The organism is Pseudomonas putida, from assembly GCF_002906855.1.
Taxonomy (GTDB): Bacteria; Pseudomonadota; Gammaproteobacteria; order Pseudomonadales; family Pseudomonadaceae; genus Aquipseudomonas; species Aquipseudomonas putida_N.
In genome coordinates, this window is sequence record NZ_MINI01000028.1 from 790165 (window position 1) to 903267 (window position 113103).

Annotated in this window: 98 protein-coding genes and 6 pseudogenes (2 of these 104 cut by a window edge); 58 read left to right on the plus strand and 46 right to left on the minus strand. The window is 63.3% G+C overall.

The window, feature by feature from the left end:
• Positions 1 to 1257: the 3' portion of a monovalent cation:proton antiporter-2 (CPA2) family protein gene (locus BGP85_RS03935; protein WP_103447578.1), read on the plus strand. The gene continues 525 nt to the left of window position 1, outside the view; 1257 of the gene's 1782 nt are visible here — the last part of the coding sequence; the start codon falls outside the window, past its left edge; it ends in the stop codon at positions 1255 to 1257.
• A gap of 378 nt (positions 1258 to 1635) precedes the next feature.
• On the opposite strand, the pseudogene BGP85_RS29120 reads toward BGP85_RS03935, so the two are convergent.
• Positions 1636 to 1806, minus strand: a pseudogene (locus BGP85_RS29120) (FAD-dependent oxidoreductase); the annotation flags it as partial.
• A gap of 510 nt (positions 1807 to 2316) precedes the next feature.
• Between BGP85_RS29120 and BGP85_RS03950 the strand changes: the two are divergent.
• From BGP85_RS03950 to BGP85_RS29125, 5 genes and pseudogenes are all read left to right on the plus strand, one after another.
• A complete protein-coding gene (locus tag BGP85_RS03950) occupies positions 2317 to 2859 on the plus strand; it encodes a redoxin domain-containing protein (protein WP_019751018.1) in 543 nt (180 codons plus the stop codon).
• An 11-nt stretch (positions 2860 to 2870) separates the two neighbouring features.
• Entirely contained in the window at positions 2871 to 3410 is a 540-nt protein-coding gene (locus BGP85_RS03955; RefSeq protein ID WP_070086726.1) for a DsbA family protein, read from the plus strand.
• A 98-nt stretch (positions 3411 to 3508) separates the two neighbouring features.
• Positions 3509 to 4609 (plus strand): low temperature requirement protein A, encoded by a 1101-nt coding sequence (locus tag BGP85_RS03960; protein ID WP_102689592.1) that lies wholly within the window; start codon positions 3509 to 3511, stop codon positions 4607 to 4609.
• A gap of 228 nt (positions 4610 to 4837) precedes the next feature.
• Positions 4838 to 5140, plus strand: coding sequence for a putative quinol monooxygenase (locus BGP85_RS03965; protein ID WP_023047152.1), 303 nt, complete (start codon positions 4838 to 4840; stop codon positions 5138 to 5140).
• Between the two features lie 194 nt (positions 5141 to 5334).
• Positions 5335 to 5517, plus strand: a pseudogene (locus BGP85_RS29125) (monovalent cation:proton antiporter-2 (CPA2) family protein); the annotation flags it as partial.
• 38 nt (positions 5518 to 5555) lie between these two features.
• Here BGP85_RS29125 and BGP85_RS03975 read toward each other — a convergent pair.
• The gene (locus BGP85_RS03975; RefSeq protein ID WP_103447577.1) at positions 5556 to 6539 is read right to left on the minus strand and encodes an LLM class oxidoreductase; all 984 of its coding nucleotides are present in this window, start codon (positions 6537 to 6539) and stop codon (positions 5556 to 5558) included.
• 480 nt (positions 6540 to 7019) lie between these two features.
• On the opposite strand from BGP85_RS03975, the gene BGP85_RS03980 reads away from it, so the two are divergent.
• Positions 7020 to 7334 carry a chorismate mutase gene (locus BGP85_RS03980; protein WP_103447576.1) on the plus strand — a complete coding sequence of 105 codons (315 nt, stop codon included), beginning with the start codon at positions 7020 to 7022 and terminating at the stop codon, positions 7332 to 7334.
• A 135-nt stretch (positions 7335 to 7469) separates the two neighbouring features.
• Here the strand turns inward: BGP85_RS03980 and BGP85_RS03985 are convergent, their stop codons facing one another.
• The 4 genes from BGP85_RS03985 to BGP85_RS04005 all read right to left on the minus strand — a co-directional run bounded on the left by BGP85_RS03985 (position 7470) and on the right by BGP85_RS04005 (position 11769).
• Complete coding sequence (locus tag BGP85_RS03985; protein WP_103447575.1) at positions 7470 to 7799, minus strand: hypothetical protein; 330 nt, start codon at positions 7797 to 7799, stop codon at positions 7470 to 7472.
• 423 nt (positions 7800 to 8222) lie between these two features.
• Positions 8223 to 9524 carry an ABC transporter ATP-binding protein gene (locus tag BGP85_RS03995; protein WP_103447574.1) on the minus strand — a complete coding sequence of 434 codons (1302 nt, stop codon included), beginning with the start codon at positions 9522 to 9524 and terminating at the stop codon, positions 8223 to 8225.
• A gap of 9 nt (positions 9525 to 9533) precedes the next feature.
• Positions 9534 to 11255 (minus strand): ABC transporter permease, encoded by a 1722-nt coding sequence (locus tag BGP85_RS04000; protein ID WP_103447573.1) that lies wholly within the window; start codon positions 11253 to 11255, stop codon positions 9534 to 9536.
• Positions 11256 to 11586: 331 nt separating this feature from the next.
• Positions 11587 to 11769, minus strand: a complete 183-nt coding sequence (locus tag BGP85_RS04005; RefSeq protein ID WP_103447572.1) for a DUF2986 domain-containing protein — start codon at positions 11767 to 11769, stop codon at positions 11587 to 11589.
• Between the two features lie 219 nt (positions 11770 to 11988).
• Between BGP85_RS04005 and BGP85_RS04010 the strand changes: the two genes are divergently transcribed.
• Entirely contained in the window at positions 11989 to 13179 is a 1191-nt protein-coding gene (locus BGP85_RS04010) for an MFS transporter (protein ID WP_103447571.1), read from the plus strand.
• 10 nt (positions 13180 to 13189) lie between these two features.
• Here the strand turns inward: BGP85_RS04010 and BGP85_RS04015 are convergent, their stop codons facing one another.
• On the minus strand, positions 13190 to 14122 hold the full coding sequence (locus BGP85_RS04015; protein WP_103447570.1) for a LysR family transcriptional regulator: 933 nt from the start codon (positions 14120 to 14122) through the stop codon (positions 13190 to 13192).
• Between the two features lie 302 nt (positions 14123 to 14424).
• Between BGP85_RS04015 and BGP85_RS04020 the strand changes: the two genes are divergently transcribed.
• The 6 genes from BGP85_RS04020 (at position 14425) to BGP85_RS04045 (ending at position 22349) form a co-directional block, all read left to right on the plus strand.
• Complete coding sequence (locus BGP85_RS04020) at positions 14425 to 15318, plus strand: LysR substrate-binding domain-containing protein (protein ID WP_103447569.1); 894 nt, start codon at positions 14425 to 14427, stop codon at positions 15316 to 15318.
• Positions 15319 to 15419: 101 nt separating this feature from the next.
• On the plus strand, positions 15420 to 16124 hold the full coding sequence (locus tag BGP85_RS04025; RefSeq protein WP_103447568.1) for an SDR family oxidoreductase: 705 nt from the start codon (positions 15420 to 15422) through the stop codon (positions 16122 to 16124).
• 203 nt (positions 16125 to 16327) lie between these two features.
• Positions 16328 to 18307, plus strand: coding sequence for a protease modulator HflK (hflK, locus tag BGP85_RS04030; RefSeq protein WP_103447567.1), 1980 nt, complete (start codon positions 16328 to 16330; stop codon positions 18305 to 18307).
• Positions 18304 to 19320: a protease modulator HflC gene (gene hflC / locus BGP85_RS04035; RefSeq protein WP_103447566.1), complete on the plus strand. Its 1017-nt coding sequence runs from the start codon at positions 18304 to 18306 to the stop codon at positions 19318 to 19320. Before hflK (BGP85_RS04030) ends, hflC begins: the two co-directional genes overlap by 4 nt.
• A complete protein-coding gene (gene hflK / locus BGP85_RS04040) occupies positions 19307 to 20347 on the plus strand; it encodes a protease modulator HflK (RefSeq protein WP_103447565.1) in 1041 nt (346 codons plus the stop codon). Before hflC ends, hflK (BGP85_RS04040) begins: the two co-directional genes overlap by 14 nt.
• A gap of 37 nt (positions 20348 to 20384) precedes the next feature.
• Positions 20385 to 22349 (plus strand): heavy metal translocating P-type ATPase, encoded by a 1965-nt coding sequence (locus tag BGP85_RS04045; protein ID WP_103447564.1) that lies wholly within the window; start codon positions 20385 to 20387, stop codon positions 22347 to 22349.
• Here BGP85_RS04045 and mtlD read toward each other — a convergent pair.
• Positions 22346 to 24520 (minus strand): bifunctional mannitol-1-phosphate dehydrogenase/phosphatase, encoded by a 2175-nt coding sequence (gene mtlD / locus BGP85_RS04050; protein ID WP_103447563.1) that lies wholly within the window; start codon positions 24518 to 24520, stop codon positions 22346 to 22348. The two genes, BGP85_RS04045 and mtlD, sit on opposite strands and share 4 nt — an antisense overlap.
• A 493-nt stretch (positions 24521 to 25013) precedes the next feature.
• Here mtlD and BGP85_RS04055 point away from each other — a divergent pair, with 493 nt between their 5' ends.
• A complete protein-coding gene (locus BGP85_RS04055) occupies positions 25014 to 26639 on the plus strand; it encodes a methyl-accepting chemotaxis protein (RefSeq protein ID WP_103447562.1) in 1626 nt (541 codons plus the stop codon).
• Positions 26640 to 26642: 3 nt separating this feature from the next.
• On the opposite strand, the gene BGP85_RS04060 is transcribed toward BGP85_RS04055, so the two are convergent.
• Together BGP85_RS04060 and BGP85_RS04065 are read right to left on the minus strand one after the other, a co-directional pair.
• On the minus strand, positions 26643 to 26939 hold the full coding sequence (locus BGP85_RS04060) for a DUF3144 domain-containing protein (protein WP_103447561.1): 297 nt from the start codon (positions 26937 to 26939) through the stop codon (positions 26643 to 26645).
• 83 nt (positions 26940 to 27022) lie between these two features.
• Positions 27023 to 27874, minus strand: a complete 852-nt coding sequence (locus BGP85_RS04065; protein ID WP_103448264.1) for a GGDEF domain-containing protein — start codon at positions 27872 to 27874, stop codon at positions 27023 to 27025.
• Positions 27875 to 27993: 119 nt separating this feature from the next.
• Here BGP85_RS04065 and BGP85_RS04070 point away from each other — a divergent pair, with 119 nt between their 5' ends.
• From BGP85_RS04070 to BGP85_RS04090, 5 genes are all read left to right on the plus strand, one after another.
• Entirely contained in the window at positions 27994 to 28482 is a 489-nt protein-coding gene (locus BGP85_RS04070; RefSeq protein WP_103447560.1) for an isochorismatase family protein, read from the plus strand.
• Between the two features lie 88 nt (positions 28483 to 28570).
• Positions 28571 to 29335: a hypothetical protein gene (locus BGP85_RS04075; RefSeq protein ID WP_103447559.1), complete on the plus strand. Its 765-nt coding sequence runs from the start codon at positions 28571 to 28573 to the stop codon at positions 29333 to 29335.
• Positions 29336 to 29541: 206 nt separating this feature from the next.
• Positions 29542 to 30069: an HvfA family oxazolone/thioamide-modified RiPP metallophore gene (locus BGP85_RS04080; protein ID WP_103447558.1), complete on the plus strand. Its 528-nt coding sequence runs from the start codon at positions 29542 to 29544 to the stop codon at positions 30067 to 30069.
• A 64-nt stretch (positions 30070 to 30133) separates the two neighbouring features.
• On the plus strand, positions 30134 to 30979 hold the full coding sequence (locus tag BGP85_RS04085; RefSeq protein WP_103447557.1) for an HvfB family MNIO-type RiPP peptide maturase: 846 nt from the start codon (positions 30134 to 30136) through the stop codon (positions 30977 to 30979).
• Positions 30972 to 31709 (plus strand): HvfC family RiPP maturation protein, encoded by a 738-nt coding sequence (locus BGP85_RS04090; protein ID WP_103447556.1) that lies wholly within the window; start codon positions 30972 to 30974, stop codon positions 31707 to 31709. The genes BGP85_RS04085 and BGP85_RS04090 overlap by 8 nt, the downstream gene beginning before the upstream one ends.
• A gap of 86 nt (positions 31710 to 31795) precedes the next feature.
• On the opposite strand, the gene BGP85_RS04095 is transcribed toward BGP85_RS04090, so the two are convergent.
• From BGP85_RS04095 to BGP85_RS04125, 7 genes and pseudogenes are all read right to left on the minus strand, one after another.
• Positions 31796 to 32185 carry a hypothetical protein gene (locus BGP85_RS04095; RefSeq protein ID WP_103447555.1) on the minus strand — a complete coding sequence of 130 codons (390 nt, stop codon included), beginning with the start codon at positions 32183 to 32185 and terminating at the stop codon, positions 31796 to 31798.
• 142 nt (positions 32186 to 32327) lie between these two features.
• Positions 32328 to 32690, minus strand: a complete 363-nt coding sequence (locus tag BGP85_RS04100) for a hypothetical protein (RefSeq protein WP_103466435.1) — start codon at positions 32688 to 32690, stop codon at positions 32328 to 32330.
• Positions 32691 to 32711: 21 nt separating this feature from the next.
• Entirely contained in the window at positions 32712 to 33056 is a 345-nt protein-coding gene (locus BGP85_RS04105; RefSeq protein ID WP_103447553.1) for a hypothetical protein, read from the minus strand.
• Positions 33053 to 33694 carry a hypothetical protein gene (locus BGP85_RS04110; RefSeq protein WP_146048960.1) on the minus strand — a complete coding sequence of 214 codons (642 nt, stop codon included), beginning with the start codon at positions 33692 to 33694 and terminating at the stop codon, positions 33053 to 33055. Before BGP85_RS04110 ends, BGP85_RS04105 begins: the two co-directional genes overlap by 4 nt.
• A gap of 279 nt (positions 33695 to 33973) precedes the next feature.
• A complete protein-coding gene (locus BGP85_RS04115; RefSeq protein WP_103447551.1) occupies positions 33974 to 34330 on the minus strand; it encodes a hypothetical protein in 357 nt (118 codons plus the stop codon).
• A 102-nt stretch (positions 34331 to 34432) separates the two neighbouring features.
• Positions 34433 to 34920: pseudogene (locus BGP85_RS04120) on the minus strand (BamA/TamA family outer membrane protein); the annotation flags it as partial.
• An 86-nt stretch (positions 34921 to 35006) separates the two neighbouring features.
• On the minus strand, positions 35007 to 35960 hold the full coding sequence (locus tag BGP85_RS04125) for a LysR family transcriptional regulator (protein ID WP_103447550.1): 954 nt from the start codon (positions 35958 to 35960) through the stop codon (positions 35007 to 35009).
• A gap of 146 nt (positions 35961 to 36106) precedes the next feature.
• Here BGP85_RS04125 and BGP85_RS04130 point away from each other — a divergent pair, with 146 nt between their 5' ends.
• From BGP85_RS04130 to BGP85_RS04145, 4 genes and pseudogenes are all read left to right on the plus strand, one after another.
• Positions 36107 to 36934, plus strand: a complete 828-nt coding sequence (locus tag BGP85_RS04130; protein WP_103447549.1) for an amidohydrolase family protein — start codon at positions 36107 to 36109, stop codon at positions 36932 to 36934.
• A gap of 41 nt (positions 36935 to 36975) precedes the next feature.
• Positions 36976 to 38323: pseudogene (locus BGP85_RS04135) on the plus strand (MFS transporter).
• Positions 38320 to 39060, plus strand: a complete 741-nt coding sequence (locus tag BGP85_RS04140) for an SDR family NAD(P)-dependent oxidoreductase (RefSeq protein ID WP_103447547.1) — start codon at positions 38320 to 38322, stop codon at positions 39058 to 39060. The pseudogene BGP85_RS04135 and the gene BGP85_RS04140 overlap by 4 nt, the downstream one beginning before the upstream one ends.
• Positions 39057 to 39848: a sugar phosphate isomerase/epimerase family protein gene (locus tag BGP85_RS04145; protein WP_103447546.1), complete on the plus strand. Its 792-nt coding sequence runs from the start codon at positions 39057 to 39059 to the stop codon at positions 39846 to 39848. The genes BGP85_RS04140 and BGP85_RS04145 overlap by 4 nt, the downstream gene beginning before the upstream one ends.
• A 28-nt stretch (positions 39849 to 39876) precedes the next feature.
• On the opposite strand, the gene BGP85_RS04150 is transcribed toward BGP85_RS04145, so the two are convergent.
• From BGP85_RS04150 to BGP85_RS04160, 3 genes are read right to left on the minus strand one after another with little or no spacing between them, the layout of a single operon-like run.
• A complete protein-coding gene (locus BGP85_RS04150; protein ID WP_103447545.1) occupies positions 39877 to 40353 on the minus strand; it encodes a YMGG-like glycine zipper-containing protein in 477 nt (158 codons plus the stop codon).
• Positions 40354 to 40407: 54 nt separating this feature from the next.
• Positions 40408 to 41925 (minus strand): MDR family MFS transporter, encoded by a 1518-nt coding sequence (locus BGP85_RS04155; protein ID WP_103447544.1) that lies wholly within the window; start codon positions 41923 to 41925, stop codon positions 40408 to 40410.
• Between the two features lie 45 nt (positions 41926 to 41970).
• Positions 41971 to 42633: a TetR/AcrR family transcriptional regulator gene (locus BGP85_RS04160; protein WP_103447543.1), complete on the minus strand. Its 663-nt coding sequence runs from the start codon at positions 42631 to 42633 to the stop codon at positions 41971 to 41973.
• A 266-nt stretch (positions 42634 to 42899) separates the two neighbouring features.
• Here BGP85_RS04160 and BGP85_RS04165 point away from each other — a divergent pair, with 266 nt between their 5' ends.
• The 7 genes from BGP85_RS04165 (at position 42900) to BGP85_RS04195 (ending at position 49746) form a co-directional block, all read left to right on the plus strand.
• Positions 42900 to 43220: a hypothetical protein gene (locus tag BGP85_RS04165; RefSeq protein WP_103447542.1), complete on the plus strand. Its 321-nt coding sequence runs from the start codon at positions 42900 to 42902 to the stop codon at positions 43218 to 43220.
• 221 nt (positions 43221 to 43441) lie between these two features.
• Positions 43442 to 44038 carry a paraquat-inducible protein A gene (locus BGP85_RS04170; RefSeq protein ID WP_103447541.1) on the plus strand — a complete coding sequence of 199 codons (597 nt, stop codon included), beginning with the start codon at positions 43442 to 43444 and terminating at the stop codon, positions 44036 to 44038.
• Positions 44035 to 44676 (plus strand): paraquat-inducible protein A, encoded by a 642-nt coding sequence (locus BGP85_RS04175; protein ID WP_103447540.1) that lies wholly within the window; start codon positions 44035 to 44037, stop codon positions 44674 to 44676. Before BGP85_RS04170 ends, BGP85_RS04175 begins: the two co-directional genes overlap by 4 nt.
• The gene (locus BGP85_RS04180) at positions 44660 to 46300 is read left to right on the plus strand and encodes a PqiB family protein (protein WP_103447539.1); all 1641 of its coding nucleotides are present in this window, start codon (positions 44660 to 44662) and stop codon (positions 46298 to 46300) included. The genes BGP85_RS04175 and BGP85_RS04180 overlap by 17 nt, the downstream gene beginning before the upstream one ends.
• Positions 46301 to 46328: 28 nt before the next feature.
• Positions 46329 to 46865, plus strand: a complete 537-nt coding sequence (locus tag BGP85_RS04185) for a PqiC family protein (protein WP_103447538.1) — start codon at positions 46329 to 46331, stop codon at positions 46863 to 46865.
• A gap of 30 nt (positions 46866 to 46895) precedes the next feature.
• The gene (locus BGP85_RS04190; RefSeq protein WP_146048961.1) at positions 46896 to 48770 is read left to right on the plus strand and encodes a diguanylate cyclase domain-containing protein; all 1875 of its coding nucleotides are present in this window, start codon (positions 46896 to 46898) and stop codon (positions 48768 to 48770) included.
• A 163-nt stretch (positions 48771 to 48933) separates the two neighbouring features.
• Entirely contained in the window at positions 48934 to 49746 is an 813-nt protein-coding gene (locus BGP85_RS04195; protein ID WP_103447536.1) for a substrate-binding periplasmic protein, read from the plus strand.
• An 8-nt stretch (positions 49747 to 49754) separates the two neighbouring features.
• Here the strand turns inward: BGP85_RS04195 and BGP85_RS04200 are convergent, their stop codons facing one another.
• From BGP85_RS04200 to BGP85_RS04215, 4 genes are read right to left on the minus strand one after another with little or no spacing between them, the layout of a single operon-like run.
• Complete coding sequence (locus BGP85_RS04200; protein ID WP_103447535.1) at positions 49755 to 50768, minus strand: XdhC family protein; 1014 nt, start codon at positions 50766 to 50768, stop codon at positions 49755 to 49757.
• A gap of 13 nt (positions 50769 to 50781) precedes the next feature.
• The gene (locus BGP85_RS04205; protein ID WP_103447534.1) at positions 50782 to 52119 is read right to left on the minus strand and encodes a c-type cytochrome; all 1338 of its coding nucleotides are present in this window, start codon (positions 52117 to 52119) and stop codon (positions 50782 to 50784) included.
• An 18-nt stretch (positions 52120 to 52137) separates the two neighbouring features.
• On the minus strand, positions 52138 to 54387 hold the full coding sequence (locus tag BGP85_RS04210; protein WP_103447533.1) for a xanthine dehydrogenase family protein molybdopterin-binding subunit: 2250 nt from the start codon (positions 54385 to 54387) through the stop codon (positions 52138 to 52140).
• Positions 54387 to 54842: a (2Fe-2S)-binding protein gene (locus BGP85_RS04215; protein WP_103447532.1), complete on the minus strand. Its 456-nt coding sequence runs from the start codon at positions 54840 to 54842 to the stop codon at positions 54387 to 54389. The genes BGP85_RS04210 and BGP85_RS04215 overlap by 1 nt, the downstream gene beginning before the upstream one ends.
• 246 nt (positions 54843 to 55088) lie before the next feature.
• Between BGP85_RS04215 and BGP85_RS04220 the strand changes: the two genes are divergently transcribed.
• On the plus strand, positions 55089 to 57275 hold the full coding sequence (locus tag BGP85_RS04220) for an OsmC domain/YcaO domain-containing protein (RefSeq protein ID WP_103447531.1): 2187 nt from the start codon (positions 55089 to 55091) through the stop codon (positions 57273 to 57275).
• Positions 57276 to 57361: 86 nt separating this feature from the next.
• On the opposite strand, the gene BGP85_RS04225 is transcribed toward BGP85_RS04220, so the two are convergent.
• A complete protein-coding gene (locus tag BGP85_RS04225; protein WP_103447530.1) occupies positions 57362 to 57661 on the minus strand; it encodes a hypothetical protein in 300 nt (99 codons plus the stop codon).
• Positions 57662 to 57832: 171 nt separating this feature from the next.
• On the opposite strand from BGP85_RS04225, the gene BGP85_RS04230 reads away from it, so the two are divergent.
• From BGP85_RS04230 to BGP85_RS04245, 4 genes are all read left to right on the plus strand, one after another.
• The gene (locus BGP85_RS04230; protein ID WP_103447529.1) at positions 57833 to 58261 is read left to right on the plus strand and encodes a DUF2231 domain-containing protein; all 429 of its coding nucleotides are present in this window, start codon (positions 57833 to 57835) and stop codon (positions 58259 to 58261) included.
• Positions 58258 to 59547, plus strand: coding sequence for a PQQ-dependent sugar dehydrogenase (locus tag BGP85_RS04235; RefSeq protein ID WP_103447528.1), 1290 nt, complete (start codon positions 58258 to 58260; stop codon positions 59545 to 59547). The genes BGP85_RS04230 and BGP85_RS04235 overlap by 4 nt, the downstream gene beginning before the upstream one ends.
• Positions 59548 to 59739: 192 nt before the next feature.
• Positions 59740 to 60318 (plus strand): hypothetical protein, encoded by a 579-nt coding sequence (locus BGP85_RS04240; RefSeq protein WP_103447527.1) that lies wholly within the window; start codon positions 59740 to 59742, stop codon positions 60316 to 60318.
• 148 nt (positions 60319 to 60466) lie between these two features.
• On the plus strand, positions 60467 to 60973 hold the full coding sequence (locus tag BGP85_RS04245; RefSeq protein WP_103447526.1) for a DMT family transporter: 507 nt from the start codon (positions 60467 to 60469) through the stop codon (positions 60971 to 60973).
• Here the strand turns inward: BGP85_RS04245 and BGP85_RS04250 are convergent, their stop codons facing one another.
• Positions 60974 to 61882, minus strand: coding sequence for a LysR family transcriptional regulator (locus BGP85_RS04250; RefSeq protein WP_103447525.1), 909 nt, complete (start codon positions 61880 to 61882; stop codon positions 60974 to 60976).
• Between the two features lie 131 nt (positions 61883 to 62013).
• On the opposite strand from BGP85_RS04250, the gene BGP85_RS04255 reads away from it, so the two are divergent.
• Genes BGP85_RS04255 through BGP85_RS29130 form a run of 3 tightly spaced genes read left to right on the plus strand, consistent with a single transcriptional unit; the run spans position 62014 to position 63972 of the window.
• On the plus strand, positions 62014 to 63228 hold the full coding sequence (locus tag BGP85_RS04255; protein WP_103447524.1) for a YeeE/YedE family protein: 1215 nt from the start codon (positions 62014 to 62016) through the stop codon (positions 63226 to 63228).
• Positions 63229 to 63260: 32 nt separating this feature from the next.
• Positions 63261 to 63740 (plus strand): OsmC family protein, encoded by a 480-nt coding sequence (locus BGP85_RS04260; protein ID WP_103447523.1) that lies wholly within the window; start codon positions 63261 to 63263, stop codon positions 63738 to 63740.
• A 28-nt stretch (positions 63741 to 63768) separates the two neighbouring features.
• Positions 63769 to 63972 (plus strand): LysR substrate-binding domain-containing protein, encoded by a 204-nt coding sequence (locus tag BGP85_RS29130; protein WP_258035888.1) that lies wholly within the window; start codon positions 63769 to 63771, stop codon positions 63970 to 63972.
• Positions 63973 to 64119: 147 nt separating this feature from the next.
• Here the strand turns inward: BGP85_RS29130 and BGP85_RS04270 are convergent, their stop codons facing one another.
• Positions 64120 to 64449 carry a hypothetical protein gene (locus BGP85_RS04270; RefSeq protein ID WP_103447522.1) on the minus strand — a complete coding sequence of 110 codons (330 nt, stop codon included), beginning with the start codon at positions 64447 to 64449 and terminating at the stop codon, positions 64120 to 64122.
• 252 nt (positions 64450 to 64701) lie between these two features.
• On the opposite strand from BGP85_RS04270, the gene BGP85_RS04275 reads away from it, so the two are divergent.
• On the plus strand, positions 64702 to 65451 hold the full coding sequence (locus BGP85_RS04275) for a FadR/GntR family transcriptional regulator (protein ID WP_103447521.1): 750 nt from the start codon (positions 64702 to 64704) through the stop codon (positions 65449 to 65451).
• An 88-nt stretch (positions 65452 to 65539) separates the two neighbouring features.
• Here the strand turns inward: BGP85_RS04275 and BGP85_RS04280 are convergent, their stop codons facing one another.
• The 11 genes from BGP85_RS04280 to BGP85_RS04330 form a co-directional block, all read right to left on the minus strand.
• A complete protein-coding gene (locus tag BGP85_RS04280; protein ID WP_103447520.1) occupies positions 65540 to 67120 on the minus strand; it encodes an aldehyde dehydrogenase (NADP(+)) in 1581 nt (526 codons plus the stop codon).
• Between the two features lie 23 nt (positions 67121 to 67143).
• Positions 67144 to 68697 carry a galactarate dehydratase gene (garD, locus tag BGP85_RS04285; RefSeq protein ID WP_103447519.1) on the minus strand — a complete coding sequence of 518 codons (1554 nt, stop codon included), beginning with the start codon at positions 68695 to 68697 and terminating at the stop codon, positions 67144 to 67146.
• A 78-nt stretch (positions 68698 to 68775) separates the two neighbouring features.
• Positions 68776 to 70140, minus strand: a complete 1365-nt coding sequence (locus tag BGP85_RS04290; RefSeq protein WP_103447518.1) for an MFS transporter — start codon at positions 70138 to 70140, stop codon at positions 68776 to 68778.
• 102 nt (positions 70141 to 70242) lie between these two features.
• Complete coding sequence (gene kdgD / locus BGP85_RS04295) at positions 70243 to 71154, minus strand: 5-dehydro-4-deoxyglucarate dehydratase (protein ID WP_103447517.1); 912 nt, start codon at positions 71152 to 71154, stop codon at positions 70243 to 70245.
• A 571-nt stretch (positions 71155 to 71725) separates the two neighbouring features.
• A complete protein-coding gene (locus BGP85_RS04300) occupies positions 71726 to 72535 on the minus strand; it encodes a gamma-glutamyl-gamma-aminobutyrate hydrolase family protein (RefSeq protein ID WP_103447516.1) in 810 nt (269 codons plus the stop codon).
• A 297-nt stretch (positions 72536 to 72832) separates the two neighbouring features.
• Entirely contained in the window at positions 72833 to 73615 is a 783-nt protein-coding gene (locus BGP85_RS04305; protein ID WP_060512926.1) for an amino acid ABC transporter ATP-binding protein, read from the minus strand.
• A gap of 22 nt (positions 73616 to 73637) precedes the next feature.
• Positions 73638 to 74882: an NAD(P)/FAD-dependent oxidoreductase gene (locus tag BGP85_RS04310; protein WP_103447515.1), complete on the minus strand. Its 1245-nt coding sequence runs from the start codon at positions 74880 to 74882 to the stop codon at positions 73638 to 73640.
• 15 nt (positions 74883 to 74897) lie between these two features.
• A complete protein-coding gene (locus BGP85_RS04315; protein ID WP_103447514.1) occupies positions 74898 to 75608 on the minus strand; it encodes an ABC transporter permease in 711 nt (236 codons plus the stop codon).
• Positions 75605 to 76324 (minus strand): ABC transporter permease, encoded by a 720-nt coding sequence (locus tag BGP85_RS04320; protein WP_060485113.1) that lies wholly within the window; start codon positions 76322 to 76324, stop codon positions 75605 to 75607. Before BGP85_RS04320 ends, BGP85_RS04315 begins: the two co-directional genes overlap by 4 nt.
• A gap of 58 nt (positions 76325 to 76382) precedes the next feature.
• Positions 76383 to 77135 carry a transporter substrate-binding domain-containing protein gene (locus BGP85_RS04325; protein ID WP_103447513.1) on the minus strand — a complete coding sequence of 251 codons (753 nt, stop codon included), beginning with the start codon at positions 77133 to 77135 and terminating at the stop codon, positions 76383 to 76385.
• Positions 77136 to 77156: 21 nt separating this feature from the next.
• Complete coding sequence (locus tag BGP85_RS04330) at positions 77157 to 78029, minus strand: MurR/RpiR family transcriptional regulator (RefSeq protein WP_103447512.1); 873 nt, start codon at positions 78027 to 78029, stop codon at positions 77157 to 77159.
• Positions 78030 to 78172: 143 nt separating this feature from the next.
• Here BGP85_RS04330 and BGP85_RS04335 point away from each other — a divergent pair, with 143 nt between their 5' ends.
• The 9 genes from BGP85_RS04335 (at position 78173) to BGP85_RS04375 (ending at position 94256) form a co-directional block, all read left to right on the plus strand.
• A complete protein-coding gene (locus tag BGP85_RS04335; RefSeq protein ID WP_103447511.1) occupies positions 78173 to 79198 on the plus strand; it encodes an Ldh family oxidoreductase in 1026 nt (341 codons plus the stop codon).
• A gap of 116 nt (positions 79199 to 79314) precedes the next feature.
• Positions 79315 to 80511, plus strand: coding sequence for an amino acid aminotransferase (locus BGP85_RS04340; protein ID WP_103447510.1), 1197 nt, complete (start codon positions 79315 to 79317; stop codon positions 80509 to 80511).
• Positions 80512 to 80781: 270 nt separating this feature from the next.
• Positions 80782 to 82062 (plus strand): serine/threonine transporter, encoded by a 1281-nt coding sequence (locus BGP85_RS04345; RefSeq protein ID WP_103447509.1) that lies wholly within the window; start codon positions 80782 to 80784, stop codon positions 82060 to 82062.
• A gap of 166 nt (positions 82063 to 82228) precedes the next feature.
• A complete protein-coding gene (gene tpx / locus BGP85_RS04350) occupies positions 82229 to 82729 on the plus strand; it encodes a thiol peroxidase (RefSeq protein WP_079228358.1) in 501 nt (166 codons plus the stop codon).
• Positions 82730 to 82952: 223 nt separating this feature from the next.
• Positions 82953 to 84254, plus strand: a complete 1302-nt coding sequence (locus tag BGP85_RS04355) for an MdtA/MuxA family multidrug efflux RND transporter periplasmic adaptor subunit (RefSeq protein WP_103447508.1) — start codon at positions 82953 to 82955, stop codon at positions 84252 to 84254.
• Positions 84251 to 87349 (plus strand): MdtB/MuxB family multidrug efflux RND transporter permease subunit, encoded by a 3099-nt coding sequence (locus tag BGP85_RS04360; protein ID WP_103447507.1) that lies wholly within the window; start codon positions 84251 to 84253, stop codon positions 87347 to 87349. The genes BGP85_RS04355 and BGP85_RS04360 overlap by 4 nt, the downstream gene beginning before the upstream one ends.
• A complete protein-coding gene (locus BGP85_RS04365; RefSeq protein WP_103447506.1) occupies positions 87346 to 90453 on the plus strand; it encodes an efflux RND transporter permease subunit in 3108 nt (1035 codons plus the stop codon). The genes BGP85_RS04360 and BGP85_RS04365 overlap by 4 nt, the downstream gene beginning before the upstream one ends.
• Positions 90450 to 91937, plus strand: coding sequence for an efflux transporter outer membrane subunit (locus tag BGP85_RS04370; RefSeq protein ID WP_103447505.1), 1488 nt, complete (start codon positions 90450 to 90452; stop codon positions 91935 to 91937). Before BGP85_RS04365 ends, BGP85_RS04370 begins: the two co-directional genes overlap by 4 nt.
• 231 nt (positions 91938 to 92168) lie before the next feature.
• Complete coding sequence (locus BGP85_RS04375; protein WP_103447504.1) at positions 92169 to 94256, plus strand: putative bifunctional diguanylate cyclase/phosphodiesterase; 2088 nt, start codon at positions 92169 to 92171, stop codon at positions 94254 to 94256.
• On the opposite strand, the gene BGP85_RS04380 is transcribed toward BGP85_RS04375, so the two are convergent.
• Positions 94253 to 94513: a DUF1652 domain-containing protein gene (locus BGP85_RS04380; protein WP_085678880.1), complete on the minus strand. Its 261-nt coding sequence runs from the start codon at positions 94511 to 94513 to the stop codon at positions 94253 to 94255. The genes BGP85_RS04375 and BGP85_RS04380 overlap by 4 nt on opposite strands.
• A gap of 295 nt (positions 94514 to 94808) precedes the next feature.
• On the opposite strand from BGP85_RS04380, the gene BGP85_RS04385 reads away from it, so the two are divergent.
• Positions 94809 to 96038: a pyridoxal phosphate-dependent aminotransferase gene (locus tag BGP85_RS04385; RefSeq protein WP_103447503.1), complete on the plus strand. Its 1230-nt coding sequence runs from the start codon at positions 94809 to 94811 to the stop codon at positions 96036 to 96038.
• Here BGP85_RS04385 and BGP85_RS04390 read toward each other — a convergent pair.
• Positions 95964 to 96611 carry a DUF1345 domain-containing protein gene (locus tag BGP85_RS04390; protein ID WP_103447502.1) on the minus strand — a complete coding sequence of 216 codons (648 nt, stop codon included), beginning with the start codon at positions 96609 to 96611 and terminating at the stop codon, positions 95964 to 95966. The genes BGP85_RS04385 and BGP85_RS04390 overlap by 75 nt on opposite strands.
• A gap of 132 nt (positions 96612 to 96743) precedes the next feature.
• Here BGP85_RS04390 and BGP85_RS04395 point away from each other — a divergent pair, with 132 nt between their 5' ends.
• Positions 96744 to 97658: a site-specific integrase gene (locus BGP85_RS04395; protein ID WP_103447501.1), complete on the plus strand. Its 915-nt coding sequence runs from the start codon at positions 96744 to 96746 to the stop codon at positions 97656 to 97658.
• A 279-nt stretch (positions 97659 to 97937) separates the two neighbouring features.
• On the opposite strand, the gene BGP85_RS04400 is transcribed toward BGP85_RS04395, so the two are convergent.
• Positions 97938 to 99128: a type II secretion system F family protein gene (locus tag BGP85_RS04400; RefSeq protein ID WP_103447500.1), complete on the minus strand. Its 1191-nt coding sequence runs from the start codon at positions 99126 to 99128 to the stop codon at positions 97938 to 97940.
• 11 nt (positions 99129 to 99139) lie between these two features.
• A complete protein-coding gene (gspG, locus tag BGP85_RS04405) occupies positions 99140 to 99565 on the minus strand; it encodes a type II secretion system major pseudopilin GspG (RefSeq protein WP_103447499.1) in 426 nt (141 codons plus the stop codon).
• 185 nt (positions 99566 to 99750) lie between these two features.
• On the opposite strand from gspG, the gene BGP85_RS04410 reads away from it, so the two are divergent.
• The 4 genes from BGP85_RS04410 (at position 99751) to BGP85_RS04425 (ending at position 105103) form a co-directional block, all read left to right on the plus strand.
• Positions 99751 to 100344: a lytic transglycosylase domain-containing protein gene (locus BGP85_RS04410; protein ID WP_103447498.1), complete on the plus strand. Its 594-nt coding sequence runs from the start codon at positions 99751 to 99753 to the stop codon at positions 100342 to 100344.
• A gap of 106 nt (positions 100345 to 100450) precedes the next feature.
• Positions 100451 to 101908, plus strand: a complete 1458-nt coding sequence (locus tag BGP85_RS04415; RefSeq protein WP_103447497.1) for a sensor histidine kinase — start codon at positions 100451 to 100453, stop codon at positions 101906 to 101908.
• A gap of 302 nt (positions 101909 to 102210) precedes the next feature.
• Positions 102211 to 103701 carry an ATP-binding protein gene (locus BGP85_RS04420; protein ID WP_103447496.1) on the plus strand — a complete coding sequence of 497 codons (1491 nt, stop codon included), beginning with the start codon at positions 102211 to 102213 and terminating at the stop codon, positions 103699 to 103701.
• Positions 103676 to 105103 (plus strand): sigma-54-dependent transcriptional regulator, encoded by a 1428-nt coding sequence (locus BGP85_RS04425; RefSeq protein WP_103447495.1) that lies wholly within the window; start codon positions 103676 to 103678, stop codon positions 105101 to 105103. The genes BGP85_RS04420 and BGP85_RS04425 overlap by 26 nt, the downstream gene beginning before the upstream one ends.
• A gap of 29 nt (positions 105104 to 105132) precedes the next feature.
• Here the strand turns inward: BGP85_RS04425 and BGP85_RS04430 are convergent, their stop codons facing one another.
• From BGP85_RS04430 to BGP85_RS04440, 3 genes are all read right to left on the minus strand, one after another.
• Entirely contained in the window at positions 105133 to 105435 is a 303-nt protein-coding gene (locus BGP85_RS04430) for a hypothetical protein (protein WP_103447494.1), read from the minus strand.
• Positions 105436 to 105519: 84 nt separating this feature from the next.
• Positions 105520 to 106872, minus strand: a complete 1353-nt coding sequence (locus BGP85_RS04435) for a GntP family permease (RefSeq protein WP_103447493.1) — start codon at positions 106870 to 106872, stop codon at positions 105520 to 105522.
• Positions 106873 to 106982: 110 nt separating this feature from the next.
• Complete coding sequence (locus tag BGP85_RS04440; RefSeq protein ID WP_103447492.1) at positions 106983 to 107522, minus strand: gluconokinase; 540 nt, start codon at positions 107520 to 107522, stop codon at positions 106983 to 106985.
• Between the two features lie 206 nt (positions 107523 to 107728).
• Here BGP85_RS04440 and BGP85_RS04445 point away from each other — a divergent pair, with 206 nt between their 5' ends.
• From BGP85_RS04445 to BGP85_RS29525, 3 genes and pseudogenes are all read left to right on the plus strand, one after another.
• The gene (locus BGP85_RS04445; RefSeq protein ID WP_103447491.1) at positions 107729 to 108748 is read left to right on the plus strand and encodes a LacI family DNA-binding transcriptional regulator; all 1020 of its coding nucleotides are present in this window, start codon (positions 107729 to 107731) and stop codon (positions 108746 to 108748) included.
• A gap of 114 nt (positions 108749 to 108862) precedes the next feature.
• Positions 108863 to 109645, plus strand: a pseudogene (locus BGP85_RS29520) (PAS domain-containing protein); the annotation flags it as partial.
• Positions 109646 to 109750: 105 nt separating this feature from the next.
• Positions 109751 to 110182: pseudogene (locus tag BGP85_RS29525) on the plus strand (methyl-accepting chemotaxis protein); the annotation flags it as partial.
• Here the strand turns inward: BGP85_RS29525 and BGP85_RS04455 are convergent.
• On the minus strand, positions 110157 to 113103 hold the 3' portion of the coding sequence (locus tag BGP85_RS04455; RefSeq protein WP_103448263.1) for a transporter substrate-binding domain-containing protein. It continues 329 nt past the right edge of the window; 2947 of the gene's 3276 nt are visible here — the last part of the coding sequence; its start codon lies off the right edge, out of view; the stop codon is at positions 110157 to 110159. The pseudogene BGP85_RS29525 and the gene BGP85_RS04455 overlap by 26 nt on opposite strands.

Here is a 113103-nt window from a genome sequence, read left to right on the forward strand (position 1 = left end):
ACTGCATCGGTGCCCGAACCCACCTCACCCCTGTGGCAGCGCATGGCTACCGCAGCCCTGTCCCTGAGCGCACTGGTGGTCATCGGGTTGTGGTTGCTCAACCCTCTGTTTCGGGTATTGGCCCAAGCCAGGGCGCGCGAGGTGATGACTGCTGCCGCGCTGCTGGTGGTGCTGGGAGCAGCGCTGCTGATGGAAATCGGCGGCCTGTCAATGGCGATGGGAGCGTTCGTTGCCGGTGTGCTGCTGTCGGAGTCGACCTTCCGCCACCAGCTGGAGGCTGACATAGAACCGTTCCGCGGGCTGTTGCTGGGGCTGTTTTTTCTCGGCGTCGGCATGGCGCTGGATCTGCAGGTGGTGGCCAGGAACTGGCTGCTCATCAGCACTGGCGTGCTGGCGCTAATGGTGGTCAAGGCGCTGTGTATCTATGGGGTCGCGCGCCTCGCGAAAAGCCAGCATGGCGATGCGCTGGACCGCGCCGTGCTGATGGCGCAGGGGGGCGAATTTGCGTTCGTACTGTTTGCCGAAGCACTGAAACTCAAGGTCGTGAGTCCCGAAATCAACGCCAACATGACGGCTATCGTGGTGATGTCCATGGCCATTACGCCGGTCAACCTTGTGTTGTACAAGCGTTTTGCGCGGGCCCGGGCGGTTTCCATGGACGGTGTGGAGCCCGCGCAGAATCTCCAAGGCCATGTACTCATCATCGGGTTTGGCCGTGTCGGTCAGATCGCTTGCCAGGCGCCACTCGCTCATGGCGCCAAGCTTTCAATCATAGACATGGACCCGGAGGTGATTCGCGCCGTCGAGCCTTATGGTTTCAAGGTCTATTACGGTGATGGTGCCCGCCATGACCTGTTGCATGCTGCCGGGGCCCATCACGCCCGTACCATCATTGTGTGCGTGAATGACAAGAAGGCCGCGACACGCATTGTTGAAAGCACGCGGCACTATTGCCCGCAGGTGAAGGTGCTGGTGCGCGCCTTTGACCGCGAGCACGCGCTGGAACTGGTCAAGCACGACGCCGACTATATCGTGCGGGAAACCTTTGAATCCGCCTTGCTGCTTGGTCACCAGGCCGTGCTGACCTTGGGTGCCTCAGCGCTCGAAGCCGACGCGGTGACCGACGAGGTGCGCACACGCGATGCCGAACGTTTTGCCCTGGAAACATCCGGCGGTCTATTTGCCGGGCGAGCATTGGTCCTTGGAAATATCGAGCGCATTGATCCGCCGAAGCCTGAAGCGCGTGATACTCATTGAGCATGAGAACCTGACGGCAAGGTTGAACAGGGCCAGTTCACGATCCTTGTTTGCAATTTCCAGCCGTACTCTAATCGCCCAAATGTCCCTAAGCCGAAGCGGTGCTTTTGGCCGACCAGTTTGCCTTTGTTCCAGGATTCTCGAGATTTCGCGGTGAGTATGGAGATGATTCGTTCGCCACATGGTAGAAGACTAGGATGCATCTCTCAACGCACCTCCGGCCGTTTCCGGCCAAAAGCGGTCAGTGACAATATTCGCAAAGTCTGCCGCTCAGCTTCCCGAAGACCGATCTCGACTATTCGTTAGGTACAGCACCATCGCTGCGCGAGCCGCATCTTTGACTGCTGCTCCGCGCAGTGCTGCAATGGGGTCACGTTATCCGTATAGGATGTTGCTCCATGCGAGTGAATCTCCAAACACTCCCGACGCGATACCTTCAGCCTCAACCAAGGTGATATTCGCGCCTTTATCAGCCAGGTGTTACGCCAGCGAAGCGCCCACGATGCCGGCACTAATGACAACGACTCGTTTGTCCAGAGCATTTCCCATATCAACCTTCACTCTGTAGACCTGAAGGCGGTTTCAGTGTCTGCCTCTGGTCGATTTCTGCTTGTCGTAAGGGGTAGCAGTTGTCGTCCAGAAAGCAGATGTAAATTTGTCTGAAGTGGCGAAATAGCTGCCAAAATCATCGTGTTAAAACGCCGCCTGAAATGGCAGCAAGATAAGCGCGTGAGTGTTGTTGGCACTGGAGGGTAGCGAAAAATCGTTCAGCTACTACGGTAAGCGTCATCAACGACTATAGTCATTGGTGAGCCAGAGCGAATCTGACCATTCCCCTGCCAACCTGGCCTAATCCAATTCCGCGATTACACGGCGGATCTTCTTGTGTTCCTTGATGCGGAACGTGAACGTTTCGCTGCCGAAATCACTCAGGCTCAGGCTGAGATCGAGGCAGCGTTGTCTTTTTTTGAACCCCTTGATGGTGGATGGAGTTATCCCACCGGGCACGTCGCATCCCACTGAGCACGTCCCAACCACCCATCTATAAAGGTTCAAGCAATGAATACTTTAGAGTTCGATGATGCACAAAAAACCAATGGCGACCTGGTTCAGGGGCCGCTGCCGGCCGGCACTGTCGCGCCCGACTTCACTCTTCACGCAACCCCTGATCAACAGTTGTCGCTGCGTGAGCTAAAGGGAAATCCCGTGATATTGGCGTTTTATCCCGCTGACTGGACTTCGGTGTGCGGTGACCAACTGACTTTGTACAACCAGTTGCTACCCACATTCAGAGAATACGGTGCGGCGCTACTGGGTATCTCGGTTGACAGCGCCTGGTGTCATCAGGCCTTTGCCAAAGATCGGAATTTTCACTTCAGCCTGCTGGCCGATTTCGAGCCCAAAGGGGCTGTGGCACGACAGTATGGAGCGTACCAGTCCCAGCTCGGGGTTTGTAAGCGTGCGCTGTTCGTGATTGACAAGGACGGGGTGGTTGCCTGGAGCTACGTCTCCCCGATGGCAATCAACCCTGGTGCGGACGGTATTCTGGATGCGCTGGATGCTTTGGCGAATTCGCCACAAAGCACGCCAACCAAAAATTAACAGGTGATTAGATGGCCACTCTCAAAGTCCCGGTAAGTGCCAACGACCATCGCCAGGGAAGTGCGCATGCCAAGGTCACCTTGGTCGAATTTGGCGACTATGAATGTCCCTATTGCGGTGAAGCTTATTGGATGGTCAAGAATCTGCAACAGCATTTTCGCGATGACTTGCTGTTTGTGTTCCGTAACTTCCCTCTGACCACCGCTCACCCCCATGCATTGGGTGCAGCGGTCACCGCTGAGTATGCCGGGAGTCGAGGATTCTTCTGGGAGGCCCACGACGAATTGTACGAAAATCAGGATCGATTGGGCCTGCCGCTGTATCGCGCCATCGTTCTCAAACACGGCCTTTCCAGGGAGGAATTCGATCTTGCAATGCAAGAGGATACTTACATTCCCAAAATACAAGCCGATTTCAATGGCGGTGTACGCAGCGGCGTGAATGGCACCCCAGCGTTTTACATTGACGGGCTTCGCTATGACGGAGTTCCAGAGTTCATCGGGATGAGTCAGATGATTGAGCTTTTGTTAGTGCGTGGACGAAATCGCTAGAGAGCCAAATCGGCTTGGCATCACCCACATCGGAGCCGAGGAAAAACCAACGTTAGCTTCCTTTTACATTAAAGAGGTGGGCACGGAGCCGGCAACTAATGAAATCTTTGAAGTATTATGAAGAAAATCGACACGCCACATGGTTGGAGTTGTTTTTTGACCTGACTTTCGTTGTTACGATAGGCCAAGTTACGCACACTCTCGGACATGTTCATGATGGGCACTTTGAACATAAGCAATTATGGACATTCTTACTGCTTTTTGTGCCGCTGTGGTGGATCTGGTCCAGTCACACGATTTACTCCAACAGGTTCGATACAGACAGCAATCTTCACCGTTTGGCAACATTATTCATAATGCTCCTGCTCATTGTGCTATCGGCACGGATCGGGGAAGACTTGGAAGTGAACTACTCGCTCATTATTGCCTGCTATTTTGGTATACGTGCAATCATCAGTGTTATGTATATTTCATCCATTAGTAAACTCGATTCTCGCGGCGAACTTTCCTCAAGGCTTGGCTTCGCCCTATTAGTTAGCGCAGTTATTAGCCTTTCATCCGTTATTTTTGACCCGCCCTTGCGTTACCTTGTTGCTTATATTGGGATTATTCTTGATATTCTGTTTCCTGTATTTTTCTGGACTAAACTAAAACCGTTGCCAGCACACACAGAGCACTTGGTTGAGCGCATAGGCCTACTCACCCTAATCTTATTGGGGGAGTCAATTATTAGCCTTTCCGGAGGCTTATCTAACATTCAATGGGGTTATTATAATGTGATGGCAGCCATCACCGGATTTATCATGATTTGCAGTATCTGGTGGATCTATTTTGATAGTTTTTACTTGCTGAACAAACATCAAAGCAGTATGAGTGGACACGCCTTAATCTACTCGCACCTTTTTCTTTTTATGGGGCTGGCACTTCTGGCAAATTTGATTAGGCATGCGATCCTGAACGACATTGCGATACGCGATTTCCAGATTATGTCGATCACCGGCATGGCCTTGTTTTTCCTAGGTAAGCAATATGGCTATTTCATAGCCGTGAGTAGAATAAGGAAGTATATCCTACAAAACACGTTGATAGTGTTTTCTTTGGGCGGGTTAGTCGTGTTTTTACCCCGCGTCGAGTACATATTGGTCGGCCTGACAGCAACCATGATCTCTTATGTTTTTCTAAATTTCAGATATCGTTGAATCATCATTATCAGACCAGAGGGTGGGACCAAGTGAGCAAGTGGCTGACTTGCGGTTACATGCTGCCCACTACGTCGTTCTCACTGCTCGTGCGCTACTCGCCGCTACCCTTGGTCTATTTGGGTTTGTAATCCTGGTATCGTCGACCATAGTTAAGAGTCTCGGATGCCCCTCTTAGCTATCGCGATCTGATAGCGCCAGCCGCATCGTAACAACAGGAGCCACATCATGGTCAAAGTAGCGTTGTTCGTTCGCCTAGAAGCAAAACCCGGGAAAGAAAAGGATGTAGAGAGCTTTCTTTTGGGTGGCCTTCCGTTAGTGGAGGAGGAGCCAGCCACTACAGCCTGGTTTGGAATCCGCTTGGGGCCGTCCACCTTTGGCATCTTTGACGCATTCCCGGATGAAGCGGGCCGGCAGGCTCATCTTTCGGGCAAGGTCGCGGCGGCGCTTATGGCAAACGCTGCCGAGCTATTTGCCGAACCGCCATCAATCGAGAAGGTTGACGTCCTTGCGGCCAAGCTACCCGGCTAAGCAAACCCAATAGGAAGCTCCAGTCAGTACTGGGAGGCCCACGATGTATTTTGTGAAAATCAGGATAGCTTGGGCCTGCTGCTGTTCCGGGCGGTGATCAATCAAAACACTTGTATTGAAGATAAATGTCATGGCTAAAGTGCCGTGTCCAGGGTTCATGCCATGCTTGCGCGCTCGGTATAAGTGAAAGGATACGCGCGCAAATCGTGTCCAGGGACGGCGTGGAAGCCGCACAGAATCTGCAAGGCAACGTGCTCATCACGGGTTTAGGCTGGGTAGGGTAGATTGTTTGCCGGGCACCGGTCGCTCATGGCGCGAAGATCTCCATCATTGATATAGAACCGGAGGTCATCCGCGCCGTGACACCTTATGGTTTCGTCAAGTGAGCATTCGTCGGCGTAGCAGTGACCGATGTTCAATGAGCTGCCTGACGCGGCTGCACTCCGAACTGCGCAACGATGTGCGTACCCAATTCCTCAATAACTTCCACCGCAGGGCGCTTGCCGTATTTGAGATTGAGAATGACGTGGTCCACGCCGATTTCCTCAAGCGACTCCAGCAAAAAACGTAGCTGGTAACGTCCAAGTCTGAACCCCAAATGGATACGTGTGGGTGGCGTTGACGGATTCTCATCGAGATCGATGTACAGCGACTGAGTAAAGGGCTTATACACAGAACCACATTGTTTCGTGACCTCCAGTCGCCAATCTTCCACGACCAGCCGCTGCATGTTCGGAATGCGTGGATAGTTGATCCATCCGTTGCTCTCACGCGCGATCCAATCCAGTGACTGGCGACTGTTGCCGGTCACGAGCATTGGAATGAATTGGGTGGTCGGTTTCGGAATCAGGTCTGCGCCTTGCATTTCACCAGTGCTCCAGTGGATGGGCTCAAAACTGGTGCTGTGGGCGCGGCGAATCACTTCGTAGTGTTCTCGAAAGATCTCTCCACGCCTTTCTGGATCGACGCCAAACGCCGAAAACTCCACTGGCCGATCTCCCGAAGCAACCCCCAGAATCAAGCGACCAGTGCTCAACTGATCTACGCTGGCTGACGCCTTGGCCGTGTGCAGGGGATGGTGCAGCGGGATGGCGATGGAGGCGGTGCCAAGTGCAATCTCCGAGGTATGGGCGGCCATATAACCCAGGTAAACCCAGGGGTCGAAGACTTGGCCGACATCGCCGAAGCCAGGGTCGCGAAGCGGCACGTCGCGAAACCAGAGCGCGCAGAAGCCCAGCGCCTCGGCTTGTTTAGCCAGTGTGACCTGGTTGAGCATGCTCGGAGTGTCCCCGTCGAACGCCTCCATGGGAAAGAATAATCCAAGGCTCAAATGCCCCTGAGTGAAGGTTCGGCTGAACCCTCGATGCTTCTGGTAAGGAATCGTGCTCGGCCGATACATACGGATTGACCTCATGGCAGAACGTGAACAGCGCCCCCGTTTCCAGAGGTGCTGCGGCATCGGTCGCTTTTGAACGGCAGTGGGGGGGCTGGGTCTGGCTTTTACCCGTTGCGCCGTACTGCTGGTCGTGTGGACCGGACTCAGGGGGCAGTTGCTGGCGATAGGCGCGGGTTGGTCCGGGTGGGTGTTAAGCGGACGGTCAAAGGAAGTCAGATCTCTCGGCTCTATACCACCAGATGGGCAAGGCGTTCGAGGAATCATTCTATAAGCGTAGGCGGTTTTGCAGCTCTCCGCCATATTCTTACAATCGAGCCGCTGGCGGGCGAAAGTCGCGTATCGAAGGCCGTTATCGGTCGTTTCCTGCCATTCCAGAACGGCCGCTATTGGCCGATAGCTGTCTTCCCCGAAGGGCAGCTATGGGTCGGAAGCAGCCATCTACGACCGGCCGCTTTCTCGGCCCATGAAAAGGAATTAAAAAAAATGGAAGTAACGTGCACCTCACTGGATGAAGTCCGGCAGCGCATCGATGTCATCGATCGAAGCCTCGTTTCATTGCTCACTCAACGCGGCAAGCTCGTGGCGCAGGCCGCGCGCTTCAAGAAAACCACCGATGACGTACGCGCGCCGGCGCGGGTCGAGCAAGTCATCGAGAAGGTGCGAGTAATGGCAGGCGAGGCGGGCGCTTCGCCTGCGGTGGTGGAGCAGGTCTACCGGGCCATGATATCGGCGTTCATCGCCGAAGAGCTGAACGTTCACGCCACGCTGACTGCCACTGATCCAGCGGGCAATGCGTGAGCATTCATCGGAGCAGCGTGCATCAGGCGGGCAGGGCGCCTCAACCTTTCACAAGGGATCGAGGCGCCTCTGGGTAATGACTACAGCGACAGCGCGGTCACCCGCGAAGACTTGGCGTTGGGTGACCGTGGTCGGTCAGTCCACCCGCACGAACACATTCTTGGCCATGTTGCTGCCGCCAATGGCTTCCAGACGCTTGCCGCCGTCCAGTACGCGCACATTGATCAGTGCCTGGCCATCCTTGTCGCGCGCGACGACCTCATCATCCTTGCGCTCCCACTCCTCGACCTTGAACTTGTTGCCGTTGGCAATGATGTAGTCCTTGGCGAACTCGACTTTCTGTTTTGGGCCCTGGATGCCCATCACCGTGGTGGTCTGTTCATAGGTGCCTTCCAGGGCATCGTTGCCGCAGCCGGCCAGTACACAGAAGGGCAATGCTGCGAGCACGAGTTTGATTTGACGCATGGGATTTCCTTATCGATTGGCTTTGATCGAACGACCAGGCGCGAGTCAGGGCGCCGGTCCTTCGGCTACCGCACGGGGTGCGGTCAACGCCGCGGGATTATACAGACCGTTTAAAAAAAATCAGATTTTGCGCCTTTCTTGTAGTCCATTCCCCAAAGATACTCTTCCCGCATATTTTCCGTTGTGGTTGCTCTGCCAAGGGCTTTAGTCTCGGCCTGTCGCTGCTCATCAGCGACACGGCTTTGACAGGCCGTAACTCTGATGTGCAGCAGTTGCACTGTTGCCCCGGACCTTGGTGCATCTGGACCGTGAGGAGGGTATTCGCACCAGCAATCGCCTGGGCACGGCTGACCCGGAGCGGTTCGATGCGTTGCTGCGTGGCAACGGCTCGCCGGTCTGAGCGCACACGCCTGAACGCCGCAATCAGTGTTCGCCGGTGATCTCCCGCGCTAGGGTCAGGCGGCGCGTATGAAAGTCGTACTCATAGAGTTCGGCATAGCGCCCCCACTCGATCGCCACCTTGAGTACGCGCTCGGCTTCCTCTGCGTCCATGTACTCCGTCAGGCGGTCGAGCACGGTCTTTTCCAGCAGGCCGGCGGGCTCCAGGTGGAGGCTGTCGAGGATGTAGCTGATCAGCGACACGCGCCCCTTGCACTGGCGCGCGAACAAGTCCTGGCGCCTTGCCTGGCGGGCCGTCACGTAGTTGCGGCCCTGGCGTGTAAGGCGGATATCGCCCTCGATCACCTGGGCAAAGCCAAGCAGGCCGAGGGCCTCGTAGATCGGGAACAGCACCTCGTCGGGCAGCGCGGTTTCCTCGGCCAGGTGCGGCAGGTCGGCCTCGCCGTTGAAGGGCTCGCCGGCGATGAGTTCGAGCACGCTTTCCATCCGTGCGATGTCGGCGTCGGGCAGTCGGTAGCCCAGCTCCACAGCCGGTGGTGCACCGGCGGCGGCGATGGCTTCGGGGCCCTGGGTCATGAGCGCGTAAACGTCGTCGATCAGTGCGCGGACTTCCGCTGAGTCGGCATTGCGCGGGCGGGGCAGGTCGATGTGCAGTTCCGAGCGCACCCGGCCCGGGTCGCTGGAGAGGATGAGGATGCGGTCGGCCATCATCACCGTCTCCTCGATGTTGTGCGACACCACCAGAATGCTGCGGGTGGTGATGCGGCGTTCTTCCCAGAGTTCGAGCATGTCGTTGCGCAGGGTTTCGCCGGTGAGTACGTCGAGCGCCGAGAAAGCCTCGTCCATCAGCAGCACTTCGGGGTTCATCACCAGGGCGCGGGCAATGCCCACGCGCTGACGCATGCCGCCGGAAAGTTCGCGCGGCAGGGCGCCACCGAAACCGGACAGGCCGATCAGCTCCAGCGCCGTGTCGGCCAAGCGCTGGCGTTCGGCCGGGTTCATGCCCTGGGCCTCCAGGCCTAGCTCGACGTTCTGCTGCACGGTCAGCCAGGGGAACAGTGCGAACGACTGGAAGACCATGGCCACGCCGCCTACCGGGCCGTGGATCGGCTGGCCGCGGTAGGTGACGGTGCCGCGGTCGGCGCCGACCAGGCCGGCGATGATCCGCAACAGGGTCGACTTGCCCGAACCGGAGCGCCCGAGCAGGGCGACGATCTCACGCTCGCGCAGGTTCAGGTCGACGCCTTCGAGGACGGTGCGCGGGGTGCCGTCGGAAGCCTGGAAGGCCTTGCTCACGCTCTTGAGCTCGATCAGCGATGGTTTCATGGCAAGTCCTCAGCGAAGGTTTTCGGCAAGCAGGTACAGACGGCGCCAGAACACGCGGTTTACCAGCATCACGTAGATGCACATCACGCCGATCCCTAGGGCGATGCGGTGGAAATCACCAGCGTCGGTCATCTGCTTGATGTAGCTGCCCAGGCCGTTGGCAACCAGCGAGGTGTCGCCCCAGCTGACGTATTCGGCGACGATGCTGGCGTTCCACGAGCCGCCGCTGGCGGTGATGGCGCCGGTGATGAAGCTGGGGAACACCGCCGGCAGGTATACGCGTTTCCATTTCAGCCAGCCGCGCAGGCCGAGGTTGTCGGCGGCCAGGCGCAGTTCGTAGGGAATGGCCGCGGCACCTGCGACCACGTTGAACAGGATGTACCACTGGGTGCCGAAGACCATCAGCGGGCTGAGCCAGATGTTCGGGCTGAGCTGGAAGTGCACCAGCACCAGGACCACCAGCGGGAACAGCAGGTTAACCGGGAAGGCGGCAAGAAATTGCGCCAGCGCCTGGACCTTCTGCGAGTAGCGGGGCCGCAGGCCGATCCAGATCGACAGCGGCACCCACACCAGCGAGGCGAGGGCGATCAGCAGCATCACCCGGCACAGGGTGATCAGGCCCAGGCCGAGCACGTGCAGGGCCTCGCCCCAGCCGACGTCCTGGTGCACGAACAGCCCCAGACGGATGAAGGCGAAGGCGCAGACCAGCACCAGGGCCGCGTCCCAGGCGCGTGACCACCAGGCGGGCAGGCGCAGCCACTGGCGCCGCGCCACGGTGCCGTCGTGGCGTTGAGCGAACCAGCCCATGGCGCTCTGGAACCCCTTCGCCAACAACGCGCTGAAGCCGCTCAGCCAACGGCTGCGGCGCCCCCAGTCGAGCAGCCAGGAGCGCTGCGCGGTATCGCCCTGGGTGTCTTCGAAGCGGAAACGGTCGGCCCAGGCCAGCAGCGGACGGAAGAACAACTGGTCGTAGAGCACGATGCCAGTGAGCATCGCGCCGACGGCCCAGCCGATGGCGCCGAGGTTGCGTTGGTCGATGGCCACGGCGATGTAGGAGCCGATACCGGGCAGCTTGATATCCTGCCCGGCCACCGAGATGGCCTCGGCGGCAACCAGGAAGAACCAGCCGCCGGACATCGACATCATCATGTTCCACAGCAGGCCGGGCATGGCGAACGGCAGCTCCAGGCGCCAGAAGCGCTGCCAGGCCGAGAGGCGGAAGATCCGCGCGGCCTCGTTCAGTTCCGGCGGCACGGTGCGGAACGACTGGTACAGGCTCAGCGCCATGTTCCACGCCTGGGAGGTGAAGATGGCGAAGATCGCCGCGCATTCCACGCCCAGCAGGTTGCCTGGAAAGAGTGCGATGAAAGGCGCGATGGCAATGGCCTGAAAGCCCAGGATGGGCACCGACTGCAGCACGTCCAGCAGCGGGATCATGGCCTTCTCGGCGGCGCGGTACTTGGCCGCCAGCGCGGCGAAGAGGAAGGCGAACAGCAGCGAGAAGCCCAGCGCGGTGAACATCCGCAGCATGGTGCGCAGCAGGTAGTAGGGCAGGTTGGCCGGGTCGAGGGAAATCGGCAGCGCCTCGCCGACCACGAACGGACGGCTCATCTGCATGGCGCCATAGGCGGCGAGCACCAGCAATACCAGCACCAGCGGCAGCAGGATCCAGTCCCAGCGATTGGGCGCGGCGTTACGCAGGCCTGGCGACGGGGTGAACAGGCGGGCCATGATCAGGTCTCTATCGTCAGGGGCTGGGAAGGGCAGGTGTCGCGACGTGAGCCAGTATGGTTCAGTTGGCTTACAGGTCAATGGCAGTGCCCGTCGCAAGCAACAGGCCAGTGGGCGGCAAATACCTGAGAGATATTAAGATTTTTTAATCGTCACTGACGGGGAGGGACGTGACGAGGCATGTGCTCAATGCGGCATGGGGAGGGTATGTGGCTGGACCAGCAACTGCGTAGACGATCAATCCCGCCGTCATGAAAAGGAATTCACGAAAATGATTAGACTTTTCTTGATGAAATATCGCAGATGCAGCGTTGATCGAGCCTGCCGGGGCTCAGGAGATTGCCTGGGTCGCCGGTGTGTTTGAAGCAGACTGTACAACTGCCGCGTCAGCTTCAAGCTTCTGCCGGTCGGCCTTGCTGATGTACTTTGGCTTGTTGCTCTTGGGCGCCAGCTTGGCATTGGCCTTTTTCTGGTGGGCCTTGAGCAGCTGTTTGAGTTTCTTCTGGCGGTTCATTGTCTGTCTCTGAAGTGCAGCGTGGGTCGAGCATTGTACCTCGGGAGCTTCATCCTGCGGGCCCGGAACTCGACTGCGGTATCCGTGGCCGATAAAACCCGGTGAGCGTGAAGAAGTTGAAAGTATTGGTGAATTTAGTTCCATTGTCATATGAGAATTGGCCAATAATTGTCTTTAGCGGAATGAATAGACTGGGGGGCCATCAACAGGAGCCTCCTAATGTCCGCTCACGAATCAACCGTACAGGTTGCTTCCACTTCCAGAAACGCAGCAGTCAGCATCGCGATCCTGGCCTTTTCCGCCTTTCTCATCGTCACCACCGAATTTCTGATCGTCGGGCTGCTTCCCGCGCTGGCTCGGGACCTGAACATTTCGATTGCCGTTGCCGGGCAACTGGTGACGCTGTTTGCCTTCACCGTGATGGTTTTTGGTCCGCCCCTGACGGCGGCGCTGTCGCATCTGGAGCGGAAAAAACTGTTCATCGGGATCTTGCTGCTATTCGCCGCCGCCAACGCCGTCGCTGCCGCTTCGAGTAACGTCTGGCTGCTCGCCGTGGCCCGCGTGGTGCCTGCCTTGGCCTTGCCGGTGTTCTGGGGCACGGCCAGCGACACCGCCGGGCAACTGGCCGGGCCGCAGCGGGCGGGGCAGGCTATTTCAAGGGTCTACCTCGGAATCTCGGCGGCCATGCTGCTGGGCATTCCGCTGGGTACTGTGGCGGCCAATGCGATCGGCTGGAGAGGGGCTTTCTGGCTGCTCGCCGGGCTGTCGTTGATCATGGCTGCGGCCATGTGGGTCTACATGCCGAGCTTGGCGCGCACGACCAAGGTTGATTTCCTCAAGCAGGCACGGATTTTCAAGGAGCCATGCTTCCTGGCCAATGTGCTGCTTTCGGTGGTGGTGTTCAGCGCCATGTTCATCGCCTACACCTACCTGGCCGACATCCTCGAGCGTGTCGCGGGCGTGGCTCCGGCCGATGTTGGCTGGTGGATGATGGGCTTTGGCGCGATTGGCCTGGTGGGTAACTGGATTGGCGGCAGGGCCGTGGACCATTCGCCAATCAAAGCCACCATCGGCTTTCTCGCGCTGCTTGCCCTGGGCATGGCAGCGGCCGTTCCGCTGGCTGAAGATGGCTGGCTGTTCTGTGTTGCGCTTGGGCTGTGGGGTATCGCCAATACAGCGCTTTACCCGGTCAGCCAGGTGCGGGTCATGCGTTCGGTCACCCACGCACAGGCGCTGGCGGGCACGAGCAATGTCTCGGCGGCCAATGCCGGCATTGGCACCGGCGCCATCGTCGGCGGCATGACCGTGTCGAACCTGGGCATCGGCTACCTCGGCTATGTGGCGGCCGCCGTTGCGGTGCTCGCGCTGCTCCTGGCGTTGGCCGTTCGCAACCTCGCGCCTGAGCGTTAGGGCAGGGCAGTCAGCTGCCGCCGGGCCGGCTGCCGTGGGGCGTCAGCCGTGGCAGCAAGTAGTCCAACAGGGCGCGGACCTTGGGCTGGTTCTCACGGCTTTTCAGCCAGACCAGGTTCATGGGCAGGCCGTCCGTTGCCAGCTCAGGCAGCACTTCGACCAGTGTGCCCTGGTCGATGTGCTGCTGGGTCAGCCAGGTCGGTAGCTGGCCGATGCCATGCCCAGCGAGCACAGCGGTCACTTCGCCCTCGCCATCGCCGACGGCGATACGCGCCTGCGGCGTACGCCGCTCCATTTCTCCCGGCTGGCGGCCTTTGAAGAACCATGGGCTGACCAGGCCATCGCCGTGCCCATAGCCGACACAGTGATGCTGATCGAGGTCACGTTCGCTTTGCGGGGTGCCGTGCTGTTCAAGGTAGGCGGGTGAGGCACAGAAGATCAGGCGCTGGGCGCCAAAAAACTCGTGACCCAGGCTGGCTGGCCAGGCATCCGGGCCGCCGATGCGCACGACGATGTCGATGCCTTCATGCAGCGGGTCGATAAAGCGGTCGGTAAACGAGATGTGCGGTTGCAGCAGCGGATGCTGATGGATGAAAGCCAGGATCAGCGGTAGCACATGCAACCGGCCGTACGAGGCCGGCAGGTCTATCCGCACCCTGCCGTGAGGCTCGTCGCCCTCGGCGCTGAGCGCATGCTCTACCTGCTCCAGGTCGGCCAGTACCGAGGTACAGGTGCGGTAAAAGGTGATACCTGCCTCGCTCAGCGCCAGGGTGCGGGTGGTGCGGTTGAACAGCCGCACCCCAAGGCGTTCCTCGAGGCGCGCCACACTCTTGCTCACTGCAGATCCTGTGAGGTTCAGCCGTTCGGCTGCGGCAGTGAAGCTGCCCAGGTCAGCGACGGCGACGAACACGTCGAGACCCTTCAGCCGTTCAGATGAAAACATTCGTTTCTCCCTTTGAGCGGCATTGGAACAGGAATTGCTCGCAATGCTGAAAAGCGACCAGACAGGGGATACGCCAATGCTCGTGGAGGACCACTACTTCATGTTCCTCGTTGTGGCGATCGTGCTAGCCGTGGATGTGGTGGCGGTCACCCTGTATTGGCGCAGCAAACCCTGAACCCAGCCACGGGGGCAGAATACCCCTAGTCGGGGCTTTTGCGATGGATCATCGACTGGCACTGCTTCCAAACCCGAGGTGATGGCGGTAGCCTCGGGAGACCTTGGCCGATAGAAAATCCATTCCCATGCCTGCTGGTTTCCCCGGGTTGCCGTCACTCAATGCGCTGCGTGTGTTCGAAGTGGTGGCGCGTCAGTTGAACTTCCGCCTTGCCGCCGAGGAGCTTGGCGTGACCCAGGCGGCGGTCGCCCAGCAGGTGCGTGGGCTGGAGGCCAGCCTGCAGGTGCGCCTGTTCGAGCGCCTGCCACGGGGTGTTGGCCTGACCGATGCCGGGCATGGCTATGCGACGAGCATCCGCAGCGCCCTGGGGATGATCGACGAGGCGACCCGGCTGCTGCGCCCGGCGCCGTCGCAGCTCACCGTCAGCGTGACGCCTACCTTTGCCTCGAAGTGGCTGATTCCACGGCTTGGGCACTTCGCCGAGACCCACCCTGACATCGATCTGCGCCTGCTGGCCACCGACCGGCTCTCGCATTTCCATACCGATGGCGTCGACATCGCCGTGCGCTACGGTCAGCCACCGTTCGGGGGCGGGCTGAACGTCGAGCTGCTGATGGAGCAACGGATCGTCGCCGTGGCGAGCCCGGCGTTGTTGGCTGAAATGGGCAAACCAGAGAGCTTTGCGGCCTTGCAACGTTATGTCGCCCTGCACGACGGGCACAACTTCTGGCCGCACTTCACGGCGGCCTTCTTCCCTGATCATCCGAAGCCGACGGCGAAGAGTGTGCGTTTCAACCAGACATCGCTGGCCATCGACGCCGCCATTGGCGGGCAGGGCATTACCCTCGCCAGCTATGCCTTCGTCAAGAACGACATCGCTGCCGGCAGGCTTGAGCAGGTCTTTGCACAGCAACTGACGCTGGACAAGGCGTTCTACTTGGTATGGCCGCGCAAGGCGCAGGAGACAGAAGCACTTAGCCTTGTCAGAGGGTGGCTCAATAGCCAGGTAGGCGATAGTTAATCTACTGGATAGGCAGGCTTTGCTTGACTCCCTCGATCAGCTGCCGGCTGCTAGTGTGATGAAACCTGCAACAGCGCAGTTCCATTACCTAAGGAGGCAGTATGTCTGTAGAAAAAGTGGCAATCATAACGGCCGGTGGCAGCGGCATGGGCGCTGCTGCGGCACGTCGGCTGGCCGCTGACGGTTTCAAGGTCGCCATCCTGTCCTCTTCAGGCAAGGGCGAGGTGCTTGCCGCCGAACTGGGCGGCATCGGCGTCACCGGTAGCAACCAGTCGGTCGAGGACCTGCAGCGCCTGGTGGATGCCGTGATCGAGCAATGGGGCCGCATCGACGTGCTGGTCAACAGCGCCGGCCACGGCCCGCGCGCGCCGATCCTGGAGATCAGCGACGAAGATTGGCACAAGGGCATGGACACCTACCTGCTCAATGTCATTCGACCGACACGGCTGGTGACGCCTTACATGCAAAAGCAAAAGGGTGGAGTGATCATCAATATCTCCACCGCCTGGGCGTTCGAGCCGGTTGACTTGTTCCCTACATCGGCCGTATTCCGCTCGGGCCTGGCGGCCTTTACCAAGATCTTCGCCGACCAGTTCGCCGGTGACAACGTGCGCATGAACAATGTGCTCCCGGGCTGGATCGACAGCCTGCCGGCCACCGAGCAACGCCGCGACAGCGTACCGCTCAAGCGCTATGGCACGAGCGAGGAGATCGCCGCCACCATCGCCTTCCTGGCCAGCGACGGTGCTGGTTACATCACTGGGCAAAACATCAAGGTCGATGGTGGCGTGACGCGTAGCGTCTGAGCAGGTTCCTTGGGGGAGGCCAGCAGGTGATCGGCACACCGTTTTCAGCGCCTTCCGACCTACACCTTGAGGCCCAGATGCCAATTTTACGTTTTGCGACAAATTTTTTACGTTTGTCGTTATAACGTTACGCCGCTCGTCGCCGGTGGCCGTCAGCTCGTTCGGCTCATGACTTGCGAAGCCTGGTATTTCATGGAGTCTTAATGACAGTCGATCTAGACACTGAGGCCGCCGACCTCGATGGTTACCCCCGTTTTCACCATGCGCTGGTCCATACGCGCAAGCTGAAGCAGCTGATGTACCTGGCGCTGGCAGTTGCTGTGCTGCTGGCGCTGCTGCAAGGGCTGATCGGGATATTCAGCCCTGACTCCTACTGGCTGGTCCTGCTCGCCGTCAACGGCGCCGTGCTGCTCCTGTTAGCGGGCGCCGCGCAGTCGGCCTGGCAGGTGGCCAGCTGGCGTGCGATTGCCATGGGCCAGGTGCCCGTCCCGTTGCTGTTCTCACGCGCTGGCGAAGAAACCGTCGAGCCTGGGTCGCTCAGCCGTTTCGATCGCTGGTGCCGGCAGGTCGCCGATGCCTGCCGGCGGCAATGGCGCAGGCTTGGCGCAGAAACGCCCTTGCTCATTGGCCTGGCGTGCCTGGCACTGCTGCTGGTCAAAGGTGCTTGGCGCTTCGACCTGCCGACAGCGTCGGTGGCAGGGCAGGTGACGTGGATTGCCATCGGCCTGTTGGCCGTTTTTGCGTTTTGCCTGGTCGTGCTCGAGCGCCACCTGATGGCTGAAAGCGAGGCGACCTGGCCCGAGGCCGCGGCGCTTGCCGCCATCTTGCGGCTGGTCATTGCCGTGCAAGTGCTGACCATTGCCTGCCTGGTCAGTATTGATGGCGAGCGGCTGTGGCCGGCCCGCCTGGCAGTGCTGATCGGCCTGTTACCTGGCCTGGCAGCGCTCGAACTGCTGGCCCGGGCAGTATTGGCGATGTTCCGCCCCTCGCGCCCACATGAAGAGCCGGCGTTGGTGGCGCGCAGCCTGGCGGGCGACTTCCTGCAATGGCCACCGCGGCCATTGGCCGTGCTGCAGGACGAACTGCATGAACGCCTGGGCATCGACCTGCGCCAGGTATGGGCGTTCGCCTTCATGCGGCGGGCGTTCCTGCCGGTGGCGGCGCTGGTGGCGCTGGTCGGTTGGCTGCTGACGGGCATTGTCGAGGTGCCGACCAACAACCGTGGTGTCTACGAACGCTTTGGCAACCCCGTGTCGGTGTACCCGCCAGGCCTGCATGTCGGTTTGCCCTGGCCCTTTGGCAAAGTACTGACAGTGGACAACAGCATCATCCATGAATTGGCAACGACCACGGCCGAGGGTATCAGCGAACCGCTGGCAGCTGCCGACGGTGCCCCACCGACCACCGCCAACCGGCTGTGGGACGCCACTCACCTGAGCGAGAACTCGCAAGTGATTGCCGGTGCCGATGGCGGGCGTCAGGGGTTCCAGATCGTCAACATGGATGTGCGCTTCATCTACCGCATCGGCCTGAGCGACGCGGCCGCCTTGGCCGCGGCCTATCACACGGCCAACGTCGAGCAGCTGCTGCGCAGCGTTGCCAATCGCGTGCTGGTCCATGACTTCGCCGGCCGCTCGCTGGATGGTCTGCTGGGCGCTGAACGTGCCGAGCTCGGCCGTGACATCGGACGTGCAGTGCAGGCGGACCTCGACCGCATGGATACCGGAGTGGAGCTGTTGGCGACCTCGGTGGAGGCGATCCACCCGCCCGCCGGCGCAGCCAATGCCTACCATGCCGTGCAGGCTGCGCAGATCACCGCCCAGGCGCTGGTTGCCCGTGACCGTGGGCAGGCCGCGCAGAAGCTTGACGAAGCCCGCCAGAGCGCCACGTCTTTGACCGACAAGGCCACCGCCGACGCCCATGAAACCCAGACCAAGGCCGACACCGCCGCGTTGCGCTTCGATGCCGAGCACACCGCCTGGCTGCACGCAGGCCAGGCGTTCATCCTCGAACAGTACCTGGAGCGCCTGTCCCAAGGCATGGCGCAGGCGAGCAGCCTGATCATCGATCACCGGCTGGCGGCGAACCAGGCGCCGACTCTGGACCTGCGCAGCTTTGCAGCGCCTATCGACCCATCGCAATCAAAACCCGCATCCGGCCGTACCCAGGAGCGTAACCCGTGAGTTCCCATACTGCACATGGTCATGACCACGAACACGAACACGACCACGACCACAATCACGACCATGCCGATAATCACGGTCGTGCCCGTCCCGCCTGGCTGCGTGTCGGGGTGGCGCTGCTGCTGGTCCTGATCATGGTCGCGACGGCCTGCCTCGTGCAGGTTCGTGTCGGCGAAGCTACCGTCATCACACGCTTTGGCAACCCGTCACGGGTACTGATCGAGCCCGGGCTCAACTGGCGCTGGCCCGTGCCGTTCGAGGCCGCGGTACCGGTCGACCTGCGCTTGCGCACCACCTCAAGCGGGCTGCAGGATGTCGGCACGCGGGATGGCCTGCGCATCATCGTCCAGGCCTATGTCGCCTGGCAGGTGGCGGCCGATCCGCAGAGCATCCAGCTGTTCATGCGCGCGGTGCAGAACCAGCCCGACGAGGCGGCGCGGCAGATCCGCACCCTGGTGGGCTCGGCCCTGGAAACCACGGCCAGCGGTTTCGAGCTGGCCGACCTGGTCAACGTCGATGCCAGCCGGGTACGCATCGACGGCTTCGAGCAACGCCTGCGTGAGCAGATTGAGCAGCAACTGATCAACAGCTATGGGGTGCGGGTGGTGCAAGTGGGCATCGAGCGCCTGACCTTGCCCAAGGTCACCCTCGAAGCCACCGTTGACCGCATGCGCGCCGAACGCGAGACCATCGCCACCGAGCGCACGGCCGAAGGCAAGCGCAAGGCGGCGGAGATCCAGTCGGCGGCCGAGCGTGATGCCCGTATCCTGCAGGCCGATGCCGGTGTGAAAGCCGCGCAGATCCAGGCGCAATCGCAGGTGCAGGCGGCGGACATCTACGGCAAGGCCTATGCCGGTGCGCCGCAGCTGTACACCTTGCTGCGCTCGCTCGACACCCTCGGCTCGGTCATCAACCCCGGCACCAAGCTGGTGTTGCGCACCGACGCTGCGCCGTTCCGTGCCCTGGTAGAGGGGCCTGTGCTGCCAGCGGGGGCTGACCATGGCCAGCCGTGAGCCGTTGTCGGCCAGGCTGCCCGCCGGCCCCTGGCTGCAATCGGGGCGCATCGGCTTTATAGCGCTGTACGTGGTGGCATTGTTGGCGGCGCTGGGCTGGCTGTTTGGCAATGTGCGTCAGATAGGCCCGGAAAACCGTGCGGTGGTCTTGCGCCTGGGGGCCGAGGAGCGCATCCAGAATGCCGGCTTGTTGCTGGCTTGGCCTGAGCCCTTCGAGCAAGTGGTGATGTTGCCCTCGGCAGCGCGGGTGACCGAACGCCAGGTGGAGTTGCTGCTGCGCTCGGCGCTTGCGCAGAAATCCGACAAGGACGGCACCCTGGCCAGCGATGCCACCGCAGGTTCCGGCTATCTGCTGACCGGCGATGCCGGGGCCGTGCAGTTGGACGTGCGAGTGTTCTACACGGTGAGCGACCCCTACGCCTACGCGCGCCAGGGGCAACATGTGCAACCCGCGCTGGACCGCCTGGTGGAACGTAACGCCGTGCAGATCTGCGCCTCGCGCGACATGGATGCCATCCTGGTCGCACGCCCGGAGCTGGTCGGTGGCGATGCCCGTCTGGCCGATCAACGCGAGCGGCTGCGCGGTGACCTGCAGCAAGGCATCAATGGCAGCCTGGCCCGGTTGCAGTCGGCTGGCGCCAGCCTGGGCATCGAGGTGGTGCGGGTCGACATCCAGTCTTCGCTGCCGTGGTCGGCGGTCAGCGCGTTCAACGCGGTGCTCACTGCCAGTCAGCAAGCCGAGCAGGCGGTCGCCAAAGCCCGTAATGATGCTGCGCGCCAATTGCAGCAGGCCACCCAGGCCGCCGACCGCACCGTGCAGGTGGCCCAGGCCGAAGCCAGCGAGCGCTTGTCCCGCGCCCAGGCCGCCACCGCGACGATCGTCGGCCTGACCCAGCAGCAAGATCCGCAGTTGCTGCTGCGCCTCTACCGCGAGCGGGTGCCGGCGATCCTGGCGCGTGCCGGGTCGGTCACCACCGTCAACAAAGATGACGCCGGGCACATGATCCTGCAGGGCCCTGCGCAATGACTACGATGCCTTTTTCCCAGTTCTGGAGCTGCTCGCGATGAGTACTCATCACTGTCATGGCCACGGGCACCATCACCATGCCCACACCCACCTCACGTCCGGCCTGCTGTCCCCGGCCGAGCAGCGCACGGCCGCACGCCAGCTTAGCCTGGCGATGCTGGCTCTCGGGTTACTGGCGCTGGGGCTGGTCTGGCGCTGGCTGGCACCGACCCAGGAAGGGGTCAGCCAGTTGTTGCTGGGCGGCGCCTCGCTGCTGGTGGCCGTTCCGGTGTTACGCTCTGCCTGGTACAGCCTGCTGCACCCCAGCCTGCATGGCCTCACCGATCAGCTGATCGCCCTGGCCATGCTGGGGGCCTGGGCGACCGGCGACCTGGCCACGGCGGCGCTGCTGCCGATCATCATGATCTTTGGCCACATGCTCGAAGAGCGCAGCGTGCTGGGTTCGCAAGAGGCCATTGCCGCGCTGGGGCAACTGACCCGCAGCCATGCGCGGCTGATCGACGCCGATGGCCAGGTGCGCGAGGTCGATAACGCCAGCCTCAAGCCAGGCGACCAGGTCGAGGTGCGCGCCGGTGATCGTGTACCCGCTGACGGCCGCGTCCTGCAAGGCCAGGCCAGCCTGGATACCGCGCCGATCACCGGCGAAGCGGTGCCGCTGGAAGTGGCCAGTGGCATGGATATCCATGGTGGCTCTATAAACCTGGACGGTCTGTTGCGGGTAGAAGTAACCCGGGTTGGCGATGACTCGACCCTGGGCAAGGTCATCGCCCTGATGCAGCGCGCCGAGCAGGCCAAACCACCGATTACCCGCCTGCTGGAACGCCACGCCGGGCGCTACCTGGTGCTGGTCTTGTTGATTGCCGCGGTGACCTGGTTCATCACCCGCGATGCCCAGGCCATGCTTGCCGTGCTGGTGGCTGCCTGCCCGTGCGCGCTGGTGCTGTCGGCGCCGGCCACGGCAGTGGCCGGCATTGCCGTCGCTGCCCGGCACGGCATCCTGATTCGCGGTTCGGCCTTCCTTGAAGAACTGGCCGACCTGTCTTCACTGGTGATCGACAAGACTGGCACGCTGACCTACGGTGACCTGCGCCTGCGCAGTGTGGTCGGCACTGCCGCGGCAGTGCCCCAGGCCGATATCGTCAACCTCGCGGCCACCCTTGGCGCTGCCAGCAGCCACCCGGTCAGCCGGGCGCTGGCAACGCTGGTGCCCCATGAGCAGCATCTGCCCCTGCTGGACATTCACGAGCGCCAGGGCTTTGGCGTGGTGGCACACACGGCCGAGGGTGAAGCGGCCCTCGGGCGCCCGGAGCTGTTCCGCCAACTGGGCATGCAGGTGCCGCCCGTGCCCGAGCATGACGGCCCGATTGCCGGCCTGGCGCTGAACGGGCAGTTCCTCGCCTGGCTGCTGCTGGCCGACAACGTGCGGGCAGAGTCTGCCGAGGCCATGCAGCAGCTGCGCGAACTCGGCCTGCAGCGCCAGTTGCTACTGACCGGTGACCGCAGCCGTGTCGCAGAAGCCATTGCCGAGCAGGTCGGCATGACGCGCGTGGTGGCTGAAGCGCTGCCGGAAGACAAGATGCACCACGTCAACCAGGAACTGCAGTTGGGCTTCCGCCCGCTGGTGGTGGGGGATGGCATCAATGACTCGCTGGCGCTGAAGGCCGGTGTGGTCGGGGTGGCCATGGGCGCCAACGGTGCTGACATTGCCCTGGCCGCAGCAGATATCGTGCTGATCAACGGCGACCTGCGGCGCCTGGCCACCTGCATCCGCCTCAGCCGCGAGTGCCGACGCACGCTCCAGGTGAATGTGTTGATCGGCCTCGGTTGGACCTTGGCGATTGTGGTTGCCGCCGCATTCGGCCTGCTGGGCGCGGCGGGGGCCATGATCGCCGCGCTGCTGCACAACCTCAGCACGCTGTTGGTGCTGACCAACGCCGGGCGCCTGTTGCGCTATGACGAACGGCTCGGGCAGGGCAATCCGGTGCCGGCGCTGCAGCCCTAGCTGAGCACAGCGTCAGGGCCAGGCGCGTGCCTGGCCGCGCCGCTGTTGGCTGCAGGCGCGATGCTCCACTCGGCGCTGTCGCGTTGCTGCAGGCGGCGGAAGTGGGCGGCTATGCTGTCGATAATCGGCGCATCCTCGAGCGGGTCAAGCCCCGGATAGGGCTTGCCGTGGTAATCACCGTCATGGGTCAGTACCGCCTCGACCTGTTCGCCGCTGGCACTGTAGAGCTGCTTCATCAGCTGCGCCTCGCGGTCTTTGCGGGGGTTGCAGCTCAATGCATAGTGAATGGCCAGTGCCGCCCCCAACGCCAAGGCCGGTGTGTCCATGCCGTGCTTGCGGGCCAGGTCGATGCTGCTGAGGATGCGCTCGTTGCGCTGCAGCTTGCGCATCGGATCGCGGCCCACACGGGCGCAGGGGTCCTTGAACGAAGACTTGCAGCGTTCAAGAAACGCATTGGCAAACCGCTCGACCACCTCGGCCATTTGCGGATACTCGGCCACCAGCGCCGGCGCCACTTCCTGGTGAATCAAACGCTCGGCCAGCGCGCTCACGCGGGCGTCGCCCATGCCCTGGCCGACCCAGGTGTAGCCCAGCAGGCTGGCGTACCAGGCGATGATGGCGTGCGGGCCATTCCACAAGCGGTTCTTGATGATCTGGATCTGGGTAATGTCGGTGACGGTTTTCACCTGGCGCAGCCGCTCCAGCAAGTCGCCGCCGCGCTCGACATACAGCGGCATGTCGGGCTCGCTGTTGAACAGCACCAGATGCAACTGGCTCAGGGCATTACTGGACTGGGCGAAAGGCCTGAAGTGGCTGATCAGCCGTTGGTACTCGGCTGTCGGTTTTGCTGGCGCCGGTTCGTTATCAAGGCTGTTCTGGAACATCTGCGACTTGATGCGCAATTGCCGAACCAGCGCATCGTTGCTGATCTTGGAAACGATGCGGCTAACCACGGTTTCGGCGAAGTGGGTCTTTTCCAGTACCTGCTTGCAGATTTCGGGTGCACACAGCAACGCCAACTGAGCCTGTACCTGCCGGCGGACAAACGCGCCGCCGCCGATCTTGTTGAGCACGATCAGCAGGGTCAGCTCGCGACCGCGGCACTCGAAGCGTTGCAGCAAGCCCTTGGCAATGACCTTGGCCTGCTGCTGAATCGCCTGTTCAGGCAGGCTCAGGCCGATGATTTCGGCGGCGTTGTACATGTCGATCACCGCCTGCTCATCGTCCATGTCGATCATGCGCACATTTTCGATGGTCTGGTCGAACGCGCTGGCTCCGTAGCGCACGCTGTAGCGGCCGAACGCGGCGACGGTTTCCCTGAGCGTGCGCGAGCGGCTGGCGGCGATGACTTCGCACGGCCGGGTGTAGCCGTCCCAGTGGGCGAACACCTGGGTCAGGTAGCCACCGCCGATGGCGCCGAAACCATGGATGCCGACACGGAACTGGTTGAGCGAGGCCGGGAAGGGTTCGGCGAACTCCGGCATGCCCAGGTCGGGCACGCACTCGTTCAAGTCGGCGAGGAACCCGTGCATGCTGCGGTAGGCCTTGAGCGCACCCGCCTTGACCTCGGGCGCAGGCGGCTTGATGTCTTCGATCAGGATGGCCTGGCCTTCGGCGCGAATGGCCGAAAGCAGGCCGTTTTCCGAATCTTCGAGCATGAAGCACTGAGCGGGCGCGCAATTGAGTGCGCGGGCAGCGCGCAGGAAGATTTCCGGGTGCGGCTTGCCCTGGCTGACTTCATCGCCACAAACGGTGATGTCGAAGTACTTCAGCACGTTGGCATTGATCAGGTATTCCTCGGCAATCGCACGGCGGCTGGACGTAGCCACCGCCAGGGTCAGGCCCGACTTGCGCAGGCGCTCCAGTACTTCCAGCAAGCCTGGCTTGATCGGCACGCCGTGATTGCGCACGTACTCCAGCTCCAGCTCGTCGGCGCGCTGACGAATCTGCGCATAGGGGAAGTCTTCGCCGTTGTGGGCCTTGGCCAGCGCTTCGGCCTTTTTCGCACTCAGGCCCAGCGAGCCGATCAGCGTCTGCTCGCTCAAGGCTTTGCCGAAGATTTCCAGCGATGCCTGTTTCAACGTCCTGAAACGCAGGCGCTCGGTGTCGAACATCGTGCCATCCATATCGAAAATGGCGCTGAGAATTTTGTTGCCCTGAAACAAGATCATGTAGGTATTGCCCCTTTTTTTGGCGTGTAACACTTCGCCTGCAGCGGCTGAATGGCGAGTCAATGCGTGTCGACTGCGGCATGGGCAGTCAGGTAGGGGGCATGCGATCTACCGGTGGGCGCTCGGGTTTGACCCAGAGGTAGGGTGGTACGGCGCGGGGCGTGCAGAGGAGGGAGAGGAACTTCGAGGCAAGGCGGGCGACTTTGGATTCACGCCCACTGGCTGCAGCTTGGCTGGCAGACAATGGGCGCACAGAGCGATGGATACGTGTGATTCCAAGCATGAGGTGCTTATCTTCCTTATTCGGGTGACTGTCGTTCCTTTTTTACCCTTGCACGTATGCGCAAGCAGATGCAAGGCACCAGCAACATCCGTTCGGTTACCGAACACAAGCCGCATTTGCGCACTCAAGCCTGCCACGGCAACTCCGATAGCTGCTCACCCACCGTCGAAACCTCGACCAGAAGTGGCGCCAACAAGGAGTACTGCCCGCATGTTTGCCGACCTGAAGATCCGTACCGGAATGTTCTGGGTGCTGTTGTTGTTCAGCCTGACCCTGCTGTTTTCCACTGTCAGTGCCTGGCGAGCGGCGCTGGGCAGCGACGAGCAGATCACCGAACTCGACCAGACCGCACACCAGTCGGACCGGCTGAACAACGCGCTGCTGATGGCGATCCGCGCCAGTGCCAACGTGTCTTCGGGCTTCATCGAGCAGCTGGGCGGCCACGACGAGAGCGCGAACAAACGCATGGCGCTGTCGGTCGAGCTGAACGACAAGAGCCAGAAGCTGATCGGTGAGCTGGTCGACAACGCTCGCGAACCGGCGCTGCACGCGGTGGCCAGCGAGCTGCAAGCCACTTTCGGCGAGTACGCCAGGGCGGTCGCCGGGCAGCGCGAAGCCTCGCGTCAACGCTCGCTGGAGCAGTACTTCAAGGTCAACACCGACGCCGGCAACGCCATGGGCCGGCTGCAGGCGTTGCGCCAGCAACTGGTCGCCGCCTTGAGTGAGCGCGGCCAGCAGATCATGCAGGCATCCGACCGTCGCCTGGAGCGTGCGCAACAGCTGAGCCTGGCGCTGTTGGCGGTGACACTGTTGCTCGCCGGCCTGTGCTGGGCCTTCATCGCCCAACGCGTACTGCACCCGTTACGCGAGGCGGGTCGGCATTTCCAGCGCATTGCCGGTGGCGACCTGAGCGTGCCGGTGCAGGCTCAGCAGCGCAACGAGATCGGCCAGCTGTTCCATGAGCTGGAGCGCATGCAACAAAGCCAGCGCGATACCCTGGGCAAGATCAGCAGCTGCACCCGGGAGCTGGCCGACGCGGCGGGCGCACTGAACACGATTACCGAAGAAGGCGCCAACAACCTGCGCCAGCAAGGGCTAGAGCTGGAACAGGCCGCCACCGCCGTCACCGAAATGACCACGGCGGTGGAGGAGGTTGCACGCAATGCGGTCACTACCTCACAGGCGACCCACGAGTCCAATCAGCTGGCAGAGAAAAGCCGTCAGCAAGTCAGCGAAAACATCGACGGCACCCAGGCCATGACCCGCGAGATCCAGACCAGCAGCGGCCATCTGGAGCAGTTGGTGGGGCAGGTCCGAGATATCGGCAAGGTGCTGGAAGTGATCCGTTCGGTGTCCGAGCAGACCAACCTGCTGGCGCTCAACGCGGCCATCGAGGCGGCCCGCGCCGGGGACGCCGGGCGCGGCTTTGCCGTGGTGGCCGATGAAGTGCGCACGCTTGCCTACCGCACCCAGGCCTCGACCCAGGAAATCGAGCAGATGATCGGCCGCGTGCAGCAGGGTACCGAAGCGGCTGTTGCGTCGATGCAGGCCAGCACCAGCCGGGCCCAGTCGACACTCGACATCACCCTGGCATCGGGCCAGGTGCTGGAAGGCATCTACAGCGCCATCGGCGCGATCAACGAGCGCAACCTGGTGATCGCCAGCGCGGCCGAAGAACAGGCACAGGTGGCGCGTGAGGTGGATCGCAACCTGCTGAACATCCGCGAGCTGTCGAGCCACTCGGCGGCGGGTGCACAGCAGACCAGCGAGGCCAGTCAGGCGTTGTCAGGGCTGGTCGGGGAGATGACGGCGCTAGTGGGGCGGTTCAGGGTCTGAAGCTCAGCTGTCTTTGCCCAGTACGTAACGGTCGAACTGCTCGATGTACTCGTCGACGTTGTCTTCCAGCATCATCCGGTACTGCTCGCTGAAGTACTTGAGGATTTCCTCGCGCGCGGCGGCCATTTCGGCGCCGGACTTGAAGTTGCGGGCGCTGAGCCAGGCACTGAAGCGGCTGGCGGCGAAGGTCATCGAGGCGCTGACCTTGCCGATGTCGGCGAGGGTGTCGAGCTGCTGGTTGGCCAGGTCGATGTGCGCATCGGCGCGGTCGTAGAATGCCTGGTCAGTGGCTTGGGTCATGGCGGGATACCTGTGTGGGCCTGTCGTGCGGGCGCGCAGCATGCCACAGCGGGCACCTGCCGGCAGCAATTTCCGGCAGCAGCCTAGCGCGCCACGGAACGGCGCCGCTTGTTGCGGTACATGTCGTCATCGGCGCAGTTGAGCAGGGTGTCGATGTCTGCGCCGTCCTCCGGGTAACAGGCCACGCCGATGCTGCAGGACGGCATGGGCAGTGCACGCTGCTCGCTGGCCAGTGGCATTGCCAGGGCGGCGAGGATCTGGGCCATCTTTTCGGCTACCGCGCCCGCCGAGCTCAAGTCGGTCAGCAGCACGGTGAATTCGTCGCCGCCCATGCGCGCGACGGTGTCCTGCTGGCCGACACAATCCTCCAGGCGCCGCGCGACTTCGCACAGCACCTGGTCACCGATGGCATGCCCGTGTACATCGTTGATGCCCTTGAAGTCATTGATGTCCAGGAACAGCAGGGCAAACGGGCGCCCGTGGCGCAGGGCGCTGGCCAGCCGCTCGTTGAACAGCGAGCGGTTGCACAGCCGGGTCAGCGGGTCATGGTGGGCGAGAAAGCGCAACTGCTGCTCGGCCTGGGTCAGCGCTGTGATGTTGCGCGCCACGCCGATGCGCGCACCCACCTCTTCGGACCAGAAGGCCGACCAGAGGATGTGCACCACACCACCGTCCTTGCGCAGGTAGCGGTTGCGGAAGTCGCTATGCGACTGGCCGTTCATCACCCGCATGATCGACGCTCGTGTGGCGTCCAGGTCTTCGGGGTGCATATAGCGGGTGATCGGGGTGCCGATCAGCTCGTCGGCACGGTAACCGAGCAACGCCTCGCAGGCATTGCTGACGAACACGATGGTGTTGTCCCGGTCGACCACGAACACGGTGTCGAGCATCAGCTGGATCAGCTTCGGGTAAAGTGCTTGCAGGTCAACAGGCATAGGGTCGTCCGCTGCATCGGGCTCGGGCGTGGCCAGCATACACAGAGCAGGGTTGGTTCCACCAGCGGCCATTCAAACAGATATACTCCGCGGCCGTTTTGAGCATTCAGGAGTCGTTCATGCAGCAGGTTCTGCTCATCGTTGATGTCCAGTCCACCTTCAGCCCACCCGAATGGCTGGTAGACGGGATTCGTCTGTTGTCGGCGAGCATTCCGTCGATTGCCTCGATCGAACTGCACGATGAGCAGGTGACGCCGTTCCAGCGCCAGCTCGGCTGGCACCCGGCGGCCGAAGACGAGTGCCTGGTCGAGGTGGACCAGGTGTTCATCAAGCATGGCTATGGCCAGACCGCCGAGACCATCGCCCACATCCGGCAGCTCGGCGTTGAGCGCGTGCTGGTGTGCGGCATGCAGACCGAAACCTGCGTGCTGGCGGCAGGCTTTGCGCTGTTCGATGCCGGGCTTTGCCCGACCCTGGTGACCGACCTGACCGTCGGCTCTTCGCTGGACCGCTCCGGCAAGTTGGGTACCGACCTCTGGAAGCATCACTTTGGCAACGTGACCACCCGTGCCGAGGTGATGGCCGAGGTCGCGCAGTCGCGCGGCTGAGAAAACCGCGAAAAGCCAGCGCGCTTCGTTTAGCATGGGGACGCTGATGCACCTGGCCCCCTTCCTTATCGAAACGCGCTAGCTCCCCATGACTGCCTTTTACCTCAAGTTCCTCATCACCCCCACGCTCATGCTGGCCATCTCGTTGGCAGCCAAGCGCTGGGGCACGCAAATCGGCGGGCTGCTCTCCGGTCTGCCGGTTACATCAGCCTTGGTCGTGTTGTTCCTGAGCCTCGAACAGGGCCCAGGCTTTGCCTTGCAGGCCGTACCTGGGGCATTGGCCGGCCTGGCGGCGGTGCAGGCGACCTACCTGTTCTACTACCGGGTGACGCGGCGGATCGGCGCATTCCCCGGCTGCATCGCCGCGTTGGCGGTTTACGCAGCCATGGCTGCCTTGATGAGCCACCTTGGCTGGGTGGCGCTGTCGGTGGTGGTGACCCTGGTACTGCTCAGCCTGATCATCGTCGTCACCTTGCAACCAGCACCCACTGGCAACGCCAAGGTGGTGCAACTGCCGCGCTGGGTGATCCCGATGCGCATGCTCACGGCCACCGCGCTGCTGGTGGCGATCACCGCCAGTGCCGAATGGCTCGGCCCGGTGGCCAGTGGCCTGCTGGCGCCGATCCCGGTGATTGCCTGGCCGCTGGCGGTGTTCGCCCATGTTCAGGGCGGGCACCATGAGCTGGGCGCGATCGTGCGCGGCAACGCCATCGGCGGCGTCGGCGTGTTGGGTTTCTACCTGACGGTGAACAGCTTCATCGAGCAGTGGGGCACCGTGCCGGCCATTGCTGCCGCCGTGGTGCTGGCCGTGGGCGCCACTTTCGCCCTGGCCAAGCTGCTGGACCGCCGCTGACTTCTGCACCCCAGGCAGGCGCTTGTATCACTCTGTATCAAGGCGCCTGCCGCGCCTACTTGCATACAAAACCTTCGCTCTCCTGATACGCCCGGGATACATCCCTGGGGCCAAATGGGCCAGCCCGAACGAACAAGCCTTACGGCCTGCGTTCCCTGGCTCTTTCGCCCTTGAGGCATGACCGTACGACTATCAGGAGAAACACCATGTCCCGTATCCAGTTCCCCAACAAGACCCGTCTCGGCCTGCTGAGCATCGCCCTGGTGGGCGGTATCAACCTGGCTTCCTCGGCGTTTGCCGTCGAGGCACTGCCACAAGGCTATCAACTGGCAGCTGCAGAAAAGGCCGGCGAGGGCAAGTGTGGCGAAGGCAAGTGTGGTGCCAGCGGCGCCAAGGCCAAAGCCACCCAGGCCGAAGGCAAGTGCGGCGAGGGCAAGTGTGGCGCCAGCGGCGCCAAGGCCAAGGTTACCCAGGCTGAAGGCAAATGCGGTGAAGGCAAATGTGGCGACGCTTCGTTCGCCCGCACTGACGCCGACCATGACGGCCGCGTGTCCCGCGCCGAACTGCTGGCCGTGGCGCCAAAGGCCGGTGCCGAGTTCGATGCGATCGATGCCAACCACGACGGCTACCTTTCCGAGGCCGAGGTCTACCAGTTCCGCAAGCACCAGTTCGACGCCAATGGCAATCCATTCCCGACCGACCTGTACAGCAAACTGAGCCAGGCGAAGAACTGACCCTCGGCGGCATCCTCCCCAGGCCGTGGGCCGGGGAGGGCGCTGCACCACAAGGAACAAGCCAATGAGCACTTCTTCAACCCTGCAGGGCGCAGGCCTGGGCTTGCGCCGTGGGCTGTTGCCCGAACTGCTGAACATGGACGCCGGCGCCGTGGACTTTCTCGAATGCGCCCCGGACAACTGGATCGGTGTTGGTGGTGCCTTCGGCGAAGGCCTGGCGCAACTGGCCGAGCGCTATCCGCTGTCCTGCCACGGCCTGTCATTGTCGCTGGGCGGCCCGGCTCCGCTGGACCATGGCTTTCTGCGCCAGATCCGCGCCTTTCTGGACCGTCATCAGGTACCGCTGTTCAGTGAGCACCTGAGCTACTGCGCCGATGACGGCCATCTTTACGACCTCATTCCGATGCCGTTCACCGACGAAGCCGTGCGCCATACTGCCCGGCGTATCGCTGAAGTCCAGGATGCCCTCGGCCGGCGTATCGCCGTGGAGAACATCTCGTACTATGCTGCGCCGTATCAGGCGATGAGCGAGATCGCGTTTCTTCAGGCGGTGTTGAGCGAGGCGGACTGCGACCTGCTGCTGGACATCAACAACATCGTGGTCAATGCCTGCAACCATCGCTACGACGCTGCCGAGTTTCTCGCCCAGGTGCCGGCCGAGCGAGTGGTCTGCCTGCATGTGGCCGGGCACTACGACGAAGCGCCGGATCTGAAGATCGATACCCATGGCGCCAGCGTCAAGCCAGATGTCTGGGGCCTGCTGGTCAGTGCCTACCAGCACCTGGGGCCGGTGCCGACCTTGCTCGAGCGCGACTTCAACCTGCCACCGCTGGCCGAACTGCTGGCCGAGGTGCAACACATTCGCAGCCTGCAACCCGTGGCGCAGGCCCTGGCGGTGCGCCATGGCTGACTCGCTGCGCGAACAGCAACTGCGCATGGCAAGGCATATCCGCGATCCCCAGGCCAATCCGCCGCCGCCCGGTATCGACGCGCGACACCTGGCGGTGTACCGGCAACTGTTCTTCGGCAACCTGCAATCACTGCTGGCCGGCAGCTTTCCGGTGCTGCATGCCAGCCTCGCCACCGAACACTGGCAGGGGTTATGTGAGGAGTTCTATGCCCACCATCGCTGCCATACGCCGCTGTTCACCGAAGTGGGCGCTGAGTGGGTCGAGTACCTGCAAGGGCGTACCGACCAGGCCGACTGGATCGCCGAACTGGCCCATTACGAATGGATCGAAACGGCCTTGCTGCTGAGCGATGCCGCCGAAGCTGAGCATGACCCTGAAGGCGATCTGCTCGAAGGCGTGCCTGTGCTGTCCAGCCTCGCCGTGCCACTGGCCTATGCCTGGCCGGTCAGCCATATTGGGCCGGAGCATCTGCCGGTTGAGGCTCCCGCCGAGCCGACATTGCTGGTGGCCCACCGAGGTGCAGGCCACAAGGTGAGCTTCTTACGTCTGGCACCGCTGGCCCATGCACTGTTGGAGTCGTTGCAAGACCAGCCACTGAGCGGGCGTGAACACCTGGCGGCGCTGGCCGCGGCTGCCGGTGTCGAACCCGCCGCCGTCGAGGCCCAGGGGCTTGCGTTGTTACTCAGCCTCAAGGCCCAGGGCGTGGTGCTCGGCACGCGCTGCGACTAGGTTGGCGACAGCCCAGGCCGTCACCCGCCGACGATGCCAGCAGTGCTGCACCGGCCAGGCCGTCGGGCACAAATGGCTGCCGGGGCCTAGCGGCGATAGTAGCGGTGGTCGTCATCGTAGTGGTGGGCGCGCTCGTTGCGGCGCTCCCATTCGTGGCGGCGTTCGGCTTCACGACGAGCCTGTTCCCGGCGCCATTGCGCGCGACGCCATTCTTCGCGGCGGCGGTCTTCGCTGTGGTAATGCCAGCGGCCGTCGCGCCAGTAGCGGTCGTCATGGGCGAGCAGCGGCCCTTGCTGGCCATCGGCGATGCTGGCCAGATTTGACCAGGGGCTCTGGGCTGGCTTGGCTGGCGTGTGGAGCGCACTGTCAGTGGCCTGGACCGGGTTCGGAGTGTGCATTTGCATCGCCGACGCCGAGCCTGCGGCCGCGAACGCGAACAGGCTGGCGAACAGGAGCTTCGAAAAGTGGAGTTTCATGAATACAGGCAATCCCCTGGTTATCATTGAACATACGGATGCGTTGCCTCTCGAGGCTGCGCGTCCGCTCGCGTGAGCCTGCTCAGATAGACCAGTAATTGCGCAAAAGTTCAGCCTCCTCAGTGCTTTAGTACCTTCAGGGCTATTTGTAGGTCACCGGGCTGGGCGACAGCAAGCCAGTGAGGAAGCTGATCACCGTCATGAGTACGGTCAGGATCGTGTCGGATTTCGTCACTGGGGTTTCGATACTGCTTTCGCTGACACCACTCCCCAGTATCCAGACGGTATACAGCATGACCAGCGTGAAAGAACCGACAATGACGATCCATATTCGATTGGTGGTGGCATCGTTCGGACGTGCCAGGTGCGGGAGCTGTTGTACAGTTTGATCTTTGAGTGCAGTGAGCGCGCTATGCGGATCCTCCTGGATTCTCTGCAGGACTTCAGGGTCTGACAGTGCATTCTTTACCAGCAGCTCGGCAGAGCGGATTTGATTGTCCATCATGTATTTTCCTTTGCAGACCAATTATTGCACGGCACAGCCCAGTGCCCGGTAGATGGCCGACCTGAACACGGCAGTCATGGCGTTGAGAATGGCCTCTGCAAGTTGCAGTGTGACAATGGCAATAGAGCGAAGGCGCAGGCGTGCCACTATCTTCTGGTCATCGAGGAATAGTCCGATATCGTGGTCACTCAATGAGCCGTCTTGGTGCTGTTGATGAAGGAACATCATATCTCTGGCCATGCCGCGACCAAGGCTTTCCACTTCGGCCCGAATGACTGGCCAATCCGACTGAATGATGATTTTTGCGGCGTTGATCGCCTCGAGCAGGACCGCGTCGAGGTCCACGCCATTGATGAGGGTGCTCATGGGGTTATCCTCGAAGACGGTGTGTTGGCTGTCGCGGCCTGGATGGCCAGTATGCTGTCGAAGAGCGTGTTGTTGCGATTTTGCCAAATGGCCTTGTTCAACACCTGATAACTGGCTTGTTGGTGTTCGCGCTGCCACCTATTGACCAGGCACTTGAGATCTACATAGTTGCGTGTGGTCAGGTCGGCGTCGGGAAAGTCGCGCTGCAGCGAATCGCATTCGTTGCCGAGCTGCTCCTCCAGCGACCGCTCGACACGGACGTGCACCTGCTTGCCGGGCTCGCTGAGCGCTGCTGAATTGGCCAGCGCCCGCAGGATGAGGGTGTTGCTTTCGACCAGAAGCTCGTCGTATTCAGCCTGGTATCGATTGAAATGCCCAGGATGCTGACGTGCCTCCTTTGCCCTCAAGGTTGAAAGTTGTTGCTTGCTGACAGGGCTTGCACGTTCGCCCTTGAACAGTAGCGTTGCTGCGTTTTTGTAGAAGGCTTCTGTGGTTTTATAGAGTTCGGCATCGTCGGGTTGAGCCAATGTCACCGTACAACCTGATAGAGCGATGTTGCTGAGTAACGCGGCGGCAATCAGTGTTTTCTTTTTCATATTCACCCAGCTGCTTCGATAGCGGTAACTGTTCAGGCGCATCGTTGAAGCGCGTCGTCGCAGTCGAGGCAGGGAAATATATGAAAATACATATTTCGCTGAACAGGTTTAAATAGTTACAGAAAGTTTGATGTGCGAGAGGTTGTGCGGGTTTTCTGAAAGTTTTAAGAATGACTGGAAAGTATTGGCCTGAGGGGCGGGAAGTTGTTGCGCTGATGTTGAATATTCAGCTTGACGTCAATGTGAAGATTGCAGTTTCAACAAGGCGCTTGCGCGTCAAGGTGGAAACGCCAAGGGTCCAATGCCACACCAGTGGCGCCATCAGGCGCCATCTGAATCAGCCCGATCGCTGAGCCATACCAGTGGCCGGCCCGGGTCGTCGCTGCCCATGCGTGCGAAGGTTTGCGACTCGAGCATGGCCTTGACCTGCCTGCCGAGGGCCAGCAGCCGCTCGGCGAAACCCGGGCCGATGCTGCCATTGTCCTCCAGCGACAGGCCGCTCTGGCTGTACTGGATTGCCAGGTAGTAGTGGCTGGCGTCGTCGCCACTGGCCGCAAGGATCACCGTGAAACGTGGGCCCAACACGGTGCTAAGGCGCTGCTGCAGCAGGTCGAGCAGCGAGGCGGGGCTGTCTTCGTGCAATGCCGAGGCCAGGGCGGTGGGGGCGAAGGGTGGCATGTGGTTACCTGCAAGGCATGTTCATATGTCTCTCAGCTTAGGCAAGGTGACTGTCAACTTGGGTTAAGCGAGGGTAAAAAGCAGTAATTTGTGCGCCCTGAGTCAGAAGGTCTGCCCCAGGGAGAACTGGATGATCTGCGTCTCGGTGTTGTCCGGCTTTTTCAGCGGTGCCGCCAGGCTGAAGCTCAGCGGCTCCATCGGGCTGTACCAGATCACGCCCACACCCACCGACACCGCCAGCTGGTTTAGGTCGACGTTGCCGCAGCCCTGGGTGGTGGACAGGTAGCAGGTGTCGGCATAGACGTTGCCGGCGACGACGAACACCGAGCTGCTAATTGGCTCTGGTTCTTGATGAACGGCAGCGGGAAGATGTACTCGGCGCCGCCGGTGATCAGGATATTGCCGCCAAGCACGTCGGTGTTGCGGTCGGAGTAATAGGCCTGGCCAGCGCTTGAATAGGTGCCGGTGGCCGGAGTGCTGCGTGGGCCGAGGGTGCCGTCCTTGAAACCGCGTAACCAACCCTGGCCGCCAGCGGTGTAGCTTTCGTAGAAGGGCAGGCCGTCGGTGGAACCGTAGCCGTTGCCGTAGCCCGGGTTGATGTCGTCGTGCTGCAGGGGCAGGCCGTAGGTCAGGCGCTGAAAGTGCTGCGGCGAACACCCGGAAGCCCTCAATCACTTCAACCCGGTGGCAGCATGAACCCGTCAATCCCCCGGCCGAGCCCAACGGCCTGATCATGCAACACCCGCATCAGGTGCAGCGCCGACTGCGTCGGCGGCTCGAAGCGCGAGTAGACGAAGCTGATGTCGAAATGGATCTCGTCGACCAAGGGCACCACGTGCAGGCCGCTGTCCTGCGCGACGAACTCGTCGATCACACTGATGCCCATGCCCTGCTTGACCAGTGCCACGGCTTCGTTGGCATTGGTGAACGACAGCAGGGAATCCAGCTGCAGGCCGCGTCGCTCGATGTGGCCGGCCAACAGCTGGCCGAAGGGCATGTCCGGGCGAAACAGCAGCAGCGCATGGCCCTGCAGCTGTTCCAGCGTCAATGACGACGCTTGCGCCAGTGCATGGTCGGCTGGCATCACCACCACCATGCGCCCGCGCATGAAGGCCTGGGAGTGCAGGTGGTCGTGGATCACCGGCAATGCGGCGATCGACAGGTCGACGGTCTTCGACAGGATCTGGTTGGGCATGGCGTGCATCAGCGAAGTCTGCCATTCGATCTGCAATGACGGCGCTTCGCGTTTGAGCTGAGCCAGCGCGGCGGGGATGACGACAGTTGACAGCGAGGCACTGCAGGAAATGCGCAGCGTGCGGTGGGTGCCGGCGGCCAGGGAGTGGGCGCAGGCGTTCACCTGCAAGGCCGCCTGGTACACCCGCTCGACCTCGCGGTACAGCACCTGCGCCTCGGCCGTGGGTACCAGGCGGTTGTTGATGCGCTCGAACAATCGATAGCTCAGGCGCCCCTCGATGTAGCCGATCAGCTTGCTCACAGCCGGCTGGGACACGTAGAGCAGCTTCGCTGCCGCGCTGATCGAGCCGGTCAGCATCACCGCGCGGAACACTTCCATGTGCCGCAGTTTGAACACCATCGTCGTGCCGTCCGGGTTTTCCTGAGCGGGGATCATGCCTATTACCTTCGGTTATGGTCTTCGCCATCTGTGTATGAGCGCTGGGCAATCGCCCGCAGTATCGTGAACCCAGGCAAATCGCCCTGGCGGCGAACAATAACAAGATCTGCAGGCAAGCGCAGTGGCGCTTGAAGGAACCGCGCTTGAACATCTACGACGAACCCAAGATCGATTGCCATAACCATTTGTTTGACCCCGCACGCTTCGCCTACCACCCAAGCGCCCCTTACGCGCCGTCGGGCCAGGAGGTCGCCACCCTGGCCCAGTTCAACCAGGTGATGGACGCCTATGGCGTGCGCCATGCGTTGCTGGTGGGGCCGAACAGTGGCTACCACACCGACAATGGCCTGCTGCTGCACGCACTGGCGGCTGGCCAGGGGCGCTTCAAGGGAATTGCGGTGGTCGAGCGGCAGATCGGCCTGGACGCATTGGCCGCTCTGCACGAGCAGGGCGTGGTCGGTGTGGCTTTCAACCCGGCGCTGTACGGCGTGGCGAGCATGCGTGATGCCGAGCCGCTGTTCGGCAAGCTGGCTGAGCTTGGCATGTTCGCCCAGGTGCAGGTCTGCGAAGACCAGCTGCTGGACCTGCAATGGCTGGTCGAGGCTACTTCGGCGCCCCTGCTGATTGACCACTGTGGCCGCCCGGATGCCGCCGCCGGCCTGCAGCAGGCCGGCTTCCAGGCCCTGCTGCGGCTGGCCCGCAGCGGGCGGGCCTGCGTGAAGCTGTCAGGCATGCAGAAGTTCGCCGATGCCGATGGCCTGTATAAGCAAAGCCACGCCTACGTGCAGGTATTGCTCGATGCGTTCGGCCCGGATGCCTGCGTGTGGGGCTCGGACTGGCCGTTCATCCGCCAGCAGGCGCGGGTCGACTATGGCCCGCTGCTGAAGCTGGCCGAGCGGTTGATGCCGGAAGCCCGTCTGCGGCGCAAGGTCATGTGGGACACCCCGCGGCGCCTGTTCGGTTTTGCCTGAATTCCTGCACTTGCCAATCCAATAACAAGAGAGCAATCGCCATGAGCACTGAGCAGCCAATCGGCGTCGGGGTGTTCGACACCCCCGCGCGCGCAACAACGGACCCGCACCCGGTTCATGATCCTTGCGCTGATTTCCGGTGGCACCATGATCAACTACCTGGACCGCAGCGTGATGGGTATCGCCGCCCCGAGCATCAGCGCCGACCTGGGCCTGAATGCAGCGATGATGGGGGTGATCTTCTCGGCGTTTTCCTGGACCTACGCCGCAGCGCAGATCCCCGGCGGCATCCTCATCGACCGCCTGGGCACCAAGTTCACCTACTGGCTGGCGTTGACCCTGTGGTCGCTGTTCACTGGCCTGCAGGGCCTGGCTCAAGGCTTTCTGTCGTTGCTGGGCATGCGCTTTCTGGTCGGCGTGACCGAGGCGCCGTGCTTCCCCACCAACAGCCGCGTGGTGGCGACCTGGTTTCCGCAGCGCGAAAGGGCTCGGGCAACTGGCATCTACACCTTTGCCGAGTACACCGGGCTGGCGTTCCTCACGCCATTGCTGTTCTTGGTGCTGCATGCCTATGGCTGGCGCTTCTTGCTGATGGCAGTGGGGCTGCTGGGCATACTCTATGGCCTGGTGTGGTGGCGCAAGTACCACGAGCCACACCAGTCGACGTCGGCCAACCAGGCAGAGCTCGACTACATTGCCGCCGGCGGTGGGGTGGTCGATGGCGGGCAGAAGGCCGCGCAGTTCCACTGGTCGCAGATCCCGGCGCTGCTCAAGCACCGCAACATGCTCGGCATCTGCCTGGGGCAGTTCGCCTGCAACTCGACCAACGTGTTCTTTCTGACCTGGTTCCCCACATACCTGGTTACCGAGCGGCACATGCCCTGGCTCAAGGTGGGTTGGGTAGCGGTACTGCCGTTCATTGCCGCCTCGCTGGGCACGCTGGTCGGCGGCTGGATTTCCGATGCACTGCTGCGCCGGGGCCATTCGCTGAACCTGGCGCGCAAGCTGCCGGTGATCGCCGGGTTGCTGACCGCGTCGATCATCGTGCTGGCCAACTATGTCGAGTCGGACGCGCTGGTGATCAGCATTCTCTGCGTCGCTTACTTCGCCCAAGGCATGTCGGCCCTGGCCTGGATGATCGTGTCCGACATTGCGCCGAAAGGGCTGCTGGGCCTGAGCGGCGGCTTGTTCAACCTGTTCGCCAATGCCGCCGGCATCGTCACCCCGCTGACCATCGGCCTGATTGTCACTGCCACCGGCTCGTTCGTCTGGGCGCTGGCCTTCGTCTCGATGATCACCGCGCTGGGCGCGCTGTGTTACCTGTTCATGGTGCGCGACCTGCGTCGCCTGCCGGATATCCCTTCTGTTGAAAATGGAGCAAGACAATGAGCCAACCCCTGCACGGGCAAACTGCAATCGTCACCGGCGGCATGCGCGGCATCGGCCTGGCCATCGCCCAGCGCCTGCACCAGGCCGGCGCCCAGGTGGTGATCTGGGACCTCGCGGTCGATGGCTGGAACACGGCTGAAAACGGTTTCGAAACGGTGCTGCGCCAGGCCGTGGATGTGTCCTCTCTGGAGTCGGTGGAGGCGGCGTTCGGCCAAGTGCTGGCCCACGTCGGCCAGGTCGAGATCCTGGTCAACAACGCCGGAATCAACGGCCCGGTGGTCGCCTCGTGGGAGTACCCGCCAGAAGCCTGGGACAAGGTCATCGCCATTGACCTCAACGGTGTCTTCTACTGCTGCCGCACCGCCATCCCGCACATGCGTGAGCGCGGTTACGGGCGCATCGTCAACGTTGCCTCGATGGCCGGCAAGGACGGCGTGCAGTACATCTCGGCGTATTCTGCGGCCAAGGCCGGGGTCATCGCCTTCACCAAGGCGGCGGCGAAGGAGTTGGCCCAGGACGGCGTACTGCTCAACTGTATTGCGCCGGCCATGGTCGAGACCCCGCTGATGGCGGAAATGACTTCGGAACACGTCGCCGCCAGCAAGGCCAAGATCCCCATGGGTCGGTTCCTCAAGGTCGAGGAGATCGCCAACATGGTTAGTTGGATCGCTGGGCCGGAATGCAGCTTTACCACCGGGTTCGTGTTCGACCTCAGTGGTGGAAGGGCGACCTATTGAGGCCGCTGGGGGTTGCCCACCTGACGGCGCTGGACCTGGCGCCGGTGGCGTTGGTGCGTGAGGCGGCGCGGGCCGGCTTCAGTGCCGTGGGGCTGCGGTTGCATCCGGTAATGCCGGGCGCGCAGGCCTACCCGCAATCGGTCGGCAGCCCCGCGGCCCGCGAACTGCAGCGGGTGCTGGCGGGCGAGGGCATGCGGGTGAGTGATATCGAGTTCGTGTCGCTCACTGCGCATTTGCAGATCGCCGAATGCGAGGCATTGCTGGCTGCGGGGGCTGAGCTAGGGGCCGTCAGCCTTACCGTCTCGGGTGATGACGACGACCCGGTGCGGCTCTCCCACACCTTTGCGGCGCTCTGTGAGTTGTCCAGGGGCTACGGCCTGCGCGTGGACCTTGAGTTCATGCGCTGGCGGGCGGTGGCGAACGTGCAGCAAGCGGTGGCCGTGGTCGCCGGGGCCGGGCAAGGGAATGCCGGAGTGCTGGTGGATGCGCTGCACCTTTATCGCTCGGGTGGGGATGAGCAAGCGCTTGCCCAGGTTGACCCGCGTTACCTGCGGGCTTTGCAGTTGTGCGATGCGCCGCTGCAAGCGCCGGTCGAGACGTTGATCATTCAGGAGGCACGGGAAGGGCGGTTGTTGCCGGGGGACGGGCAATTGCCGTTGGCAGCGCTGATTAACGCTCTGCCAGCTGATGTGCAAGTCAGCGTGGAAACACCTTCGGCGTTGTTTGCGCCTGAAATGCGCTTGAAAACTGCCTATGAAACAACCCGGTCATGGCTAAGCCGAGTTTGAAACCTGGGGCCGCAGAGCGGCCCCGATTTCAAGGGTTGACCTGGTAGCCACGCCCCTGCAGGCATCCGCTGTAGGCGCTGGCATGCGCCGAGCTTTGTGCCTCGCCCTGGTTGCGCCGGTCCTGGCGGCGCTCCTGGCGTTGCCGCGAGGCGCCTACCGCAGCACCGGCGGCTGCCCCTTGGCCTGCACGGTTCTGCCGATATTCCTGCTTGGCATCGTCGCTGGCCCGGTCATACACCTCGTCATGCTGATTGCCACGCACCTGGGCACCTACCGCACCCGCTGCGGCACCGGCCGCCGCGCCCTTGACCCTGCCGCCGACATGGCTGCCAGAAGTACTGCTGCTGGCGCTGTTAGCGGCATTGGTCGCCACGGTGTTGCAGTCGTTGATGTCCAGCTGCATCTGCTGGCTGCTCTGGCCCTTGAGCGGCACCACCGACTGGGCCTGGGCTGCTGAAGCAGCACACAGCATTATCAGTACGTAGCTCCACGTGAACGCACGCATTGCACACCTCCACAGGATAGGATTCGCACCTCACAGCATAGCTGGGTGCTGCGCTCAGTGAGCGGTACGCAGCGGCACCTCGCGCAGCAGCCAAGACAAGGCAAAGGCCACACAGGTAATCACCGCCGCCACCAGGAAAACCCCATGCATGGCCCCGGAGAATGCATCCAGATACGCCTGCTGCAGCGGCGCCGCCAAGGCATGCACCGCCGTCGGCGAGAGGCTCGCGGCACCGCCACTGCTGGCCGCGAAATCGCTCGGCAGGCCATCGAGCAGGGCATGGGAAAACAATGCGCCGAACACCGAAACCCCCACCGAACCGCCAATTGATCGGAACAGCGTGGCCCCGGAAGTCGCCACGCCCATGTGGCGCCGTTCAACGCTGTTCTGCACTGCCAGGATCAGCACCTGCATCACCATGCCCAGGCCTGCGCCAAGCAGCCCCATGTACAGGTTCATCCGCCACATCGGCGTGCCCAGTTCCAGGCTGCTGAGCAGCCCCAGGGCGACCACCTGCAGCAGCGTGCCCACGATCGGGAACACCCGGTAGCGCCCCCAGCGACTGATCAATCGCCCGGTAATCGCCGACACCACCAGCAAGCCACCCATCAACGGCAGCATCTGCAGGCCGGCGCTGGTGGGCGAGGCGTCCTTGACCACCTGCATGTACAGCGGCAGGAAGGTCACCGAGCCGAACAGCGACACGCCGACAATCAAGCCGATCAACCCGGCCAGCACGAAAGTCCGGTGGCGGAACAGGTGCAGCGGCATGATCGGCTCGGCCGCACGGCGTTGCTCGAATACGAAACCGACCAGGCCGATGATGGCGAACAGCGCCAGGCACAGGACATCCAGCGAAGCCCAGGGCAGCAAGCCGCCACCCAGGCTGGTGATAAGCACCAGCGCGCCCAGGGTGATGGTGAGGAAGAACGCACCGATGTAGTCGACCACATGCTTGACCGGGGCCACGTGCGGGCGGAACACGCCGCCGATCACCACGACGGCCAGCAGGCCCAGCGGCAGGTTGATGAAGAAGATCCAGTGCCATGACAGGTGTTCGACCAGAAACCCGCCGATCAACGGGCCAACCACGGTGGCCAGGCCGAACACGCCACCGAACAGGCCTTGGTAGCGGCCCCGCTCGGCGGGTGGAATGACGTCGCCGATGGCCGCCATGGCCACCACCATCAGGCCGCCGCCGCCCAGGCCTTGCAGGGTGCGGAACAGGATCAGCTGAGTCATGTCCTGGGCCAGCCCGCACAGCACCGAGCCGAGCAGGAACAAGGCAATGGCGATCTGCAGGACGCGCTTGCGCCCGTAGAGGTCGCCGAACTTGCCATACAGCGGCACGACCACGGTGGAAGCCAGTAAATAAGCCGTGACCACCCAGGACAGCCAGCGCAACCCGCCGAGGTCGCTGACGATGGTCGGCAGCGCGGTGGACACGATGGTCTGGTCCAGTGCGGCGAGGAACATCACCAGCATCAGGGCGCCGAGCAGCAGCGCAATGGAGGCCTGGGTGCCCGGTTCGGCCTGTACGGAGGAGGGCGCGTCAGCGGATGTCGGTTGCATGCAGTTGCCTTGAGCCTGTGGGTGCGATCGAGCGTCCATGTGCGGTCAGCAGCCTTTGCCGTTGGCGTGCTGGCGGCCGGCTTCCTGCAGGCCGGCCAGGGCGAAGCTGAATAGCTGGGCAGACACGTCTTCGGCCGGCATGCCGAGGATTTCGTGGAGGGTCCCGGTGGACCCGCGGGGGCCGATCAACAGCATCGCCCAAGGTGCGGTGACGCAGAGGATGCAGCGGGTCAGTGCCGGGTCGCTCTGGGGAATGGCGGTGATCTCGCTGAACAGGCCCTTGAGCAGCGACAGCTTCAGCGGTGCCTCGGCTTGCAGGTGGGCCTGGCCGTGCGGGCTGGGCGCGAGGATTTCCGCGGCCAGCACGCGCAGGTGCCAGTTGTCGCGACGCTGCGTGGCCTTGCGCACGACCAGTTCGACCAGTGCCCGCAACTTTTCCGCCGCCGGTTGCTCGGCGAGGGTGATCCGCTGCAGGTCGCTGATGTCGAGGAAGCGCCGCCGTGCTTCGTCGAGCACGGCCAGGTACAGGCCATTGCGGCTGCCGAAGTGGTAGTTGATCGAGGCCAGGTCGACCTCGGCCTTGGCGGCGACGGCCTTGTTGCTGGCTTCGGCATAACCCACGGCGGCGAACAATTCGCCTGCGGCCTGGAGGATGCGTGTGCGGGTGGCTTCGCCGTCCTTGCGCGGTTCGCGCGGTGTGGTGGCCATGGTGCGATGCTCTCGATTCAGTGCAATGACACAGAGCGTGATCCTGTTATAAGTTAAATTCAATTTAAATTTAATTATCGCGCCTGGCCAGCGACAGACGGTGTCGCTGCGTTGCTCCCGGATGGCGCACGCCGCTAGGGGGAGAGGCCCGAGTTGTGGTATACAACTCGGGAACTGACACCACCTTCGCTGGCACCCGGATGCGTCGCGGCGGGTTGGTGATTTCCTTGCACCTGCTCCTTTTACTGTGAAACGGAGATTCGAAGATGACCGCCACCGACCGTCTGAGCCTGCTGCAGTACGAGCACTTGGGCCTGGACGATGCTGCCGCTGCCGAGTTCAAGGTGGCGCTGGAGGAACTGCGCAAACTGGCGCTGGAAGACCGCTACGAGCATCCAGCAGCCCTGCACCTGGGGGATATCGCCGACGCCGAGAACCGTCAGGAGCTGGCTGAAACCAAAGGCTGGGGTATCGGCTTCCTGCAGGGCCTCACCTGTGCCAAGGCTTTTCCGCCCGAACAGCTGGAGGCCATGCGCAAGGTGTTCCAGGCGGCCGCAGAGCGCGCCGTGAAGCGCATGTGCAGGTGATCCAGGGTTATTCGATCAGCAGGTTCGCCTGATCCAGAAGGCCGGGGACCGATGTAAAGCATCGGTCCCCGGCCTTTCTTCTATTATCGCCATTGGATCCGCGGTGCTTTCTCTGGCTCCGTAACGCAACTTTCCCGTCTACGCTTGCTCATGTCGACGCTCGGCCCTGCGTCAATCAATGGCTGACTGCACGCATAGTGACCTGCATCCGGGAATACCGCATGAGCCAGACCGAGCCCCTGATCATCTGCGAATATTGCGATGCCGTATATCGGCGCACGCCATTGCAGCGTCACCAGCGTGCCCTCTGCCCGCGCTGTGCCGGAGTCCTGTACCGGCATGGCAGCCTGAGCATCCAGCAACGCCTGGCCCTGAGCATCACGGGTGCTGTCTTGCTGCTGTTCGCCAACCTTTATCCGGTCATGACCATCGGCATGCAAGGGTTGAGCAATTCCGCCACCCTGTGGGATTCGGTGCTGATCCTCAGCAGTGGCAGCATCACCTTCATCGCCCTGGTCATGGCGCTGGCGATCATCTTTGCGCCGGTGCTGCAAATCACCTTGCTGTGCTGGTTGCTGAGCTTTGCCCTGGCCGGGCGCAGGGCACCAGGGTTTGCCGTGAGCATGCGCTGCCTTGAAGGCCTGCGCCCCTGGAGCATGCTGGAAGTCTGCCTGCTCGGCGCGTTGGTGGCGGTCATCAAGCTGGCCGGCCTGCTCGATGTCATTCCAGGTATCGGCTTGATCGCGCTGGCCGCCCTGAGCATGCTGATCATCTACATTGCCGGCCGCGATATTCGCGACCTGTGGGAGCAGGTATGAGCACGCCGGTATTGGCCGATGACCTCGGCCTGTGCCTGTGCCACGGCTGCGGGCTGGCGTGCGAACTGGGCAAGGACCACACCTGCCCGCGCTGCGGTGCGCCCTTGCACCGGCGCAAGGCCAACGCCATCAACCGTGGCTGGGCCTTCTTGCTGGCCGCGCTGGTGTTCTACGTACCCGCCAATTTGTTGCCGGTGATGCACACCGAAATGCTCGGCAGTGGCAGCGACAGCACCATCGGTGGCGGCGTGTTGGAATTCTGGGAGGCAGGTGCCTGGGACATCGCCCTGATCATCTTTATTGCCAGCGTCGGCGTGCCGGCGATCAAGTTCTTTTCCCTTGGCCTGCTGCTGTTCACCGCCCAGCGTCGCTCCAGCTGGGCACAACGGCAGCGCTCGCAGCTGTACCGTGGCGTTGAACTGATCGGTTACTGGTCAATGCTCGATGTCATCGTCGTCGCACTGGTGGCTGCGCTGGTGCAGTTGCGCGGCCTGGGCACCATCGAACCGCGCCCGGGCATCCTGTTTTTCGGCATGGTCGTGGTGCTGACCATGTTTTCGGCAATGAGCTTCGACCCACGCTTGATCTGGGATCACCCTGGCAATGATGGAGGCCGCACTGATGGCGCAAGCGAGTGATGCGCGAAATGGGGCAGGGCAGGCAGAGGTACGCACCCGGCGCTGGAATATTTCACTGGTGTGGATCGTGCCTATCCTGGCGATCCTGGTCGGGGCCTCGCTGGTGGTGCGCAACTGGCTGCAGGAAGGGCCGGTGATTTCGATTTCCTTTCGCTCCGGTGAAGGGCTGGTGGCGCACAAGACGCAGGTCAAGTACCGCAGCGTGGTGATTGGCGAAGTGACCACCGTGGACCTGGCCGAGGACCACAACAGCGTCATCGTCAAGGTGCAACTGGCCAATGATGCGCGCTCGTTCGCCACCGAGGGGGCGCGCTTCTGGGTGGTACGCCCACGGATTGGTGCAGGCGGGGTGTCCGGCGTCGATACCTTGCTGTCCGGCAGCTTCATTGGTGCCGATGCCGGTGAGTCGAAAGCGACGGAAAAGAACTTCACTGGCCTGGAACTGCCGCCAGCGATCACCTATGGCGAGAAGGGCAAGCGTTTCCTGCTCAGCGCCGAAGACCTTGGATCGCTGGATATCGGCGCGGCCATCTATTACCGCAAGATCCCGGTGGGTGAAGTGGTGTCCTATGCCTTGCAGGACGATGGCAAGGGCGTCGAGATCGGCATCTTCGTGCAGTCGCCCTACGACAACTTCGTCACAGGCGACACTCGATTCTGGAATGCCAGCGGCGTCGACATGCAGATTGGCGCCAATGGCCTGAAGGTCGATACCGAGTCGTTGTCGTCGATACTGATCGGCGGGCTGGCCTTTGGTTCGCCCGACTTTACCGCGGATGTTCAGCCGGCAGCGGACCAGACGCACTTCCAGCTGTTTGCCGATCGTGAAGCGGCACTGGCACCGCCACACGGCAAGGGGCAGTACCTGCAGCTGCGCTTCGACCAGTCCATGCGCGGGCTGTCGGTGGGCGCTCCGGTAGAGTTCAAGGGCGTGGAGTTTGGCCGGGTCACTTCGATCAAACTGGATTACGACCCGGTGAAACAGATCTTCCCGGTGGTGGTGGATGCGGTGATCTACCCGCAGCGGCTCGGCCCGGTGCATCAGAAGATGCTGGCGGTGTTCAAACACACCGAGGGTGACCTCAACGGCGCACGGCAGCTGATCGGCACCTTCGTCGAGCATGGCCTGCGGGCGCAGGCGCGCAGCGGCAACCTGATCACCGGGCAGATGTTCATCTCCCTGGACTTCTACCCGAACGCCCCCAAGGTCGCGTTCGACAGGGAGGCCAACCCGATCGTCATTCCTACGATGCCCGGCAGCCTGGAGATGCTGCAGGAGCAGTTGCAGCATTTCGTCGAGCGTATCGGCAAGTTGCCGCTGGAGAGCATTGCCAGCAACCTCGATGGCACCCTGCGTGACCTGCGCGCCAACCTCAAGACGTTCAACAGTCAGACGCTGCCTGGGGTGAAAGCCACCCTTGACGACATGCAGAAGACCTTGAAGACGGCCAACGCGACCATTGCCGACGACTCGCCCGAGCGCGAACGGCTGGGTGAAACACTGGACGAACTGGAGCGCATGTCGCGTTCGCTGCGTGACCTGACCGACTACCTGGGGCGCCACCCCGAGTCGCTGATTCAAGGCCGGCCGAAGGCAGCCGGTGCGCAAGACTTGAGACCTTGAAAGTGAAAGGCCAAAGGAGTGTCAGCTGATGCATCGAGTGCGCAACCTGTGTGGGGCCAGCCTGCTGATCTGGCTGAGCGGCTGCAGCAGTACCCCGAACAACTACCACACCCTGGTGCCGGCGCAGCCGGTGCAAGGGGGTAGCCAGCACGTGCAGGTGAGCCGGGTCAGCCTGCCGCCGCAAGTGGACCGCCCGCAACTGGTGGTGCGCCAGGGCAGCAGCGGCCTGGCCATCCTGGAAACGGAATGGTGGGGCGCCAATCTGGTGGATGAGTTTCGCAGTGCCCTGCAGGACATGCTGGGCGGCCCGGCGCCCGGCACCAGCAGTGTGTTGAGGGTCGATGTGCAGCGCTTCGACAGCGTGCCCGGCCAATACGCCTCGCTCGATACACTGTGGCGGCTGAAGCGGCCAGGCGAGCCCGAAATTACCTGCCGGACGTCGGTCCAGACTACCGCCGACAACAGTATCAACAACCTGGTCAACGCCCATCAGGCCAATCTGCGCAAGCTGGCCGAGGCCGTGCGGGCAACGGCGGCGCCAGGCAGGTCCTGCCCAAGCTCATGAAGCGGGTGAACCAGGGTACGGGGAGCCCGCATGAAGTTACGCACGAGATTGCTCTGGCTGTTCGTACCGCCGCTGCTGCTGGTGTTGTCGCTCGTCTACTTTGCGGCCCAGGGCATGCTGCTGGCACGGCTGGACAAGCAGGACGAGCGGCTGCTGGTGGCCGAGGCCGAGCGCCTGCGCGCCTTGCTGGGCAACAGCTTCGAGCGTGACGCCAATCGCCTGCGGCAATGGGCGCAGGCAGTTCCGGGGGCGGTGCCGTCGGCGTTCCCGCTCGATGCCGCCACGCTGGGCCGCAGTGGCTTCGATTTCATCCTTTACTTCGCCAATGGTGAGCAGCGGGTGAGCTGGCGGCCACTGGACCTGGCGTCGCTGGAGCGCCCGGCCGGGGCACCAGCGCTGACCCTGAAGGCGCTGCATGACGGCGTCGCCCAGCAACTGGCGCGCCTGCTGCAGTCTCAGGATGTGGCGCCGCCCGCACAATTGCTGGCCGTGCTCAGGGTGCCGCTGATTCTGGTCGCCGTGGATACTGCGCGCAGCGGCGACAGGGCTAGCGGCGTGCTGCTGGCGGGAACATTCCTGGACAGCAAGCGCGTTGCCATGCTGCAACAGCAGTTGGGCGGTGAACTCACCTGGCTGCCGTCGGCCACCGAGCAGCAGCCGCCGGTGCTGCAGGCCGAACTGATGAGCATCGGCAATCGCGAGGTGGTCGATGCCCGCCACCAGAGCATCGACCTGCTGTTCAAGGATAGCCTTGGCGAGCCGCAGCTGCGCCTGCAACTGACCCGCGAGCGCCATTTGTACCTTGAAGGCGAGCAGCAGCTCAATGTGTTCCTCGGCGTGACGGGCGGGCTCATCGGCCTGGCCTGGTTGCTGATCTACCTCGCGCTGGACGTCACCTTGCTGCGGCGTATTGCGCGCTTGCATCAGGAGCTTCTGGCCATTGGCCCGACGGCGGCAGGGCGGCGCCTGACCGACGACGGGCGCGATGAGCTGGGCACGCTGGCGCGCGAAGCGAACCGTGCGCTGGACCGCCTGGAGCAAAGCGAAGCGCGCGACCGGGCGATTCTCGACGCCATGGAAGACGGCTATTTCGAACTGGACGAGCTGGCCAGGATCGAGTCGGTCAACCCGGCTTTCTGCAGGTTGCTCGGTTACCCGGCGACGCAGGTGATCGGCCGGACCGTTGCTTCTCTGCAGGAAGACCATGGCGCCAGCGCGCCCACGGAACCGGCAATCGCCGAGACCGAACCTGGGGCGCCGCTCTCGGCCCGGCTGCGGCGGGCCGACGGCAGCATCGGCCACTTCGAGACCCAGATCTCCAGGCGCCACAACGCCGGGGGCCGCCTGATCGGCTATCGCGGCATCCTGCACGACGTCAGCGAGCATGTGCTTCATCAACAGCAACTGTTCGACCTGGCCTATCAGGATGCGTTGACCGGGCTGGGCAATCGCAAGGCGTTCCATGAGGACCTTGCCCGGCACCTGAATGGCGATAGCCTGCCGCTGGCGCTGATTTTTCTCGATCTTGACCGCTTCAAGCAGGTCAATGACCGCTTTGGCCACGATATCGGCGATGCCTTGCTGGTATGCATGGCCGAGCGCCTGGGCAATGCGCTGCGTCAACCGGCCAAGGCCTATCGCCTGGGGGGTGACGAGTTCACCGTGATCGTCCCGATGACCGAGTTCCAGGCAGCCGATGCGCTGGCCCAGCGCTTGCTCAAGGTGCTGGGCCAGCCGGTCAGTGTCAGGGGCCTGAGCATCGACTTCGTCACCTCAAGCATCGGGCTTGCCCTTGCACCTGCCCATGCCAGCGAGGTGGATGCACTGGTCAAGGCCGCCGATCAGGCGATGTATGAAGCCAAGCGCCTGCGTGGACGGGTCTGTGTTTTCCGGCCCAGCGACTAAGTGTCGCGTAATGCGCAAATGGCGCACGAAAGGCTGGCGCACGGCCAATCCTCGGCCAGACTGTTGGTAGTACGCGGCCATCGATGCCGCCGTGGCCCACGGGATGTGGCAGCTTTCGCGACCACGCCTGACAGCTGAATGCCACAGCTTCCGCGGGGTGTAGATGATCGAGCGCTGTCGTTGCCGGCCTTTGCTGATGTCGCTCTTCATGCTTGTGCTGCCCGAAGGGGCGATAGCAGAGGCGTTGTGCGGCCAGCTGACCGCTACCGGCAATCCGGAATATCCACCGTATCTCTGGCGTGACCCGAACAACCCTGACCGCTTGATCGGGGCCAATGCCGACCTGCTCAATGAAGTGGGCAAGGCGCTTGGGCTGGAAGTGAAGGTGGTGTACGGCGGGCCCTGGTCAAGGGCGCAGGAGGAGGTGCGCACTGGGCGTATCGACCTGATGGCGGGGTACTTCCTGACCCACGAGCGCCAGCAGCAGATGGACTTCGTCAGCCCGGCGTTCCTGCATGTGCGCAGCGTGGTCTGGGTCCGTCAGGATGGCGGCTTTCCCTACCACGACTGGGCGGACCTCAAGGGCCACAATGGCGGGACGCTGGTCGGCAACAGCCACGGCCAGCAGTTCGACGACTACGCCAGGGCCAACCTGCAGCTCGAAGCGGTGCCCAGCGCCAGGCAGGCGTTCGAGAAACTGCTGCACAAGCGCAATGACTACCTGATCTATGAGCAGTACCCCGGCATGGCCCTGGCGGGAACGCAGGGTTGGGATACGCAGCTGAAGATGCTCGACCCACCGGTGGCCAGCGAGGGGCTGTACCTGGCGCTGTCGCATCAATCGAAGTGCAACCGTCCAGAGCTGCGCGAGAGGCTGGCGCAAAAAATGAAAGAGCTGGTTGCCGGGCCGGTGCCTGAGCAACTGGTCGAGAAGAATCTGGAGTTGTGGCGGCAGCAGGCGGGAGGGAAGCCTTGAGGGAGCGGCTACCCATCAACCTCCAGCGCCCGCTTGGCTTCGCTGACATTGACTGCACCGGGCAAAGTGACGCCGTTCTTGGTCGCCAGGATCTCGGCCATGACGCTGACGGCAATCTCCGCCGGGGTCTTGCTGCCGATGTAGATGCCAATCGGCCCGTGCAGGCGCTGCAGTGAGGCCTCGCTTTCGCCGAAGTGCTCGATCAGGCGCTCACGGCGTGACTGGTTGTTGCGCCGCGAACCGATCACGCCAATGTAGAACGCCGGGCTGTGCAAGGCTTCGAGCAGGGCCAGGTCGTCCAGCTTGGGGTCGTGGCTGAGGCCGACAATACAGCTGCGCAGGTCCGGAGCGAACGCACGTACCACGTCATCCGGCATACCGATGATCTTCTCCACGCCAGCGACATTCCACCCGCCCATGTATTCCGGGCGCGGGTCGCAGACCGCCACTTTGAAACCATTGAACAGGGCCATGGTCGCCAGGTACTCGGCCAGCACCCCGGCACCGATCAGCAGCATGCGATAACCAGGGCCCAGGGTGTTGAGCATGTACCGGCCATCGAAGCCGAACTGCTCCGGTGCGCCGGTGATGGTCAGGTGTACGTGGCCGCTATCCAACTCCAGCTCGCGGCGCACCAGGTTGCCGCTGTCCAGCAGTGGCAGCAGTTGCTCCAGGCTTGCCAGCGCCGGGTCGAATTCGAGGATCAGCTCGAGGGTGCCGCCGCAGGGCAGACCGAAACGTTGTGCTTCATCGGCGCTGACGCCGTAACGCACCACCTGCGGCAGGCGCGCTGGCATGCCGTCGCCCTGGTAGGCCGTGGTGTAGCGGTGGATGAGGTCGTCTTCGATGCAGCCGCCAGAGACGCTGCCGACCACTCGGCCATCGCCGCGCAGGGCCATCATCGAGCCGACGGGCCGTGGCGACGAGCCCCAGGTGCGGGCGACGGTGGCCAGCAGCACGCGCTCGCCAGCCTGGAGCCAGTCACGGGCGGTGCGCAAGACCAACAGGTCGATGCTTTCCATGGGCTGTGCCTCCTCAGCGCATATGCAGGATGATCGGGCTGCTGCTGGCCGGGTCAGTGTGCCCGCGCAGCTTGCTCACAGCCTGTGCATCCACCACACCGCCCGAGTTGCCCCAGGTATTGCGCACGAAACTCAGTACATCGGCAATCTCCTGGTCCGACAGCTGCTCGCGAAACGCCGGCATGCGGTAGGCATCCGGCACGCCAGCGGCGACGATGCGTTGCGAGCCATTGAGGGTGATGTTGATCGCCGAGGCGTTTTCCTTGGCCAACGCCGAGGTGGCACCGGCCAGCGGTGGCATCCACTCGGCCTGGCCCTTGCCGTCCAGGCCATGGCAAGTGGCACAGCGAGTGACGTAGGTGTGGGCGCCAGGGCTGTTCAGGCGCGTGGCCGCAGAAACTGCCTGGTACTGCCACGGCGTACCGTCACGCTGTGGGTCCCCGGGCAGTGACTTGAGGTAGTGGGCGATGGCGCCCAAGTCTTCATCGTTCATGAACTGCGTGGAGTTGTTGAACGCCTCGGTCATCGAACCATACACCACCGCATGCGGGTTGCGCCCGGTCTTGAGGAACTGGACGATCTCGGCCTCGCTCCAGCGGCCGAGCCCGGTGTTGTGGTCGCCGCGCAGGCTCGGCGCATACCAGCCATCGAGCAGGGCGCCGGCGAGGAACGGGGTACCGGCTTCATCCAGGGCCTTCTCGTTGAAGGCCAGGCCCCGTGGCGTGTGGCAGCTGCCGCAGTGGCCAGGGCCCTGGACGATATAGGCGCCGCGGTTCCACTGCGCGTCCTGCCCAGGCTTGGTCGCGTAAGGCTTGGTGGCGGCGAACACGCCGTTCCACAAGGCGATAGGCCAGCGCAGGTTCAGCGGCCAGGGGATATCGCTGGGGATGTTCGCCTGTTGTGCCGGCTGCACACCCTTCATGAAGAAGGCATACAGCGCCTTGACATCGTCGTCGCTGAGCTTGGCGTACGAAGGGTAGGGCATGGCCGGGTACAACCGCCGGCCGCCCGGCGCGACGCCATGGCGCACGGCGCGGTCGAAGTCGGCCAGGCTGTAGTTGCCGATGCCGGTTTCGCGGTCGGGGGTCACGTTGGTGGCGTGGATTGTGCCCAACGGCGTCGCCATTGCCAGGCCCCCGGCAAACGGCTTGCCGTCGGGCAGGCTGTGGCAGGCCACGCAGTCGCTGAGCCGGGCGACATACTCGCCACGGCTGACCAGCGCCGGCTCAACGCGTTCAGTGGTGAAAGGCGAGGCGGGCTCGCGGGTCACGTACCAGGCCAGCAGGCCGGCCGCGACCAGGCACGGCACGGCCAGCCAGCCTGCGGTTCGGGAGAAACGGCTGTGGGTCATGGGGCGGTCCTTGTCCGGTCAGCTGAAGGTGTGGCGGCTAAGCGGCAGACTACGCACGCGCTGGCCGGTGAGCTGCGCCACCGCGTTGGCCACGGCAGGGGCCACCGCCGGCAACGGCGGCTCGCCGATACCGCCCATCTTCGCCCCGCTCTCGACAATGCGCACATGCACCCGGGCCATGCGCGAGGGCGGCAGGATCGGGTACAGGTCGTAGTTGCGTGCGCGTGGCTTGCCATCGATGAACACCGCTTCTTCCACCAGCGTCTGCGACAGGCCCAGGGCCACTGCACCATTGACCTGATGCTCGATGATCGCCGGGTTGACGATGCTGCCGGGGTCGATCGCCTGCCAGATGTCGTGCACCTTGACCTGGCCGTTCTCGATCGAAACCTCGGCGATTGCCGCGGCTTCGGAGCCGAACGGCGAGGCCATGGCAATGCCGCGGGCGCGCTTGCTGCCGTCTTCTGCCGTAAACGGCCCACGCTTCCAGCCGCCGGACAACTCGGCCACCGCGTGCAGCAGGTTGGTCAGGCGCTGATTGTCACGCAGCAGGTGCAGGCGCAGTTCGTAAGGGTCCTTGCCGCCCTTGTCGGCCAGCTCGTCAAGGAACGATTCATAGAAGAAGTCGTTCAGCGAATTGCCCACCGAGCGCCAGTAGCCAAGCATGGCCGGGCCCTTGACGTAGATCTGGGCGATGCGTTTGTTGGCAATGGCGTAGGACTTGCCCGACAGCCCTTCGAGGGCCGTGGGGTCGATCTTGTCGCCTTGCTTGCCGGCGAGGGCTTCGGTCGGGCCTTCGGTGGCGCTTACTGCTTCGATCGCCACCGGCAGGCCGTCGGCATCCAGCCCTGCGCGGAACTTGACCACGGCGACCGGGCGCAGCACGTCGCGCAGGAACTCTTCTTCGCGGCTCCAGATCAGTTTGATCGGGCGGCCGACGGCCTTGGCCAAGGCGATGGCCTGTGGATACGGGTTGGCCGAGTCATACAGGAAATGGCGGCCGAAGAAGCCGCCAAGCAGCGGCGAGTGCAAGGTGATCTGCGCGGCATCCAGGCCGGTGCGCCTGGCGATGTCGTCGCGGAACATGTCCGGCGCCTGGTTGGGCAGCCAGACCTCCAGGGTGCCGTCCGGGTTGAAGCGGGCGAGGGCAGACGGCGGCTCCAGCTGGGCATGGTTGAGGTACTGGTTGTGGTAGCTGGCCTCGACCTTGGTCTTGGCATTGGCCAGGGCGCCGGCGATGTCGCCTTCATTTTCTTCATCGCGGGCCGGCCCTTCAACGGTGGCCAGGTGCTCGCGCCAGCCGTCGCTGGAAAAGTCTGCCGGCATTGGCCGCACCTTGCTGTCGGCACCCGGCTCTTTCCAGTCCACCTGGATCGCCTCCACGGCGCGCTTGGCGTGCCACCAGCGTTCGGCAATCACGGCAACCGCGCCCGGCAACTGATGCACCGAGTGCACGCCTTTCATGGCCTTGACCTGCTCCTCGTTGCGCAGGCTACCCACGGTCATGCCCAGGCGTGGCGCATGCTGCACGGCGGCATGGAGCATGCCGTCGAGCTTGATGTCGATGCAGTACTGGGCCCTGCCGGTGGATTTGTCGTAGGCGTCCAGGCGCCGCACCGGCTTGCCGATCCAGCGGAACTGGCTGGGGTCGCGCAGCTTGATGCTGGCAGGGTCCGGCACCGGCAGGTCCATGGCCCGGCCGGCCAGTTCGCCGTAGGCCAGCGAGCGGCCGGAGGCGGCGTGAATGACCTTGCCAGGCTCGGTGGACAGCTCGCCGACCGGCACGCCCCATTGCTCGGCGGCAGCCTGCATTAGCATGGCCCGGGCCAAACCGCCGAGGCGACGCATGGTCGGGTAGCTCATGCGCACCGACATGCTGCCACCGGTGATGCGCAGGCCGTTTTCCATCACCACATAGGCTTCCCCGGGCGGTGCGCTTTCGACCAGGAAGTTGGCCGGGTCGACGTCGAGTTCTTCACCGACGATCTGGGCCATGGCCGTGAAGGGGCCTTGGCCACCCTCCATGAATGGGCTGAGCAGGCGCACCTTGCCATCCGGGCGGATTTCCAGGAACGCCGGCACCTGGGTGCCGCGCTCCGGGGCGGCGGCTGCCGCTGCCTGCACGCGGGTCGCGCCCATCGGCAGGCCGAAGCCCAGCACCAGGGCACCGACCGCAGTGCCGGCCAGGAAGCGCCGGCGCGACAAGTTGACGGTTTCACCCAGTTGCAGCCTGAGCAGTTCTGCGGGGGTATCGACGGGCGTGTTCATCAGGCCTGCTCCCCTTGGGCGAGTGCATGCACGGCGGCATGGATGGCGTTGTAGGTGCCGCAGCGGCACAGGTTGACCATCGCCGCGCCGATCTGCTCGTCGCTGGGTTTGGGGGTGTGCTTGAGCAGCGCTGTGGCCGCCATCACCTGGCCAGACTGGCAGTAGCCGCACTGCGCCACCTGGTGCTCGACCCAGGCCGCCACCACGCGCTTGCCTACCGGGTCGGCCTCGACCGCCTCGATGGTGGTCACCTCGCGCCCGACCACGCCGGCCACGGGGGTGACACAGGCCCGCACGACGTTGCCATCCACTAGCACCGAGCAGGCGCCGCATTGGGCCAGGCCACAGCCATACTTGGTGCCGGTCATGCCCAGGTCGTCACGCAGCACCCACAGCAGGGGCGTGTCGGCATCGGCGTCGACCTGGTAGGTCCTTTGGTTGATATGAAGTTCCATGGCTCACCTGCTGATCATCGATTGATGGCGCTTACTGTATGGTGGGGAATACGTTGTTCCCCAATCCAGAAACGCTAGCACAGAGGCACGACCACTGGTCTGGTGGCGGGCGCAGGTCCGCAGGATCAGGCAAGCAATCCGTTGGATTGTGTAGGACGGGATACAGATGCAGAGGACTTGCGCGGCGAAAACCCGGATAATGCCGGCCTATTTCGTTTTGCACGCTCAAATCACGGTAATCCCCGCATGGAAATCAAGGTCAATTTTCTCGACAACCTTCGTCTTGAAGCCAAGTTCGACGACTTCACGGTGATCGCCGACCAGCCGATCCGCTACAAGGGCGATGGCTCGGCCCCGGGCCCGTTCGACTATTTCCTGGCCTCGTCGGCCCTGTGCGCGGCGTACTTCGTCAAGCTTTACTGCCAGACCCGCGATATTCCCACCGAGAATATCCGCCTGTCGCAGAACAACATCGTCGACCCGGAGAACCGCTACAACCAGATCTTCAAGATCCAGGTCGAGCTGCCCGAAGACATTTCCGAGAAAGACCGCCAGGGCATCCTGCGCTCCATCGACCGCTGCACCGTGAAGAAAGTGGTACAGACCGGCCCCGAGTTCATCATCGAGGAAGTCGACAACCTCGACGCCGATGCCCAGGGCCTGCTGATGCCGGTGGCCGACACCACCACCTACATCCCCGGCAAGGACCTGCCGCTGGAGCAGACCATCGCCAACATGTCCGGCATCCTCGCCGGCCTGGGCATGAAGATCGAGATCGCCTCCTGGCGCAACATCGTGCCCAACGTCTGGTCGTTGCACGTGCGCGATGCGCAGTCGCCGATGTGCTTCACCAACGGCAAGGGTTCGACCAAAGAGGCCGCTCTGGCCTCGGCGCTGGGCGAGTTCATCGAGCGGCTCAACTGCAACTTCTTCTACAACGATCAGTTCTGGGGCGAGGACATCGCCAACGCACCGTTCGTGCATTACCCGAACGAGCAGTGGTTCAAGCCAGGGCCGAAGGACGCGCTGCCGGCGCAAATCCTCGACGAACACTGCCTGGAGATCTACAACGCCGACGGCGAACTGCGCGGGTCGCACCTGTACGACACCAACTCGGGCAACACCGAACGCGGTATCTGCTCGTTGCCGTTCGTGCGCCAGTCCGACCAGCAGGTGGTGTATTTCCCGTCCAACCTGATCGAGAACCTGTTCCTCAGCAACGGCATGAGCGCCGGCAACACCCTGGCCGAAGCCCAGGTGCAGTGCCTGTCGGAAATCTTCGAGCGTGCGGTCAAGCGCGAAATCCTCGAGGGCGAGCTGGCCCTGCCGGATGTACCTCAGGACGTGCTGGCCAAATATCCGGGCATCCTCGCCGGTATCCAGGGCCTGGAAGAGCAGGGCTTCCCGGTGCTGGTCAAGGACGCCTCGCTGGGCGGTGAGTTCCCGGTGATGTGCGTGACCTTGATGAACCCGCGCACCGGCGGCGTGTTCGCCTCGTTCGGCGCCCACCCGAGCTTTGAAGTGGCGCTCGAGCGCAGCCTCACCGAACTGCTGCAGGGCCGCAGCTTCGAGGGCCTCAACGACCTGCCACAGCCGACCTTCGAAAGCCATGCACTGACCGAGCCGAACAACTTCGTCGAGCATTTCATCGATTCCAGCGGTGTGGTGTCGTGGCGCTTCTTCAGTGCCAAGGCCGATTTCGAGTTCGTCGAGTGGGACTTCTCCGGCCATGGCGAGGACTCCAACATCCAGGAAGCCGCAACCCTGTTCGGCATCCTCGAAGACCTCGGCAAAGAGGTGTACATGGCGGTGTACGACAACCTTGGCGCCACCGCCTGCCGCATCCTGGTACCGGGTTATTCCGAGATCTATCCGGTCGAGGACCTGATCTGGGACAACACCAACCGTGCCCTGGGCTTCCGTGCCGACATCCTCAACCTGCACAGCCTCGACGACCGCGCCCTGCGCGCGCTGCGCCGTCGCCTGGATAAATGCGAGGTGGATGACTACACCACCATCACCACCTTGATCGGCGTCGAGTTCGACGAGAACGCGGTGTGGGGCCAGCTGACCATCCTTGAGCTGAAGCTGTTGATCTGCCTGGCGCTCAAGCGCTTCGAGGATGCCAAGGAGCTGGTCGAGGCGTTCTTGCAGTTCAATGACAACACCGTCGAGCGCGGCCTGTTCTACCAGGCGCTGAATGTGGTGCTGGAAGTGCAGCTGGATGAAGAGCTGGAAATGGCCGACTACGAGGTCAACTTCCGTCGCATGTTTGGCAACCCGCGGATGGACGCGGTGCTGGGTTCGATCGATGGTAGCGTGCGCTTCCATGGGCTGACCCCGACCAGCATGAAGTTGGAAGGGCTGGACCGCCATCTGCGCCTGATCGAGAGCTACAAGAAGCTGCATGCTGCGCGGGCCAAGTTTGCCTGACCGACCCAGGGGAGCGAATGGGCTGCAATGCAGCCCTCGATAGCCGGCCTGACGCGTTGCTCAACAGCGCATAACCGCCGTAAGGGTCAGTTCTTGCACTTGGCCAGCACCACCTGGCAGGTGTCTGGCGTGCCGCCTGAGCGGCCGGCATAGCGGATGCAGTTGTTAAGCGACTTCTGCTTGGCAATGCCCAGTGTGTTGCCCCAGGCCAGCCCGCCTTCGCCAGTGCTTGGAAGCGCCTTGGCGTAACAGTTGGAGCCAGGCGCGGCGGCGTAGTAGCGCGCCTTGCTGCTTTTGCTCGAACAGCCGGCGTTGAGTGCCAGGCTGATGGCCAGCAAGGCATGCGCGGTCCAGTACGCGTACGGTCGTGCGCTGCAGATTCTCATGGTATCCCTCGTTCAGACGCGCAAAGTCTTTCAGGATATTTCTATCAAGCCAAGCGGTGAACTATCCGAACGTCAAGGTGATCCCTTCTTAAGCGCACCCTGCGCACGCCTGATGGACCAGGCCCCATGCCAGTCCTTCAGCCCCGGGTCACCGACTGATAAGGAGGCGCCGTGACCGCTACTGAGCAAACCCTCTACCGATGCACGCCCAGCCCGCTGCATGCGATCCTGCTGGCCGGCACGGTCCCGCTGTTTCTCGGCGCGCTGCTGAGCGACATTGCCTACTTCAAGAGCTACCAGATCCAGTGGAGCAACTTCGCCGCCTGGCTGATTGCCGGTGGCTTGCTGTTCTGCGGGCTGGCGCTGTTGTTTGCCCTGGCCAACCTGATCCGCGCTCCACGCAAGGTTGGGCGGCCGACGCTGTACTTCCTGCTGTTGCTGGCGACCTGGGTGTTGGGGCTGATCAACGCCTTCGAACATGCCAAGGACGCCTGGGCGGTGATGCCGGCGGGCTTGGTGCTGTCGGTGATCGTCACCGTGCTGGCTTGCGTGGCGGCATGGCTAGGCATGAGTAATCTGGGTTCGGGAGGTGAGGCATGAAGCCATTGCATGGAATGTCGCTGCTGAGCGTGGCACTGCTTCTGGCCGCTTGTGGCGGTGACGGCGAACCGACTCAGGCGCTGGGCCCCGACCCGAAACTGCCGGCCCCTGAGCGCGGCTTGCTGCCGAGCATGAAGATCGCGCAACCGGCGCAGTGGGGCGAGCAGAAACCCACCGTGCCCGAGGGCTACAGCATCACGGCCATTGCCACTGACCTGAAGATCCCGCGCCAGAGCCTGGTGCTGCCCAATGGCGATATCCTGATCGCCGAAGGGCGCGGCGGCAGTGCCGCCAAGCTCAAGCCCAAGGACGTGGTCGCCAGCCAGATCAAGGCCAAGGGCAACACCCAGGTCAAGGGTGGTAACCGCCTGACCCTGCTGCGCGATGCCGATGGCGATGGCACGTATGAGCTACAGACTGTGTTCGCCGAAGGCCTCAATGCGCCCTATGGCCTGGCCTTTGCCGACGGCAAGCTGTACGTGGCCAACCAGGATGCGCTGGTACGTTTTGACTACCAGGACGGTCAGACCAAAGCGGCCGGCTCGCCGACCAAGGTCACCGATCTGCCGGCTGAGATCAACCACCACTGGACCAAGGCACTGACCATCAGCCCTGATGGCCGCTACTTGTACGTGGGCATCGGCTCGAACAGCAATATCACCGAGCGTGGCATGGAGGTGGAAATCGACCGCGCCATGGTCTGGCAGATCGACGCCGTGACGGGGGCGCACAAGCCTTACGCCACCGGTTTGCGCAACCCGACGGCGCTTACCATTCAGCCAGACACCGGGCAGTTGTGGACGGTGGTCAACGAACGTGACGAACTGGGCCCGGACCTGGTGCCGGACTACCTCACCTCGGTGCGAGAGGGCGGCTTCTATGGCTGGCCGTTCAGCTACTGGGGGCAGAACGTCGATGAACGGGTGAAACCGCAGAACCCGGACAAGGTGGCGGCGGCGATCAAGCCGGACTACAGCCTGGGGTCGCACGTAGCCGCGCTGGGTGTGGACTTCTCCATCCCGGCCATGGGTGAACGGTTTGCCGACGGGGTGTTCGTAGGCGAGCACGGTAGTTGGAATCGCCCGAACCCGGTGGGTTACAAGGTGATCTTCGTGCCGTTCAAGGCGGGCAAGCCGGCCGGTGAGCCGATCGACTTCGCCACCGGCTTCCGCGGGGAGGATGGCAAGACCCGAGGTCGGCCTGTGGGCGTGACGGTAGACCCGCGCGGGGCGTTGATCATTGCCGATGACCTGGCCAACACCGTCTGGCGGGTGACGCGTAACTGAGTGCTTGTGGGAGTCACGACAAGCGCGGCTCCCACAAGATTCGCATTTCTCGAACGCTTGCCGTTGACGCCAAGGGGTTGAAATATGCAGCAGCCTGGGCGGTTGCCTGCAGAGTGGCGGGCAATGGCTATGCTTGTTTGCGCGTAAACATTTCACGCACAAACCCGGTCTTGAACCCATGGAAGCAGGCCTATGAATCCTATTAGCACGCTCGCTCGCGCTGTTGCCCTCGCCACGCTGATGTCCGCTGCCACCTTCACGGTGCAGGCCGCCGAGATTCCGATTGGCAGCCAGGCGTTGGAAAGCCACGTCAAAACCCAGGTCACGGCTATCGACCTGGCCAACCGCCAAGTCACGGTAAAAGGGCCGAACGACAAGGATGTCACCCTGCAACTGACGGAAAAGGCCAAGGCGCTGCCCAACCTGAAGGTGGGTGACAACGTCGATATCTATGTCACTCGGGCAGTCGCCTATGTGCTCAACAGTGAGGTTGGCGGTGCGCCGAAGGCCACTGAAGAGTCTGGGGAGATCCGTGCCACCAAGGACAACCCCAACCCTGGCGGCGAAGCGTTCCGCCAGGTCCGGGTAACCTCGCAGATCAAGAAGATCGACCTGAAGAAACATGAAGTCAGCCTGCTGCCGCCGGAAGGCAAGCTGCAGGTGGTCAAGGTCGAGAACCCGGACCTGCAGAAGCGGATGAAGAACCTCAAGGTCGGCCAGACCGTCGATGCGATCTACACCGAAGTGCTGCGCGTCGATACCTGGCGTTGAGGTCGGGCTGCGGGCACGCCTCGGCAGGCCCGCATTTTTTTTTCGGCAGCATGCGCGTGACGAATACAGCGCGTGCACCTTTTCGATTTCCATAAACGCTGTCGATTTACCGATCATGGTCTCATCCTGACCTCAGATGAGACCCATCATGCCCTACAAGACCCTGCTGTTTGCATTCGTTCCCGTGATGATGGCCCTGCTTGCAGGCTTCGTACTGCCGTATCAGGCTGCCAGCAACGCCGCCGTCGGTCGTGCGCTGGGGCACTGGTTGTGGGGCGCCTTCACCTCGTTGACGGTCAGTTCGGTGGTGATCATCACGGCGTTGCTGATCCTTCGGGTGCCCATGCCTGACCTGAGCAAAGCGCTACAAGGCCCGTGGTGGCTCTGGATCGGTGGTGTGCTGGGCGCCCTCTACGTGGCCGGCGCTGCAGCCTTGACACCGAAGCTGGGCACGGCGGGTTTCCTGGTGCTGGTGGTGGCAGGGCAGATTCTGACCTCGGTGATCGTCGATCACTTCGGGCTGATGGGAGTTGCCAGCAAGCCGGTGAACCTGGCCAGGGTTGCCGGCGTGCTACTGATCCTTTGTGGCGTGTTGCTGGTGCAGGGTGGCTGGACTTCGACCCCGTCGTCCGGCCAGGCCGTGATCGAGCGCTGATCAGTGCCCGGGCTGGCTGCACGCGCAGACCGCTTCACGCAGCCAGCGATGGCCGGGGTCGCTGTCCTTTCGCCCATGCCAAGCCTGTTGATAGGCGAGGGCAGGCACCGGCAGTGGCGGCGTGAACTCGCGCAGTGACGGGTGCTGGCGCATCGGGCCTACCGCTCGCCTGGCCACGGTCAGGACCAGGTCGGTGCCCGCGAGCACTTCGACGGCAGCGCTCCAGTGCGGCAGCGCCAGGGCAACATGCCGGCGCAGGCCTTGCTCGGCCAAGGCGCGCTCGATCTCGTCATGGGCATCCGGGTGCATGGCCATGAGTACGTGCGGGCGTGCCAGCCAGTCATCCAGCGCAAGCCCGCCCTTGGCCGGTAGCACCTGGCGATCGGCGACGCTGATGAAGCGGTCTTCGAACAAGGTCTGGGCAATGATGTCGGCCGGCAGTTCCGGGAAGATGCCCAGGGCCAGGTCGAGTTCGCCATCGAGCAACTGTGCGAGCATCGTTTCGCGGCTGGCCTGGCTGATCGCCAGATCGACGCCGGGGGCGACCTGGCGCAGGTGGCGCACCAGCGGCGGCAGGATGATGCGCGAGGAATAGTCGGATAGCGACAGCCTGAAGCGGCGCCGGGCTTGGGCAGGGTCGAACTGGGGTGTGGCCAGGAGGCCGTTGAGGCTCCCGAGGGCATCCTGCAGCGGTTTGGCCAGGGATTGGGCGCGGGCAGTCAGGGCCATCTGGCCGTGCTGGCGGATCAGCAACGGGTCGTCGAAGTGTGCACGAAGCTGCGCCAGCGCGTGGCTGACTGCAGGTTGGCTGCGGTGCAGGCGCAGGGCGGCGCGGGTCACGTGCCGTTCGCTGAGCAGGGCGTGCAGGGTGAGTAGCAGGTTGAGGTCGATCTTGCGCAGTTCATCCATGGGGCGAATGCTTCGGTTGGCAATGACGGGTAGTTATCAGCCTAACAGATGTACTGGCCCCTTCGCGGACCACACGAAGCACCTGACGGGGTTATACTCGCCCTCCGTTTCACTGTAGTCCGAGTATTTCAATGGGTCTTTCTGCAACCGCCACACCCGAACCGCGCCGCCTCGGTGCGCCCTTGATCGCCCTGGCCCTGCTGCTGGCCGGCGCCTGGTTCCTCAACCTCAACGCCGGCTTCAAGCAGGTGCTGCTGTTGATGGTCGGCGCCGCCCTGGGCCTGACGCTCTATCACGCCGCTTTTGGCTTCACCTCGGCCTGGCGCGTGTTCATCAACGAACGCCGCGGCGCCGGCCTGCGTGCGCAGATGGTCATGTTGACCCTGGCCGTGCTGCTGTTCTTCCCGGCGCTGTCGGCCGGCAGCCTGTTCGGCACCCCGGTTACCGGCCTGGTCGCGCCGGCTGGCATGTCGGTGGTGTTCGGCGCATTCATTTTCGGCATTGGCATGCAACTGGGGGGCGGCTGTGCCTCGGGCACGCTGTTCACGGTCGGCGGCGGCAATGCGCGAATGCTGGTAACCCTGCTGTTCTTCATCATCGGCTCGGTCAGCGCCACCCACCATGCCGACTGGTGGTTCGCGCTGCCGTCGTTCCCGGCCACTTCGATTGTCCAGGCCTGGGGCGTGGTGCCATCGCTGCTGGCCAGCGTGGCCGTGTTCGCGCTGATCGCCTGGGCCACGGTGGTGCTGGAAAAGCGTCGTCATGGCGCCCTGGAAACGCCACTGAGCAGCGAGCATCGAAGCCTGCGCCGCTTCCTGCATGGCCCTTGGCCGCTGCTGTGGGGCGCAATTGCCCTGGCCTTGCTCAACTACGCCACCCTGGCCCTGGCCGGCCGCCCGTGGGGTATCACTTCGGCCTTTGCCCTGTGGGGCGCCAAGACCCTTTCCAGCTTCGGCGTGGACGTCGGCAGCTGGGTATTCTGGCAGGCGCCGGCCAATGCCAAGGCGCTGGCTGCGCCGCTGTGGCAGGACATCACCACGGTGATGGACATCGGCATCGTGCTCGGCGCACTGATGGCGGCAGGCTTGGCAGGCCGCTTCGCGCCCAGCCTGAAAATCCCGCTGCCATCGCTGATCGCCGCAGTGATCGGGGGCCTGCTGCTGGGCTATGGTTCGCGCCTGGCCTATGGCTGTAATATCGGCGCCTACTTCAGCGGTATCGCGTCGGGTAGCGTGCACGGCTGGTTGTGGCTGATCGCGGCTTACACCGGCAACCTGATCGGCGTGCGCCTGCGCCCGATGTTCTTTGCCGGTGAACGCCGCCCGGTGGCGCTCAGCGGCTGTTGAAACGATGTGATCAATTGGACAAGGAGGTTCGAATGGCGCAATACACCGCTCACGTGGCCTGGGCTCGCGACGGCCAGGACTTTCTCGGTAACCAGTACAGCCGCCGGCACCTGTGGCGCTTCGACGGCGGCGTCGAGGTGCCGGGGTCGTCGTCGCCCCATGTGGTGCCGTTGCCCATGTCCGATGCCTCGGCCGTGGACCCGGAAGAGGCTTTCATCGCCGCGCTGTCCAGCTGCCACATGTTGTGGTTCCTGTCGCTGGCGGCCAAACAGCGCTTTTGCGTCGAGCACTATGCCGATGACGCCGAAGGGGTGATGGCGCGCAATGAAGCAGGGCGCATGGCAATGACCGTGGTCACCCTGCGGCCGCGGGTCGAGTTCTCCGGGGAGCGCCAGCCGACGGCAGAGCAGCTCGATCAGCTGCATCACCTGGCCCACGACGCCTGCTTCATCGCCAACTCGGTGAAGACCGAAGTGCGCTGCGAGCCGGTCTATCCCCGACCGATTCGTTGACCTGGTCGGCGAGGGTTTCGACGCAGCCATCCGCGTTGGCGAGCGGGCAGACAACCCTCTGGTGGCGCGCAAGCTGTGCGATCACCTGCGCATCCTGTGCGCTTCACCGGCTTACCTTGCGCGCCAGGGCGAACTGCTCGACCCTCAGCAGCTCTCTGGGGATAACTGTTTAATATTCAGTGGTTTATGTTCATTTCATGAATGGCGGCTTAACAGTGGAAAGCGCAAGTGAGCGTCCGGGTCAGCGGCTCGTTACGCGGCAACGACAACGAGGCAGCTTGAGGCCGCACGGCGTGGCGTGGGCATTCTGGCAGGTGGCGACTGACTGATTCTCGAAAATACATTAGTAAAATATTTTAAATAATTGAAATATATAGATTTATCGTTTAGCGACAGCGTGCTGGACGCATTGCTCGTAATACGTCTGCTTGATGGCTGACGGCTGCAGTTTTGAACGGCTGTTGTACGTCTGTTCGGTGATGCCGAAGGCGGTCATGCGCATCCATGGCTTGTCGAACCGGCGCACCTGCAGCTTCTTGCGCGTGGCATACAGGGTGACCCCGGAGAGCTTGGCTTGCTGAGCCTCGGCGGCGATCTGCGAACCCCAGCCACAGACGTTGCGATCGTTCTGGCTCAGCGCCTTGGCCTGGACGCCGAAGCCGACAGTGGCCAGCAGGCAGCCGGCCATCGTTGCTAGAATTGTTCGCATGTAGCTGTCCTAAGCATATGAAGATGAACGGAGTTTGCCTTCACTGACAATGCCTGGGGGCCAGCATTTTTCCTATCAGGTAGTGGCGATGCGAAAGCGATTTGCCAGCGCGGGCTTTCCATCCATGGATGAGGCTCACTGTACCTGAGTTGGCTGCGGCCGGTCCTGGCAAGAAATACCGCGTTGGGTGTATGTGATCGTACAACTGCTTGCGTTATGATGACGGCTGTCTTTCAAGGTGAAATACAGGGCATGACAGAGCAGCAGGTACAGGCAAGGACCCGGCGCAAGCCGCGCAGTCTGGCCCAGGAACTGGTCACGGTGCTGACCGAGCGCATTCGCAGCGGCCAGCTCAAGCGCGGCGACAAGCTACCGACCGAATCGCAGATCATGGCCGAGGAGGGCGTCAGCCGTACCGTGGTGCGTGAGGCGATCTCCCGGCTGCAGGCGGCCGGGCAGGTCGAGACGCGCCATGGCATCGGTACCTTTGTGCTGGATGCGCCGGCGACCGGGGGCTTCCGTATCGACCCGGCGACCGTGGTGACCTTGCGCGAGGTGCTGGCAGTGCTGGAGCTGCGCATCGCCCTGGAAATCGAATCGGCGGGCCTGGCGGCGCAACGGCGCAGCGATGAAGAACTGGCTGGCATGCGCGCGGCGCTCGATGAGCTGAACGAGGGGGCTGCGCATGCCACCGACGCGGTATCGGCGGACTTCCAGTTCCACCTGCGTATTGCCCAGGCCAGCGGCAACCACTATTTCGCCGACATCATCAACCACCTGGGGACCAGCATCATTCCGCGCACCCGGTTGAATTCGGCGCGGTTGGCCCATGATGACCAGGCGCATTACATGAGCCGGTTGATGCATGAGCATGAAGCGATCTACGAAGCCATTGCCCGGCGCGACAGCGAAGGGGCGAAGATGGCCATGCGCATGCACCTGAGCAACAGCCGCGAGCGCTTGCGCCAGGCCCATGAAGAAGCCGAGGCTCAGGGGGGCTGAGTCCTTCAATAACCTTTACCCACGAACAGGCCAGTACAGGCAATAAAGAAAAGCCCCGCAAATGCGGGGCTTTCCTGTTTCGGAGCGCTTAGATCGAGCCTTCGCTCCACTGCCCGTTGACCAGGCGACGCAGCCCCAGCGGGTTGCCGTCACGCAGTGCTTCCGGCAGCAGCGCCTGCGGGTAGTTCTGGTAGCACACCGGACGCAGGAAACGGTCGATGGCCAGGGTGCCGACCGAGGTGCCACGGGCATCGGAGGTGGCCGGATACGGCCCGCCGTGGACCATCGCGTCACACACTTCCACACCCGTCGGGTAGCCATTGACCAGAATGCGGCCAACTTTCTCTTCCAGCAGCGGCACCAGCCAGGCGAAGGCCTCGAAGTCTTCCGGCTCGCCGATCAGCGTCGCGGTCAGCTGGCCGCGCAGGCCGAGCAGGGCGTCACGTAGTTGCGCATTGTCCTTGACCTCGACCGCCACGGTGGTCGGGCCGAACACTTCTTCCTGCAGCAGCGGGTCAGCCTCCACCAGCAGGCGGGCATCGGCCTTGAACAGCTGGGCACGGGCCTGGCTGCCCTCTTGGGCCTGGCCGGCCAGGTGCTCGATACCGGCGTGGGCGTGCAGGTGCTCCAGGCCGCCAACATAGCTGCGCAGGCCACCCGCGTTGAGCATGGTCTGCCCGGCTTGTTGTTCCAGGTGCTGGCCGAGGTCGGCGAGCAGCTGGCTGTATTGTGCCGACTGCAGGCCGATCACCAGGCCTGGGTTGGTGCAGAACTGCCCGGCTCCCATGCACACGGAGCCTGCCAGCTCGCGGGCGATGGCCTCGCCACGCTTGGCCAGGGCACCCGGCAGAATGATTACAGGGTTGATGCTGGACATCTCGGCGAACACCGGGATTGGTTGCGGGCGTTCGGCGGCCATGCGGCACAGGGCGTCGCCGCCCTTGAGCGAACCGGTGAAGCCGACGGCCTGGATGGCCGGGTGCTTGACCAGCGGCTCGCCGACGCCAGCGCCGAACACCATGTTGAACACGCCCTTGGGCATGCCGGTACGCTCGGCGGCGCGCTGGATGGCGCAACCGACCAGGTCGGCGGTGGCCATATGGCCGCTGTGCGCCTTGAACACCACTGGGCAACCGGCTGCCAGGGCTGCGGCGGTGTCACCACCGGCAGTCGAGAAGGCCAGCGGGAAGTTGCTGGCACCGAACACGGCGACCGGGCCGACGCCGATGCGCATCTGGCGCAGGTCTACCCGCGGCAGTGGTTGGCGCTCGGGCAGGGCCAGGTCGATGCGCGCACCGAGGAAATCGCCACGGCGCAGCACCTGGGCGAACAGGCGCATCTGGCCGCTGGTGCGGCCGCGCTCGCCCTGGATTCGGGCGGCAGGCAGGGCGGTTTCACGGCAGACGATGGCGACGAAGGCGTCATCCAACTCGTCCAGTTCGGCAGCGATGGCGTCGAGGAACTCGGCGCGACGGGCCGGTTTCAGGTTGCGGAATTCAACAAAGGCGGCTGCGGCGGCTTTGGCTGCCTGGTCCACTTCGGCCTCGGTGGCTTGGGCGAAGCTGTAGGGCAGGGCCTCGCCGGTGGTGGCGTCCAGGCTTTGCAGGCGTTGCGTGCCAGCGGCGCTGCGCTGGCCGGCGATGAAGTTGTGGCCGAGGATCTCTGGCATGTGGGGCTCCTAGGGTTGAATGTTCAGGTAATGGGTGCCGGATTGAACAGCGTGATGTCGTTGTGCAGGCGGTGCTGTTCTGCCCAGGTCTGCTTGCGGCCACTGGCCACGTCCAGGTAGTAGTGGAACAGCTCCCAGCCCAACTCTTCGATGGTCGAGCGGCCACTGGCGATGCGCCCGGCGTCGATGTCGATCAGGTCCGGCCAGCGTTGGGCCAGCTCGGTACGGGTGCAGACCTTGACCACGGGGGCCATGGCCAGGCCGTAGGGCGTGCCGCGACCGGTAGTGAATACATGCAGGTTCATGCCGGCGGCCAGCTGCAGGGTGCCGCAGACAAAGTCGCTGGCCGGGGTGGCGCAGAAGATCAGGCCCTTGCGGTTTACCCGCTCGCCCGGGCCGAGCACGCCCTGGATGGCGCCGCTGCCGGACTTGACGATCGAACCGAGGGACTTTTCGACGATGTTCGACAGGCCGCCTTTCTTGTTGCCCGGCGTGGTATTGGCGCTGCGGTCGGCCGCGCCTTGCTGCAGGTAGCGGTCGTACCAGTCCATCTCGCGCACCAGGGCATCGGCGACCTCCTGGTTTTGCGCGCGCGAGGTGAGCATGTAGATGGCGTCGCGCACTTCGGTCACTTCCGAGAACAGCACGGTGGCGCCAGCGCGCACCAGCAGGTCGGCGGCAAAGCCGAGTGCCGGGTTGGCGGTGATGCCGGAGAAGGCGTCACTGCCGCCGCACTGCATGCCGAGGATCAGCTCGCTGGCCGGTACGGTCTCGCGGCGGCGCTGGTCGAGCTTCTTGAGGCGGGTTTCCGCCAGGCCCATGATCTGCTCGATCATCTCGGCAAAGCCAAGGCTGGCGTCCTGCAAGCGATACAGCCAGGGCTCGCTGAGGTCCACCGAAGGGTCGTTGTCGTGCATCACCTGGCCGGCCTGGAGCTTTTCGCAACCCAGGCTGATCACCAGCGCTTCGCCACCGAGGTTGGGGTTGCGCGCCAGGTTGCGCACGGTGCGGATCGGGATGTAGGCGTCGCGGGCGTTGATCGCCACGCCGCAGCCATAGCTGTGGGTGAGGGCGACCACGTCATCGACGTTGGGGTATTTGGGCAGCAATTCGGCGCGGATGCGTTTGACTGCGTGTTCCAGCACGCCGGTCACGCACTGCACGGTGGTGGTGATGCCGAGGATGTTGCGGGTGCCGACGGTGCCGTCGGCGTTGCGGTAGCCTTCGAAGGTGAAGCCGTCCAGCGCTGGCAGGGCATCGGGCACTGCATCGCAGCGCGGCAGGCTGTCCAGCTCGGGGGCGGCCGGCATGGCCAGCTGGCTTTCCTGTACCCAGCTGCCCTGGCGCAGGTCTTCCAGCGCATACCCGATGATCTGCCCATAACGGCGCACCGGCTCGCCCTTGGCAATCAGCTCGGTGGCAACCTTGTGGCTCTGTGGCACGCCTTCGACCAGGGTCAGGCCATCGGCGAAGCGGGCGCCTTCGCCCAGGCCGCCGTCGTTGACCACCACCACGACATTGTCGTCGTCGTGCAGGCGGACGTAGCGGGGCGAGTCGGAATGTTCGATCAACTGCATGTTTGGGCCCTACTTGTCAGGTTCTCAGGCTTTTGTACATCCGCCCGCGCAGGCTTCGGCCGGCGCGGGCGTGTTCACTCAGTGCCGCGAGCTGGCCAGTTCGCCATTGGCGGCCGGCTCAGGTTGTGGCGTTGGGGCATCTTCGCGCAACTCGATACGCTTGATCGGGCCGACGATCACCAGGTAGCTGAACACCGCCACCAGGGCATTGGCGCCCACGTACACCAGGGCCCACTTGAACGAGCCGGTGGCGCTGATGATGTAACCGATGACGATCGGGGTGGTGATCGAGGCGATGTTGCCGAAGGTGTTGAACAGGCCACCGGACAGCCCGGCGATCTGCTTGGGCGAGGTGTCTGCCACCACGGCCCAGCCCAGCGCGCCGATGCCTTTGCCGAAGAAGGCCAGGGTCATGAAACCGACCACCATCCACTCGGCGTCGACATAGTTGCAGAAGACCATGGTGGTCGACAGCAACAGCCCGCAGACGATCGGCAGCTTGCGCGAGAAGGTCAGCGAGTTGCCGCGGCGCAGCAGCCAGTCCGAGATCACGCCACCCAGCACGCCACCAATGAAGCCACACACCGCCGGCAGTGAGGCGATGAAGCCGGCCTTGAGGATGGTCATGCCGCGCTCCTGCACCAGGTACACCGGGAACCAGGTGAGGAAGAAGTAGGTGATGGCGTTGATGCAGTACTGGCCCAGGTAAACGCCCAGCAGCATGCGGCTGGTCAGCAGTTGCTTGATATAGCCCCATTTCGGGCCATCGTTGCCACGCTTCTGGTCCATGTCGACCAGGCCGCCGTTCTGCTCGATGTGCTCGAGTTCGTCCTTGCTGATGCGTGGGTGCTGGCGCGGGTTGTAGATGGTCTTCAGCCACACCATGGAGAACACGATGCCCAGCGCACCCATGACCACGAACACGTGCTCCCAGCCGAAGCTGAACACGATCCAGCCCATGATCGGGGCGAACAGTGCGGTGGCGAAGTATTGCGCCGAGTTGAAGATCGCCGAGGCGGTGCCGCGTTCCTGGGTCGGGAACCAGGCCGCGACGATACGGGCATTACCCGGGAACGACGGGGCTTCGGCGAAACCGACGAGAAAGCGCAGGGTGAACAGGGTCACTACCGCCCAGGCCACCGGCAGGCCGCCGACAAAACCCTGCAGCAGGGTGAACAGCGACCAGGTGAAGATGCTGAAGGCGTAGACATTTTTCGAACCGAAGCGGTCCAGCAGCCAGCCACCGGGGATCTGCCCGGCCACGTAAGCCCATCCGAAGGCGGAGAAAATATAACCAAGGGTAACGGCGTCGATGCCGAGGTCTTTCTGCAGGCTGGAGCCGGCGATGGCGATGGTTGCTCGGTCTGCGTAGTTGATCGTGGTCACCAGGAACAGCATGAACAGGATCAGGTAGCGCACATGCGTCTTTTTAGTCGCTTGCATGCTGGTAATACTCCCACTAGTTATTTTTGTGCGGGCTCACGAGTTGTAGCCGGAGTGAGCAGGCCCACTCCGGATGCGGCAATGGCAGGCCGCGGGGTGCGCTTATTGCGGACCCACCTTGTCCATCAGTGCTGCGAGCATTTCGTACTCTTCGGCGGTCAGGTCGGTCAGCGGGGTGCGCACCGGGCCTGCGTCGTAACCGGCGATCTTGGCACCGGCCTTGACGATGCTCACGGCGTAGCCGGCCTTGCGGTTACGAATGTCCAGGTACGGCAGGAAGAAATCGTCGATCAGCTTGGCCACGGTGGCGTGATCGTCGCGGGCGATGGCGTGGTAGAAGTCCATCGCAGTCTTCGGAATGAAGTTGAACACTGCCGACGAGTACACCGGCACACCCAGTGCCTTGTAAGCCGCAGCGTACACCTCGGCCGTCGGCAGGCCACCCAGGTAGCTGAAACGATCACCCATGCGGCGACGGATCGACACCATCAGTTCGATATCGCCCAGGCCGTCCTTGTAGCCGATCAGGTTCGGGCAACGTTCGGCCAGTTGCTCCAGCAGGTTGGCGTTCAGGCGGCAGACGTTGCGGTTGTACACCACCACACCGATGTTGACCGATTTGCACACCGCTTCGACGTGGGTGGCAACGCCGTCCTGGCTGGCTTCTGTGAGGTAGTGCGGCAGCAGCAGCAGGCCCTTGGCGCCCAGGCGCTCGGCTTCTTGTGCGTACTCGATGGCCTGGCGGGTGGAGCCACCGACGCCGGCGAGGATTGGCACCGACTTGGCGCAGGTGTCGACCGCAGTCTTGATCACCTGGCTGTATTCGCTGGCGGCCAGTGAGAAGAACTCACCGGTGCCACCGGCGGCGAACAGGGCGCTGGCGCCGTAGGGGGCGAGCCACTCCAGGCGCTTGATGTAGCCAGCCTGGTTGAAGTCGCCCTGGGCATTGAAGTCGGTGACCGGGAAAGACAGCAGGCCGTGGGAGAGGATGGATTTCAGTTCTTGTGGATTCATTGTTGTAGGCATCCTGTGGCGCTTGGGGTGAAGGGTGTTGCTCTGTTAGAGGTAAGTTATCGTACAACATGTGCAATGACTAGTCCCCTTTGCAGAAATTTTTGTGTGGGTGCCTAGGTGATCAGTTCAAGGGGTGTGTGGGTGCGGATATCGAGCGCCGCCCGCGCGGCGCTTCGCGGGGCAAGCCCGCTCCTACATTTGTTTCGGGCCAGTAAAACCTGTGCCATTGGCGCGCGTACCCCCTGGCGCATGGCTCGATATCGAGTCGTACAAACAAGGGACCGCGCGCAAATGCCTCAGGAATAATTGGTCCGAAACAAATGTAGGAGCGGGCTTGCCCCGCGAAGCGCCGCGCGGGCGGCGCTCGATCTCACAGGCGCAGAAAATGTTACGACAACCACTCGGCAGTCATCGTATCTCTCGGGGAAAGGAAAAAACGATCGCGGAGACAGGCACAAGCCCGCCGCCCGCTTCCACGGGAAGTGTTCTGGGACCAGCAGAGGGTGACCGGGGAAGCGGGGGCGACCTTGCGCCGCCCCGCGATCAAAGCTAACGAAGCTGAAACCGGGTATCAGGCGGCCTGTTGGCGCTTGATCTGGCTTTTGCGCACCTGGGCGCGGCAGGCATCGCCGAAGGCCTGGAAGATCTTGATCGAATCAGGGTTCTTCGCGGCTTGCCACTCCGGGTGCCACTGCACGGCAAACAGGAACGGCGAGATGCTCGGCGCGTGAATCGCCTCGACCAGGCCGTCTTCGGCGTGGGCGATCGGCTCGATGCCGGCGCCGAGGTTACGCAGGCCCTGGCCGTGCAGCGAGTTCACGCGGATCTCGTCGGTGCCCAGGGTTTCACGCAGCCAGCTGCCCGGCTTGATCTTCACGCCATGCACCTGGGCGTATTGCACATCGACCGGATCTTCCGGGTTTTCCCGGTGGTCGTTGAAGCCTGGCTCGGCGTAGACTTTCTGGTAGATGTCGCCGCCCAGGGCAACGTTGATTTCCTGCATGCCACGGCATACGCCGAAGATCGGCAGGCCGCGCTTGATCGCTGCCTTGACCAGCGGGATGTCGAACAGGTCGCGGTTCTTGTCCTGGCCTTTGCCGGGGGTTTCGTTTTCCTGGCCGTACAGGGCCGGGTCGATGTTGCTGCCAGCACCGGTCAGGTACACGCCGTCGGCCATGTCCAGATAGGTCTCGAGGTCTTCGATGCCACAGCAGGTGGGCACGAGGACCGGGACGCAATCGGCGAAGTCGACCAGCGGGGTGATGTATTTGTGGGTCATGACCTGATAGTCATGGCCTTTGCGCTCTTGGCTGCCCATGGTCATCAGGACGACGGGTTTGCGCAGGGAGGGTTGCTTGTTGCCAATGTTGCTGTTGGACATATGTCACCTTATGACAGGGCTCTGCCTGTCGTTGTTGTGCAGGTGCACGGCCCGTGGCCTTGATGTGCTACCTGAAGTCCCGAGCACTGCCGGCTCATCACTGGACGATTCCGGTCGGGGCTTGTAGATAGCTTGCCAGAGCCGTTCGATATGTCAAACGAGCAAAAAGCGGTTAAGGCGCCGAAATACGGGGTCTGAACCCTTGCGAGCCTGAGCCGGCAAGGGTTTGGCAGGGGGTAAGGTCAATTATATTTAACGACGCAGTTGGATCATTGCAGCGCTGCAATGATCGACGGCTCAGTGCAGTATCTGCGCCAGGAACGCCTTGGCCCGTGCAGTGCGCGGCTGGTTGAAGAACACCTGGGGCGGGCTGTCTTCGATGATCTGCCCGCCTTCGAGGAACAGCACCCGCTCTGCCACCTGCCGGGCAAAGCCCATTTCATGGGTGACGCAGAGCATGGTCATGCCAGTGCCGGCCAATTGCACCAGCACGTCCAGCACCTCGGCGACCATCTCCGGGTCGAGCGCCGAGGTCGGCTCGTCGAACAGCATGATGCGCGGCTTCATGCACAGCGCTCGGGCGATTGCCACGCGCTGTTGCTGGCCGCCGGACAACTGGCTGGGGTACTTGTGCGCCTGGCTCTCGATACCCACCTTGCTCAGGTACATGCGCGCCCGTTCCTCGGCGTCCTTGCGCGACAGGCCGCGCACGCTGGTGGGGGCGAGCAGGCAGTTGTCGAGCACGCTCATGTGCGGGAACAGGTTGAAGTGCTGGAACACCATGCCGATCTCGCTGCGCACCTGGGCCGCCTGGCGGGTGTTGGCGGCCAAGTCGGTGCCGGCAACCTGGATGCTGCCCTGCTGGGCGATTTCCAGGCGATTGATGCAGCGGATCAGCGTCGATTTGCCTGAGCCGGACGGGCCACACAGGACAATGCGTTCGCCTTCGCGCACCTGCAGGTCAATATCACGCAGCACATGGAAGGCGCCATAGTGCTTGTTCAGGCCCTCGATGCGGATCAGCTCCGGGCGTGGGTCAGGTTCGGGGGCAAGGCTGGCAACGCTCATGGGGGCGGTCATGTTGTTGTTCTCCCGCTGGGTGTCAGTCGAAACGAGCCGCGCTGTAAGGCGCAGGGTCGGTGAAGGGGCGCTCGCCGGTGAGCAGTTCGGCCACCAGGCGGCCGCTGACCGGGCCGAGGGTGAGGCCGTGGTGGGCGTGGCCGAAGTTGAACCACAGGCCTTTGTGCCGAGGCGCCGGGCCAATCACCGGGCGCATGTCGGGCAGGCACGGCCGGCGGCCGAGCCAGGGTTTGTCATCGAGACGCTCACCCAGGGCCGGGAACAGCTTGCGGGCCAGGGCTTCGCAGCGCTTGAGCTGGATTTCGTTGCCCGGCGCGTCACTGGCGGCGAACTCGATGCCGGTGGTCAGGCGCACGCCACGGGCCATGGGCGCCAGGACATAGCCGCCCTGAGTGTCGCAGACTGAGTGCTGCAGCTGCGCGCCGTCACGGGTGCCGTAATGCATGTGGTAGCCACGCTTGATGCCCAGCGGAATGCGGTAGCCCAAGCGCTCGAACAGGTCGCCCGACTGCGGCCCCAGGCAGGCCACCACCTCGTCGGCGGTAATCGGCCCCCGTTGGCTGTCGACCTGCCATTGGCCGTCGACCTGGCGCAGGCTGCGCGCATCACCATGCAGGAACTGCCCACCACGCTGCACGAACAGCGCCGCGTAGCCACGGGTGAGGGCGCCGGGGTTGTTGACGGTCTTCGGGTCGAGCCAGTGGATGCCACCGACCACGGTGCTGTCGAGCTGGTGTTCGCGCGCCTGTAACTGGTTGCGTTCGAGGATTTCGTACTGCAGGCCGTAACGGGCCAGGCCCTTGAGTTCGGCCTTGGCTTGCTCGAACAGCGCCGGTTCGCGATAGACCTCGATCCAGCCTTTGGCCTGGATCAGCCCTTCCAGGCCGGCGGCGTGGATCAGCGCATCGTGTTCCTCGACACTGCGCTGCACCAGCGGCAGCATGTCGGCCGCCGCACCGGCCAGGCGACCGGGCGCCGACTGTTGCCAGTAGCGCAGCAGCCAGGGCGCCGCCTTGGGCAGGTGCAGCAGGCTGTAGCGCACATCGGGCTGGCGATTCAGGCCGTAGCGCAGCAAGGCGCCGAATTGCCGGGGGAAGGCATAGGGGATCACGCTGGAGCGCTCGATCAGCCCGGCGTTGCCATGGCTGGTGCCGCTGCCGGGGTCGTCGCGGTCAATCAGGATCACCTGGCGACCGCGGGCCTGCAGGTGCAGTGCGGTGCTGACGCCGACGATGCCGGCGCCGAGAACAAGGGTCTGGCAATGCATGGATGTATCCTTCGGTCAGTTCAGGTGGCGGCCCAGGCGAGCTTCCAGGTGTTTGAGCAAGCGCCGGACCAGCTCGACGATCACCAGGTAGAGCACTGCGGCCCAGAGGTAGATCTGGAAATCGAAACTGCGCGAGAACGCCAGTTTGGTCACGCCCATCAGATCGTAGATGGTCACCAGCGAGGCGATGGCGCTGGCCTTGATCATCAGGATCAGCTCGTTGCCCAGCGGCCCGATGGCCACCAGCAACGATTGCGGCAGGATGACCTTGAAGAAGGTGGTCGAGCGTTTCAGGTTCAGCGCCCGTGCCGCTTCGTACTGGCCCGGAGCCACGGCCATCAGGCTGCCGCGGAAGATCTCGGCCTGGTAGGCGGCGGTGTTCAGGGTGAATGCCAGCAGCGTGCAGAACCAGGCTTCACGGAAGAACCACCAGAGCCCGACGTCCTGCCAGAAGCCTTTGAGCGAGCCTAGGCCGTAATACAGCAGGAACAGCTGTGCCAGCAGCGGCGAGCCGCGGAAGAAGTAGATGTAGCCGGCCGCCATGCGCTGCAGCAGTCGTTGGCGCGACATGCGCGCCAGGGCCAGCAGCAGGCCGAGCACGGCGCCCAGGCTGAAGGAGATAGCCACCAGCTTGGCGGTTACTATCAGGCCCTCGACGAAGCGCGGGCCGTAGCGTTCCAGCAGGTCCGGGTCCAGCACCAGGCCCAGTAGTTGTTCGGCACTCATGCGCGTGCTCCTTGCAGGTGGCGGTTGCTGCGCCGCTCGATATAGGCGAACACCCGTCCCGAGGCGGCCGAGAACAGCAGGTAACCCAGGCAGGCGACGCCATAGAAGAACATCGGCTCCTTGGTCACGCTGACTGCCAGGTTGGTCTGGCGCATCAGATCGACCAACGAGATGGTCGACACCAGTGAGGTGTCCTTGAGCAGCGACAGCCAGTTGTTCGACAGGCCCGGCAGGGCGATGCGGGTCAGTTGCGGCAGCACCACTTTGAAGAACCCGGTGCGCTTGCTCAGGCCCAGCGCCGAGCAGGCCTCCAGTTGCCCTTTGGGCAGGGTCTTGAACGCCGCCAGCCAGATCTCGCTGGAGAACGCTGCGAATACCAGGCTGAAGGCGATCATCGCGGCCAGGAAGGTGTTGATCAGGAATTCGCCTTCATAACCCATGGCCGCCAGCAGCTTTTGCGCGGCAATCTGGCAGCCGTAATAGATGATCAGCAAGGTCAGCAGCTCGGGCAGGCCGCGGAATACCGTGGAAAAGGTGGTGGCCCAGGCGCGTGGCAGGCGCTTGCGCGAACGCGCCGCCAGGGCCACAGCCAGGCCCAGCGGCAGGCCGATGGGCAGGCAGGCGAGGGCCAGGGAAACGGTGACCAGGGCGCCGGCCAGCAGCGCCTGGCCCCAGCCACCACTGGCGAAGGACAGCAAGGACAATTGATCGAGCATGACGAACCCCTTGGATGGGTCATGCGCTCCCCTACGGAAAGCGCATGCCCCCTACAGATCAGTTGTAGATATCGAAGGCAAAGTACTTGCTGGCGATCTTCTGGTAGGTGCCGTTGGCGACGATCTCGGCCAGTGCGGTGTTCAGCCGCTGGCGCAGGGCATCGTCGTCCTTGCGCACGGCAATCGCGGCGTCGGCCTTGGTGTTGGCAACATCGCCAAGGATCTTGCAGCAGTCGGCGCCGTTCTTGTTCATCCACTCGTGCAGCGGGAACTTGTCGGCGATCACCCCGTCCAGGCGGCCAGCGGCGAGGTCGGCGTTGGCCTCGTCCATGGTCGGGTACAGCTTCACATCGGCGCCGGCCTTGGCGTACACGTCTTCGGCATAGATGGCCTGGGTCGAGGACGACTGGGCACCGACCGTGTAGCCGTCAAACTTGGTCTGGGCGTCGCCGATCTTGCTGTCCTTGGCCACGGCGACGGTCAGCGGGGTGCGGTAGTAGTGGTCGGTGAAGGCGATTTTCTTGCGCCGTTCCTCGGTGTCGATCATCGACGCCACCACGGCATCGTACTTGCGCGCCATCAAGGCCGGGATGATGCCTTCCCAGTCCTGGGCGACCAGGGTGCATTTGACCTTCATCTGTTCGCACAGGGCGTGGGTGATGTCGATGTCGAAGCCGTGCAGCTGGTTATCGGCATCGACATAGTTGAAGGGCGGGTAGGCGCCTTCGGTGGCGAAGCGCAGGGTCTCGGCGCTGGCGTTACCCGCCAGCAGCAGGGCACACGCACCCAGCATAGCCATGGTCTTGTTCATCTCGCACCTCTTGCACTCTTGCTATTGTTGTTTGCCCGCCGGCCACGAGGTGTAGCCGACGAACTCGTTATGTAGAGCGGCAGTCGCTTCCAAGCGTTTTTCAACATCAGGCCCGAGCTTCTTGCAGACCTCGTTGACCATCAGGTGTACCCACGACAGCATGGTCGCGGTGGACTCCCAGAACAGGTTGAATTCGGTGGGGATGCGGAACACTTCGTCGGCATGGGCATCGGCCCAGTCGCAGAAGGTGTCGGTCACCAGGGTGACCGGGATGCCGGCGGCGCGTGCCTTCTGGCACAGCTGCTGGGCATGGCGTGAATAGCGGCGGGCCTCGAACACCACCAGCGCGGTGTCCTCGCTGCGGCCGAGCAGCACGTCGCCGAAGTGCCCGGCGCTGCCATCGACCAGCAGCACGCCGTCGCGCAGGTATTGCAGCAAGTGGCTCATGCACATGGCGATGCCGCGCTCGGTCTGGAAGCCGGCGATACACACCCGTGGCTTTACCGCCAGGCGCTGTGCCACGGTGTGCCAGGCATCGCTCTGGCGGTATTCGTGAACACGCACCAGGGCCGCGATTTCCCGCTCCAGGCTACCGGCGTTATCGCTGACGTCCTGGTTCTGGCGATATTCTTGCAGGCGATCACCCATCAGCCATGGCCCGTCGCCGAGGTCACTCTGCAAGTCTTGCTTGAGCGCCTTGAGATGGGCATAACCGAGGGAGCGGCAGAAACGGCCGACGCTGGATTCGCTGACACCCAGCTTCTCGGCAATGCTGGCCGAGGTCTGGAACGGCAGTTCGTGCAGGTTGGCGAGCATGTAGCTGGCGATCTTGCGGCCTGAGGCAGCGGCCCCTTGCAGGCTGTTTTCCAGGCGTTGCTTGATCGGTTGGCTCATGCTGCTGCTCCAGGTAAGGCGTGGAATAGAAAATGGCTGTTTTCTGTCATGTCGTCAACATTTGACAGATAGCTGTCACTTATCGGAAAGTTTTTGTCGTTGCATACGCTGTTGCCATTCCAATTCCAAAAAAGGAGCTACAGATGTCCGCACCTTCCACCAGCCCGCTCGTGCGCGTGCCCGTCACTGCACTGCAGGGGCTGTTGCAAGCGATCTTCCAGCGTCACGGCTGCAGCGAAGCGGTGGCCACCGTGCTGGCCCACAACTGCACCAGTGCCCAGCGCGATGGCGCTCACAGCCATGGCGTGTTTCGTATTCCCGGTTACGTTTCGACCCTGGCCAGTGGCTGGGTCGACGGGCGTGCCACACCACAAGTGACCGATCTGGCGCCAGGCTATGTGCGCGTGGATGCTGCCGGTGGCTTCGCCCAGCCTGCATTGGCAGCGGCCCGGGAGTTGCTGGTGGAAAAGGCCCGCAGCGCTGGCATCGCCGTGCTGGCGATCCACAATTCGCACCATTTCGCCGCGCTGTGGCCCGATGTCGAACCCTTTGCCGATGAGGGGCTGGTGGCACTGAGCGTGGTCAACAGCATGACCTGCGTGGTGCCGCACGGTGCACGCAAACCGCTGTTCGGCACCAACCCGATTGCCTTTGCTGCGCCGTGTGCCGGGCATGACCCGATCGTCTTCGACATGGCCACCAGTGCCATGGCCCATGGCGACGTACAGATCGCCGCGCGTGCCGGCCAGGCACTGCCCGAGGGAATGGGCGTGGATGCCCAGGGCCTGCCGACCACCGACCCCAAGGCCATTCTCGAAGGCGGCGCACTGTTGCCGTTTGGCGGGCACAAGGGGTCGGCGCTGTCGATGATGGTCGAATTGCTGGCGGCGGCGCTGACTGGCGGGCATTTTTCCTGGGAATTCGACTGGTCGCGGCACCCGGGCGCGAAAACACCCTGGACCGGGCAGCTGATCATCGTCATCGATCCGAGCAAGGCCGAGGGTGGCCGGTTTGCCCAGCGCAGCCGCGAACTGGTCGAGCACATGCAGGCTGCAGGGTTGTCGCGCATGCCGGGCGAGCGCCGCTACCGCGAGCGGGAAGTGGCCGAGCGCGAAGGGGTGGCACTGACCGAACAGGAGCTGCAGGGCCTGAAGGCGCTACTCGGCTGAGCCGTTGTGCAAAGTTGCATAGACAACCTTGCACTTATGTGATGTTCCTTGGGCCCGACTCCGGGTATCCTCAGGGCAGTCTTTCCGAACTGTCCTGATCCAAGGAGCTGCACGCTGTGTTCAAACATGTCGATGCCTATGCCGGCGACCCGATCCTCTCGTTGATGGAAACCTTCAAGGCCGACCCGCGCGCCGACAAGGTCAACCTGAGTATCGGCCTGTATTACGATGAGGCCGGTGTGGTGCCGCAGCTGGCAGCGGTGGATGCGGTGGAAAAGCGCATTGCCGGCCAAGCCCATGAAGCCTCGCTGTACCTGCCGATGGAAGGCCTGGCCAGCTACCGCCAGGCGATCCAAGCGCTGCTGTTCGGTGCCGACCACCCGGCCGTGACCGGCAAGCGCGTGGCCACCGTGCAGACCGTTGGCGGCTCCGGCGCGTTGAAAGTCGGTGCCGACTTCCTCAAGCGCTATTTCCCGCAGTCGGAAGTCTGGGTCAGTAACCCGACCTGGGACAACCACCGCGCCATCTTCGAAGGTGCCGGGTTCAAGGTGCACACCTACCCATACTTCGACCAGGCCAGCCGTGGCGTCGACTTCGACGGCATGCTGCAGACCCTGCAGGGCCTGCCGGCCAACAGCATCGTGCTGCTGCACCCGTGCTGCCACAACCCGACCGGTGCCGACCTCGAGCCGGCGCAGTGGCAACAGGTGGTGGAAGTGGTCAAGGCGCGCCAGCTGATCCCGTTCCTCGACATCGCCTACCAGGGCTTCGGCGAAGGCCTGGTCGAAGACGCCTACGCCATCTGCGAAATGGCCCGTGCCGGTGTACCGTGCCTGGTCAGCAACTCGTTCTCCAAGATCTTCTCGCTGTACGGCGAGCGGGTAGGGGGCCTGTCGGTGGTCTGCGACGACGAAGCCACCACCCAGAGCGTGCTCGGCCAGCTCAAGGCCACCGTGCGCCGCAACTACTCCAGCCCACCCAACTTCGGTGCCCAGCTGGTGGCTGGCGTGCTCAACGATGAAGTACTCAACGCCCAGTGGGCCGCAGAAGTGGAAGTGATGCGCAAGCGTATCCTCGACATGCGCCAGGCGCTGGTCGATGCCTTGGCGGTGCTGCTGCCAGGCCAGGACTTCCAGTTCTTCCTGCGCCAGCGCGGCATGTTCAGCTACACCGGCTTCAGCGTCGAGCAGGTGCGTCGCCTGCGTGACGAGTTCGGTGTGTACCTGATCGACAGCGGCCGGGTGTGCATGTCCGGCCTGCGCCCGGCCAACCTGCAACGGGTTGCCGAAGCGTTCGCTGCCGTACAGAAGTAACTGCGCAACGGGCTGTTACCGCTCGCTGCTCGCGACAAAAGGCCGCTCTTACAGGCTAGTGAGAGCGGCCTTTTGCATTGAACGCGGCGTGAAGTAGCACCCTCGGCACAACCTGCTTGTAAAGACAAGTGCAACCGTCCCTCGGACGGGGCTTCGCAAGTGCAACCTTTCCGTGCACAATCGCGCCCCTCTTCCCCGGTTGAGTTGGGCGAATCGTCTAGTTCGCCATTCTCAGCCTGTTGCAGTCTTGCGAGTGGAGCTTCACCCGGAATGAATGAGCAGGCCCCAAGCGTTGAACAACGCTTTGTAGAATCGACCCCCGCCACCCTCGGCGCCTGGTCGCGTAACGACACCACCTGGATGCTGGGCCTGTTCGGCACAGCCATCGGCGCGGGGACCTTGTTCCTGCCAATCAACGCCGGCCTCGGCGGCTTCTGGCCGCTGCTGATTCTGGCCGCGCTGGCCTTCCCGATGACCTATTTCTCCCACCGTGGCCTGACCCGCTTCGTGCTGTCCGGGCGTAACGGGGGCGACATCACCGAAGTGGTCGAAGAGCATTTCGGCATCAAGGCCGGTGCGTTGATCACTGTGCTGTACTTCTTCGCGATCTTCCCGATCCTGCTCATCTATAGCGTGGCACTGACCAACACCGTCAGCAGCTTCATGGAGCACCAGCTGCACATGGCGCCGCCACCGCGGGTCATCCTGTCATTCGTGCTGATCCTCGGCCTGCTGGCCATCGTGCGCTGCGGCGAGCAGGCCACTGTCAAGGTCATGAGCCTGCTGGTGTATCCGTTCATCGTGGCCCTGGGGCTGCTCGGCCTGTACCTGATCCCGCACTGGACCGGTGGCATCCTCGACAGCGCCGCCCAGGTGCCGTCGGGCTCGGCCTTCCTGCATACGCTGTGGCTGGCCATTCCGGTGATGGTGTTCTCGTTCAACCATTCGCCGATCATCTCGGCCTTCGCCGTTGACCAGAAGCGCAGCTATGGCGAGCACGCCGACGAGCGCAGCGGCCAGATCCTGCGCCGTGCCCACCTGCTGATGGTGGTGATGGTGCTGTTCTTCGTGTTCAGCTGCGTGCTCACCCTGAGCAGCGCCCAGCTGGCCGAAGCCAAGGCGCAGAACCTGTCGATCCTGTCGTACCTGGCCAACCACTTCAGCAACCCGACCATTGCCTTTGCCGCGCCGCTGATCGCCTTTGTCGCGATTGCCAAGTCGTTCCTGGGTCACTACATCGGTGCCAGTGAGGGCCTCAAGGGCATCATCGCCAAGACCGGCGCTCGCCCGGGTGCCAAGACCCTGGACCGTGTGGTCGCCGCGCTGATGCTGGTGGTCTGCTGGATCGTCGCCACCCTCAATCCGAGCATCCTCGGCATGATCGAATCGCTGGGCGGCCCGATCCTCGCCGTGCTGCTGTTCCTGATGCCGATGTACGCCATCCGTCGCGTGCCGTCGATGCGTAAGTACAGCGGTGTGCTGTCGAACGTGTTTGTGGTGGTGATCGGCGTGGTTGCACTGACCTCGGTAGTGTACGGCCTGATCGGCTGATTCGCTGTCTGCAATAAGAAAAGTCCGGAGCGTTTGTCGCCATCCGGGCTTTTTTTTGTCCACAGGAATTGTCTGGAAATAGAACAATTTCAATGTGCCCATAGGCACCCGGCCGCCTTCATGATTAACTCAGTGTCCTTTTCAAACCCCGCATAAGGATTTCGTCATGGCTCAAGTGACCCTCAAAGGCAACCCGGTTCAGGTCAAAGGCAACCTGCCACAGGCCGGCGCCCAGGCTCCGGCTTTCTCCCTGGTGGGTGAAGGCCTGGCCGACAAGTCGCTGAAGGACTACGCCGGCAAGCGCAAGGTGCTGAACATTTTCCCGAGCGTCGACACCCCGACCTGCGCCACTTCCGTGCGCAAGTTCAACGCCCAGGCCAACGACGTGGCCAATACCGTGGTGCTGTGCATTTCGGCCGACCTGCCGTTCGCCCAGGCGCGCTTCTGCGGTGCCGAAGGCCTGGAGAACGTGAAGAACCTGTCGACCCTGCGTGGCCGCGAGTTCCTCGAGAACTACGGCGTTGCCATCGCCGACGGCCCGCTGGCCGGCCTGGCTGCCCGTGCCGTGGTGGTGCTGGACGAGAACGACAAGGTGCTGCACAGCGAGCTGGTTGGCGAAATCGCCGACGAGCCGAACTACGACGCAGCCCTGGCTGTGCTGAAGTAAGGATTGCCTGGGGGAGGGTAAAGGAACTCTTCTGCCTGGCCCCTCTCCAAGCAACACCCTGTAACGGCCCGGAACGCTTTCCGGGCCGTTTTCATTTAAAGTTCAACCTTTTGGCAACGTCAGGCAAAGGTAAACCTCTGGTAAAGAGCCTTTGCTATAACGATGCCAGTGCTTATCGTTCATCCTCGCAAGCCACCATTTCCGAACAAGGTTCGTTCAACCCATGCAAGTGTCCAATTCCCGATCCCCTCGTCGCTGGCTCGTCGGCCTGCTGATCCTGCTGCTGGTGGCCTTGCTGGCCTGGTGGCTGTGGCCTGCGGCAACGCCTGACCACAAAGCGGCCGGAGGCGGACGCGGCGGCAAAGGCATGGGCATGGGCAGGCCGGGCTTCGGCGGCTCCACCGACCCGGTGCCGGTGCGCGTCGAACCGGTGCGGGTGGGCGACTTCCCGCTCTACTACAAGGCCCTGGGCACGGTCACGGCGACCAACACGGTGAATGTGCGCAGCCGAGTGGCCGGCGAGCTGGTCAAGATCCATTTCAAGGAGGGCCAGCAGGTCAAGACCGGCGACGTGCTCGCTGAAATCGACCCGCGCCCCTACCGCATCGCCCTGCAGCAGGCCGAAGGCACCCTGGCACAGAACCAGGCACAGCTGAAGAACGCCCAAGTCGACCTGGCGCGTTACAAAGGCCTCTACGCCCAGGACAGCATCGCCAAGCAGACCCTCGACACCGCCGAAGCCCAGGTCGCGCAGTTCCTGGGGCTGGTCAAGACCAACCAGGCTCAGGTCAACGATGCCCGCCTGAACCTCGATTTCACCCAGATCCGCGCCCCCATCAACGGCCGCGTGGGCCTGCGCCAGCTCGACCTGGGCAACCTGGTGGCGGCCAACGACACCACCGCCCTGGTGGTGATCACTCAGACCGAGCCGATCAGTGTCGCCTTCACCCTGCCCGAAACCGAGCTGAACACCGTGCTCGACCGTTACCGCAGTGGCGCCAGCCTGCCGGTCGAGGCCTGGGATCGCACCGACAGCAAACTGCAGGCGACCGGCGTGCTGGGCAGCATCGACAACCAGATCGACACCACCACCGGTACCCTGAAGTTCAAGGGCCGCTTCGAGAACAAGGACCTGGCCCTGTTCCCCAACCAGTTCGTCAACGTGCGCCTGCTGGCCGACACCCTCAAGCAGGTGGTGTTGGCGCCGGCAGCGGCCGTGCAGTTCGGCAACGACGGCACCTTCGCCTATGTGGTCAATGACCAGAGTACGGTCAATATCCGCAAGCTCAAGGTCGGCGCCAGCGATGGCCAGAACAGCGTCATCCTTGACGGCCTCAAGGCCGGCGAACGCCTTGTGCTGGAAGGCACCGACCGCCTGCGTGAAGGCACCAAGGTCGAAGTGGTCGAAGATAGCTCGCAAGTGCCGACCACCCCGGGCCAGCACCTGCAGGGCCAGGACGCCAAGGGTTCGGCGCAGGCCGATGAAGCACCTTCCGGCAAAGCGGCAGGCAAGGCGGGCGCATGAACCTGTCACGCCTGTTCATCCTTCGTCCGGTCGCCACCACGCTGACCATGCTGGCCATCGTCCTGGCTGGCCTGATCGCCTACAAGCTGCTGCCGGTGTCGGCCTTGCCCCAGGTCGACTACCCGACCATCCGGGTCATGACCCTTTACCCGGGCGCCAGCCCGCAGGTCATGACCAGTGCAGTCACCGCCCCGCTGGAACGCCAGTTCGGCCAGATGCCGGGCCTTGAGCAGATGGCGTCGACCAGTTCCGGTGGTGCCTCGGTGCTGACCCTGCGCTTCAGCCTGGACATGAACATGGATGTCGCCGAGCAACAGGTGCAGGCCGCGATCAACGCCGCCAGCAACCTGCTACCCACTGACCTGCCGGCGCCGCCGGTGTACAACAAGGTCAACCCGGCCGACACCCCGGTGCTGACCCTGGCCATCACCAGCAAGACCATGCCGCTGCCCAAACTCAACGACCTGGTCGATACCCGGGTGGCGCAGAAGCTCGCCCAGATCAGTGGCGTGGGCATGGTCAGCATCGCTGGCGGCCAGCGCCAGGCGGTGCGGATCAAGGTCAACGTCGATGCGCTGGCGGCCAACGGCCTCAACCTCGACGACGTGCGCACCCTGATCGGCGCGTCCAACGTCAACCAGCCCAAGGGCAACTTCGACGGCCCGACTCGGGTGTCGATGCTCGACGCCAACGACCAGCTGCGCTCGCCCGAGGAATACGCCAACCTCATCCTTGCCTACAACAATGGCGCGCCGCTGCGCCTGAAGGATGTCGCCGAAATCGTCGACGGCGCCGAGAACGAACGCCTGGCCGCATGGGCCAACCAGAACCAGGCCGTGCTGCTGAACATCCAGCGCCAGCCGGGTGCCAACGTCATCGAGGTGGTCGACCGCATCAAGGAACTGCTGCCATCGATCACCGACAATCTGCCGGCCGGCCTCGATGTCTCGGTGCTCACCGACCGCACTCAGACCATCCGCGCTGCGGTCAAGGACGTGCAGCATGAGCTGCTGATCGCCATCGTGCTGGTGGTGATGGTCACCTTTGTGTTCCTGCGCCGCTTCAGCGCCACGATCATTCCCTCGATCGCCGTACCGCTGTCGCTGATTGGCACCTTTGGCGTGATGTACCTGGCCGGCTTCTCGGTCAACAACCTGACGCTGATGGCCCTGACCATCGCCACCGGTTTCGTGGTCGACGATGCCATCGTCATGCTCGAAAACATCTCGCGCCACATCGAGGAAGGCGAAACGCCGCTGCAGGCAGCGCTGAAGGGCGCCAGGCAGATCGGCTTCACCCTGATCTCGCTGACATTCTCGCTGATCGCCGTGCTGATCCCGCTGCTGTTCATGGCCGACGTGGTCGGCCGCCTGTTCCGCGAATTCGCCATCACCCTGGCGGTGGCCATCCTGATTTCGTTGGTGGTGTCGCTGACCCTGACCCCGATGATGTGCGCGCGCCTGCTCAAGCGCGAGCCCAAGGAGGAAGAGCAGGGCCGCTTCTACCGCGCCAGCGGTGCCTGGATCGACTGGATGATCGAACACTACGGCCGCGGCCTGCAGTGGGTGCTCAAGCACCAGCCGCTGACCCTGCTGGTGGCGGTGGCGACCCTGGCGCTGACCGTGCTGCTGTACATGGTTGTGCCCAAGGGCTTCTTCCCCCAGCAGGATACCGGGGTGATCCAGGGCATTTCCGAAGCGCCGCAGTCGACTTCGTTCGCCGCCATGAGCGAGCGCCAGCAGGCCCTGAGCAAGGTCATCCTGCAGGACCCGGCGGTGCAGAGCCTGTCGTCCTACATCGGTGTCGACGGCGACAACGCCACGCTCAACAGCGGCCGCCTGCTGATCAACCTCAAACCCCACGGCGAGCGTGACGTCACCGCCGGTGAAGTGATCAGCCGGCTGCAGCCGCAACTCGACAAGCTGGTCGGTATCCGCCTGTTCATGCAGCCGGTGCAAGACTTGAGCATCGAGGACCGGGTCAGCCGTACCCAGTACCAGTTCAGCCTGTCGTCGCCCGACGCCGAGCTGCTGGCGCAGTGGAGCGGCAAACTGGTGCAGGCCCTGCAGGAACGCCCGGAGCTGCAGGACGTGGCCAGTGACCTGCAGGACAAGGGCCTGCAGGTGTACCTGGTGATCGACCGTGACATGGCCAGCCGCCTGGGCATCACCGTATCGCAGATCACCAACGCGCTGTACGACGCCTTCGGCCAGCGGCAGATTTCCACCATCTACACCCAGGCCAGCCAGTACCGCGTGGTGTTGCAGGCGCAGGACGCGGCGGTCATCGGCCCGCAGGCGCTGGAGTCGATCCACGTCAAGGCCACCGATGGCGGCCAGGTGCGGCTGTCGGCGCTGGCGCGTATCGAGCAGCGCCAGGCGCAGCTGGCCATTTCGCATATCGGCCAGTTCCCGGCGGTGACGCTGTCGTTCAACCTGGCCCATGGCGCGTCGCTGGGCGAAGCGGTCAAGGCGATCGAACAGGTGCAGCAGGACATCGGCATGCCGCTCGGCGTGCAGACCCGCTTCCAGGGTGCCGCAGAAGCCTTCCAAGCCTCGCTGTCGAGCACCTTGCTGCTGATTCTGGCGGCCGTGGTGACCATGTACATAGTGCTGGGCGTGCTCTATGAGAGCTACATCCACCCGGTGACCATCCTTTCGACCTTGCCATCGGCGGCAGTCGGCGCCTTGCTGGCGTTGATCCTCAGCGGCAATGACCTGGGCATGATCGCCATCATCGGCATCATCCTGCTGATCGGCATCGTCAAGAAAAACGCGATCATGATGATCGACTTTGCCCTGGAGGCCGAGCGCAACCAGGGCATGAGCCCGCGCGATGCAATCTACCAGGCGGCGCTGCTGCGCTTCCGGCCAATCCTGATGACCACCCTGGCCGCGCTGTTTGGCGCCGTACCGCTGATGCTGGCCACCGGTTCCGGTGCCGAGCTGCGGCAGCCGCTGGGCCTGGTGATGGTCGGTGGCCTGCTGGTCAGCCAGGTGCTGACGCTGTTCACCACACCCGTCATCTACCTGTACTTCGACCGCCTGGCCCGCCGCTGGCGCCCGGCCGCTGACGCGCAGCAGGCCGAGGCATGAACCTGTCCGGACCGTTCATCCGCCGGCCAGTGGCGACCATGCTGCTGAGCCTGGCGATCATGCTGCTCGGCGGTGTCAGCTTCGGCCTGCTGCCGGTGGCGCCGTTGCCGCAAATGGACTTCCCGGTGATCGTGGTGTCGGCCAACCTGTCCGGGGCCAGCCCCGAGGTCATGGCCGCCACCGTGGCCACGCCGCTGGAGCGCAAGCTCGGCAGCATCGCCGGCGTCACCACCCTGACCAGCAGCTCGAACCAGGGCTCGACCCGGGTGATCATCGGCTTCGAGATGGGCCGCGACATCGACGGTGCCGCCCGTGAGGTGCAGGCGGCGATCAATGCCACGCGCAACCTGCTGCCCAGCGGCATGCGCAGCATGCCCACCTACAAGAAGATCAACCCGTCGCAGGCGCCGATCATGGTGCTCTCGCTGACCTCCAGTGTGTTGCAGAAGGGCCAGCTGTACGACCTGGCCGACACCATCCTGTCGCAGAGCCTGGCCCAGGTCAGCGGGGTAGGGGAAGTGCAGATCGGCGGCAGCTCGCTGCCGGCGGTGCGCATTGCCGTGGAACCGCAGTTGCTCAACCAGTACAGCCTGTCTCTGGACGAGGTGCGCACGGCGGTGTCGAACGCCAACCAGCGCCGGCCCATGGGCTTTGTCGAGGATGCCGAGCGCAACTGGCAGGTGCGTGCCAACGATCAGCTGGAAACCGCCAAGGACTACGAGCCGATCGTGATCCGCCAGTCGAACGGCACGATCTTGCGCCTGTCTGACGTGGCCACCGTCACCGATGGCGTCGAGAACCGCTACAACAGCGGCTTCTTCAACGACCAGAGCGCCGTGCTACTGGTGGTCAACCGCCAGACCGGCGCCAACATCATCGAAACCGTCGACCAGATCAAGGCACAGCTGCCGGCCCTGCAGTCATTGCTGCCGGCCAGCGTCCAGCTGAACGTGGCCATGGACCGCTCACCGGTGATCAAGGCCACTCTCAAGGAGGCCGAGCACACCCTGCTGATCGCCGTGGTACTGGTGATCCTGGTGGTCTACGTGTTCCTCGGCAGCCTGCGCGCTTCGCTGATTCCCAGCCTCGCGGTACCGGTGTCGCTGGTGGGCACCTTCGCGGTGATGTATCTGTGCGGTTTCTCGTTGAACAACCTGTCGCTGATGGCGCTGATCCTGGCCACCGGCCTGGTGGTGGACGATGCCATCGTGGTGCTGGAGAACATCTCCCGGCACATCGAGGATGGCCAGCCGCCGATGCGCGCGGCGTTCCTCGGCGCCAAGGAAGTCGGCTTCACCTTGCTCTCGATGAACGTCTCGCTGGTGGCCGTGTTCGTCTCGATCCTGTTCATGGGCGGCATCGTGCGCAACCTGTTCCAGGAGTTCTCGATCACCCTGGCGGCGGCGATCATCGTCTCGCTGGTGGTGTCGCTGACCCTCACGCCGATGCTCTGTGCCCGTTGGCTCAAGCCTCACCGCGCCGAACCGACACGCCTGCAACGCTGGAGCGACAAGGCTCACCAGCGCATGGTCGATGTCTACGACCGCAGCCTCGGCTGGGCCCTGCGCCACAAGCGGCTGACCCTGATCAGCCTGCTGGCGACCATCGGCCTGAACATCGCCCTGTACGTGGTGGTGCCCAAGACCCTGATGCCGCAACAGGACACCGGTCAGCTGATGGGCTTTATCCGCGGCGACGACGGCCTGTCGTTCAGCGTGATGCAGCCGAAGATGGAGATCTACCGCCGTGCCTTGCTCGCCGACCCGGCGGTGGAAAGCGTGGCCGGCTTCATCGGTGGCAACAGCGGCACCAACAACGCCATGGTGCTGGTGCGGCTGAAGCCGATCAACGAGCGCAAGCTCGATGCGCAGAAGGTCATCGAACGCCTGCGCAAGGAAATGCCCAAGGTACCGGGTGGGCGGCTGTTCCTGATGGCCGACCAGGATCTGCAGCTGGGCGGCGGTGGCCGTGACCAGACCTCTTCGCAGTATCTGTATACCTTGCAGAGCGGCGACCTGGCGGCCCTGCGCCAGTGGTTCCCCAAGGTGGTCGCGGCCCTGCGCGCATTGCCCGAACTGACTGCCATCGACGCCCGCGACGGCTCCGGTACGCAGCAGGTGACCCTGGTGGTCGACCGTGACCAGGCCAAGCGCCTGGGCATCGACATGGACATGGTCACTGCGGTGCTGAACAACGCCTACAGCCAGCGGCAGATCTCGACCATCTACGACAGCCTGAACCAGTACCAGGTGGTCCTGGAGATCAATCCGAAATACGCCTGGGACCCGAGCACCCTGGAACAGGTGCAGGTGATCACCAGCGACGGTGCGCGGGTGCCGCTGTCGACCATTGCCCACTATGAGAACAGCCTGGCCAATGACCGGGTCAGCCACGAAGGCCAGTTCGCCTCCGAAGACATCGCCTTCGACGTTGCCGAAGGCTACAGCCCCGACCAGGCCATGGCCGCGGTGGAGCGGGAAGTGGCAAAGCTTGGCCTGCCCGAGGAGGTCATCGCCAAGCTCGGCGGCACGGCCAGCGCCTTCGCCAAGACCCAGGAAGGGCAGCCGTTCATGATCCTCGGTGCGCTGGTGCTGGTGTATCTGGTGCTGGGCATTCTCTACGAAAGCTACATCCACCCGCTGACCATTCTGTCGACCTTGCCCTCGGCCGGTGTCGGTGCCTTGCTCGCGCTGTACGCCACGGGCGGCGAGTTCAGCCTGATCTCGCTGCTGGGCCTGTTCCTGCTGATCGGCGTGGTGAAGAAGAACGCCATCCTGATGATCGACTTGGCGCTGCAACTTGAGCGCCACCAGGGCCTGAGCCCGGAAGAGTCGATCCGCCGCGCCTGCCTGCTGCGCTTGCGGCCGATCCTGATGACCACCCTGGCGGCCATCCTCGGCGCCTTGCCGCTGCTGATCAGCCGCGCCGAAGGTGCGGAAATGCGCCAGCCGCTGGGCCTGACCATCATCGGCGGCCTGGTCGTCAGCCAGCTGCTGACCCTTTACACGACGCCGGTGGTGTACCTGTACCTGGACCGCCTGCGTCACCGATTCAACCATTGGCGCGGTATCCGCACCGACGCCGCCCTGGACACACCGCTATGAACTTCGCCCAGACCCGACTTCACCGTGCCTTGCAGCTGCTGACCCGTGGGCGGGGCTCACGCCTGGCCGGTGCCGGGCTGTGCGTGGCCATGCTCAGTGCCTGTACCCTGAGCCCGGACTACCACCGCCCGGAACTGAGCACGCCGGCACAATACAAGCAGGCCGAAGGCTGGACCCAGGCCAACCCGTCCGATGCCATCGCCCGTGGCGCCTGGTGGGAGATCTACGGTGATGCCGGGCTGAACGCGCTGGTCGAGGAACTCAACCGCAGCAACCAGACCGTCGCGCAATCGGAAGCCCAGTACCGCCAGGCCCAGGCCTTGGTGCGCAGCAGCCGGGCGTCGCTGTTCCCCAGCCTGGACCTGACAGCAACCAAGAACCGCTCGGCACAAGGCACCGGCAGCTCCAGTTCGAGCCTGTCCAACAACAGCAGCGGTATCCGCAACACCTACAACGCGCAGCTCGGTGTCAGCTGGGAAATCGACCTGTGGGGCAAGCTGCGCGAAACCATGAATGCCAATGAAGCCAGTGCCGAAGCCAGCTTCGCCGACCTGGCCGCGATCCGCCTCAGTCAGCAGTCGGAGCTTGTGCAGAACTACCTCCAGCTGCGGGTGATCGACGAGCAGAAGCGCTTGCTCGAAGCGACTGTCGCGACCTACGAGCGGTCACTGCGGATGAACGAGAACCAGTACCGTGCCGGCGTCGCCGGCCCGGACGCAGTGGCCCAGGCGCGTACCCAGCTGAAGTCCACACAGGCTGACCTGATCGACCTGATCTGGCAGCGCGCGCAGTTCGAGAACGCCATCGCCGTACTGCTGGGCAAGGCCCCGGCGGAGTTCTCCCTGGCCGACAGCAAAAGCATTCCGGCACTGCCGCAGATTCCGGTGGCGCTGCCGTCGCAACTGCTCGAACGCCGCCCGGACATCGCCTCTGCCGAGCGCAACGTGATGGCCGCCAACGCCAATATCGGCGTGGCCCGCGCCGCCTACTTCCCGGACTTGAGCCTGAGCATGAGCGGCGGCTATTCCAGCAGCAGCTTCAGCAACTGGATCGAGCTGCCCAACCGCTACTGGTCGGTGGGGCCGCAATTGGCAATGACCTTGTTCGACGCCGGCAAGCGTAGCGCCGAGGTTGACCGCACCAGGGCGGTGTATGATCAGACCGTGGCGCAATACCGCCAGACCGTGCTCGACGGCTTCAAGGAGGTGGAGAACTTCCTGGTGCAGTTGAAGGTGTACGCCGATGAAGCCGTGGTACGCCAGGAAGCGCTGGAAGCGGCACGCGAATCGTTGCGCCTGACCGAGAACCAGTACCGGGCGGGCCTGATCGGTTACCTCGATGTGGTCAACGTGCAGACCACCGCGTTGAGTAACGAACGTAGTGTGTTGACCCTGCTGCAAGGGCGGTTGGTGGCCAGCGTGCAGCTGATTGCCGCGCTGGGTGGCGGCTGGGATGGCGAACAAGCATTTGCCCAACAGGACTAAGCCACATTCATTCTAGGAGCGGCCTTGCCGGGGCGCTCCTACAAAATGCGGGTCAATCGACAAATGGCAATGTGCCTTCATTCAGTAATGAAAGCGCTCTAACTCAAGCATTCCGAAATCTCTTGTCATTCGTTGGATCCATTCCCATTCGCACAAACTCCGTGCGTTTCGCCAAAGCTTGAGTACAATCGCCAGTTTTTCCGGGCCCCCTGTCCCGAGCTGGATTTTCCGATGCTGACCGGTAGTTATTCCTCCGCGCTGGTGCTGATTTCACTTTGCGTAGCCATCCTTGCTTCTTACACCGCCCTTGACCTGACTGGCCGCATCGCCACGGCCAAGGGCCGTGCCATGTATTTGTGGATGGGCGGGGGGGCGCTTGCCATGGGCATCGGCGTGTGGTCGATGCACTTCATAGGCATGCTCGCTTTCAGCTTACCTATCTCCCTGGGCTACGACATCGGCCTGACCGCGCTCTCGCTGGTGATCGCAGTATTGTCTTCCGGCTTCGCCCTGTGGCTGGTAAGCCAGCCAAGCCTGCCCCGGCTGCAGCTGGCCTTTGGCGCCCTGATCATGGGCACTGGTATCGCCTGTATGCATTACACCGGCATGGCTGCACTGCGCATGCTGCCCGGGATCGATTATGACCCGACCTTGTTCGGTGCCTCGCTGGCCATAGCGGTAGGCGCTTCGGCGGCCGCATTGTGGATCGCCTTCCGCCTCCGTCAGCACACCCCCTACGTGCGCCAGATCCGCGGCCTGGCGGCCATGGTGATGGGTGTTGCCATCGTCGGCATGCACTACACCGGCATGGCCGCGGCGAATTTCCCCGAGGGCAGCTACTGTGGCGCGCTGGTGAGCGGCCTGCAGGGTGATGGCCTGGTCTATCTGGTGTTGATCACCACCTTGGCAGTGCTGGCCGTAGCGTTGCTCACGTCGGTGCTGGATGCGCGCCTGGAAGCACGCACGGCAGCACTGGCCCACTCGTTGACCCTGGCCAACCAGGAACTGACCCAGCTGGCTTTGCACGACACCTTGACTGGGCTGCCCAACCGCACGCTGTTGTCCGACCGCATCGAGCAGGCGATTGGCAAGGTGGCGGAGCAGGGTGGCTGCTTTGCGCTGATGTTCATTGACCTGGATGGTTTCAAGCCGGTAAACGACGCCTTTGGCCATCATGTTGGCGACCTGCTGCTCAAGGCCGTGGCGGCTCGCCTGCGCGGCCACCTGCACAGCCAGGACACCTTGGCGCGCATCGGCGGTGACGAGTTCGTGCTGCTGGTGGAACTGCAGGAGCCGGAAGATGCCATGGATGTCGCGGTCAAGCAGGTCAACCTGGTGTCGCGTGCCTTCCGCGTCGCCGAGCATGACCTGCAACTCACAGCCAGCCTGGGCATCGTGATGTACCCCGGCAACGGCCAGGACCAGCTCGAACTGCTGCGCAACGCCGACGCGGCCATGTACCACGCCAAGAGCGCCGGCAAGAACGGTTACACCTTCTTCGACGTGTCGATGAACAGCAACGCCCGGCAACAGTTGCAACTGCTGCAGGACCTGCGGGCGGCCCTCGAACAGGGTCAGTTCCGCCTGCACTACCAGCCCAAGTTCGACGCCCAGGCTTGCAGGCCGATCGGTGCCGAAGCCTTGCTGCGCTGGGAGCACCCACAGCACGGGCTGATGCTGCCTGACCGTTTCATTGGCCTGGCGGAAAAGACCGGCCTGATCATCCCGATTGGCGAATGGGTGCTGGATGAAGCCTGCGGGCAGATGCGCCAGTGGCTCGAGCAAGGGCACAGCGATTGGCGCATGGCAGTCAACCTGTCGGCCATCCAGTTCTGCCATGCCGGCCTGGTCGACAGTGTTGCCCGCGCCCTGCAGGAGAACGGCCTGCCGGCCAACTGCCTGACCCTGGAGATCACCGAAACTACCGCCATGCACGACGCCGATGCCAGCCTGACCGTGCTGCAGCGGCTTTCCGACATGGGTGTGGACCTGTCTATCGACGACTTCGGCACCGGTTATTCGAGCCTGATGTACCTCAAGCGCCTGCCCGCCAACGAGCTGAAGATCGACCGTGGGTTCGTACGTGACCTGGAACAGGACAGCGATGATGCCGCGATCGTCTCGGCAATCGTCGCCTTGGGCCAGGCACTGGGCCTGCGCATCGTTGCCGAAGGGGTGGAAACCAACCGCCAGCAGGACTTCCTGACCCGCCTGGGCTGTGATTCGCTGCAAGGCTATCTGCTCGGCCAGCCGGTGCCGGCCGAGCAGTTCATGGGCAGGTTGCAGGCGTTGCGCGAAGAAACCGAAGCGGTTGTCTAGCCCGCATCCAGCAGAGTGAAGGGTGGGGCAAAGGCTTCCATCTCGGCCTCCACGGCCTCGATGATGCGTTCGACATCTGCTGCGGCCATGATCGCCGTGCAGGGGATGCCGGCAATGGCCAGCAGGGTCTCGCCCGTGGCCCGATCGAACAGCCGTGCAACCATGCTGCGCGGTGCATCCATGCTGGCTTCGAAGCCCAGCGGATGGAAGTGCCAGCGCATCACCTGGCAGGCGTTGGGGAACGTCATCTTGTTCAAGCCAGCCTCCTTGTCCTTGCCTGGACGCGGTGATCGACCGCCGTTCGCTCGGCTGCCGGGAACCTAACCATAGCACCTGCCACAGCCGCATGTTCGGCCCAGGACAAGACAAATGTATGAATGCATGACAGCGTTCACACACCTGTCGTGCACGCCGTCTGGCGGCAAAAGGCCACGCAAACGTTTTCCCCGCACGATGCCTGCATGGTTGCCGATTTGCTCTGCTATTTTTATCCACATTCGGCGCACAGCGTTTCGGACGAGCGGTGCGAGCTGGGCAGACAGGGAGACAGTCATGCACTATTCCACGCTCACCCAACGCATCGCCGGCGAAGCCGTTGCGGCGTGGGATATTCATTACCAGGCTCAGGCACTGCGCCGCGATGGGCGCGAAATCTTCCTGTTGTCGATGGGTGATCCGGACTTCGACACGCCAGCGCCGGTGGTCGATGCGGCGATCGCCAGCCTGCAGCGTGGCGAAACCCATTACAGCGACGTGCACGGCAGCTTGGCGCTGCGTCAGGCGATTGCCCGGCGCACAGGTACGCAGGTTTCGGCTGATCAGGTGATGGTCCTCGCCGGTGCCCAGTGCGCGCTGTACGCGGTTTGCCAATGCCTGTTCGAACGCGGCGACGAGGTGATCGTCGCCGAGCCCATGTATGTGACCTATCAGGGCGTGCTTGGCGCCTGCGAGGCACAGCCCGTGCAGGTACCTGTCAGCCCGGAGCACGGCTTTCGCCTTGACCCGATGGCAGTGGCCCGGGCGATCACCCCGCGTACCCGTGGCCTGCTGCTCAACACCCCGCATAACCCGACCGGAGCCGCCATTTCGCCGCAGGATATGGCGCTGCTGGCTCAACTGTGCCGCGAACATGACCTGTGGCTGGTGTGCGATCAGGTGTATAGCGGTTTGCTGTTCGACGGCGAACCGGCAGACCCACTTAGCCTGCCGGGCATGGCCGAGCGCTGCGTGCTGATCGACAGCGTGTCCAAGTCCCACGCCATGAGCGGATGGCGGGTGGGCTGGGTGGTGGGCCCGCAACCGTTGATTGCGCACCTGGCTACCTTGGCCATGGCGATGCTGTTCGGCCTGCCGGAGTTTGTCATGGCCGCTGTCTGCGTGGCGCTGGAGCAGGACCTGCCGGCCGTGTACGCGATGCGCGAGGCCTATCGGCAGCGTCGCGACCAAGTCTGTGCAGCCCTGGCGGATTGCCCAGGAGTGCTCGCCCATCGACCGGCGGGCGGCATGTTCGTCATGCTCGATATCCGTGCCACCGGGCTCAGCGCCCAGGCCTTCGCCCAGCGCCTGCTGTTGGAGGAGGGCGTGTCGCTTTTGCCCGGTGATGCCTTCGGCCCTAGTGCATCGGGGCATGTGCGCATGGGACTGGTGGTCGATGCCGAGCGCCTTGAACATGCCTGCAAGCGCATCGCCGCCTGCGCCAGGCGGGTACTAGCCGAGCAGGCCTGCCGCAATATTGATGGTGAAGCCCAGAATCGCCGTGTTGAACACAAAACCTACCAGTGAATGCGCCAGCACCACCCGGCGCATGCCACGCCCGCCGACGCCGACGTCGGAGGTCTGCACGGCAACGCTGATGGTGAACGAGAAGTAGTGGAAGTCCCAGTAATCCGGGTTGCACTCACCGTCGGGGAAGCGCAGCGCCGGCGCATTGCGCTCGCCGGTGTAGAACAGGCGGGCGTAGTGCAGGCTGAAGATGCAGCCGATCAGCAGCCACGAGCCGGCCACTGTCAGCCCGGTGTACAGGTAGTGCAGGGCCAGCGCACTGCCTTGCAAACCGCGGCTGGAGACCAGTTGCAGGGTCACGGCGGCCAGACTTGCGATGGCGGCGATGCAGACGGTGAACAGGACCAGGCCGGCGTTCTCGTCCTCGATACGGGCGACTTTGCGTACCTTGTCGGGGGTGGCCCTACAGGTCAGCCACAGCACCAACAGCAGATACAGCCAGACGCCCAGGTTCCAGCCGGCGAGGATGCGCTGGACCGTATCGTCGGCAGGGATCAGCCAGGCGCCGATGAGGCCGACCAGTGCGGCGATGCTAAGGCGCGGGTGAGTACGGGTCAGGCGATGGAAAACCATAGGAGCTCGCTGGCGTTGGCTTGGTCTGAACTCTAGACCACAGATCGCTCCGGACGCCTTGCGTTCGATCAATCGGCGCGGTTTACGGTACCATTGCGCGCCGTTGCTTCGATTCGCTTCAGGATTCACGTTTTGTCCGACCTCTCGCAAAATCCACTGCTGCAATACCTGGCCCGGCTGGCACCTTCCAGCCAGCAGACCATGCGTTACATTCTCCAGGATGCCGCCGACCGGCTCGGCTTCGTCGACTGCAACCTCGTCGACGTGCCGTGGCACCGGCTCGAACCTGGCCATGTGATTGCGCTGGTGGCGGCATTGCGCGCCGATGGCTACGCGCCGAACAGCTCCTCGCTGTATGTCAACGCGGTGCGCGGAGTGATGAACGAGGCGTGGCGCCAAGGCCTGATCGACCATGAGCAGCTGTTGCGTATCCGCGAGGTCAAACCGGCGTCCGGCAGCCGGCTGCCGCCCGGGCGCAACCTGCGGCGCAGCCTGATCCGCGAACTGATGGACGTGTGCGAGGCCGACCCTCGGCCACAGGGCGTGCGCGATGCGGCCATTATCGCCTTGCTCTACGGTACCGGGATGCGCAAGTCGGAGTCGGTGGACATCGACCTCAGCCAGGTCGACTTCGAGGCGCGCAGCCTGCAGGTCACTGGCAAGGGCAACCGTCAGCTGATCAAGTACGCCCCGGCCTGGGCGTTCGAGAAGCTGCAGGTCTGGCTGGACTTGCGGCGGGAGGCGTTGCCTGAAGGGGCGTCCGACGACCCGTTCCTGTTCAACCGCATCCGCCGGGGCAACCACATCACCCGTGCCCGCATCACCAAGCATGCGATCTACTACATCGCCCGCCAGCGCGGTGCCCAGGTGGGGGTGAAGATCATGCCCCACGATTTTCGCCGGGCGTTCATCACCCGGGTGATCGAAGAGCATGACCTGTCGATCGCGCAGAAGCTGGCACATCATGCCAACATCCAGACCACCGCCGGTTATGATCGGCGCGATGACAACGAGCGGCGGCGTGCGGTGGATCGGTTCGACTACTGATTCGTCTTAAGCCTTGTAGCGCCTATGAGATCGAGCGCCGCCCGCGCGGCGCATCGCGAGCTGTGCTCGCTCCTACGTTTGTTTTTGGCCAGTAACGCCTGTGACAGGCGCGCGCGACCGCCTTGTCTGTACGACGCGATATCGCGCCATGCGCCAAGGCGTTCGCGCGCAATATCCACAGGAATAATTGGCCCGAAACAAACGTAGGAGCGAGCACAGCTCGCGATGCGCCGCGCGGGCGGCGCTCGATCTCCATAGGCGCTGCAAAACCCCCGACGATCAATGAATACTCGAAGCCAGGTCGAAGATCGGCATATACATCAGGATCACGATGACCCCGATCAGCAGCCCGATGAAGGTCATCAGCAGCGGCTCGAACAGTTTCACGAACCACTCCACCCAGCGGCCGATTTCTTGATCATGGAAATCCGCGCAGCGTTCCAGCATTTCCCCCAGGTTCCCCGATTGTTCCCCCGCCCGCAGCAGCCGCAGCGACACGGGCGTGACCAACTGCCCGGCTTCCAGCGCATCCGATAACGGCAGCCCTTCACCGACGCGCCGGCTGGCCTGTTCAAGGCCTTGCGCCGAAGCGCTGCCGAGCAGCCCGTGGGCCATGCCCATGGCGGTGAGAATCGGGATGCCGCCCTGCAGCAGGATACCCAGCGAGCGGTAGAAACGCGCCAGTTCATACATCACCAGGCGCTGATGCAGGGCCGGCAATCGCCGCAGTTGCCGTGATGCACAGCGCCGTACCAACGGGTTGCGGCGCATTACCACCAGCGTACCGATGCCGCCCGCAACGGCCAGTCCCAGCGGCAGTTGCTGGGCATGCAGGAACAGGCCGATGTCCATCAGTACCCGGGACATCCAGGGCAGCTCGCTGCCCATGCCCTCGAACACCAGGCTGAAGCGCGGCACCACATAGCCGAGCAGGAACAGCACCACGCCGCCGCCTACCAGCAACAGCAGCAACGGGTAGACCGAAGCACCCACCAGTTTCTGTCGGACCAGATCCAGGCGCTGGCGATAACCGATGTAGCGGGCCAGGGCATCGCCCAGCGCGCCGGTGCGCTCGCTGGACTGCACCAGCGCCACGTACAGCGGCGGGAAGACCCGTGGCTGCTGCGCCAAAGACTGGGACAGCGAGTGGCCTTCATAGAGCTGGCGCACCAGTTCGGTCAGGACTTTGCGCGAGGCGCCGATGGGGGATTTTTCCGCCAGGCTTTCCAGGGCATCGATCAGCGGCAGGCCGGCGTGCAGCAGGGTGGTCAGTTCCTGGCTGAACAGCACCAGGTCGAATGTCGCCGCGCGGCGCCAGACCAGGCCGCCCAGGGCTTTGCCCTTACCGCGCACGCTGACCACCCGCAGCCCCTGGTTCTCGGCCTGGCGACGCGCGTGCTCGGCATCCTCGGCGTCGATCTGCAGCTGTACGATACCCTGTCTGCCGAGGGCCTTGAGGCTATAGCGCATGTGAGTTCTCCTCATTGCCAGCTGGTGATTTCGGCGTTCTCGCCATCGCCGCCGGGCTGGCCGTCCTTGCCCATCGACAGCAGGTCGTACTCACCGCCGTTTTCACCCGGCTGACGGTAGATGTAAGCGCGGCCCCATGGGTCCTGCGGCACGGCCTTCTGCAGGTAGGGCCCCGACCAGTGAGACTCGCCGCTGGGGGCGGCGACCAGCGCCTGCAGGCCCTGTTCGCTGGTGGGGTAATGGCCCACCTCCAGGCGGTACAGGTCCAGGGCCTTGCCCAGGCCTTCGATCTGCGCCTTCGCCACCTTGGCTTCCGAGCGACCGAGCTGGCTGAAGTACTTGGGCGCGACGATACCGGCCAACAAACCGAGCACCACCAGGACCACCAGGAGTTCAAGCAGGGTGAAGCCACGTTGGGGGTTGGATCTGCGCTGCATGGTGAAGCCCTCCGCTGCATGGTGACACGCTTTTTCAAGCCACATGCAACAGCCGTGCACGTCTGCCTCGGGGCCTTGCGCCATGCGCCATGGCAAGCGGCACAGTGCTTGCGTCGTAGCAGAAAAGCCCGGGTTTTCCGGGGCATTTCCCCCATATCGGGGGGCACGGCGGGGAGGCGACCGACATGCGCGTGGTGATCCTGGTAGTGACCTGGCTGGTGGCGGCAAGCGCCCAGGCCGACATGTACATTTCCATCGATGCCAAGGGTGGTTATGTACTGAGCAACGTCCACCGGCCAGGGCGCCATTACGAACGGGTGATCAGCGAGCCACTTGCCCAGGCTGGCCCGGCCGGTGCCCAGTTGATCACCGGGCGGCCCTATGCCGAACTGGTGGCGGCGGCGGCCCGCGACTACGATGTGCCGCTGGCGCTGCTGCATGCGCTGATCAAGGCCGAATCAGGCTACAACCCGAAGGCTCGCTCGGCGGCAGGGGCGGTGGGGCTGATGCAACTGATGCCGGACACGGCCAAGGAGATGGGCGTGGAAGACATCCTTGACCCCGAAGACAACGTGCAGGGCGGGGCGCGCTACCTGAAACGCATGCTGACCCTATTCGACAATGATATCACCCTGGCCGTGGCGGCCTACAACGCGGGCCCCGATGCCGTGCGGCGGCGCGGCGCGGTACCGCCGTTCGCCGAGACCCGTCGCTACGTGCCAAACGTGTTGCGCGAATACCGCAAGCTGCAGGGGTTGGCCGATGACTCGCCCCTCTGATCGGGCCTTGCGTCGCGAAAGTGGCGCAACTCGTCCCCAATCAATGCCATGGTTACCCAACTCTGGGCTATAACCTTTCAACAGGTGCCCTGCAGTGGAGTCCGTCATGGACATCGCCCCCCGTTCCGAAGCACCCGAGGCGCCTGCGGGCAGCGACGCCGCTACCCCGCGCAGGCCGTTCAACCTGCTGCGCTGGTACGCCTGGGTGAGCCTGGCGATCATCCTCTCGGTTGCCGCAGGGCTGGGGCTGATTTCCAGTCGCTTCATCATCGATGAGAGCATCGAGCGCGACGCCTTGCTCACCGCGCAGTTCATCACCTCGATCGCCGACGCCGAAGTACGCCATGTGTCGATCCCCAATGTGCGCACCATGGGCGAACTGCTCGACCCGCGCACCGACCGTGTGGCCATGCCTGACGTCGACCCGCAAGCGCGGCGCACGGCCCGTGGTGAGTTTCTTGACCACATCGCCCACCTGCCGGACATACTGCTGGCCAACATCTATGCCCCGGACCGCACGGTGATCTGGTCGACCAACCCGGCCCTGACGGGCAAGTTGATCAATGCCGATGATGACCTGGAACGGGCCTTCGAACACAAGATGCGGGTGTCGGCAAGCTATCACGATTTCGAACAGGCACGCACCGAACAGAAGTTCGTGACCCCGCCGGAGCAACTGTTCATCGAAAACTACATCCCTTTGTTCGATGCTGACGGCGATAGCGTCACGGCAATGGTGGAAATCTACAAGGAGCCCCACGACCTGATCGTGCGCATCGAGCACGGGCTGATTCTGATCTGGCTGGCCATCACCGTGGGGGCTGCGCTGGTCTACATCGGCCTGTACGGCATCATGCGCCGCGCCGCGCGGGTGATGGCGGTGCAACAGAAACGGCTGATCAACAGCGAGACTTATGTGGCCCTTGGCGAAGTGTCTTCTGCGGTCGCCCACAGCCTGCGCAACCCGCTGGCCAGCATCCGCTCCAGCGCCGAACTGGCCCAGGCCTTCGATGACGGCCCGGCACAACGTAACATCAATGAGATCATCAGCCAGGTCGACCGCATGTCGCAGTGGATTCGCCAGTTGCTGCAATCCTTGCGGCCGCTGAATGACGAAGCGGTACCGGTCGACCTGCCAAAGGTCCTGCAGGAGAGCTTGCAGAGTTTCGCCGTGCCGCTTGCCCGCAGCGGGGTAACCCTGGACCTGCGACCGTTATCGTCGGTGCAGGTGCTCAGCCATCCGGCGCTGCTCGGGCAGATCTTCAACAGCCTGATCGTTAATGCCTTGGAGGCGATGGAGCAGGGCGGGCAGTTGCGTATCGAGGTGGTCAAGCGTGACCGGCGCAGCCTGACCTTACGCCTGGCCGATACCGGAAAAGGCATGAACGAAAAGCAGCAGCGCTTGGCGTTCAGGCCATTTTTCAGCACCAAGCCAGGTGGGCTGGGTGTGGGGCTGGTACTGGTCAAACGCATCATGGAACGCTTTGGCGGTTCAGTCCGGCTGAGCAGCAGCCAAGGCCATGGCACGCGGGTCTCGCTGTGTTTCCGGCTGGTGCGGTCATGACCACTAAAAACACATTACGATATAAGTAGCTGATATATATGAAATTGTTAATTTTTGGGTAAAGAGTACCCAAATGTGGGGAATCAACCTCGAACTGAAACCATGAATACTCTGTAACTAATTGATTTATTTGGATATGACGATTGGTTAACGGGCGTGGCGGAGTTCTTGCAGGTACTCGCAGCAGGTAACGCGCGACAAAGGCGGCAGAAGCTGCCCTGGTGGATTGACATCATTTTGCTACTGTCGGTAGCAATAAGGTGATCACATTCTGAACGGACTCCCTGCAAGGGAACGACGCGATGCAGATGCTGGATGAAGATGTGCCCGTGAAGCCCGCCGCACTGCCCAGCAGCAGCCTTGCCGTGCCGCTTCGCGAGTTCAACCTGCTGCGCTGGTTCTCGGTGATCAGCCTGCTGATCATCACCGCAGTGGCTGGCGGCTTGGGTTACGTGTCGACCCGCTTCGTGGTCCGCGACAGCGTCCAGCGCGATGCCATGCTCACCGCCCAGTTCATCCAGTCCCTGGCCCTTGCCGAAGTGCGTCATTCGCAATTGCCGCCCGGCACCACCATGGGTGAACTGCTCAACCCGCGCCTGGATCAACAGCACCTGCAGGTCAGCCCGGCCCTGGCCGAGTCGACCCGGGTCGAGTTTCTCGATCATGTCGAGCACTTGCCCGATATCTTGCTGGCCAACGCCTATGCCCGTGACCGTACCATCATCTGGTCCACCAACCCCGAGCTGATCGGCAAGCGCATCGAAGCCGACGGGGACCTGGACCGCGCCTTCCGCTCGCGCAAGGCGGTATCGGCCAGCTACCACAAGGCCGAGGACGATCGGGAAGAGCAGAAATTCCAGCGCGAGCCCAAGTATCTGTTCATCGAGAACTACATCCCCTTGTTCGACAGCCAGGGCGAGCAGGTCATGGCCATGATCGAGATCTACAAGGAGCCGCAGGACCTGGTGCGGCGCATCCAGCGTGGTTACGTGCTGATCTGGGCCTCGACCCTGGTGGGGGGCGCGCTGATCTACTTCGGCCTGTTCTGGATCGTGCGCCGCGCCGCGTACATGCTGCAGCAGCAACAGGACCGGCTGGTGGCCAGCGAAACCTATGTGGCATTGGGCGAGATGTCTTCGGCCGTGGCCCATAGCTTGCGCAACCCGCTGGCCAACATCCGCTCCAGCGCCGAGCTGGCCGAGGAAATCGCCAGCCCGCTGGCGCAGAAGAACATCAATGACATCATCACCCAGGTCGACCGCATGTCGCGTTGGGTGCGTGAGCTGCTGGTGTCGCTGCGCCCGGCCAGCGATACCGCCGAGGCGGTGGACCTGGTGGCGGCCATCGAAGATACCCACCAGGCCTTTGCCCAGCAGATCGAGCGCAACGGCGTACGCTTCAGCTTCGAGGGGCCGCAGGCACAGTGGGTGGCCAGCCAGCCCCTGCAATTGACGCAGATTCTCAACAGCCTGTTTTCCAATGCCCTGGAAGCCATGCCCAAGGGTGGCGTCCTGCATGCGCAGGTGAGCGTGCAGGATGGCCAGCGCGCGCAGCTACTGCTCAGCGACACCGGCAAGGGCATGAGCCAACAGCAGGAAAGAATGGTGTTCAAGCCATTCTTCACGACCAAGCAGGGCGGCCTCGGTGTGGGCCTGGCCCTGGTCAAGCGGATCATGGAACGGTTTGGCGGCTCGGTCAGCCTGAGCAGCCGTGAAGAGGAAGGAACCCGCGTCAGCCTCACTTTCAATATCGCAGCGGGAGGGGACCATGGAGCACAGCATCCTGGTAGTTGAGGATGACGAAATCCTCGGCGACAACATTCGCACCTACCTCAGCCTCAAGGGCTTCGAGGTGACGCTCTGCCACAGTGCCGAGCTGGCGCTGGAACAGATAAAACGGGTCCAGCCCGATGCGGTACTGACCGACAACTCGCTGCCGGGCATGAGCGGGCACGACCTGCTGCGTACCCTGGTGAAGCAGGCGCCGGACTTGAAAGTGATCATGATGACCGGTTACGGCAATGTCGAAGACGCCGTGCAGGCCATGAAGGAGGGCGCGTTCCACTACCTGACCAAACCGGTGGTGCTGGCCGAGCTCAAGCTGACCCTGGAAAAGGCCCTTGCGGCCGAGCGCATGGAGCGCACCCTGTCGTTTTACCAGGAGCGCGAGGCGCAGAAGTCCGGGTTGCAGGCGCTGATCGGCGAATCGCCGGCGATGCTCACCCTCAAGCACACGTTGCATCAGGTGCTCGACGCCGAGCGGCGCATGGCCAGTGACGACCTGCCACCGGTGTTGGTCGAAGGCGAGACCGGCACCGGCAAGGAGCTGGTTGCCCGCGCACTGCATTTCGACGGCTCGCGCAGCAAGGGGCCGTTCATCGAATTCAACTGTGCCTCGATCCCCGCCAATCTGCTGGAGGCCGAGCTGTTCGGTCATGAGAAGGGTGCGTTTACCGACGCCAAGGAGCGTCGTGTGGGCTTGGTGGAGGCGGCCGACGGCGGCACGTTGTTCCTCGACGAGATCGGCGAGATGGACCTGGTATTGCAGGCCAAGCTGCTCAAGTTGCTGGAAGACCGCAGCATCCGCCGCATCGGTGCGGTCAAGGAGCGCAAGGTCGACCTGCGGGTGATCAGCGCCACCAACTGCAACCTCGAGCAGATGGTGCAGCAGGGCAAGTTCCGCCGCGACCTGTTCTTCCGCCTGCGCATCATCGCCCTGAAAGTGCCGCGGCTGTATGCCCGGGGCCAGGATGTGCTGTTGCTGGCCCGGCATTTCCTGGCGCACCACGGGCGCCGCTATGGCAAGCCGAACCTGCGTTTCAGCGCCGAGGCCGAGGCCTTGATGTTGAGCTACAGCTGGCCGGGCAATGTGCGCGAATTGCGTAACATGCTGGAGCAAACCGTTCTGCTCGCGCCCAATGAAGTGGTGCAGGCGCACCAACTGAACCTGTGCACGACCCTGATCGACGAGCCGCTGGTGCCACAGCCGACGGCGACCGTGTATGAGTTGCCTCGGCATGAGCCGGAGCCTGGCACCAGCCTACCGGACATGGAGCGCGACCTGGTGTGCAAGACCCTGGATCGTACCGACTGGAATGTCACCAAGTCGGCGCGGATGCTGGGCCTGTCTCGGGACATGCTGCGTTATCGTATCGAGAAGCTGGGGCTTACCCGGCCCGACAAGCGCCAGTGGTAAGGCCGGGGGCGCATGGCGCCCCTGGGGTTCTATTGTTGGCGACCTCCTGAACTGTTCCCGCCTTCTCGGCCAGTGCCTTCCGAGCCGCTGCCATCCATCCCCGGCAGGTCACGGTTGTCATCCTGCTTGGCCGGTGGGCTTTCTGGGTCATTGCCCTGAATGCGCGGATCGGTATCCCGGGGCATGGGCTTCTCGATGGGGTTCAAGGTGCTGTCGACACCCGGCTGCGGCGCCGGGTTGTGCGGGTCATCGGGGTAGGTGGGCCCGGTGCCGACCGCCAGGGCCAGCGGCGAGGTGAGCAGGGCAAGCAGCAGCAAGGTTGAACGGGGCATGGCAGGCTCCTTTGCGTAGGGTAGGGCTCATACCTGTGTTGGGCCCTACCCGCGATGCTCAGGTGCCATCACCCCGATCAGCGGTCACACTACCGTCGACAGCGCCATGATGAAGATGATGCCTACGATCGACAGGATCGTCTCCATCATGCTCCAGGTCTTGAAGGTTTCGGCCACGGTCATGTTGAAGTACTGCTTCACCAGCCAGAAGCCGGCGTCGTTGACGTGGGACAGGATCAGCGAGCCGGCGCCGGTGGCCAGCACCAGCAGTTCGCGGTTGACCCCTGGCACCAGGTCGATCACCGGGGCGACGATGCCGGCACCGGTAATGGTCGCCACGGTCGCCGAACCTGTGGCGATGCGGATCACCGCCGCCACCAGCCAGGCCAGCATGATGGGCGAAATTTCCGCCTGCACGGCCATCTGCCCGATCACGTTGCCCACGCCGGTATCCACCAGCATCTGCTTGAAGCCGCCACCGGCACCGACGATCAGCACGATGGCCGCAGTCGGCGCCAGGCTCTGGTCGAGCATCTTCATGATCTGCTGGCGGCTGAAGCCACGGGCCGAACCGAAGGTATAGAAGGCCAGCAACAGGGCAGCGAGCAGGGCGGTGATCGGGTGGCCGATCAGGTCCATCCACTGGCGGATGATGTGCTCGGCCGGCAGTACCACATCGGCGAACGTCTTGAGCAGCATCAACGCCACGGGCAGCAGCACGGTGACCAGGGTGATGGTGAAGCTTGGCAGGTTGCTCTGGTCCGATTCCTTGGCAATCTGGTCCATCAGCTCCTGCGACGGGTTGCCGGGGATATAGCGGGAAATGAAGTTACCGAACAGCGGGCCGGCGATGATCGCCGTGGGCAGTGCGACCAGCAGGCCATAGAAGATGGTCTTGCCGATGTCGGCGTGAAAGATGCCGATCGCCAGTAGCGGCCCCGGGTGTGGCGGGACCAGGCCATGTACCACTGAAAGGCCGGCCAGCAGCGGGATGCCGATCTTGACCAGCGACACGCCCGAGCGCCGGGCGACGATGAACACCAGCGGAATCAGCAGCACGAAGCCGATCTCGAAGAACAGCGGAATGCCGACCAGGAAGGCGGCGAACATCATCGCCCAGTGCACGTTCTTCTTGCCGAAGGCGCGGATCAGGGTTTGCGCGATCTGGTCGGCGCCGCCGGAGTCGGCCATCAGCTTGCCGAGCATCGTGCCCAGGGCAAGGACGATACCGACGAAGCCGAGTACGCCACCGAAACCGTCCTGGAACGATTTCATCACCTTGGCCACCGGCATGCCGGAGGTTAGGCCGAGGAAACCGGCGGCCAGGGTCAGGGCGACGAAGGGGTGGACCTTGAAATGGGTGATCAGCAGGATCAGCCCGACGATGGTGACCAGCGCGTCGAGCAGCAGGTAGGTATCTGTAGCCAGTCCGAACATGGTTTTGATGCCTCGGTCTTATCGTTGTTTTGGGCGTAGCATTTATTGAACTTTCGCCGCCTTCAGGCGTCGAGACAGCGCTATCTTTGGTGGGCCGGAAAACCGCCGGTTCAGGCAGTCCGCGCCAGGTTCCGCTCACCGCAGGGCTTTAGCCAGGTGTCGACCGTTTCGGCGAGCACCGCAATCGGTTGAGTGGCGTCCAGCGGCAGGGTCAGGGGTTCGCCCCGGGGGGACTCAAGGGCCGCGAACTGGCTGTCGATCAGGCTGGCCGGCATGAAATGGCCGGGGCGGGCGAGCACGCGTTTTTCCGCTTCTGCGGGGGTGAGTTCGAGGAACACGAATACCAGCTCCGGCATCGCTTCGCGCAGGGTATCGCGGTAGCGGCGCTTGAGCGCGGAGCAGGTGAGGATCGGCCGTTCGCCGGCTTTCACCGTCGCTTGCAGCTCCTGGCCCAGGCGCACCAGCCAACCGGCGCGGTCATCGTCGTCCAGCGGGATGCCGGCACTCATCTTGCGGATGTTTTCGGCAGGGTGGAATGCGTCGCCTTCGATCAGGCGACCGCCGCTTCGCTTGGCAATGGCATCACCGACGCAGCTTTTGCCGCAGCCGGCCACACCCATCACCACGATGGCGGACAGGGGAGAATTCATCAGTACCTCCTGCGGGGTGAGATAGCGCTGTCTCGTCGCTGACGAAACGCCACCTCCCCGGTGTTATTGATCTTGTCCTTACGCAGTATGGACGCTTGGCAGCGTGCTGCAGTGGCCACTACCAAAGATTACATTGCCTGCGTCCTGAGACAGCGCTACCTTAGTGGCCGTTCCCCATTCCTGCAAGTAGTAAAATTACAACATCCATGTCCCGTACAGGCTCTCGCACCACAGGTCGTCCCACGCTGGCTGAAGTCGCCAGGCTTTCCGGGGTTTCCCCGATCACCGCTTCGCGAGCGTTGCGCGGGGTCAGCACGGTTGCGCCGGAGCTGGTGGAAAAGGTCATGGCCGCTGCCGCGTCTCTGGGCTACGTCGCCAATCCTGCGGCTCGGGCGTTGGCGTCGGCGCGCAGCCAATCGGTGGTGGTGCTGATTCCGTCGCTGTCCAACCAGCTGTTCATCGACACCCTGGAGGCCATCCACGAGGTGATGCGCCCGCGTGGGCTGGAAGTGCTGATTGGCAACTATCACTACGACCTCGACGAAGAAGAGAACCTGATCCGCAATTACCTGGCCTACCAGCCTTGTGGCATGCTGCTCACCGGCTTCGACCGCAGTGACGCGGCGCGGCAGATGCTGGTCGCCAGCGGCGTGCCGTGCGTACATATGATGGAGCTGGGCGGTGAGGCTGGCGCGTTGTCGGTGGGCTTTTCCCAGCAGCAGGCCGGGCGGGCCGCGGCAACGCACCTGATCGAGCGTGGCAGGCGGCGCCTGGCGTTCATTGCGGCGCAGCTCGACCCACGGGTGATGCAGCGCGCCGAAGGCTTCCGCCAGGCCCTTGCCGACGCCGGCATGCAGGCCACCGAACTGGAGATCCTGGCGCCGCAACCGTCGTCCATTGCCCTGGGCAGCGAACTGTTCAGCCAGCTTCTGGAGCAGGCGCCTGATGTGGATGGCATCTTCTTCTGTAACGACGACCTTGCCCAGGGCGCGGTGTTGCAGGCGTTGCGTCAAGGCATCCAGGTGCCGAGCCAGGTGGCCATGGTCGGCTTCAACGACCTGCCCGCTTCGGCGCACATGGTGCCGCGCCTGACCTCCATTCGCACCCCACGGGCGGCCGTTGGTCGGGGCGCAGCCCAGGCGCTGCTGGCGCTGCTCGATGGCAAGCGGGTAGCGACCGAGCAGCAGGATCTAGGCTTTGAACTGATGGTGCGCGAAAGCTCATGAGGTTTTTAAGGAACCGTCGCTAACTGGTTAATCACTAAGTGATATCAATTGGCTTGCACGGTAACAAAGCCGATCTATGCTCAGAAAAACCTGGGCATCAAGGATCCTGGCGCCATGTTCGACTTCCACCGCAAGTCTGATTTGATCGAGATTCAGCGCACCCGCAAGGCCCTGGCCGAGAGCCAGGCCAAGCTCGCCGCGATCAGCCGCTGCATGGCCATGATCGAGTTCGCCCCGGACGGTACCATTCTTGATGCCAATGCCCAGTTCTGCCAGGCCATGGGCTACGACGTCGAGGAGTTGCGCGGCAAGCACCACCGCCTGTTCTGTGACCCTGGTTACGCCAAGACCGCCGAATACCAGCAATTGTGGCATGAACTGGGCCAGGGCAAGGCCATCAGCGGCACCTTCGAACGCGTCGACAAGGCAGGCCGTGAGGTCTGGCTGGAAGCCAGCTACATGCCGGTGCTCGACGAGCAACAGCAGGTCACCAGCGTGATCAAGGTGGCGTCCGATATCAGCGAGCGGGTGAAGGACGAACACGAGAGCGAAAGCCTGCTCAAGGCCATTGGCCGGTCCATGGCCGTGGTCGAGTTCACGCCGCAGGGGCGGGTGATCAAGGCCAACCAGAACTTCCTCGCGACCATGGGTTATCGCCTGGAAGAAGTGGTGGGGCGTCACCATGGGCTGTTCTGCCAGCCCCATGAACGCGAATCCAGCGCATACCGCGAGTTCTGGGCTTCACTCAATCGCGGCGAGTATCACTCGCACCGCTTCGAGCGGATCAACAAGCTAGGCCAGACGGTGTACCTGGAGGCCTCGTACAACCCGATCTTCGACAGCAAAGGGCGCTTGTACAAGGTGGTCAAGTTCGCCAGCGATATCACCGCGCAGGTCAGCACCCAGCAGAGCGCAGCCGATGCGGCCCATGCCAGTTCGGTGCAGACCGATGCCTGCGCGCGCAAGGGGACCGAGGTTGTGCAGCAGACGGTGGCGGTCATCGAGCAGATTTCCCAGGAACTCAATGACGCCGCGCGCAGCATCGATGCGGTGAGCAAACAGTCGGATGTGATCGGGCAGATTGTGCTGACCATCCGTGGCATCGCCGACCAGACCAACCTGTTGGCGTTGAACGCGGCCATCGAGGCGGCCCGGGCCGGTGAGCATGGTCGCGGCTTTGCCGTGGTGGCCGACGAGGTACGCAGCCTGGCGGCGCGCACCAGCAAGGCGACGCTTGAAATCGTCGACGTGGTGCGCCAGAACCACGACCTGTCGCTGACCGCCGTGGCCAGCATGCAGTCGAGCCTGTCCCGCACAGGGCGTGGCGTTGCCCTGGCCAACGAGGCGGGAACGGTAATCATGGAAATCCAGCAGGGATCCCGTCACGTGGTCGACGCCATCAGCCAGATCAACTCGACGCTGCAATTGCACTGAGGGCGTCGCCCAGTTCCCGCAGCAAGGCCTGCAGGCTCGTTTCCAGCTGCAGGTGCAGCGCGCTCGTCGGCAGCCCCTGGGCATGGGCCTGTTCGATGGCTTCGCAATCCTTGACCACCCCGCGCACCCGCAGCATCTTGGCGCCCCCTTTGATACGGTGAGCGAGGGTGCGCAGCGCCTCGCGGTCGCTGGCGGCATCCAGGGCTTGCAGGGCAGCCAGGTCCTCGCTGGCACTTTGCGTCAGTTGTTCGAGCAGGCGCCTGGTCAGTTGCTGGTCATTCTGGGTCAGGTGGTGCAGTTCGTTCAGGTCGAAACCACTGCCTCTTGACTCAGGTGCATGGGCGGCGGCGCGTGCCTGTGGCAGGTGTGCCTTCAGTGTTTGCAGCCCGATGGGCTTGAACAGGCAATCGTCCATGCCGCTCTCCAGGCAGCGTTGACGCTCTTCGGCCTGGGCATTGGCGGTCACGCCCAGAATGTTGCAGGCGGGCAGCCCGCGTTCTTGCTCGAGCTGCCGAACCCTGCGGGCCAACGCATGGCCGTCCATCACCGGCATGCTGCAGTCAGTGATGACCAGGTCGAATGGGTGGGCTTGCCACAAGGCCAGCGCCGATTCGCCATTCTCGGCCAGCGTCACCTGGTGACCAAGGCTGTGTAGCTGTTTTTCCAGCAGCAGCAGGTTGGCAGGGTAGTCATCGACCACCAGGACATTCAGCGGCCCGCTTTCGGCTTCTTCGGCGAGTGCAGGGTGTTCCACGGGTGCGGGTGGCGCACTCAGTGGCAGCGGCAACTGCACGAGCACCCGGGTGCCGACGTCTTCCACGCTTTGCAAATCCAGCCTACCTCCCATGAGCTCGGTCAGAGTCCGGCTGATCACCAGGCCCAGGCCAGCGCCTTGGCTCGCCCGTGGGCCTGAGGCCTGGGTAAAGGTGTTGAACAGGCGGGCCTGATCCGGGGCGGCAATGCCGATACCCGTGTCGGTCACGCTCACCTCGACCAGCGCGATGTCGCCTGCGCTCGACGGTTTGAAGGTGAGGCGGGCCTGTACGTCGCCACGATCGGTGAACTTGATGGCATTGCTCAACAGGTTGGAGAGGATCTGCTTGACCCGTAACGGGTCAGCGAGGACCCAGAGTGGGCCCGCCGGCAGCTCGCCTTGCAGATGCAAGCCCTTTATCCGCGCGTTACCTTCGAATACGCGCAGGGTGTTGCGCAGCAGTTCGACCAGGTCGGTGGCAACCGGCTGCAGGGTCATGTGCCCGGATTCGATGCGGGAAATATCAAGGATGTCGCCGATCAGCCCGAGCAGGCCAATGGCGGAATCATGGGCGGTCTGCAGGGTCTGGGTGTCGCAGTGGCCGGCGTGGTTGTCTTCCAGCGCCAGTTCCAGCAGGCCTATCACGGCGTTCATGGGGGTACGGATCTCGTGGCTCATGGTCGCCAGGAACGCGCTTTTGGTCTTGCTGGCCTGTTCTGCTTCATCCTTGGCCTGGCGCAGTTGCTCCAGCAGACCGCGGCTGAAGGCCAGTTGCGCCTGCAGCGCGTGCTGCGCTTCGGTGCGCTGGTGGATCAGCTTGCGCAAGTAGCTGTTCCAGAACACCACGCCCGCCAGCAGAAGGGCTGACAGCACCAACACTTGCAGCGCCAGGGTGCGGTAGTTGCGCCAGGGGCTGTCACTGACCAAGGTGCTGGTGCGCCTGCGGTTTATCAGCTGTTCCAGCTCTTCTGGAGGAATGCTCATCAGCGCCTTGTCGAGGATGGCCTGCAATTGCGGCAGGTCGGGGGCGACCGCAAAGGAGGCGACGGCCGGCTCGTCCCCCACGACACCGGCGATACGCAGGCGCCCCTTGAAGACCTGGTTGATGTAGTACGAGGCATTGATATAGCTGCTATAGGCGGCGTCCGCGTCGCCGTTGGCCACCGCTTCCATCAGGCCAAGGGGGTTGTTCACCATGACCAGTTTGGCCTGCGGGAAGCGCTGCAGTACTTCGTCGCGAAGGTGGGAGCCCTGCAGCAGGGCAATGCGTTGTCCGTCCAGGTTCCTGGCGTGCAGCGGCGAGGGCGCCTGGTCGCGGGTCACCAGCACCCTGGGGCTGACCAGATACGGGCGCGTGTAGCGCAACTGGGCCGCGCGTTCCGTGCCATAGCCCAGTGCTCCGATCATCTGAGCCTCGCCGCGTGCGACCTTATCAACCATCTGCTGCACGGTACCCTGCTCGATGAACCTGAACTGCAAGCCAGTGCGCAGGGTGATCTGCTTGAGCAGGTCGATGGTAATACCGCTGACATGCTGCTCGGCGTCATTGAATGTGAGCGGGGCCAGGGCCGTGTCGACCAGCACGCTGACCGTCGGATGCCGGGCTATCCAGTCGTTTTCTTCCTGTGTCAGTACTGACAGGTGGCGGTCCAGCAACAGGCTGGTATTGCCACTGCTCCAGCGGCGCAGGATGTTCAGGCGCTCGCTTTCGGTGATCCTGGCCATGGCACTATCGACCAGGCGGCGCAGCCGCGGGTTGTCATGGGCGAACGCGAAGGCAAAGGAGCCGGGCGCCACCTGGCAGAAATGGTCGATCTTCACCATGCCTTGGTAACTCTTGCCGATCAGGTAATCGGTACTGATGGCATCGCCCAGATAGGCGTCGGCCTCGCCCAGTTCGACTGCCGCAAGGCCCGCCAGGGTCGAGCGGTAGAGGCTTAGTTGGGCATTGGGGTAGAGGGCGCGGACGGCCTCGCCCGGCAGATAGTGGTCGACCATCGCCAGGCGCAAGCCGGCCAGGTCCTTGCCATGTAACAGGGGGGAGGCTTCGCGCGTCACGATCACCGGCAGGTCCTCGGCATAGGGCAGGCTGAGGCTGAGTTGGGCATCGGCAGCTTCAAAGGCATTGGAGCTGCCCAGCAGGTCGATGGTGCCAGCACGCAACGCG

Excerpts from the sequence above, each read along its gene's own strand:
- BGP85_RS03950 (WP_019751018.1), top strand. The coding sequence starts at position 2,317 with ATGAATACTTTAGAGTTCGATGATGCACAAAAAACCAATGGCGACCTG.
- BGP85_RS03955 (WP_070086726.1), top strand. The coding sequence starts at position 2,871 with ATGGCCACTCTCAAAGTCCCGGTAAGTGCCAACGACCATCGCCAGGGA.
- BGP85_RS03960 (WP_102689592.1), top strand. The coding sequence starts at position 3,509 with ATGAAATCTTTGAAGTATTATGAAGAAAATCGACACGCCACATGGTTG.
- BGP85_RS03965 (WP_023047152.1), top strand. The coding sequence starts at position 4,838 with ATGGTCAAAGTAGCGTTGTTCGTTCGCCTAGAAGCAAAACCCGGGAAA.
- BGP85_RS03975 (WP_103447577.1), bottom strand. The coding sequence starts at position 6,539 with ATGTATCGGCCGAGCACGATTCCTTACCAGAAGCATCGAGGGTTCAGC.
- BGP85_RS03980 (WP_103447576.1), top strand. The coding sequence starts at position 7,020 with ATGGAAGTAACGTGCACCTCACTGGATGAAGTCCGGCAGCGCATCGAT.
- BGP85_RS03985 (WP_103447575.1), bottom strand. The coding sequence starts at position 7,799 with ATGCGTCAAATCAAACTCGTGCTCGCAGCATTGCCCTTCTGTGTACTG.
- BGP85_RS03995 (WP_103447574.1), bottom strand. The coding sequence starts at position 9,524 with ATGAAACCATCGCTGATCGAGCTCAAGAGCGTGAGCAAGGCCTTCCAG.
- BGP85_RS04000 (WP_103447573.1), bottom strand. The coding sequence starts at position 11,255 with ATGGCCCGCCTGTTCACCCCGTCGCCAGGCCTGCGTAACGCCGCGCCC.
- BGP85_RS04005 (WP_103447572.1), bottom strand. The coding sequence starts at position 11,769 with ATGAACCGCCAGAAGAAACTCAAACAGCTGCTCAAGGCCCACCAGAAA.
- BGP85_RS04010 (WP_103447571.1), top strand. The coding sequence starts at position 11,989 with ATGTCCGCTCACGAATCAACCGTACAGGTTGCTTCCACTTCCAGAAAC.
- BGP85_RS04015 (WP_103447570.1), bottom strand. The coding sequence starts at position 14,122 with ATGTTTTCATCTGAACGGCTGAAGGGTCTCGACGTGTTCGTCGCCGTC.
- BGP85_RS04020 (WP_103447569.1), top strand. The coding sequence starts at position 14,425 with ATGCCTGCTGGTTTCCCCGGGTTGCCGTCACTCAATGCGCTGCGTGTG.
- BGP85_RS04025 (WP_103447568.1), top strand. The coding sequence starts at position 15,420 with ATGTCTGTAGAAAAAGTGGCAATCATAACGGCCGGTGGCAGCGGCATG.
- hflK (WP_103447567.1), top strand. The coding sequence starts at position 16,328 with ATGACAGTCGATCTAGACACTGAGGCCGCCGACCTCGATGGTTACCCC.
- hflK (WP_103447565.1), top strand. The coding sequence starts at position 19,307 with ATGGCCAGCCGTGAGCCGTTGTCGGCCAGGCTGCCCGCCGGCCCCTGG.
- BGP85_RS04045 (WP_103447564.1), top strand. The coding sequence starts at position 20,385 with ATGAGTACTCATCACTGTCATGGCCACGGGCACCATCACCATGCCCAC.
- mtlD (WP_103447563.1), bottom strand. The coding sequence starts at position 24,520 with ATGATCTTGTTTCAGGGCAACAAAATTCTCAGCGCCATTTTCGATATG.
- BGP85_RS04055 (WP_103447562.1), top strand. The coding sequence starts at position 25,014 with ATGTTTGCCGACCTGAAGATCCGTACCGGAATGTTCTGGGTGCTGTTG.
- BGP85_RS04060 (WP_103447561.1), bottom strand. The coding sequence starts at position 26,939 with ATGACCCAAGCCACTGACCAGGCATTCTACGACCGCGCCGATGCGCAC.
- BGP85_RS04065 (WP_103448264.1), bottom strand. The coding sequence starts at position 27,874 with ATGCCTGTTGACCTGCAAGCACTTTACCCGAAGCTGATCCAGCTGATG.
- BGP85_RS04070 (WP_103447560.1), top strand. The coding sequence starts at position 27,994 with ATGCAGCAGGTTCTGCTCATCGTTGATGTCCAGTCCACCTTCAGCCCA.
- BGP85_RS04075 (WP_103447559.1), top strand. The coding sequence starts at position 28,571 with ATGACTGCCTTTTACCTCAAGTTCCTCATCACCCCCACGCTCATGCTG.
- BGP85_RS04080 (WP_103447558.1), top strand. The coding sequence starts at position 29,542 with ATGTCCCGTATCCAGTTCCCCAACAAGACCCGTCTCGGCCTGCTGAGC.
- BGP85_RS04085 (WP_103447557.1), top strand. The coding sequence starts at position 30,134 with ATGAGCACTTCTTCAACCCTGCAGGGCGCAGGCCTGGGCTTGCGCCGT.
- BGP85_RS04090 (WP_103447556.1), top strand. The coding sequence starts at position 30,972 with ATGGCTGACTCGCTGCGCGAACAGCAACTGCGCATGGCAAGGCATATC.
- BGP85_RS04095 (WP_103447555.1), bottom strand. The coding sequence starts at position 32,185 with ATGAAACTCCACTTTTCGAAGCTCCTGTTCGCCAGCCTGTTCGCGTTC.
- BGP85_RS04100 (WP_103466435.1), bottom strand. The coding sequence starts at position 32,690 with ATGATGGACAATCAAATCCGCTCTGCCGAGCTGCTGGTAAAGAATGCA.
- BGP85_RS04105 (WP_103447553.1), bottom strand. The coding sequence starts at position 33,056 with ATGAGCACCCTCATCAATGGCGTGGACCTCGACGCGGTCCTGCTCGAG.
- BGP85_RS04110 (WP_146048960.1), bottom strand. The coding sequence starts at position 33,694 with ATGCGCCTGAACAGTTACCGCTATCGAAGCAGCTGGGTGAATATGAAA.
- BGP85_RS04115 (WP_103447551.1), bottom strand. The coding sequence starts at position 34,330 with ATGCCACCCTTCGCCCCCACCGCCCTGGCCTCGGCATTGCACGAAGAC.
- BGP85_RS04125 (WP_103447550.1), bottom strand. The coding sequence starts at position 35,960 with ATGATCCCCGCTCAGGAAAACCCGGACGGCACGACGATGGTGTTCAAA.
- BGP85_RS04140 (WP_103447547.1), top strand. The coding sequence starts at position 38,320 with ATGAGCCAACCCCTGCACGGGCAAACTGCAATCGTCACCGGCGGCATG.
- BGP85_RS04150 (WP_103447545.1), bottom strand. The coding sequence starts at position 40,353 with ATGCGTGCGTTCACGTGGAGCTACGTACTGATAATGCTGTGTGCTGCT.
- BGP85_RS04155 (WP_103447544.1), bottom strand. The coding sequence starts at position 41,925 with ATGCAACCGACATCCGCTGACGCGCCCTCCTCCGTACAGGCCGAACCG.
- BGP85_RS04160 (WP_103447543.1), bottom strand. The coding sequence starts at position 42,633 with ATGGCCACCACACCGCGCGAACCGCGCAAGGACGGCGAAGCCACCCGC.
- BGP85_RS04165 (WP_103447542.1), top strand. The coding sequence starts at position 42,900 with ATGACCGCCACCGACCGTCTGAGCCTGCTGCAGTACGAGCACTTGGGC.
- BGP85_RS04170 (WP_103447541.1), top strand. The coding sequence starts at position 43,442 with ATGAGCCAGACCGAGCCCCTGATCATCTGCGAATATTGCGATGCCGTA.
- BGP85_RS04175 (WP_103447540.1), top strand. The coding sequence starts at position 44,035 with ATGAGCACGCCGGTATTGGCCGATGACCTCGGCCTGTGCCTGTGCCAC.
- BGP85_RS04180 (WP_103447539.1), top strand. The coding sequence starts at position 44,660 with ATGGCGCAAGCGAGTGATGCGCGAAATGGGGCAGGGCAGGCAGAGGTA.
- BGP85_RS04185 (WP_103447538.1), top strand. The coding sequence starts at position 46,329 with ATGCATCGAGTGCGCAACCTGTGTGGGGCCAGCCTGCTGATCTGGCTG.
- BGP85_RS04190 (WP_146048961.1), top strand. The coding sequence starts at position 46,896 with ATGAAGTTACGCACGAGATTGCTCTGGCTGTTCGTACCGCCGCTGCTG.
- BGP85_RS04195 (WP_103447536.1), top strand. The coding sequence starts at position 48,934 with ATGATCGAGCGCTGTCGTTGCCGGCCTTTGCTGATGTCGCTCTTCATG.
- BGP85_RS04200 (WP_103447535.1), bottom strand. The coding sequence starts at position 50,768 with ATGGAAAGCATCGACCTGTTGGTCTTGCGCACCGCCCGTGACTGGCTC.
- BGP85_RS04205 (WP_103447534.1), bottom strand. The coding sequence starts at position 52,119 with ATGACCCACAGCCGTTTCTCCCGAACCGCAGGCTGGCTGGCCGTGCCG.
- BGP85_RS04210 (WP_103447533.1), bottom strand. The coding sequence starts at position 54,387 with ATGAACACGCCCGTCGATACCCCCGCAGAACTGCTCAGGCTGCAACTG.
- BGP85_RS04215 (WP_103447532.1), bottom strand. The coding sequence starts at position 54,842 with ATGGAACTTCATATCAACCAAAGGACCTACCAGGTCGACGCCGATGCC.
- BGP85_RS04220 (WP_103447531.1), top strand. The coding sequence starts at position 55,089 with ATGGAAATCAAGGTCAATTTTCTCGACAACCTTCGTCTTGAAGCCAAG.
- BGP85_RS04225 (WP_103447530.1), bottom strand. The coding sequence starts at position 57,661 with ATGAGAATCTGCAGCGCACGACCGTACGCGTACTGGACCGCGCATGCC.
- BGP85_RS04235 (WP_103447528.1), top strand. The coding sequence starts at position 58,258 with ATGAAGCCATTGCATGGAATGTCGCTGCTGAGCGTGGCACTGCTTCTG.
- BGP85_RS04240 (WP_103447527.1), top strand. The coding sequence starts at position 59,740 with ATGAATCCTATTAGCACGCTCGCTCGCGCTGTTGCCCTCGCCACGCTG.
- BGP85_RS04245 (WP_103447526.1), top strand. The coding sequence starts at position 60,467 with ATGCCCTACAAGACCCTGCTGTTTGCATTCGTTCCCGTGATGATGGCC.
- BGP85_RS04250 (WP_103447525.1), bottom strand. The coding sequence starts at position 61,882 with ATGGATGAACTGCGCAAGATCGACCTCAACCTGCTACTCACCCTGCAC.
- BGP85_RS04255 (WP_103447524.1), top strand. The coding sequence starts at position 62,014 with ATGGGTCTTTCTGCAACCGCCACACCCGAACCGCGCCGCCTCGGTGCG.
- BGP85_RS04260 (WP_103447523.1), top strand. The coding sequence starts at position 63,261 with ATGGCGCAATACACCGCTCACGTGGCCTGGGCTCGCGACGGCCAGGAC.
- BGP85_RS04270 (WP_103447522.1), bottom strand. The coding sequence starts at position 64,449 with ATGCGAACAATTCTAGCAACGATGGCCGGCTGCCTGCTGGCCACTGTC.
- BGP85_RS04275 (WP_103447521.1), top strand. The coding sequence starts at position 64,702 with ATGACAGAGCAGCAGGTACAGGCAAGGACCCGGCGCAAGCCGCGCAGT.
- BGP85_RS04280 (WP_103447520.1), bottom strand. The coding sequence starts at position 67,120 with ATGCCAGAGATCCTCGGCCACAACTTCATCGCCGGCCAGCGCAGCGCC.
- garD (WP_103447519.1), bottom strand. The coding sequence starts at position 68,697 with ATGCAGTTGATCGAACATTCCGACTCGCCCCGCTACGTCCGCCTGCAC.
- BGP85_RS04290 (WP_103447518.1), bottom strand. The coding sequence starts at position 70,140 with ATGCAAGCGACTAAAAAGACGCATGTGCGCTACCTGATCCTGTTCATG.
- kdgD (WP_103447517.1), bottom strand. The coding sequence starts at position 71,154 with ATGAATCCACAAGAACTGAAATCCATCCTCTCCCACGGCCTGCTGTCT.
- BGP85_RS04300 (WP_103447516.1), bottom strand. The coding sequence starts at position 72,535 with ATGTCCAACAGCAACATTGGCAACAAGCAACCCTCCCTGCGCAAACCC.
- BGP85_RS04305 (WP_060512926.1), bottom strand. The coding sequence starts at position 73,615 with ATGACCGCCCCCATGAGCGTTGCCAGCCTTGCCCCCGAACCTGACCCA.
- BGP85_RS04310 (WP_103447515.1), bottom strand. The coding sequence starts at position 74,882 with ATGCATTGCCAGACCCTTGTTCTCGGCGCCGGCATCGTCGGCGTCAGC.
- BGP85_RS04315 (WP_103447514.1), bottom strand. The coding sequence starts at position 75,608 with ATGAGTGCCGAACAACTACTGGGCCTGGTGCTGGACCCGGACCTGCTG.
- BGP85_RS04320 (WP_060485113.1), bottom strand. The coding sequence starts at position 76,324 with ATGCTCGATCAATTGTCCTTGCTGTCCTTCGCCAGTGGTGGCTGGGGC.
- BGP85_RS04325 (WP_103447513.1), bottom strand. The coding sequence starts at position 77,135 with ATGAACAAGACCATGGCTATGCTGGGTGCGTGTGCCCTGCTGCTGGCG.
- BGP85_RS04330 (WP_103447512.1), bottom strand. The coding sequence starts at position 78,029 with ATGAGCCAACCGATCAAGCAACGCCTGGAAAACAGCCTGCAAGGGGCC.
- BGP85_RS04335 (WP_103447511.1), top strand. The coding sequence starts at position 78,173 with ATGTCCGCACCTTCCACCAGCCCGCTCGTGCGCGTGCCCGTCACTGCA.
- BGP85_RS04345 (WP_103447509.1), top strand. The coding sequence starts at position 80,782 with ATGAATGAGCAGGCCCCAAGCGTTGAACAACGCTTTGTAGAATCGACC.
- tpx (WP_079228358.1), top strand. The coding sequence starts at position 82,229 with ATGGCTCAAGTGACCCTCAAAGGCAACCCGGTTCAGGTCAAAGGCAAC.
- BGP85_RS04355 (WP_103447508.1), top strand. The coding sequence starts at position 82,953 with ATGCAAGTGTCCAATTCCCGATCCCCTCGTCGCTGGCTCGTCGGCCTG.
- BGP85_RS04360 (WP_103447507.1), top strand. The coding sequence starts at position 84,251 with ATGAACCTGTCACGCCTGTTCATCCTTCGTCCGGTCGCCACCACGCTG.
- BGP85_RS04365 (WP_103447506.1), top strand. The coding sequence starts at position 87,346 with ATGAACCTGTCCGGACCGTTCATCCGCCGGCCAGTGGCGACCATGCTG.
- BGP85_RS04370 (WP_103447505.1), top strand. The coding sequence starts at position 90,450 with ATGAACTTCGCCCAGACCCGACTTCACCGTGCCTTGCAGCTGCTGACC.
- BGP85_RS04375 (WP_103447504.1), top strand. The coding sequence starts at position 92,169 with ATGCTGACCGGTAGTTATTCCTCCGCGCTGGTGCTGATTTCACTTTGC.
- BGP85_RS04385 (WP_103447503.1), top strand. The coding sequence starts at position 94,809 with ATGCACTATTCCACGCTCACCCAACGCATCGCCGGCGAAGCCGTTGCG.
- BGP85_RS04390 (WP_103447502.1), bottom strand. The coding sequence starts at position 96,611 with ATGGTTTTCCATCGCCTGACCCGTACTCACCCGCGCCTTAGCATCGCC.
- BGP85_RS04400 (WP_103447500.1), bottom strand. The coding sequence starts at position 99,128 with ATGCGCTATAGCCTCAAGGCCCTCGGCAGACAGGGTATCGTACAGCTG.
- gspG (WP_103447499.1), bottom strand. The coding sequence starts at position 99,565 with ATGCAGCGCAGATCCAACCCCCAACGTGGCTTCACCCTGCTTGAACTC.
- BGP85_RS04410 (WP_103447498.1), top strand. The coding sequence starts at position 99,751 with ATGCGCGTGGTGATCCTGGTAGTGACCTGGCTGGTGGCGGCAAGCGCC.
- BGP85_RS04415 (WP_103447497.1), top strand. The coding sequence starts at position 100,451 with ATGGACATCGCCCCCCGTTCCGAAGCACCCGAGGCGCCTGCGGGCAGC.
- BGP85_RS04420 (WP_103447496.1), top strand. The coding sequence starts at position 102,211 with ATGCAGATGCTGGATGAAGATGTGCCCGTGAAGCCCGCCGCACTGCCC.
- BGP85_RS04425 (WP_103447495.1), top strand. The coding sequence starts at position 103,676 with ATGGAGCACAGCATCCTGGTAGTTGAGGATGACGAAATCCTCGGCGAC.
- BGP85_RS04430 (WP_103447494.1), bottom strand. The coding sequence starts at position 105,435 with ATGCCCCGTTCAACCTTGCTGCTGCTTGCCCTGCTCACCTCGCCGCTG.
- BGP85_RS04435 (WP_103447493.1), bottom strand. The coding sequence starts at position 106,872 with ATGTTCGGACTGGCTACAGATACCTACCTGCTGCTCGACGCGCTGGTC.
- BGP85_RS04440 (WP_103447492.1), bottom strand. The coding sequence starts at position 107,522 with ATGAATTCTCCCCTGTCCGCCATCGTGGTGATGGGTGTGGCCGGCTGC.
- BGP85_RS04445 (WP_103447491.1), top strand. The coding sequence starts at position 107,729 with ATGTCCCGTACAGGCTCTCGCACCACAGGTCGTCCCACGCTGGCTGAA.